General features: G+C 48.8%; 109 protein-coding genes and 1 tRNA gene (2 of these 110 cut by a window edge). 16 read left to right on the top strand and 94 right to left on the bottom strand.

Translation table 11 applies throughout. From position 1 onward, the window contains the following. The 3 genes in view from era to FYJ65_RS00830 are tightly spaced (at most 13 nt apart) and all read right to left on the bottom strand, a layout consistent with a single transcriptional unit that may run on beyond the window. Positions 1–777, bottom strand: the 5' portion of a protein-coding gene (gene era / locus FYJ65_RS00840) for a GTPase Era (protein ID WP_154553450.1). Its footprint begins 123 nt before the window's first position; the window shows 777 of its 900 coding nt (coding positions 1–777); it begins with the start codon at positions 775–777; its stop codon lies off the left edge, out of view. Positions 778–790: 13 nt separating this feature from the next. Continuing rightward, positions 791–1,282 carry an rRNA maturation RNase YbeY gene (gene ybeY, locus FYJ65_RS00835; protein WP_154553449.1) on the bottom strand — a complete coding sequence of 164 codons (492 nt, stop codon included), beginning with the start codon at positions 1,280–1,282 and terminating at the stop codon, positions 791–793. Beyond that, complete coding sequence (locus FYJ65_RS00830; protein WP_330636947.1) at positions 1,279–2,253, bottom strand: PhoH family protein; 975 nt, start codon at positions 2,251–2,253, stop codon at positions 1,279–1,281. Before FYJ65_RS00830 ends, ybeY begins: the two co-directional genes overlap by 4 nt. A 332-nt stretch (positions 2,254–2,585) precedes the next feature. Here FYJ65_RS00830 and FYJ65_RS00825 point away from each other — a divergent pair, with 332 nt between their 5' ends. Next, positions 2,586–2,939, top strand: a complete 354-nt coding sequence (locus FYJ65_RS00825; protein WP_154553448.1) for a helix-turn-helix domain-containing protein — start codon at positions 2,586–2,588, stop codon at positions 2,937–2,939. 3 nt (positions 2,940–2,942) lie between these two features. Here FYJ65_RS00825 and FYJ65_RS00820 read toward each other — a convergent pair whose 3' ends face one another. Continuing rightward, positions 2,943–3,698, bottom strand: a complete 756-nt coding sequence (locus tag FYJ65_RS00820; RefSeq protein WP_154553447.1) for an alpha/beta hydrolase family protein — start codon at positions 3,696–3,698, stop codon at positions 2,943–2,945. A gap of 265 nt (positions 3,699–3,963) precedes the next feature. On the opposite strand from FYJ65_RS00820, the gene purF reads away from it, so the two are divergent. Continuing rightward, positions 3,964–5,445 (top strand): amidophosphoribosyltransferase, encoded by a 1,482-nt coding sequence (gene purF / locus FYJ65_RS00815; RefSeq protein WP_154553446.1) that lies wholly within the window; start codon positions 3,964–3,966, stop codon positions 5,443–5,445. A 68-nt stretch (positions 5,446–5,513) separates the two neighbouring features. On the opposite strand, the gene rarD is transcribed toward purF, so the two are convergent. Continuing rightward, positions 5,514–6,410, bottom strand: a complete 897-nt coding sequence (gene rarD, locus FYJ65_RS00810) for an EamA family transporter RarD (protein ID WP_206157231.1) — start codon at positions 6,408–6,410, stop codon at positions 5,514–5,516. A 183-nt stretch (positions 6,411–6,593) separates the two neighbouring features. On the opposite strand from rarD, the gene FYJ65_RS00805 reads away from it, so the two are divergent. Beyond that, a complete protein-coding gene (locus tag FYJ65_RS00805; protein ID WP_328603024.1) occupies positions 6,594–7,232 on the top strand; it encodes a trimeric intracellular cation channel family protein in 639 nt (212 codons plus the stop codon). 19 nt (positions 7,233–7,251) lie between these two features. Here FYJ65_RS00805 and FYJ65_RS00800 read toward each other — a convergent pair whose 3' ends face one another. Further along, positions 7,252–7,980, bottom strand: coding sequence for a ZIP family metal transporter (locus FYJ65_RS00800; protein WP_154553444.1), 729 nt, complete (start codon positions 7,978–7,980; stop codon positions 7,252–7,254). A gap of 328 nt (positions 7,981–8,308) precedes the next feature. Here FYJ65_RS00800 and FYJ65_RS00795 point away from each other — a divergent pair, with 328 nt between their 5' ends. Both FYJ65_RS00795 and FYJ65_RS00790 read left to right on the top strand, forming a co-directional pair. Further along, entirely contained in the window at positions 8,309–9,193 is an 885-nt protein-coding gene (locus FYJ65_RS00795) for a YitT family protein (protein ID WP_154553443.1), read from the top strand. Positions 9,194–9,354: 161 nt separating this feature from the next. Beyond that, the gene (locus tag FYJ65_RS00790) at positions 9,355–11,154 is read left to right on the top strand and encodes a hypothetical protein (protein WP_154553442.1); all 1,800 of its coding nucleotides are present in this window, start codon (positions 9,355–9,357) and stop codon (positions 11,152–11,154) included. 99 nt (positions 11,155–11,253) lie between these two features. Here the strand turns inward: FYJ65_RS00790 and FYJ65_RS00785 are convergent, their stop codons facing one another. Beyond that, complete coding sequence (locus FYJ65_RS00785; RefSeq protein WP_154553441.1) at positions 11,254–12,147, bottom strand: patatin-like phospholipase family protein; 894 nt, start codon at positions 12,145–12,147, stop codon at positions 11,254–11,256. 269 nt (positions 12,148–12,416) lie between these two features. On the opposite strand from FYJ65_RS00785, the gene FYJ65_RS00780 reads away from it, so the two are divergent. After that, a complete protein-coding gene (locus tag FYJ65_RS00780; RefSeq protein WP_154553440.1) occupies positions 12,417–13,979 on the top strand; it encodes an ABC-F family ATP-binding cassette domain-containing protein in 1,563 nt (520 codons plus the stop codon). Between the two features lie 51 nt (positions 13,980–14,030). Here the strand turns inward: FYJ65_RS00780 and FYJ65_RS00775 are convergent, their stop codons facing one another. The 3 genes from FYJ65_RS00775 to FYJ65_RS00765 form a co-directional block, all read right to left on the bottom strand. Further along, the gene (locus tag FYJ65_RS00775) at positions 14,031–14,798 is read right to left on the bottom strand and encodes a zinc ribbon domain-containing protein (RefSeq protein WP_154553439.1); all 768 of its coding nucleotides are present in this window, start codon (positions 14,796–14,798) and stop codon (positions 14,031–14,033) included. A 113-nt stretch (positions 14,799–14,911) separates the two neighbouring features. Continuing rightward, on the bottom strand, positions 14,912–15,880 hold the full coding sequence (locus FYJ65_RS00770; protein WP_277671713.1) for a DMT family transporter: 969 nt from the start codon (positions 15,878–15,880) through the stop codon (positions 14,912–14,914). A gap of 64 nt (positions 15,881–15,944) precedes the next feature. Beyond that, positions 15,945–16,211 carry a hypothetical protein gene (locus tag FYJ65_RS00765; protein WP_154553438.1) on the bottom strand — a complete coding sequence of 89 codons (267 nt, stop codon included), beginning with the start codon at positions 16,209–16,211 and terminating at the stop codon, positions 15,945–15,947. A gap of 333 nt (positions 16,212–16,544) precedes the next feature. Between FYJ65_RS00765 and FYJ65_RS00760 the strand changes: the two genes are divergently transcribed. After that, a complete protein-coding gene (locus tag FYJ65_RS00760; RefSeq protein ID WP_154553437.1) occupies positions 16,545–17,441 on the top strand; it encodes a hypothetical protein in 897 nt (298 codons plus the stop codon). 58 nt (positions 17,442–17,499) lie between these two features. On the opposite strand, the gene FYJ65_RS00755 is transcribed toward FYJ65_RS00760, so the two are convergent. Further along, entirely contained in the window at positions 17,500–17,895 is a 396-nt protein-coding gene (locus FYJ65_RS00755) for a hypothetical protein (protein WP_154553436.1), read from the bottom strand. A 243-nt stretch (positions 17,896–18,138) separates the two neighbouring features. Here FYJ65_RS00755 and FYJ65_RS00750 point away from each other — a divergent pair, with 243 nt between their 5' ends. Further along, complete coding sequence (locus tag FYJ65_RS00750) at positions 18,139–19,542, top strand: sodium-dependent transporter (protein ID WP_154553435.1); 1,404 nt, start codon at positions 18,139–18,141, stop codon at positions 19,540–19,542. 483 nt (positions 19,543–20,025) lie between these two features. Here the strand turns inward: FYJ65_RS00750 and FYJ65_RS00745 are convergent, their stop codons facing one another. The 21 genes from FYJ65_RS00745 to FYJ65_RS00650 form a co-directional block, all read right to left on the bottom strand. Next, complete coding sequence (locus FYJ65_RS00745) at positions 20,026–21,393, bottom strand: MATE family efflux transporter (protein WP_154553434.1); 1,368 nt, start codon at positions 21,391–21,393, stop codon at positions 20,026–20,028. Positions 21,394–21,451: 58 nt separating this feature from the next. Beyond that, the gene (locus FYJ65_RS00740; protein WP_154553433.1) at positions 21,452–22,459 is read right to left on the bottom strand and encodes a sensor histidine kinase; all 1,008 of its coding nucleotides are present in this window, start codon (positions 22,457–22,459) and stop codon (positions 21,452–21,454) included. A 37-nt stretch (positions 22,460–22,496) separates the two neighbouring features. Then, on the bottom strand, positions 22,497–23,168 hold the full coding sequence (locus FYJ65_RS00735; protein WP_154553432.1) for a response regulator transcription factor: 672 nt from the start codon (positions 23,166–23,168) through the stop codon (positions 22,497–22,499). A gap of 17 nt (positions 23,169–23,185) precedes the next feature. Continuing rightward, entirely contained in the window at positions 23,186–24,445 is a 1,260-nt protein-coding gene (locus FYJ65_RS00730; protein WP_206157229.1) for an FtsX-like permease family protein, read from the bottom strand. Between the two features lie 11 nt (positions 24,446–24,456). Continuing rightward, complete coding sequence (locus FYJ65_RS10025) at positions 24,457–24,621, bottom strand: hypothetical protein (RefSeq protein ID WP_439786649.1); 165 nt, start codon at positions 24,619–24,621, stop codon at positions 24,457–24,459. Next, positions 24,621–25,094, bottom strand: a complete 474-nt coding sequence (locus FYJ65_RS00725; protein ID WP_465223469.1) for an ABC transporter ATP-binding protein — start codon at positions 25,092–25,094, stop codon at positions 24,621–24,623. The genes FYJ65_RS10025 and FYJ65_RS00725 overlap by 1 nt, the downstream gene beginning before the upstream one ends. Before the next feature lie 170 nt (positions 25,095–25,264). Further along, positions 25,265–26,086, bottom strand: a complete 822-nt coding sequence (locus FYJ65_RS00720) for a histidinol-phosphatase (protein WP_154553430.1) — start codon at positions 26,084–26,086, stop codon at positions 25,265–25,267. A 3-nt stretch (positions 26,087–26,089) separates the two neighbouring features. Then, positions 26,090–26,743, bottom strand: a complete 654-nt coding sequence (gene hisIE, locus FYJ65_RS00715; RefSeq protein WP_154553429.1) for a bifunctional phosphoribosyl-AMP cyclohydrolase/phosphoribosyl-ATP diphosphatase HisIE — start codon at positions 26,741–26,743, stop codon at positions 26,090–26,092. A gap of 27 nt (positions 26,744–26,770) precedes the next feature. Further along, positions 26,771–27,529, bottom strand: coding sequence for an imidazole glycerol phosphate synthase subunit HisF (gene hisF, locus FYJ65_RS00710; protein WP_154553428.1), 759 nt, complete (start codon positions 27,527–27,529; stop codon positions 26,771–26,773). Then, positions 27,526–28,239 carry a 1-(5-phosphoribosyl)-5-[(5-phosphoribosylamino)methylideneamino]imidazole-4-carboxamide isomerase gene (gene hisA / locus FYJ65_RS00705; protein WP_154553427.1) on the bottom strand — a complete coding sequence of 238 codons (714 nt, stop codon included), beginning with the start codon at positions 28,237–28,239 and terminating at the stop codon, positions 27,526–27,528. Before hisA ends, hisF begins: the two co-directional genes overlap by 4 nt. 11 nt (positions 28,240–28,250) lie before the next feature. Next, a complete protein-coding gene (hisH, locus tag FYJ65_RS00700) occupies positions 28,251–28,859 on the bottom strand; it encodes an imidazole glycerol phosphate synthase subunit HisH (protein WP_154553426.1) in 609 nt (202 codons plus the stop codon). Then, positions 28,859–29,644 (bottom strand): imidazoleglycerol-phosphate dehydratase HisB, encoded by a 786-nt coding sequence (gene hisB, locus FYJ65_RS00695; RefSeq protein WP_154553425.1) that lies wholly within the window; start codon positions 29,642–29,644, stop codon positions 28,859–28,861. Before hisB ends, hisH begins: the two co-directional genes overlap by 1 nt. 3 nt (positions 29,645–29,647) lie before the next feature. Continuing rightward, positions 29,648–30,712 carry a histidinol-phosphate transaminase gene (gene hisC / locus FYJ65_RS00690; protein WP_154553424.1) on the bottom strand — a complete coding sequence of 355 codons (1,065 nt, stop codon included), beginning with the start codon at positions 30,710–30,712 and terminating at the stop codon, positions 29,648–29,650. 3 nt (positions 30,713–30,715) lie between these two features. Further along, a complete protein-coding gene (gene hisD, locus FYJ65_RS00685; protein WP_154553423.1) occupies positions 30,716–31,993 on the bottom strand; it encodes a histidinol dehydrogenase in 1,278 nt (425 codons plus the stop codon). Between the two features lie 34 nt (positions 31,994–32,027). Then, positions 32,028–32,663: an ATP phosphoribosyltransferase gene (gene hisG / locus FYJ65_RS00680; RefSeq protein ID WP_154553422.1), complete on the bottom strand. Its 636-nt coding sequence runs from the start codon at positions 32,661–32,663 to the stop codon at positions 32,028–32,030. Continuing rightward, positions 32,647–33,777, bottom strand: coding sequence for an ATP phosphoribosyltransferase regulatory subunit (locus FYJ65_RS00675; protein WP_154553421.1), 1,131 nt, complete (start codon positions 33,775–33,777; stop codon positions 32,647–32,649). Before FYJ65_RS00675 ends, hisG begins: the two co-directional genes overlap by 17 nt. Continuing rightward, positions 33,770–34,063 (bottom strand): YerC/YecD family TrpR-related protein, encoded by a 294-nt coding sequence (locus FYJ65_RS00670; RefSeq protein ID WP_154553420.1) that lies wholly within the window; start codon positions 34,061–34,063, stop codon positions 33,770–33,772. Before FYJ65_RS00670 ends, FYJ65_RS00675 begins: the two co-directional genes overlap by 8 nt. 174 nt (positions 34,064–34,237) lie before the next feature. Next, positions 34,238–34,879, bottom strand: coding sequence for a hypothetical protein (locus FYJ65_RS00665; RefSeq protein ID WP_154553419.1), 642 nt, complete (start codon positions 34,877–34,879; stop codon positions 34,238–34,240). 10 nt (positions 34,880–34,889) lie between these two features. After that, on the bottom strand, positions 34,890–36,263 hold the full coding sequence (gene fumC, locus FYJ65_RS00660; protein ID WP_154553418.1) for a class II fumarate hydratase: 1,374 nt from the start codon (positions 36,261–36,263) through the stop codon (positions 34,890–34,892). Between the two features lie 37 nt (positions 36,264–36,300). Next, positions 36,301–37,482 (bottom strand): NAD(P)-dependent malic enzyme, encoded by a 1,182-nt coding sequence (locus FYJ65_RS00655; RefSeq protein WP_154553417.1) that lies wholly within the window; start codon positions 37,480–37,482, stop codon positions 36,301–36,303. 323 nt (positions 37,483–37,805) lie between these two features. Continuing rightward, positions 37,806–38,093 (bottom strand): hypothetical protein, encoded by a 288-nt coding sequence (locus FYJ65_RS00650; protein WP_154553416.1) that lies wholly within the window; start codon positions 38,091–38,093, stop codon positions 37,806–37,808. Positions 38,094–38,240: 147 nt separating this feature from the next. On the opposite strand from FYJ65_RS00650, the gene FYJ65_RS00645 reads away from it, so the two are divergent. After that, positions 38,241–38,594, top strand: coding sequence for a PadR family transcriptional regulator (locus FYJ65_RS00645; protein ID WP_154553415.1), 354 nt, complete (start codon positions 38,241–38,243; stop codon positions 38,592–38,594). Between the two features lie 98 nt (positions 38,595–38,692). Here the strand turns inward: FYJ65_RS00645 and FYJ65_RS00640 are convergent, their stop codons facing one another. The 3 genes from FYJ65_RS00640 to FYJ65_RS00630 all read right to left on the bottom strand — a co-directional run bounded on the left by FYJ65_RS00640 (position 38,693) and on the right by FYJ65_RS00630 (position 42,733). Continuing rightward, positions 38,693–39,436, bottom strand: a complete 744-nt coding sequence (locus FYJ65_RS00640) for a ComF family protein (RefSeq protein WP_206157227.1) — start codon at positions 39,434–39,436, stop codon at positions 38,693–38,695. A 77-nt stretch (positions 39,437–39,513) separates the two neighbouring features. After that, positions 39,514–41,736, bottom strand: coding sequence for an SF1B family DNA helicase RecD2 (gene recD2 / locus FYJ65_RS00635; protein WP_154553413.1), 2,223 nt, complete (start codon positions 41,734–41,736; stop codon positions 39,514–39,516). A gap of 37 nt (positions 41,737–41,773) precedes the next feature. After that, on the bottom strand, positions 41,774–42,733 hold the full coding sequence (locus tag FYJ65_RS00630; protein WP_154553412.1) for a 3'-5' exoribonuclease YhaM family protein: 960 nt from the start codon (positions 42,731–42,733) through the stop codon (positions 41,774–41,776). Positions 42,734–42,868: 135 nt separating this feature from the next. Here FYJ65_RS00630 and nadE point away from each other — a divergent pair, with 135 nt between their 5' ends. Beyond that, positions 42,869–43,606, top strand: coding sequence for an NAD(+) synthase (nadE, locus tag FYJ65_RS00625; RefSeq protein WP_154553411.1), 738 nt, complete (start codon positions 42,869–42,871; stop codon positions 43,604–43,606). A 71-nt stretch (positions 43,607–43,677) separates the two neighbouring features. On the opposite strand, the gene dinB is transcribed toward nadE, so the two are convergent. Genes dinB through FYJ65_RS00605 form a run of 4 tightly spaced genes read right to left on the bottom strand, consistent with a single transcriptional unit; the run spans position 43,678 to position 50,119 of the window. Beyond that, positions 43,678–44,946, bottom strand: coding sequence for a DNA polymerase IV (dinB, locus tag FYJ65_RS00620; protein WP_154553410.1), 1,269 nt, complete (start codon positions 44,944–44,946; stop codon positions 43,678–43,680). Positions 44,947–44,952: 6 nt separating this feature from the next. Next, on the bottom strand, positions 44,953–45,498 hold the full coding sequence (locus FYJ65_RS00615; RefSeq protein WP_154553409.1) for a flavodoxin domain-containing protein: 546 nt from the start codon (positions 45,496–45,498) through the stop codon (positions 44,953–44,955). Between the two features lie 26 nt (positions 45,499–45,524). Continuing rightward, complete coding sequence (pfkA, locus tag FYJ65_RS00610) at positions 45,525–46,487, bottom strand: 6-phosphofructokinase (RefSeq protein ID WP_154553408.1); 963 nt, start codon at positions 46,485–46,487, stop codon at positions 45,525–45,527. Between the two features lie 20 nt (positions 46,488–46,507). Beyond that, on the bottom strand, positions 46,508–50,119 hold the full coding sequence (locus FYJ65_RS00605) for a DNA polymerase III subunit alpha (protein WP_154553407.1): 3,612 nt from the start codon (positions 50,117–50,119) through the stop codon (positions 46,508–46,510). Positions 50,120–50,616: 497 nt separating this feature from the next. On the opposite strand from FYJ65_RS00605, the gene FYJ65_RS00600 reads away from it, so the two are divergent. Continuing rightward, a complete protein-coding gene (locus tag FYJ65_RS00600; protein WP_154553406.1) occupies positions 50,617–51,543 on the top strand; it encodes a permease in 927 nt (308 codons plus the stop codon). 163 nt (positions 51,544–51,706) lie between these two features. On the opposite strand, the gene FYJ65_RS00595 is transcribed toward FYJ65_RS00600, so the two are convergent. From FYJ65_RS00595 to prdC, 8 genes are all read right to left on the bottom strand, one after another. Then, positions 51,707–52,339 (bottom strand): hypothetical protein, encoded by a 633-nt coding sequence (locus FYJ65_RS00595; RefSeq protein ID WP_154553405.1) that lies wholly within the window; start codon positions 52,337–52,339, stop codon positions 51,707–51,709. An 18-nt stretch (positions 52,340–52,357) separates the two neighbouring features. Further along, positions 52,358–52,984 (bottom strand): C40 family peptidase, encoded by a 627-nt coding sequence (locus FYJ65_RS00590; RefSeq protein ID WP_154553404.1) that lies wholly within the window; start codon positions 52,982–52,984, stop codon positions 52,358–52,360. A 159-nt stretch (positions 52,985–53,143) separates the two neighbouring features. Next, the gene (locus FYJ65_RS00585) at positions 53,144–53,626 is read right to left on the bottom strand and encodes a glycine/sarcosine/betaine reductase component B subunit (RefSeq protein ID WP_154553403.1); all 483 of its coding nucleotides are present in this window, start codon (positions 53,624–53,626) and stop codon (positions 53,144–53,146) included. A gap of 11 nt (positions 53,627–53,637) precedes the next feature. Further along, a complete protein-coding gene (prdD, locus tag FYJ65_RS00580; protein WP_154553402.1) occupies positions 53,638–54,405 on the bottom strand; it encodes a proline reductase cluster protein PrdD in 768 nt (255 codons plus the stop codon). An 80-nt stretch (positions 54,406–54,485) separates the two neighbouring features. Next, a complete protein-coding gene (gene prdB, locus FYJ65_RS00575) occupies positions 54,486–55,211 on the bottom strand; it encodes a D-proline reductase (dithiol) protein PrdB (protein ID WP_154553401.1) in 726 nt (241 codons plus the stop codon). 5 nt (positions 55,212–55,216) lie between these two features. After that, positions 55,217–55,498, bottom strand: coding sequence for a CBO2463/CBO2479 domain-containing protein (locus FYJ65_RS00570; RefSeq protein ID WP_154553400.1), 282 nt, complete (start codon positions 55,496–55,498; stop codon positions 55,217–55,219). Between the two features lie 22 nt (positions 55,499–55,520). Further along, positions 55,521–57,374 carry a D-proline reductase (dithiol) proprotein PrdA gene (gene prdA / locus FYJ65_RS00565; RefSeq protein ID WP_154553399.1) on the bottom strand — a complete coding sequence of 618 codons (1,854 nt, stop codon included), beginning with the start codon at positions 57,372–57,374 and terminating at the stop codon, positions 55,521–55,523. Between the two features lie 167 nt (positions 57,375–57,541). Then, positions 57,542–58,888, bottom strand: coding sequence for a proline reductase-associated electron transfer protein PrdC (gene prdC / locus FYJ65_RS00560; protein WP_154553398.1), 1,347 nt, complete (start codon positions 58,886–58,888; stop codon positions 57,542–57,544). A 433-nt stretch (positions 58,889–59,321) separates the two neighbouring features. On the opposite strand from prdC, the gene FYJ65_RS00555 reads away from it, so the two are divergent. Beyond that, a complete protein-coding gene (locus FYJ65_RS00555; protein WP_154553397.1) occupies positions 59,322–60,371 on the top strand; it encodes a proline racemase family protein in 1,050 nt (349 codons plus the stop codon). A gap of 172 nt (positions 60,372–60,543) precedes the next feature. On the opposite strand, the gene FYJ65_RS00550 is transcribed toward FYJ65_RS00555, so the two are convergent. Next, the gene (locus FYJ65_RS00550; protein ID WP_154553396.1) at positions 60,544–60,963 is read right to left on the bottom strand and encodes a sugar transporter; all 420 of its coding nucleotides are present in this window, start codon (positions 60,961–60,963) and stop codon (positions 60,544–60,546) included. A 195-nt stretch (positions 60,964–61,158) separates the two neighbouring features. Between FYJ65_RS00550 and FYJ65_RS00545 the strand changes: the two genes are divergently transcribed. Together FYJ65_RS00545 and FYJ65_RS00540 are read left to right on the top strand one after the other, a co-directional pair. Beyond that, positions 61,159–61,235, top strand: a tRNA-Arg gene (locus FYJ65_RS00545). A gap of 472 nt (positions 61,236–61,707) precedes the next feature. Further along, positions 61,708–61,917 (top strand): hypothetical protein, encoded by a 210-nt coding sequence (locus FYJ65_RS00540; protein WP_154553395.1) that lies wholly within the window; start codon positions 61,708–61,710, stop codon positions 61,915–61,917. Positions 61,918–62,152: 235 nt separating this feature from the next. On the opposite strand, the gene FYJ65_RS00535 is transcribed toward FYJ65_RS00540, so the two are convergent. The 27 genes from FYJ65_RS00535 to FYJ65_RS00405 form a co-directional block, all read right to left on the bottom strand. Beyond that, positions 62,153–64,132, bottom strand: coding sequence for a fructose-1,6-bisphosphatase (locus tag FYJ65_RS00535; RefSeq protein WP_154553394.1), 1,980 nt, complete (start codon positions 64,130–64,132; stop codon positions 62,153–62,155). A gap of 31 nt (positions 64,133–64,163) precedes the next feature. Further along, complete coding sequence (gene murA, locus FYJ65_RS00530; protein WP_154553393.1) at positions 64,164–65,438, bottom strand: UDP-N-acetylglucosamine 1-carboxyvinyltransferase; 1,275 nt, start codon at positions 65,436–65,438, stop codon at positions 64,164–64,166. 92 nt (positions 65,439–65,530) lie between these two features. Next, entirely contained in the window at positions 65,531–65,911 is a 381-nt protein-coding gene (locus tag FYJ65_RS00525; protein WP_154553392.1) for a hypothetical protein, read from the bottom strand. 28 nt (positions 65,912–65,939) lie between these two features. Next, positions 65,940–66,719, bottom strand: coding sequence for a tRNA1(Val) (adenine(37)-N6)-methyltransferase (locus FYJ65_RS00520; RefSeq protein ID WP_154553391.1), 780 nt, complete (start codon positions 66,717–66,719; stop codon positions 65,940–65,942). Then, positions 66,719–67,642 carry a PSP1 domain-containing protein gene (locus tag FYJ65_RS00515; RefSeq protein WP_154553390.1) on the bottom strand — a complete coding sequence of 308 codons (924 nt, stop codon included), beginning with the start codon at positions 67,640–67,642 and terminating at the stop codon, positions 66,719–66,721. Before FYJ65_RS00515 ends, FYJ65_RS00520 begins: the two co-directional genes overlap by 1 nt. A gap of 26 nt (positions 67,643–67,668) precedes the next feature. Then, on the bottom strand, positions 67,669–68,442 hold the full coding sequence (locus tag FYJ65_RS00510; protein ID WP_154553389.1) for a hypothetical protein: 774 nt from the start codon (positions 68,440–68,442) through the stop codon (positions 67,669–67,671). Positions 68,443–68,445: 3 nt separating this feature from the next. Continuing rightward, on the bottom strand, positions 68,446–69,075 hold the full coding sequence (gene tmk, locus FYJ65_RS00505; protein ID WP_154553388.1) for a dTMP kinase: 630 nt from the start codon (positions 69,073–69,075) through the stop codon (positions 68,446–68,448). Positions 69,076–69,077: 2 nt separating this feature from the next. Continuing rightward, complete coding sequence (locus FYJ65_RS00500; protein WP_154553387.1) at positions 69,078–69,233, bottom strand: hypothetical protein; 156 nt, start codon at positions 69,231–69,233, stop codon at positions 69,078–69,080. 169 nt (positions 69,234–69,402) lie between these two features. Beyond that, a complete protein-coding gene (locus FYJ65_RS00495; RefSeq protein ID WP_154553386.1) occupies positions 69,403–70,434 on the bottom strand; it encodes an LCP family protein in 1,032 nt (343 codons plus the stop codon). A gap of 84 nt (positions 70,435–70,518) precedes the next feature. Next, positions 70,519–71,940 carry a sugar transferase gene (locus tag FYJ65_RS00490; RefSeq protein ID WP_154553385.1) on the bottom strand — a complete coding sequence of 474 codons (1,422 nt, stop codon included), beginning with the start codon at positions 71,938–71,940 and terminating at the stop codon, positions 70,519–70,521. A gap of 163 nt (positions 71,941–72,103) precedes the next feature. Continuing rightward, positions 72,104–74,077 (bottom strand): CHAP domain-containing protein, encoded by a 1,974-nt coding sequence (locus FYJ65_RS00485; RefSeq protein WP_154553383.1) that lies wholly within the window; start codon positions 74,075–74,077, stop codon positions 72,104–72,106. Between the two features lie 142 nt (positions 74,078–74,219). Continuing rightward, a complete protein-coding gene (locus tag FYJ65_RS00480) occupies positions 74,220–75,938 on the bottom strand; it encodes a phospho-sugar mutase (protein ID WP_154553382.1) in 1,719 nt (572 codons plus the stop codon). Positions 75,939–75,971: 33 nt separating this feature from the next. After that, on the bottom strand, positions 75,972–77,807 hold the full coding sequence (glmS, locus tag FYJ65_RS00475) for a glutamine--fructose-6-phosphate transaminase (isomerizing) (RefSeq protein ID WP_154553381.1): 1,836 nt from the start codon (positions 77,805–77,807) through the stop codon (positions 75,972–75,974). A 1-nt stretch (position 77,808) separates the two neighbouring features. Then, positions 77,809–78,726 carry a sugar phosphate nucleotidyltransferase gene (locus FYJ65_RS00470; protein ID WP_154553380.1) on the bottom strand — a complete coding sequence of 306 codons (918 nt, stop codon included), beginning with the start codon at positions 78,724–78,726 and terminating at the stop codon, positions 77,809–77,811. A gap of 15 nt (positions 78,727–78,741) precedes the next feature. Continuing rightward, positions 78,742–80,415 carry a glutamate--tRNA ligase gene (locus FYJ65_RS00465; RefSeq protein ID WP_154553379.1) on the bottom strand — a complete coding sequence of 558 codons (1,674 nt, stop codon included), beginning with the start codon at positions 80,413–80,415 and terminating at the stop codon, positions 78,742–78,744. A gap of 3 nt (positions 80,416–80,418) precedes the next feature. After that, positions 80,419–81,771: a phosphoglucosamine mutase gene (gene glmM, locus FYJ65_RS00460; protein ID WP_154553378.1), complete on the bottom strand. Its 1,353-nt coding sequence runs from the start codon at positions 81,769–81,771 to the stop codon at positions 80,419–80,421. Positions 81,772–81,775: 4 nt separating this feature from the next. Further along, positions 81,776–82,975: a CdaR family protein gene (locus tag FYJ65_RS00455; protein ID WP_154553377.1), complete on the bottom strand. Its 1,200-nt coding sequence runs from the start codon at positions 82,973–82,975 to the stop codon at positions 81,776–81,778. Next, on the bottom strand, positions 82,965–83,816 hold the full coding sequence (gene cdaA, locus FYJ65_RS00450; protein ID WP_154553376.1) for a diadenylate cyclase CdaA: 852 nt from the start codon (positions 83,814–83,816) through the stop codon (positions 82,965–82,967). Before cdaA ends, FYJ65_RS00455 begins: the two co-directional genes overlap by 11 nt. A 284-nt stretch (positions 83,817–84,100) precedes the next feature. Then, the gene (locus FYJ65_RS00445; protein ID WP_154553375.1) at positions 84,101–87,028 is read right to left on the bottom strand and encodes a YfhO family protein; all 2,928 of its coding nucleotides are present in this window, start codon (positions 87,026–87,028) and stop codon (positions 84,101–84,103) included. A 26-nt stretch (positions 87,029–87,054) separates the two neighbouring features. Next, the gene (gene rfbB, locus FYJ65_RS00440) at positions 87,055–88,074 is read right to left on the bottom strand and encodes a dTDP-glucose 4,6-dehydratase (RefSeq protein WP_154553374.1); all 1,020 of its coding nucleotides are present in this window, start codon (positions 88,072–88,074) and stop codon (positions 87,055–87,057) included. A 31-nt stretch (positions 88,075–88,105) separates the two neighbouring features. Next, the gene (rfbA, locus tag FYJ65_RS00435) at positions 88,106–88,966 is read right to left on the bottom strand and encodes a glucose-1-phosphate thymidylyltransferase RfbA (RefSeq protein ID WP_154553373.1); all 861 of its coding nucleotides are present in this window, start codon (positions 88,964–88,966) and stop codon (positions 88,106–88,108) included. Beyond that, entirely contained in the window at positions 88,963–90,240 is a 1,278-nt protein-coding gene (locus tag FYJ65_RS00430; protein ID WP_154553372.1) for a lipopolysaccharide biosynthesis protein, read from the bottom strand. Before FYJ65_RS00430 ends, rfbA begins: the two co-directional genes overlap by 4 nt. 7 nt (positions 90,241–90,247) lie before the next feature. Further along, on the bottom strand, positions 90,248–91,378 hold the full coding sequence (gene rffA / locus FYJ65_RS00425; protein WP_154553371.1) for a dTDP-4-amino-4,6-dideoxygalactose transaminase: 1,131 nt from the start codon (positions 91,376–91,378) through the stop codon (positions 90,248–90,250). A gap of 77 nt (positions 91,379–91,455) precedes the next feature. Continuing rightward, on the bottom strand, positions 91,456–92,424 hold the full coding sequence (locus FYJ65_RS00420; RefSeq protein WP_154553370.1) for a glycosyltransferase family 2 protein: 969 nt from the start codon (positions 92,422–92,424) through the stop codon (positions 91,456–91,458). A 157-nt stretch (positions 92,425–92,581) separates the two neighbouring features. Continuing rightward, complete coding sequence (locus FYJ65_RS00415; protein ID WP_154553369.1) at positions 92,582–93,319, bottom strand: hypothetical protein; 738 nt, start codon at positions 93,317–93,319, stop codon at positions 92,582–92,584. Between the two features lie 145 nt (positions 93,320–93,464). Further along, positions 93,465–94,517, bottom strand: coding sequence for an LPXTG cell wall anchor domain-containing protein (locus tag FYJ65_RS00410; RefSeq protein WP_154553368.1), 1,053 nt, complete (start codon positions 94,515–94,517; stop codon positions 93,465–93,467). Between the two features lie 164 nt (positions 94,518–94,681). Further along, a complete protein-coding gene (locus FYJ65_RS00405; protein WP_154553367.1) occupies positions 94,682–95,653 on the bottom strand; it encodes an alpha/beta hydrolase in 972 nt (323 codons plus the stop codon). 252 nt (positions 95,654–95,905) lie between these two features. On the opposite strand from FYJ65_RS00405, the gene FYJ65_RS00400 reads away from it, so the two are divergent. Beyond that, entirely contained in the window at positions 95,906–96,607 is a 702-nt protein-coding gene (locus FYJ65_RS00400) for a TraX family protein (RefSeq protein ID WP_268890070.1), read from the top strand. Here the strand turns inward: FYJ65_RS00400 and FYJ65_RS00395 are convergent. The 5 genes from FYJ65_RS00395 to FYJ65_RS00375 form a co-directional block, all read right to left on the bottom strand. Continuing rightward, entirely contained in the window at positions 96,604–97,617 is a 1,014-nt protein-coding gene (locus FYJ65_RS00395) for a PTS sugar transporter subunit IIC (protein ID WP_154553365.1), read from the bottom strand. The two genes, FYJ65_RS00400 and FYJ65_RS00395, sit on opposite strands and share 4 nt — an antisense overlap. Before the next feature lie 28 nt (positions 97,618–97,645). Beyond that, positions 97,646–98,392, bottom strand: coding sequence for a hypothetical protein (locus FYJ65_RS00390; protein ID WP_154553364.1), 747 nt, complete (start codon positions 98,390–98,392; stop codon positions 97,646–97,648). Between the two features lie 239 nt (positions 98,393–98,631). After that, complete coding sequence (locus FYJ65_RS00385) at positions 98,632–99,240, bottom strand: helix-turn-helix domain-containing protein (RefSeq protein ID WP_154553363.1); 609 nt, start codon at positions 99,238–99,240, stop codon at positions 98,632–98,634. 87 nt (positions 99,241–99,327) lie between these two features. Continuing rightward, on the bottom strand, positions 99,328–99,975 hold the full coding sequence (locus FYJ65_RS00380) for a cyclase family protein (protein ID WP_154553362.1): 648 nt from the start codon (positions 99,973–99,975) through the stop codon (positions 99,328–99,330). Positions 99,976–100,498: 523 nt separating this feature from the next. Then, a complete protein-coding gene (locus FYJ65_RS00375) occupies positions 100,499–101,668 on the bottom strand; it encodes an iron-containing alcohol dehydrogenase (RefSeq protein ID WP_154553361.1) in 1,170 nt (389 codons plus the stop codon). A 178-nt stretch (positions 101,669–101,846) separates the two neighbouring features. On the opposite strand from FYJ65_RS00375, the gene FYJ65_RS00370 reads away from it, so the two are divergent. Further along, entirely contained in the window at positions 101,847–102,416 is a 570-nt protein-coding gene (locus tag FYJ65_RS00370) for a helix-turn-helix domain-containing protein (protein ID WP_154553360.1), read from the top strand. Between the two features lie 8 nt (positions 102,417–102,424). On the opposite strand, the gene FYJ65_RS00365 is transcribed toward FYJ65_RS00370, so the two are convergent. From FYJ65_RS00365 to FYJ65_RS00295, 14 genes are all read right to left on the bottom strand, one after another. Continuing rightward, positions 102,425–103,147, bottom strand: coding sequence for an ATP-grasp domain-containing protein (locus FYJ65_RS00365; protein WP_154553359.1), 723 nt, complete (start codon positions 103,145–103,147; stop codon positions 102,425–102,427). Between the two features lie 153 nt (positions 103,148–103,300). Then, entirely contained in the window at positions 103,301–103,750 is a 450-nt protein-coding gene (locus tag FYJ65_RS00355; protein WP_331469425.1) for a hypothetical protein, read from the bottom strand. A gap of 19 nt (positions 103,751–103,769) precedes the next feature. Further along, positions 103,770–104,198 (bottom strand): GNAT family N-acetyltransferase, encoded by a 429-nt coding sequence (locus tag FYJ65_RS00350; RefSeq protein ID WP_154553358.1) that lies wholly within the window; start codon positions 104,196–104,198, stop codon positions 103,770–103,772. Between the two features lie 187 nt (positions 104,199–104,385). Continuing rightward, the gene (locus tag FYJ65_RS00345; protein WP_154553357.1) at positions 104,386–104,700 is read right to left on the bottom strand and encodes a hypothetical protein; all 315 of its coding nucleotides are present in this window, start codon (positions 104,698–104,700) and stop codon (positions 104,386–104,388) included. Between the two features lie 3 nt (positions 104,701–104,703). Next, a complete protein-coding gene (locus tag FYJ65_RS00340) occupies positions 104,704–105,117 on the bottom strand; it encodes a hypothetical protein (protein WP_154553356.1) in 414 nt (137 codons plus the stop codon). A 233-nt stretch (positions 105,118–105,350) separates the two neighbouring features. Beyond that, positions 105,351–105,743: a DUF3842 family protein gene (locus tag FYJ65_RS00335; RefSeq protein ID WP_154553355.1), complete on the bottom strand. Its 393-nt coding sequence runs from the start codon at positions 105,741–105,743 to the stop codon at positions 105,351–105,353. A gap of 762 nt (positions 105,744–106,505) precedes the next feature. Further along, the gene (locus FYJ65_RS00330; protein ID WP_331469423.1) at positions 106,506–107,582 is read right to left on the bottom strand and encodes an MATE family efflux transporter; all 1,077 of its coding nucleotides are present in this window, start codon (positions 107,580–107,582) and stop codon (positions 106,506–106,508) included. Between the two features lie 19 nt (positions 107,583–107,601). Next, positions 107,602–108,942, bottom strand: coding sequence for an MATE family efflux transporter (locus FYJ65_RS00325; protein WP_154553354.1), 1,341 nt, complete (start codon positions 108,940–108,942; stop codon positions 107,602–107,604). After that, positions 108,929–109,216, bottom strand: coding sequence for a nitroreductase family protein (locus FYJ65_RS00320; RefSeq protein ID WP_154553353.1), 288 nt, complete (start codon positions 109,214–109,216; stop codon positions 108,929–108,931). The genes FYJ65_RS00325 and FYJ65_RS00320 overlap by 14 nt, the downstream gene beginning before the upstream one ends. Positions 109,217–109,512: 296 nt before the next feature. Next, positions 109,513–110,241, bottom strand: coding sequence for a DUF5714 domain-containing protein (locus FYJ65_RS00315; protein ID WP_235898142.1), 729 nt, complete (start codon positions 110,239–110,241; stop codon positions 109,513–109,515). A gap of 412 nt (positions 110,242–110,653) precedes the next feature. After that, positions 110,654–112,357: a recombinase family protein gene (locus FYJ65_RS00310; protein WP_154553352.1), complete on the bottom strand. Its 1,704-nt coding sequence runs from the start codon at positions 112,355–112,357 to the stop codon at positions 110,654–110,656. Beyond that, complete coding sequence (locus tag FYJ65_RS09570) at positions 112,350–114,290, bottom strand: recombinase family protein (protein WP_154553351.1); 1,941 nt, start codon at positions 114,288–114,290, stop codon at positions 112,350–112,352. The genes FYJ65_RS00310 and FYJ65_RS09570 overlap by 8 nt, the downstream gene beginning before the upstream one ends. Before the next feature lie 131 nt (positions 114,291–114,421). After that, positions 114,422–114,601, bottom strand: coding sequence for a hypothetical protein (locus tag FYJ65_RS00300; protein WP_154553350.1), 180 nt, complete (start codon positions 114,599–114,601; stop codon positions 114,422–114,424). Positions 114,602–114,693: 92 nt separating this feature from the next. Beyond that, positions 114,694–115,343, bottom strand: the 3' portion of a protein-coding gene (locus tag FYJ65_RS00295; RefSeq protein ID WP_206157226.1) for a hypothetical protein. The gene runs 106 nt beyond the window's last position; the window shows 650 of its 756 coding nt (coding positions 107–756); the start codon falls outside the window, past its right edge; its stop codon occupies positions 114,694–114,696.

The following is a 115,343-nucleotide window of genomic DNA, read 5'->3' as shown; positions in this document are numbered from 1 at the left end:
ACTCTTGCCCACACCTTTCAGCTTTCGGCCGCCTTTGCCGATGATAATGCTTTTATGGGATTTTCGTTCGCAGTAGATCACCGCACCGATATCCGTGATGTTCGGTTTCTCCTCATAGGACTCAATTTCCACAAAAACACCGTGAGGCACTTCTTCGTTCAGGTATTCCAGCAGCTTCTCCCGAATAATCTCGCTGACGATGAAGCGCTCCGGATGATCCGTCGCCATATCCTCCGGATAATACATCGGACCTTCCTCCATGTATCCGGTGAGGCGCTCAATCAGCTCCTCCACGTTGGTTCCGTTCAGTGCCGACACGCCGTAGATGTCGTCAAAGATATTCATCTCGGAATACCGATTGTACAGCTCCAGATAATCTTCCGGCTTCATCAAGTCCATCTTGTTGATGGCCAGAATTTTCGGCGTATCCACTTCCTGAATCATATCCAGCAAATACTGGTCGCCGGATCCGAATTTGCGGCTTCCGTCGATGATGAATACGATGAGGTCCACACCTTTATAGGTGTTCACCGCCGTCTCGTTGATGGTGGCACCCAGCTTGTTCTTCGGCTTGTGAATTCCCGGGGTATCCAGAAAAATCAGCTGGCGGCCGTTCCCGTTATCGTATTCCATATCCGTGTAAATTCCGGTAATTCGGTTTCGGGTAGTCTGCGGCTTGCTGGATGTAATTGCAATCTTCTCTCCCAGAATCTGATTCAGCAGCGTAGACTTTCCTACATTCGGTCTTCCGATAATACCAATAAACCCTGATTTCATACTCTCTCCATTTCTATTCTCTCCTCAGGTCCACCGCCGACATCACGTTTTCTTCGTGAAGCCGCATGACCTTCTTCTCTTCCTCTTCCATGTGATCATACCCCAGCAGATGCATCATGCTGTGAACGAACAGGTAGGTCAGTTCCCGTTCCTCCGTATTTCCATATTCCATCGCCTGTTCGCAGGCCCGCTTATAACAGATTACCACGTCTCCCAGCAACACCGAAATCTCCTCATCCAGGGATTTCAACTCTTCCGCAACCGCTTCTGCCGATTCATACTGCGGGAAGGACAGCACATCCGTTACCCGGTCAATGTCTCGATACTCCCGATTAATCTGCCGAATGGTCTCCTCATCCGTGATGGTGAGGGATACCTCCAGTCGCTCTTCTTCCTCTGCCGGCAAATCGAATTCCTGACGGAACACTTCCGACGCCGCCTCCAGAATCTTTGTAAAAGCAGCTTCCTGCAGTCTGCCGTTCTCGTCTACGCAATCGATTCTCATTTTCTTTTGTCTCCGCTTTTCTTCTCGTATTCGTTATAGGCTTTGATAATTCTTTTTACCAGTTCGTGGCGAACCACATCCACATCGGTCAAATAACAGAATCGGATGCCTTCCACATGCTTCAGCACCCGGGTGGCTTCCAGCAGTCCGGAACCCTTCCCTTTGGGCAGGTCAATCTGGGTGATATCCCCCGTCACCACCACTTTGGAATGGAATCCCATTCGGGTGAGGAACATCTTCATCTGCTCCCGCGTGGTGTTCTGCGCCTCGTCCAAAATGATGAAAGAATTGTCCAGCGTCCGACCTCTCATGTATGCCAGCGGAACCACCTCAATGGCGCCCTTTTCCTTCATTCTGGCCGCTGCTTCCTGTCCCATGATTTCATAGAGGGCATCGTACAGCGGGCGAAGGTACGGATCCACCTTCTCCTGAAGGTCTCCCGGAAGGAATCCCAGGCTCTCTCCGGCTTCCACCGCCGGCCGCGCCAGGATGATTCGTTCAATTTCTTTATTCTTTAGAGCGTTCACCGCCATGGCACAGGCCAGGTACGTCTTTCCCGTTCCCGCCGGTCCCACGCCGAACACCATGTTGTTCCGGCGAATGGCATCCACATATTCCTTCTGTCCGAACGTCTTCGGACGAAGGGGTTTCCCGTAATGGGTATAGCAGATGATATCCCGGGCGTTCTCCTGTTCGTCGTATGGAATCTCCCGAGTCAGCGCCTCGATAATGTAATCCGCCTTCTGGGAATCCAGCTTGCCGGTGGCCTTCAGTTCTCCTGCCATCTTCGTCAGCATGTCCCGGGCCCGATTGCCCTCCTCTCCCTGAATCAGGAGCTCGCTGTTTCGCTGAATAATCGTTGTTCCGGTGGCCCGCTCCACCGCCTTCACATTCCGATCCATGCTGCCGAACAGCGCAGCGGAATCCACGGTACCGTCAATCGGAAAAGTAATTGTTTTTTCGTTCTTCAAGTCTTTTTATCCTCATAAAAGTATTTTTTTACAGATTGATTATAGCCTTTTTGTTTTTGCAATACAACCTCAAACAGAACAGAAGGGTTGTTTCTGCATCTGAGATTACCGGTGTGCCGTTATAGAAATCAAAAAATCCAAAACCGACAGATTCCGCGGATGAAATTCTGCCGGTTCCGGATTGCTCTGTGTTATATCGGCGATTTCCCGCCGATATGGTGATTCTATCTACAATTTGTAGAATTGTCAAATACTTTTTCTTCATATTGTGGAATTCCGTTGACGGATTTTTTCCGCTCCCCTATATTTTGTAGAAAAGGAAGGACTGCATAATGGATCAGCAAAGCATCGGCAATAAATTACGAAAACTTCGGAATCAAAACAACCTGTCTGTGCAGGACGTGGCTGTACTGCTTCACAAATACGGAATATACATCAGCACAAAGGCGCTCTACAGCTACGAAACCGGCACCCGCTCCGTGGAAGCACCCATTTTTCTGGCGCTGTGCATGATTTACCGGTGCGATAATATCCTGAAGGAATTTGCCGATTGCGATTATGCGGTGACCGTTCCTTCCAGCGAAGAGCTTCGCCTGTTGGAGCGAATTCGCGGTCTGGACGAACACGGTCAGGAACTGCTGAACGGGATGCTGGAACTGGAGCTAAAGCGTTGTCGAAAGGGCTAATATCTAAGAGGAAGCTTTCGCTGCGCCCAGAATTTCATTGATGATGAACCGGGCCAGAAGCCGCTGGATTTTCTTGGAAAACCCGTGCCCCTCCCCGTGAAGGATGTACAGCTTCGCATTATCGTACATGGTCGCCGCCCGTTCCGAATAGGAGGCATCCACGATCTCATCATTATCTCCGTGGAAGATGAATACTTTTCCTTTATATTTCCGAATTTCCTTCTGAAAATTGTAATCCAGCAAATACTGGTAATACGTCTTTCCCACCGTAAGGCCCATGATTTCCACTTCATCCGGCACCTCTTCCAGGCTGGCATACCGCCGCTTTGCATCGTCCGGAATGCACATCGCCGGATAGGCCAGAAAGAGCCCTCGAATTTCCTCCGGCCGATTGCCGGCCACCAGTGCCGATACCAATCCCCCCTGACTGGCACCCAGCAGATAAATCCGCTGCGGATCGATTCCATCCTGTTCCTTCACCAGATCGATTACCGAGTCCAAATCATCTTTCTGGGTAAAAATAGACATGGCCCGCATATCCCCCCGGCTGCGGCCGCTTTTGTATCCGCTCCCTCCGCGAAAATCAAAAGAACACACTGCAATTCCGCCGGCGATCAGGATGCGCTGCATCCGCCGGTTGTCCGTAGCATTTCCTCCGAAGGTATGACTGAAAATCACCACCGGACTCTTCTCTCCCTTCTGCTGGCAGGGAAACTTCAAATCGATATACAGATGTGTACCTACCGGATTCAGTCGCATAATCCTCACTTCCTTTTATGTAAATTATCTTTCACTTTCTAACACAATCTATCAAACAATTTATTCGCCGTCAACAATTGTTAATTCACTGACTTTTCCGCCAGAAAAGATTGCGTTTTTGCCCCATTTCGCCCCGATGCACTCAAAAAAAATTTAATATACCACTTTAAATTCCATCGTTGTATAATATATTTTGTTATTTAATTTTATCGTCAGATATTACACCATCTATTGATATTTTTAATCGTAAAAAGGAGAAGGACGAATGAGCAATCTTCATGAGGAATGCGGCATCTTCGGCATTTTCAGCGAAAACCGACAGAATGTTGCGGAGACGGTTTACTACGGGCTTTTCGCACTGCAGCACCGGGGACAGGAAAGCTGCGGCATCGTGGTAAACGATGACGGAATCTTCCGGGACTACAAGGACAACGGCCTTACCCACGAGGTCTTCACCCGGCACGTGCTGGAAAACCTGGGACCGGGAAATATGGCCATCGGACACGACCGCTACAGCACTACCGGTGCCAATGAACGAATCAACGCCCAGCCGATTGTGGTCAACCACCACAAGGGACGCATGGCGCTGGCTCACAACGGAAACATCGTCAACGCTTTCGAACTGCGTCAGGAATTGGAACTGCAGGGCTCCATCTTCCACACCACCAACGATTCGGAGGTCATCGCCTACGTAATTACAAAGGAACGGATTCAAAGCGAATCCATTGAAGAGGCCGTGAACAAAGCCATGGGACGCATTGACGGAGCCTATTCCCTGCTGATCATGTCCCCGCAGAAGATGATTGCCTGTCGGGACCCGTACGGTTTCCGCCCGCTGTGCTACGGCAAGCGGGAAGACGGTACCTACATCGTGGCATCCGAGACCTGCGCCCTGGACGCGGTGGGCGCGGAATATATCCGGGACCTGGAGCCGGGTGAAATCCTGGTATTCAGCAAGAACGGCATCCGGTCCATCCGAGATCACTGCGGGGAAAAGGAGCATAAAATCTGCATTTTCGAGTACCTCTACTTCGCCCGTCCGGATTCTCAGATTGAGGGAAAGAGCGTTCACGAAGCACGGCGAAAAGCCGGCGCCCTGCTGGCCATGCAGTATCCGGTGGATGCGGATATCGTCATCGGCGTTCCGGATTCCGGTCTGGATGCGGCCATCGGCTACGCGGAGCAATCCGGAATTCCGTACGGAATGGGTTTTGTCAAGAACAAGTACATCGGCCGAACCTTCATCGCTCCTGGTCAGAAGAATCGGGAGGATAAGGTTCGCATCAAGCTGAACGTCATCCGCAACAGCGTTGCGGGGAAGCGGGTGGTATTGGTGGACGACTCCGTGGTTCGGGGAACCACCATCACCCGAATCATCCAGCTGGTTCGCTCCGCCGGCGCCACGGAAGTTCACGTCATGTCCTCCGCACCGGCCTTTACCGATGCCTGCTACTACGGCGTGGATGTGGACACCAAGGAAAACCTCATCGCCTGCCAGTGCGGCTACGATCAGGACAAGATTGCCCGGAAAATCGGTGCCGACAGCATGGGCTACCTGGACGTAAACACCCTGCACCTGATTATCGGGAATCATCCGGGAGAAGGCTTCTGCAGCGCCTGCTTCGGAACCGGATACCCGACTCCGATTCCGACAGGTCAAAAGGACCGCTTCGAAGAGAAAATCGGTGGCGATGCACCGGAAAAGGGATCCGAAGAGTCCTACGATAAATTCCTTCGGGTTGAATAGCGCATAAAAACAATCCGCCTCACCGGACGTTTCCGATGAAGCGGATTTTGTTTTTTTATGAAGAAGCTTTACGCATTCGGACGAGTATCCTTGAATTCTCCAATGGTGAAGAACACCAATCCGATCCATATAATTCCAAAGGCCATGAACTGAACGCTGTCGGCATGCTCGTGGTACAGCAAGATGCCGAGGCTCATCTGCATGGTGGGGCTGATGTACTCCACCAGGCCCAGGATGAACATGGATGTTTTCTGGGCGCCGGCGCTGAAGAGCATCAGGGGAACCGCGGTGCAGAATCCGCAGAGCAGCAGCAAACCCACCTGATACGGTGCGCCCGCCGCAACGGCGCCGTTGCCGCTGATTTCCTGATACAGGATGATTGCCAGGGCGATGGGCGCCAGGAACATGGTCTCGTAGATCATGGACAGCACCGGATCCACGGTCACGGAACGCTTAATGGCGGCGTAGACGGAGAATGTCAGCGCCAGTCCCAGAGCGATGAACGGAATTTGGTGGAAATGAAACAGCAGCACCAGCACCGCCACCAAGGCGAAAATCATGGCGACGACCTTGTATTTCGTCACCCGTTCATGAAATAGGATAATTCCCAGCAGGCAGACTACCAGCGGTTCGATATAATACCCCAGACTGGTCTGTATAATAAATCCCGCATTCACCGCCCAGATGTAGGTGGACCAGTTGATGGTGATGATGACGCCGGCGACGGCCAGAGTTCGGATGGTCTTTCGATCTTCCTTCAGCGGAGCCCAGATTTCCTGCCAGGTATAATTTCGATGTGCCAGAAGCAGCGCCGTTAGAAAAGACATCAGCACCCGGTACAGCATGATTACCGATGAACTGATGGGAATCAGGGCCTTCCAATAGATGGGCAGCACGCCCCAGATGACCATGCAGAAGACCACCTGGAACACCCCCTTCCGATATTGCGATTGTTCTTTCGTCATTTTAAATTTCCCCCTTTGTTTTTTTCTCTGTACGAGTCCCATGCGTTCCATTATATGCTGGACTTTTGAATATTGCAATGGTATCCTTGTTAGGCTGTTTGACAGAATCGTATTCAAAAAAACAAACCATACAAGCGATGGTTTGAAAGTAAATAAATCATTAAATTGTGGGGGTGTTTTGCCGTGGAAGATATTTTGTTTTTTCTGGAGATTATGGGGACCGTTGCCTTCGCCATTTCCGGTGCCGTTCTGGGCATCCGAAAGCGAATGGATATTTTCGGCGTATCCATTCTGGGGCTCACCACCGGCGTGGGCGGCGGAATCATCCGGGATCTGATTGTGGGGAACAATCCGCCCCTCACCTTTCAGGACCCGGTGTATCTGGTGGTATCCATCATCACTTCCATCATCGTGTTCCTGCCGGTCATCCGGACGTGGATTTTTCGGGAAACTCGGTTCTACGAAGCGCTGATGCTGCTGTTCGACTCCATCGGTCTGGGTATTTTTACCGTGAACGGCATTCAAACTGCTTACCAATCCACCAATATCCACGGCATCATCCTGCTGGCCTTCGTGGGCGTTATTACCGGATGCGGCGGCGGCGTACTGCGGGATATGATGGCCGGCGACCGGCCGTACATCTTCGTCAAGCATTTCTACGCCAGCGCCTCTCTGCTGGGAGCATTGGCATGCATCCTTCTCTGGAACCGAATCGGCTACGGCGGAGCCATGCTGCTGGGCGCCACATCGATTGTGGTTCTCCGGCTGCTGGCCGCCCGAAATCACTGGAGCCTTCCGAAAGCAGACCTTCCGGAAGAATAGATTTCTCGCTTCCGACGGATTACGCCACCATGGTGCTGACCCACACCAGCGCGAAACCGATAATCACACTGACCACGGACTCCCGCAAATGTTCCCGGGTCCGAAACACATGAGGCGTCAGCTCGGAGAACACGATATATAGAATCATGCCCGTGGCGATGCTCACCATAGTCAGGGTCAGAACCTCCGACAGGTGCACCTCAATCATATTCATCAGCACGCCGCCGAAGAGGGTGGAGAGGGTCACCGCCGCCAAAAGGACGTACCGCTCGCTGCGCTTCCGCTCCTCCATGGTGGAATCAATCAGCATACCCATCGGGATGTTGTGCATGGCGATGCCCAGAGCAAAAATAATTCCGTCGGACATGGAATTCATGGCGATGCTGTACACCGACATTCCTTCCACAATATTATGGAGGATTACCGCCATCGCCGAAATGATTCCGATATGGGCGGCATTCTCATGATCGTGGGTCTCTTCCGTATCGTGGTGATCCGGAATGAACAGATCCAGCACCTTCAGCATGGCGATGCCCACCACCAGCATGCCCAGGCTGTATCCCCAGCCCTGCGCCTCCACCAGTTCGTGCACCTCCGGGAACAGGTCGAAGAGCAGCAGTGCCGCCAGCGCACCCAGCGCCAAAGCCATGGACAGGTGCTCCATCTTTTCCGTATCTTTAATCAAATGCGTTGCCAAGGCTCCCAGCAAAATGGAGAACCCGGCAATCGCGGTAATCATCAATTCCATTCGTTACTTCCTTTTATCTTATCATCAAGTGTTACCGTGTCGATATTCTGCGGACGGGACAAAAATCCTACCTATCAACTAGGTTATTATATGTATCCATCGTCCATCTGTCAAGTTTCGGTCTTCAGAGGCGTCCGTTTATTTCCTTCCAAAAAATATTTTTTTCCGCTCTTGACGCAAGTCCGACTCCTATTATATAATTTCTTGGCAAAATCAATATGGAAAATGTATTAAGCTTTTGCTTCGATCCACGTCTGTCAGGGAAAATTCCTGATGCGTGGTCTTTTTTTTCGCAAGAAATGCGATACGAGATTAAGGAGGTCATCTCATGAAGTCATCATCCCTTTTCAGTCTTCGATTTCTCCGAAATGTACTGATTATCATCTTCGGAAACTTCATCTACGCCGTGGGCGTCGTTTTCTTTATTCTTCCATCCGGCCTGATTACCGGCGGCACCACCGGTATCGGCCTGATTATGAACCACTTCACCGGCATGGATATTTCCATCTTCGTGGGCATCTTTAACGTGGCCATGTTCTTGTTGGGCGCCCTCATCCTGGGAAAGGAATTCGCCCTCACCACACTGGTGAGCACCATTTTCTACCCCCTGCTCCTGGGGATCCTGCAGCGGGCCGTGGGCGGCTTCGTGCTGACACGGGATCTGTTCCTTAGCGCCCTTTTCGGCGGCCTGTGCATCGGCATTTCCCTGGCGATGATCATCCGGCTGGGGGCCAGCACCGGCGGCATGGATATTCCACCTCTGGTCCTGCAGAAACTCTTCCGGATTCCGGTATCCGTCAGCCTGTACGTATTTGATTTTATCATCCTGATTGGCCAGATGCTCTTCTCCGACAAGGACACCAGCCTCTACGGCATCATTTTGGTTATCGTGTACACCATGACCCTGGACAAACTGCTGGCGCTGGGCACCGCCAAAACCAAGTTGGAAATCGTCACCAAACATTCCGAGGAGATGAAGGATGCCATTCTGGCAGACATCGACCGGGGCGTCACCCTGCTGCACGGAAAGACCGGTTACCTGGGCATTGAAACCGATGTGCTTTCCTGCGTCATCTCCCCTCGAGAGCTGTACCGCACGGAGAAGGTGGTTCACGAAGTGGATCCCAATGCCTTCATCGTGCTGAGCAAGGTGAGCAGCGTCACCGGCCGAGGCTTTACGAAGGAGAAAAAATACATCCCGAAGAACTCTTAGGTCCTTCCGGCACAGTTGCACCGAAAAAAAGTTCTTTTTCAACTGACAGTACTCTTTCGAGTGTTGTAGCATTGCTCTTGAATTGATACAATCCGGTTAAGAAGTACATCTCCCTTCTCAAGGAAGAACGGCAGGTTCAAGCACCTGCAGGAGGAACCGATATGAAAAAGAACACAAAGAAACGAAGGACGATTCGTCGTCTGCTGATCGCCACCGCGTTTGCGCTCCTGATGATTCCGGCATCGGTTTCCGCAGATGTTGTGGGGAAAAAGATTACACAAGAGTACACACCGAATAAACAAAATCCGTTGTCAAAAATCGAATACACCTATCGAAGCGACGGAAAATTCGATATGGTCCTTACCTTCGATATTTTTGCAGCGAAATACGCTGTGTATCATGTGGATAATGCCCGGGACTATGTCCTCGAGGTTTCCCAGAACAACCAGCTCATCGGATCCCAGATTATCAATGCTCCGGACATTCGAAAATTGAACGGAAAGCTCGTCTATGATTTCAAGAATGCACAGAAGGTCCCGATCGTCCGGCCGGAAGAAGAGCTTTCCATCAGCTTTAAATTCTATAGTGACTACAACAACGATCAATATGCGAACTACGGCAACAACTTCCAGCCGCGAACGGTGCAGGCACCGAAAAAACCGGAAGCACCGAATCCAAACCTTCTGGAAGGCATGACCGGATACGGCCAGGTGGAAAAGATGTATTCGGACGGTACCGAATACACGGAAGTGTATGCCACCTTCCGCGGCACGCAGGGCCCGAATGCCGGCGAAACGCTCTACGCGTATAATTTGGACGACAAGAGCATTTACGGATCGTCCAACAGCAGAACCGTAAAGGTCTGGATCTACCGGAATAAGATTAATCCGTTTAATATTGCGGATCAGAGTCCGCGCCGCTGGATGCTGGTTTCCGCAAAGGATAAGGAGACGGCTGCACAAAAGGCGGAAGCAAGTGCTTCCCTTGCGACATCCTTGGCCTTTGACTCTCCGGCCAATATCAAATCAGAGATGGAGGATATCTACCGCTTCTCCAGCACCTCTGCCCGCTACGACCAAGCGGCGGTTACCGTATACAAGGACAGAAACCACAATACCGGCTATGCGGACGGAGTGGAAATCTATAACTACGTGAAGGGAGAGGGCGAAGCGGATCTTTACCAAGAGTTCAGCTTCGATTCGGGGAAAGACCACGGCAAATTCACTCTCACCGGACTGCTTCCGGGAACCACCCGGTACTATACCGTTCACACCATTCGGTACAAGAATAAATTGGAGTACAATTACTGGGACGGATATTACTACACCGTACGCACCGAGAATTTCAAAGCACCGGGCTTCTCCGCAGTAAAGATGGGACCGAAGCAGGTAAAGATGCTGATAAAGGTTCCGGCAGATCAGCGGGCAAAGGGATTGTCCACCATGTACGTATACCGGGGCAGCAAGAAGATTAAGACCATCAAGAGCAACGGTAAGGCGACCATCACCTTCACCTACAGCGCGAAGAAGGCCAATTCCTACAAGTACAAGGTGAAAGCGGTATGCGCGAAGAAGACCAGCATTACCAAGTCCACTTCCGCAAAGAAGCCAAAGAGCAATACTTACAAGAGACCGGGACGCCTGAACAGCAATATCAATCAGATTACACCGTACGCAACGGCGAAATTCGTCCCATGGCAGTTTTCTTACTACGATAAGAAAATCAAGGTGACGGGCTACATCGTGAATAACCGGATGTTCAAGATGAAGAAGTACAAATTCAAGGTCTACGTGTACAACAACAACAAGAAAATTGCCACAAAGACCGTGACGTACAAGAACATCAAGAAGTATGCGAAGAAAAAGGTCACCATCACCATCAAGACCAAGAAGAAACCGGATTTCGTCAACTACTCCACCGGCTGGGGTACATCCAACGTATCAACCAAATGGGGATGGTAGTTCGGCAAAAGCAAGATGGAACCCACTAACGGAATAAACGAAATGAAGAGGCTGTTCCCTTCCGGGGGAGCAGCCTCTTCATTTGCGTATATTTCATTTCTACTGTTCCAGATACTTCCGAATCTTCGGCATCATCGCCTGTGCCCGCTTCCGCCCCTCTTTATAGGTGCGGTCCATGCGCGCCACATCGTGCTCCGTCCGGCTGATGTCCAGTTCTTTTTCCGGATAGATGACACAGAGTTCCCCTTTGGATCCCAGCTGATGGACCATTTTCTTAGACCGATTGTACACCACATGACGGTTCCGAAGGCTGGCCGCAACCTGCGGATATTTGTGGAGGAGCAATCCGTAAAGGTGATCGTGCCCGGTGGGCGCCTTGACGTAATCCTTCGGCCGAGTCAGCACTGTGACAATCCGGTCGTACCCCTGATTCCGTGCGTACTGCACGGGAATGGAATCGCTGATGCCGCCATCCAGCAAGCTGTATCCGTCGATGTGCACCGCACGGGATACCACCGGCATGGATGCGCTGGCTCTCACCCACTCCAGCGCGGCATCGTTCAGCTCCGGCAGCTCCTTATATACCGGCTTCCCGGTTCGGGTATCGGTACACACTACGACAAACCGGCTGGGATCGCTATCATAGGTTTCCTTATCCATCACGTCCAGTTCCTTCGGCAAAGTATGGTAGCAGAACTCTGCCCCGTACAGATCTCCGGTCTTCATCAGGGAGCGCAGGCTGCAATACCGCCAATCCTTTGCGAATCGCCGGTTATAACGGATAACCCGTCCCGGCTGATGGGACTTGTAGTTGCAGCCGAATGCCGCACCGGCGGAGACACCGATGACCGCATCAAAATGAATGTTGTTTTCCATCAGCACGTCGATAACTCCCGCGCTGAAAATGCCTCGCATGGCACCGCCCTCCAGAACCAACGCGGTTCGATGCTTGCCGTTATTCTCTTTTTTCGAAATCGTTTCTTTTGTATACATATTCACTGTTATTCCCCTAGAATTCTGCTCTCAAACAATTTAGTCAGTATTATAACATAGTTTTTATGAAATGAAACTAAATTTATAAGTTTTTTGTGTGAATTTTGTCGACATACATAGTATACCCGTATACGAGAGAACAAGGAATTGAAAAGGGATTGCGGGGAACATCCTCGCAATCCCTTTTTTCTTCCGGTCTTGTTTTTCCTCCTTCGTTTCATATATAATGTAGAGGATTGTGATTTCAAAAATGAAAGGAATATATATTTATGAGCATCTTAAACGTGGAACACCTGACCCACGGATTTGGAGACCGCCAGATTTTCGATGATGTATCCTTCCGACTTCTGTCCGGTGAACACATCGGACTGGTGGGCGCCAACGGAGAAGGCAAGTCTACTTTTATGAATATCATCACCGGTAAGCTTTCGCCGGATGAAGGAAAGGTGGAATGGTCGAAGCGCGTTCGTGCGGGCTATCTGGACCAGCACACCGTCCTCACCAAGGGGCAGACCGTACGGGACGTGCTGAAGACCGCTTTTGACTACCTCTTTGAGATGGAACAGGAGATGAACGACCTGTACATGTCCATGGGAGATCCGGATGTGGATGAAAATACCATGAACGCGCGGATGGAGGAAGCCGGCACCCTGCAGGACCTTCTCACCGCTCATGATTTCTATATGATTGACGCGAAGATTGATGAAGTAGCCCGGGCGCTGGGCTTGACAGACCTGGGACTGGACCGGGATGTTACGGAGCTGTCCGGCGGACAGCGAACCAAAGTGCTGTTGGCCAAGCTTCTGCTGGAGAAGCCGGAAATCCTCTTGCTGGACGAGCCGACCAACTACCTGGATCGGGAACATATCGTATGGCTGCAGCGGTATCTGCAGAATTACGAAAATGCTTTTATCCTGATTTCCCACGATATTCCGTTCCTGAACAGCGTAATCAACCTGATTTATCACATGGAAAATCACAAGCTGGACCGGTATGTGGGGGATTACGACGATTTCATAAAGGTGTACGAGATGCGGAAGGCGCAGCACGAAGCGGCCTACCAGAAGCAGCAGCAGGAAATCGCTCAGCTGAAGGATTTCGTGGCCCGGAACAAGGCTCGAATTTCCACCCGAAACATGGCCATGTCCCGCCAGAAGAAGCTGGATAATATGGAGCTGATTGAGAAGCAGGTGGAACGGGTGAAACCGGAATTCGACTTCCACCTGGGGCGCACGCCGGGACGGTTCCTTTTCGAGACGAAAGGGCTGGTCATCGGATACGATACGCCGCTTTCCAAGCCGCTGGATTTCGTCATGGAGCGAAAGGAGAAGGTGCTTCTCACAGGTGCCAACGGAATCGGGAAAACCACTCTGCTGAAGAGCTTGCTGGGACTGATCCCGCCGTTGGAAGGTCAGATTGAGAAGGATCCGTATATGCAGATTGGTTACTTCGAGCAGGAAATGAGTCAGGATGTGGATACCACCTGCATCGAGGAGATTTGGAACGAATTCCCATCCTGGGACCAGCGGGAAGTGCGAGCGGCGCTGGCTCGCTGCGGTCTCACCTCAAAGCACATTGAAAGCCGAATTCGGGTGCTTTCCGGTGGCGAACAGGCCAAGGTGCGCCTGTGCAAGCTGATGAATCGGGATTCCAATATTCTGGTTCTGGACGAGCCGACCAACCACCTGGACGTGGATGCCAAAGACGAGCTGAAACGGGCGCTGATGGAGTACAACGGCAGCATTCTCATGGTGTGCCACGAGCCGGAATTCTATGAAGGCCTGGCCACCCGGGTGATCGACTGCTCCCGGTGGACCACGAAACTGGTGTAATATAAAGAGCGTGAACGCTCGGGTATGTTCCCTCGGTTCACGCTCTTTTGCTTATCTTTTTTTATAAAGAACCAGCTCCGGATTCTCTCCCTCTGCCCCGAAAGTGGACACCATGATGAAATCCATGCCGGCAAGTACTCCAAAGCATCGGTCTCCGCCAAACTCCGAATCCAGCTGATTTCCCAAATAGGTCGTCCGGTCATCCAGGAGCTTCACGCTTTGGCCGTTCGGCAGCGGATATTCCAGATTCACATATTTGCCCACGAGTGCATTAAGTTTCTCGACCTTTGGAAGGCCTTCGACATGAAGGTCGTTGATTTCTTTTATAAGCTGTTTTTTAAACTCCTCAAACTGCCCGCCATCGCTGAGCGATTCGTATTTCTTCCAATAATCCAGCGTCGGAAGCAATTCCTGCATGTACGCTCGCGCCTGCGCCTCCGTAAAATCTTCTTTTACCATATGAGTCACGCAAACGTCAATTAGCTCATCCATATTGCTGTACGTATAAGTTCCGTCCGCATAGCACCATTTGCAGTAATCTTCATTCTTGGTTCCATCGCTGTTCCGGCTGATAATCTCATCATCTTCCAAAGGCATCCCGCAGCACTGACAGATCAGCGGACGAGGTTCGCCCAGCAACGCATTGATTGATACGTCCAACACCTTGGACAGCAATTTCAGCGTTTCCGTATTGGGAACGGTTCTGCCGGTCTCCCAACGAGATACCGCCTGCCGGGTCGCCATCACCTTCTCCGCAAGCTCATCCTGGGACAACCCTTGCCGGGTACGAAGTTCCAAAATTATATCTTTCGTTTCCATTCATTCCACCTCCGTTACGGATATGATAACAGACCGATGGGACTTTGGAAAAGCAACTTGCTGTTTCCCCTGCGGAATGTCCCGGTGGTGTTTGCTTGTACGATATGCGGAGTCTATTCGGCGACGGTTCTCTTTTCTTTGCTTTTCACCGGCAGCGGAACCTGAGCCAGAATTACCGCCACGAACACCAGGATGCACCCCAGAATTTCTTTCGGGAGAAGCACCTCGTTCAGGAACAGGCAGCCGGACACTGCGGCAAATACCGATTCCAAACTCATAATCAGGGTGGCGGTGGTCGGATCCGTGTCCTTCTGAGCTACAATCTGAAGGGTGAATCCCACGCCGCTGGACAGGATTCCCGCGTAAGCGATGGTCATCCATGCCGAAAGGAGTCCGCTCACGGACGGGTTCTCCAGCAAAAACATCACCGGCGTCATCACAATCGCTGCCACCGCAAATTGGATGCACGCCATCTTAACGCCATCCACCCCTTTCGAGGTAAAATGATCGATTGTCATAATGTGCACCGAAAAGCCCACGGAACAGAAGAGTACCAAAATGTCCCCTTTAGATATGCTAAAACCTTCTTTTACGCACAGTAAATAGAATCCTGCCATGGCCAACACCACGCAGAACCAGATGATTCGCGGAATTTTCTTTCCGATGAAAACACCCATCAGCGGCACCAGGATAATATACAGCGCCGTAATGAATCCGGCTTTTCCCGCTGTCGTCATGGTGATTCCAATTTGCTGCAAGGAACTGGCTACCGCCATTACCAGGCCGCAGTAAATTCCGCCCACCAAAGTGGTCCGGTCCGGGAGCAGGATGGATTTCCAATTTGCTTCCCCGGACGCTACATCATCGATTCCCGTTCCGGAACCCGCGTTGTCCGTCACCCCTTTCTTCTTCCCGATTACGTAAATTACCGGAATCAGAAAGAGAAAGGCCAGGACATTCCGGGCCATGTTGTAGGTGTAGGGTCCCACGTAATCCATCCCGGAACTCTGCGCCACGAAGGCGCTTCCCCAGATGAAAGACGTTAACAATAACAGTAGATTCCCTTTCGTTCTCTTACTCACTTCGCATCATTTCCTTTATTCTTCACAAAATTTCGTATTAGTATAGCATTTCCCGGGATAATTCTCAATATATGAAAGGGGATTGCAGGCACAGAACGGTTCCTTTGGCTTCTTTCGTTCGCCACGAACGGGGACTTGGTGCATGAATCCGCTCCAGCCCTTGTTCCTCCGTCGCCTTTGCACCAAGTCCCCCTGCCTTTTTCCAAATCCGGGCGCTTTGACTTGGTGCACGAATCCCCTCAAACCCTTGTTCTTCCGTCGCCTTTGCACCAAGTCTCCCCGCCTTTTTCCAGATTCGGGTGCTTTGACTTGGTGCATGAATCCGCTCCACCCCTTGTTCCTCCGTCGCCTTTGCACCAAGTCCCCACGCCTTTTTCCAGATTCGGGTGCTTTGACTTGGTGCACGAATCCCCTCAAACCCTTGTTCTTCCGTCGCCTTTGCACCAAGTCTTCCCGCCTTTTTCCAAATCCGGGCGCTTTGACTTGGTGCATGAATCCCCTCAAACCCTTGACCTTCCGTCGCCTTTGCACCAAGTCTCCCTGCCTTTTTCCCGACCCGTACCCCGACACCCTATACCATAGAGCAAAAATGTGTACTGAAGGGGAATTATTTTTCTGGCATAATAGAAAGACATCCAAAAAACACTATTAGAAAGGAGATCTTATGAAATACAATTGCATCGAATCGGTAAAAGCCGATCTTCAAGAACAATCCGACATGCTTCAGCAACTGGAATCCAGAAAGAGCCAACTGATTCAATTCGATGGCTGCACACTTAAGATAAAAAATTCAGGCGGCACCACTTATTACCATTGCCGGGAAAATCCTGCTCACCCCTGGCTCTATCTTGGAAACGAAAACCACCCGGACGTTCGTTCCATCCAAGAATTACGCTATTGCAACGAAGCCATTTCTCTGCTCAAAAACAACATTGCATTGGAGGAAAACTTGTTAGCGAATTACCGCGCTCCCGAGTACGACTCCATATTGAGCGGACTTCCAAAAACATACGTCCCCGCAAAAGGATTTCCGCAATTTGCCGGATATGATATAAACAAGTATTTCGACGAATTAGTTGGCTTTAAGAACAGCATTCCTCCGCGGAATCCCGAATCCTTGAAATTCCAAGCCATCGACGGTACACTGATACGTTCACGAGGAGAAGTGATAATGTACGATCGCTTTTGGCAAAGAGGGTATCATCCTCTGTACGAATTTCCGTTTCGCTTAGCCAACGGCAAGTTTTTATTTCCGGACTTTCTCTTGATTCATCCTCAGATTCCTTATTTATATATCGTGGAACATCTCGGCTTGTGGTTTCACCCGGAAATGAAGGACAACTACCGCAAAAACTATTTGCTAAAGGAAGAGGCCTACCGAACCCTTGGTTTTACCGAAGGCGTCAATCTGTTCACCACCAAAGAACTTCCAGACGGCGGCATCGACCTTGAAACATTGGAACGTATGTGCACCATGATTATGTCATCCCCTCCAAGCTCTGCCGTACAACGTCAAGGACCCATTCTGGATGACAAATTTATTCGTGATTTCTTGAGATAATCCCCGGTAAAAACAAGTTCGCGACCGTCATGCACGTCCGGCACAAGAAAGACTTTCCTCAATCAAGAGCTTGTACCAAATCTATATACCATTCTCCATCTCCACATACTTGACTTGGTGCATGAATCCGTTCCAGCCCTTGTCCTTCCGTCGCCTTTGCACCAAGTCCCTCCACCTTTTCCCAAATCCGGGCGCTTTTACTTGGTGCATGAATCCGCTCCAGCCCTTGTTCTTCCGTCGCCTTTGCACCAAGTCCCCCCACCTTTTCCCAAATCCGGGCGCTCTGACTTGGTGCACGAATCCCCTCCAGCCCTTGTTCCTCCGTCGCCTTTGCACCAAGTCCCCCCACCTTTTCCCAAATCCGGGCGCTTTGACTTGGTGCACGAATCCCTTCCAGCCCTTGTTCTTCCGTCGCCTTTGCACCAAGTCCCCCACTCCGCCCATTCCTGTCCACAGCACTTTTAAACCGCAAACTTGATCTTTATATAAGAGAATTGACTTTATATAAAAATACATCAAAAATTAACCTGAAAATTTGACTCTATTGCACAAATATTGTATATTCACATCAATTTTCTATAATTTATTGTTTTTCTTGACAAGTAAATTCCCGATGGTTATAATAAGCATACAAAATCGAGCTTTCGAATGAAAGCAAGAAATACCATCAATTAAGAACATCACAGGAGATTAAACAATGAAAGAACATCAACAAAAGAGAGGAACCTGGAGCAGCAATTTCGGCTTTTTGATGGCCGCCATCGGTTCTGCGGTAGGCCTGGGGAACATGTGGGGGTTTCCCTATAAGTTGGGAATGAACGGCGGCTTTGCCTTCCTTATTCTGTATCTGCTTTTGGCGGTATTCGCCGGATACATTCTCACCATGACCGAGCTGGCTTTGGGCCGTTATACCGGCCAGTCCACCGTTCTGGCATACAAATCCATTCGCAAACAGTATGCATTTGTCGGATGGCTGGGCATGCTCTCGCCGTTCCTGATTCTGGGATTCTACTCCTATCTGGGCGGCTATTGCATCAAGTACATGCTGGCCAATCTGGGAGATGTGTTCGGTGCAAGCTGGGGCGTTGGCGGCGTAGATGGTGCTGCCTACTTCTCCAACCTGACAGCGGACACCACCCAGTCCATCATCTATACACTGGTATTTCTTCTGATCACCATCGTCATCGTAAGCTATGGTATCGAGGAAGGCATCGAGCGGTTCAGCAAAATCGCCATGCCAGCACTGTTCGTGATGCTCCTCCTGGTAATCGCACGAAGCGTTACCCTGCCGGGCGCTTCCGCCGGAATTGCATTCCTGTTCAAACCGAACTTTGAAGTGTTCCACGGAACCGGCTGGATTTCCGTACTTTCTGCTGCCGGCGGCCAGATGTTCCTGTCCCTTTCCATCGGAATGGGCATTACCATTACCTACGGTTCTCATCTCGCCAAAGATGCCAATATTGAACGAAGCAGTTTGATTATCCCGCTGGCCGACACCGTTATCGCCATTTTGGCAGGTCTGGCAATCATGCCGGCTGTATTTGCCAGCGGTCAGTCTCCGCAGGGCGGCGTAGGACTTCTGTACATGACCCTGCAGACCGTATTCAACGGAATGGGCGGTATCGGTCCGTTCATCGGATTTATCTTCTACGGACTGGTTGTCATCGCGGCGCTGACCTCTTCCGTTGCGATTCTGGAAGCCATTGCCGGTTCCTTTATCGACGACGCCATGAACAAGGGCAAGGGCGACAAGCGAAAATTCTATTGCTGGTTCTTCGGAATCCTCTCCGCCGTTCTGGGCTCACTGATTGCCTACGACGGTCTGGGACAGAACCTCCCTGCTATGTTCGGCAAATTCTGCTGGGTAGACGGTTTCGACCTTCTGGCGGAAGGCATCATGATGCCGCTGGGTTCCCTGTTCGCCACCTTCTTCTTCGGCTGGATTGATCGGGAAATCCTCCCGAAGGAAATCCATCAGGGCTCCAACTTTAAGACGGAGAAATTCTACCGCTTCTGCATCCGTTGGATTGCACCGGTATTCACCTTCTTCGTACTTCTGGGACAGCTGGACTCCTTCTTCGGCTTCGGCTGGTTTAGCTAGAATAACATTATTTCCATAAAAACAGGTACTTTACGAATAATTGTGGGATAGTTCTTAATAACTATCCCGCTTTTTTATGGTTCTTCACTTTATAATCCAACAACAAGCAACGAAGGGCGGTTACTTTGTATGTCGATATCTCTGCTGCAAAGTGATGCATGACCACTTGTTTTTCCGACTCGTACATCAACTCCATTTTCAGATTTGATGTACGAGCACCATTATTTTCAGCTCATGCATCAACTCCAATCATTTTTATATTGTTTTCATTCCACTTTACTTTCATTCTATAAAAAAAGTGATGCAGAAGCAGCGGTTTTCTGCTTTTCTGCATCACATCCTATCATTTCCGCCGGACACCGTCCCTCCAATCGTTCGGCGGCTACACCCCTATTGATGCAGGAACATCTATTTTTAGCGTTCCTACATCAATTTCCTGAATTTGCACCGACAAGCCGGATTAGACCATGCCGCAGCTACCGACTATTCCTCCTGTGACAGCCGTTCCAGCGCTTTCCGGAACCGATTTCCGAACAGCACTGCCGTAAACGTCACCGCAATAATATCCGCCACCGGCTCCGCCAGATAGACTCCCCACACCGGATGGGATACCAGATGCGGCACGATGTAAATTAGCGGTAGCAGCAGCACGAACTTTCGTACCACCGCCACGATGATGGAACACACCGCATTTCCGGTGGATATAAAGGTCATCTGGCAGGCAATCTGAATGCCGAAGATGAACATGGCGCCACAGTAGATGCGAAGCGCCTTCTTGGCAAACATCAACAGTTCCGGATTAGAGGTAAACATGCTGCCGAATGCTCCCGGCACTACCATGATGAACAGCCATAATCCCACGGAATACATCACGCTGATTCGAAGGAGATACCGGAAGGTCTCCCGCACTCGAGGGGCATTCCGGGCGCCGAAATTGTAACTGGAAATCGGCTGAGCCCCCTGGGCGATTCCCTGCAGCGGCAGCATGGCGAACTGCATCACGCTGGTGCAGATGGTCATGGCTCCCACCGCCACATCTCCTCCGTATTTCAGCAAGGAGGAATTAAAGCATACCGAGATAATGCTTTCGCTGGCCTGCATCACGAAAGGCGAAAGTCCCAACGCCACACACGGAAGCAGGATGGCCGCATGAAGTCTTATTTTATCTTTCTTCAACCGCAGGTGAGTTTTCTTTCCGGCAAGGAACCGCACGCACCAGATTGCGGAAATTCCCTGGGAAATCACCGTGGCAAGCGCCGCTCCCCGGACACCCATGCCACAGAGGAAGATGAACACCGGATCCAGCAAGATATTGCACACCGCCCCGATGAGCACCGTGCGCATTCCGATTTGGGCAAAGCCCTGGGCGGTGATGAAGGAATTCATTCCCAGTGTCAGCTGCACAAAGATGGTTCCCAGCGCATAGATTTTCAGGTACGAATCTGCGTAATCGATGGTGTTTCCGCTGGCCCCAAAGGAAAGGAGCATCTCCCGACCGAAGAGAAGCAGTACTGCTGTCAGCACCAGAGATATCAGAACCTGCAGCAGAAAACATCCGCCCAAAATCCCTTCCGCCGTGTCGTAATCTCCCTTTCCCATGTTAATGGAAGCCCTCGGTGCTCCGCCGGAACTGATCAGCGCCGCGAAGGCCGACACAATCATAATAACCGGAAGACAGACTCCCACGCCGGTCAGCGCCAGATTTCCATCTCCCGGTATATGTCCGATATAGATTCGATCCACAATATTGTACAGCATGTTAATCAGCTGTGCGGCAACCGTCGGAATCGCCAGCTTCCGAAGAAGCTTTCCCACCGGTTCCGTGCCCAAAAACTCTTTATCCTGATTCAATCCTTTTTCCTCCCGGTAAAATCGATACAATGAAGCATATTTTACCACACCGAGGAACTCAGTCAAGTATTTTTTTTTGCTCCGGAAGCTTTAAAGAGAAAACAGTTCCCCGACCCGGTTCACTATCCACGTCGATTTCCACAGAAATCTTTTTCGCCGCCCGGCTGCAGAGATACAGCCCCAGCCCGCTGGATTTCATCTCCTGTCTTCCGTTACAGCCGGTGTAACCCTTTTCGAAAATTCGCGGAATATCGGATGCCCCAATACCCGGTCCATCGTCCTCAATTCGAATTCTTCCCCGGTCATCGGCCTCAATTCGCACATACGTATCGGTATATTTAATCGCATTGGATAGAATCTGCTCCAACACGCAGGCAAAGTATTTTTTGTCCGTCACCCGAACACCCTCCACCTTACGGTACTCCAGCCGCACATTTCGGTTGATGAACAGGGAAGAAAACTTCCGAATGGATTCCCGGATCAAATCATCTAACGCGTATTCCTGAATCATCAAATCGTTGCCGGAAGAATCCAACCGGATATAGTGCAACACCATTTCCACATACTGTTCGATTTGAAAGAGTTCACTGAGAAGCCGACGATTCTCCGGCGTATCCTCCTCCCGAAGCGCCAGCCGCATGACCGAAATCGGGGTTTTAATCTGATGGACCCATTTCGTGTAATAATCCTCCATGTCCTCCCGCTCCTCCAGGAACTGCTGTTCCTGCTGAAGCGCTCGATTTCGAAGGCATCGAAGCATTTCTCGGTAGTCCCTCTCCGTGCGGCTCTCCTCTTCTCCCAAAAATACTTCGGGATTGAGGCCAAAGACGTCCGGCGCGTCCGGCTTCACGGACGAAATCACCTGTTCCCGTTTTCTGCATCCGTTAACGAATTTTCGAAAACGAAGTCCAATCACTAACACACACACAACACCGGAAAGAACCGTTCCGTAAATAAACGGTTCCATCTCCATCCGGTACAACCAGAAGGTCCCAAAATTCAACAGAATCACCGCTGCCGGCAGCAGAATCCAGCTCCGATTCTCTTTCAGAAATGTTTTCAGCAAAGGGCGTTCACCTCCTTCCAACGTTTACTCCACGGATTTAAGAAATGAGATACCCTCGTCCGGGTTTTGTAACAATTACATCTCGGAGTCCGGCTTCCTCTAGTTTCTTCCGAAGCCTTCCCACATTCACCGTCAGCGTATTTTCTTCTACATAGCAGTCATCCTGCCATAAGGCCAGCATCAAATCCTGGCGGCTGACGATTCGACCCTTGTTCTCCAGCAGGGTTCGAAGAATTCGAAATTCATTCCGGGTCAATTCCACCGATGTACCGTTTACCGACAGCATCCCGTCATTCAAGTTCAGCCGGGCACCCTCGAAATCGATGATGTTCGGATTGCCCTCAATCTCATAGCTCCTTCGAAGGATTGCTTTTACCTTTGCGGAAAGCACCAGAGGATCCACGGGTTTCGCGATAAAATCATCTCCACCCATATTGATGGCCATCACGATATTCATGTTGTCGGATGCGGAGGACAGAAAGAGTACCGGAACGCCCGAGATCTCCCGGATTTTTTCACACCAATGGAATCCGTTCAGATAGGGCAATCCGATGTCCATCAATACCAGATGGGGATCGTAATCCTGAAATTCTTCCATTACGTTTCGAAAATTCGAAACGGTTCGAACGTCATTTCCAAAACCCATCAACTGGTTCTCGATTAACTCCGCCAGGTTTTTATCGTCCTCTACGATAAAAATTCGATACATACAATTCACCCATCCTTCTACCGCACAATACGATAATAGATTCGGGACGTGAGACGGTAAATAATCCCATATCCCAGCACATACATCCCGTATGCCCCCAAGCCGCATCCGATAAACAGGGCTTTGTTGGTAAGCATCAGGACTTTCAGCAATTCAATGAGAATCGGAAATGCCACCGCAGTATGAACGCCGGCGACCATCACCGGTAAGAAGAATACCATCCGAACTTGGGATTGAATGGTCTTTTTCACCTCTCCGGAACTCATGCCCACTTTTTCCATAATCTGAAACCGTTTCCGGTCTTCATATCCTTCCGAAATCTGCTTGTAATAGATAATCAACACCGTAGCAAAGAGGAACACTATTCCCAAGAGGATTCCCAGAAACAGAAAGGATCCGTACATGGATTTCAATGCACCCTTCATATCCCATGCGGAATCCACCGCCGGGACAACACCGCGGATGCCGTAATCCTCTGCCAGAATGGATGTAACCCGCTGACGAAAAATTCGCGTAAATTCCTCCCCCTCTCGATACGTCTGTGCCGGATTCTTAAATCCCACTCCCAGACAGTTTACCGTGCTGAAGGCGTGATTTTGATTGAGGCGTCGGGCGACGCTTTCCTCTGCCACAACGATTCCGTATCGTTTGGTATTGGACAGACTGCTTCCGTTCTCCTTTACCGGGAAGTAATTGATCCACTTCCGAACCTTCAGCTTTTGATGGTTCAAATTCAAGATCTTCATGGAATAATCTACCGAAGTTCGAAGCGAGCAAAGGGCGATTTCATTTCCCTTCAAATTCAGCTTCTCGCCGCCCAATGCAGCCGGAAGAATCAGACTTACCTTTGGGATGGTTTCGGTCCCCATCATCTTCGTCAGAATCAACAGACTCAGCTTATAGAACAGAATCCCGGAACCGATGCCAATGCCGATGCCCGCGGCACTGCTTATTCCGCTTTCGTAACCAAAAACCCTTGCGACGTGCTTTTTTTCCATCCCCAGTGCGTAGTACAGACCGTATTCCTGCATCCGCTGTTTCATCAGGAATTTGGCCGTGTACATCAACAGCACGACGGAAAGAATCGCCAGGATAAAGGTTCCCAGCATCATAAAGGTGGGAAGATATTCCCCGCCGTAAATGTTCTTCATCTTGGGTTCCAGCGCCAAGGTCAGCATGATGTAGAAGCAGGCGGTCAATCCGGCTTCCGTAAGAATCCGGGGAACGTAATAACGATAATTCTTCTGCAGATTGTTTTGGGCAATTCGTCTATACAATGAAGAGAACATTACCGCTCACCTCCTCTCCGCAACATGGAGAGGGTATCCGTAATTTTCTGATACAATTCCTGGTCGTCGCTCTTCCCCCGGTACAGCTGATGGAATACCACTCCGTCTTTGATGAACATCACTCGATCCGCATGGGCTGCCGCATTCACGGAATGAGTGACCATCAGAATGGTTTGCCCTTTCTGATTGATTCGCCGGAAACCTCAAACGGATATTTCAGCATCAGGTCCTGAATACCGATGACCGAAACCACCTCTTCGAGTTTCTCCTTCAGCGTACTCACCTCTTGTCCGTCCAGCACCAGTGGCAGGAGAATGTTATCTCTCAGATTCAATGTGTCCAGCAGATTATATTCCTGGAATACGAATCCCAAATTCTCTCGTCGGAACTTGGCCAGTTCGGCATCGGAAACGGAATTCAGCGGAATCCCATCCAGTACCACCTCTCCGCCGGTCGGCTGATCCAGTGCCGCCAGAATATTCAGCAGAGTGGTCTTGCCGGATCCGGATTCTCCCATAATTGCCACATATTCTCCCGGTTCCACCGAGAAGGTCACATCCCTCAATGCTTCCACCCGGTTTCCGCCGAATCGGCTTTGATAAGTTTTCCGTATTTTCTTCACTTCCAGAATTGACATTTCTGTATCCTCCTTTTGGTTTATCATTCATCTGTTGAATCTATGATACTTCAATGTCTTTTTCCGAAACATCGAACCTCGTGACAAAATCGCCGCTTCATGTGACATTTCCGTCACCTCGTTACCTCACAAAAACCGGGGACGGAATCTCCATCCCCGGCATTCGTAAACTATTCAATCGGAATTTCCTCCGTCACGCCGCCGCCGTGGAACACCGTCACCGTCCGGAATCCGGCTTCCTTTGCAATGGCAAGAGCTTGATCAAACCCTCGATTCAAATGGTCCACGCTGTGAGCATCGCTGGAAATGGTAATCCGTCCGCCCAGCCGACAGATTTCCTTCAGAATTTCCCGGGACGGATAGCATTCTCCATCCTCTCGCCAACTCAGGGGCGTGATGTTGATTTCAAAAGGCCGTCCCTGAGGCACCAGCCGCTCCAGCGCCTTCTTCCAGGCCGTCACATACCGCGGATGATGCTCGTCCACCAGCACTGTCCCGTTTCGGTTGAACTTTTTGATTAAATCAAAGTGACCGATGAAATCACAACCTGTCTGTTCCACCACCCGGGCCACTGTATCGAAGTACGTCTCCGCATAGGCGTATGGGTCGTTTCCGAACTTCTCGATGGTCTTTCGAACCACTTCCTCGCTCTCGTCCACCGGAATGTACTCTCCCTCCCACCGGATGTAGTGCACCGATCCGATGGAATAGTCCAAATCCCGGCAATCGAGATCCGAATAGAAGTCCCGTTCCACCCCCAGCAGGATTTCCATCTGCCCCTCATATTTTTCCCGAAGGGCCCGCACCTGCCGGCAGTACTCCGGAAAAGTCTCCGGCGTCATGCAATAGAAGGTGTCGAAATCCGTATAGGAATGCCCGGAAAAACCCAGCGCGGTGAATCCTTTTTTTGCCGCCGCCTCGGCCATCTCTTCCGGTGTGTTCTGCCCGTCGCAAAAATCGGTATGGGTGTGATAATTTCTTTTCCAGTCCATGGGTTACTCCGCTCTGCTCTTTTCCTGCTTTACCTTGTGATCGATTACGTGGCGGGAAGCCAGCTCCCGGCGAATGTCCTCCAGCGAAATCCCCTGCTCGATCATCATCACCATCACGTGGTACACTAGATCCGAAATCTCGTAAATGGTCTCCTTCGGGTCGTTGTCCTTCGCCGCAATAATGACCTCCGTGGACTCCTCCCCGATTTTCTTCAGGATTTTGTCCAGTCCCTTCCGGAACAGGTAGGTGGTGTAGGATCCTTCCTGAGGATTCGTCTTCCGCCCCCGAATGAGCTCCATCAGGGCATCCATGGTAAAATCAGACTTCTCCTCGCTTTGGTATACCGGGTTGAAAAAACAGGTTTCCGCCCCGGTATGGCACGCCGGGCCGTCCTTTTCCACCACTACCTTCAGGGTGTCCAGGTCGCAGTCCGCCGTGATGCTCACGATGTGCTGGTAATTGCCGCTGGTCTCCCCTTTGGTCCACAGCTCTTGGCGGGACCGGCTCCAGAAACAGGTTTTCCCCGTTTCCATGGAAATCTTCAGGCTTTCCCGATTCATGTACGCCACCATGAGAAGCCGGTGGGTTCCGGCTTCCACAATTACTGCCGGAATCAATCCTTTTTCATCAAATTTCAACTGATCAATCTCTGTCATCGTCTCTCCCCTTTGTCCCTTCGGTTTCTACAGCCGAACGGAAATATCGTTTTTCTTTAGTTCTTTTTTCAAATCCGGAATCGCCACTTCTCCGAAATGGAAAATGGACGCCGCCAGACCGGCGCTTACCGTCGGAATCTCTTGGAAGAGGGTGACGAAATCCTGAATGCAGCCCGCACCGCCGGAAGCGATGACCGGTACATCCACCACTTCGCACACCGCCTTCAGCATCGGTAGGTCAAATCCCTGTTTCACGCCGTCGGTATCGATGGAGTTGAGCACCACTTCGCCGGCGCCTCTCTCCACACTTTCTCGAATCCATTCCACCGCATCCATGCCCGTGTTCTCTCGGCCGCCCTTGGCGAAGACCCGATAGGTTCCGTCCACCCGAGCCGCATCCACGGACAGGACCACGCACTGGTTTCCATATTTTTCCGCCGCCTGCCGGATCAGCTCCGGATTCCGGATGGCACCGGAATTCACGCTGACCTTGTCGGCACCGCACTTCAGCACCCGGTCGAAATCCTCCAGGCTGTTGATGCCGCCGCCCACGGTGAGCGGGATAAATACCTTGGAGGCCACTTCGGTCAGCACTTCGGTGAACAGCTTCCGTCCCTCTGCGGATGCGGTGATATCGTAGAATACCATTTCGTCCGCACCGTTTTTCGTGTAGTATTCCGCCAGTTCCACCGGGGAATTTACGTCGCTGAGGCCCTGAAAATTCACGCCCTTCACGACTCTGCCATCTTTTACATCCAGGCAGGGGATGATTCTTTTCGTAATCATTCTGCCTCCTGTATTGCGCTCTTCAGATCAATCACGCCCTGATAATACGCTTTTCCGATAATCGCACCGTAGAGGCCGATGTCCTTTAAGGCCCGAATGTCCTCGATGGACGAAATTCCGCCGGAAGCGATGAAGCGCATCTTGTACTTCGCAGTCAGCTTTTCGTACATGGCCCGGTTGGTTCCCTCCAGCGCACCGTCCTTGGAAATATCGGTGCAGATGATATATTTCACGCCCTTCATCTGCATGTTCTCGCAGAAATCGTGAAGCGTGTACATGGATTTCTGGGTCCATCCCCGAATTGCCACATAGCCGTCCTTTACATCGGCACCTACCGCAATCCGATTTCCATGCAAACGCGTCGCCTCCACCACCAGGTTTTCGTTGGTAATGGCCGACGTGCCCAGGATAATCCGGGACGCTCCCATATCGATATACTTTTCAATGGTTTCCATATTTCGAATGCCGCCACCGATTTCCACCTTCAGACCGGTGGCATCGATGATCTCTTTAATCACCCCCATATTCGGTGTTCCCCCATCCCGGGCACCTTCCAAATCCACCACGTGAATCCAGCGAGCACCGGCTTCTTTAAATTTCAGCGCCGTGTTCACCGGGTTTTCATCGTAGACGGTCATCTGCTCGTAATCTCCCCGGAACAGTCGAACGGCTTTTCCTTCATAGAGATCGATGGCTGGTAAAATTTTCATTGGCATACCTCCTATAGTTCACAGAAAGCTTTCAGAATCGAAAGTCCCACCTCACTGCTTTTCTCCGGATGGAATTGGCATCCGGACACGTTATCTTTCTGAACCGCCGCAGTCATTTCCACCCCGTAATCCGTGGTGGCGATGACGTACTCCGCCGGCGTCTCCGCATAATAAGAATGCACGAAGTAGACGTAGTCCCCATTGGCGGTGTTTTTCATCAGCGGGCTGGGCTGCTTCAGCATCAGTTCGTTCCATCCGATATGGGGGATGGGCAGATCCTTTGGAATTCGTCCCTCCATGGGAACAATTTCTCCGGGAATCAATCCCAGGCCTTCGTATTCGCCGTACTCATAGCTCCGATCGAAGAGCATCTGCATTCCCAGGCAGATACCCATCAAAGGCTTTCCCTTTCCGGCTTCTTCCTGTACCACTCGGTCCAGGCCGGTGCTTCGAAGGGCTTCTCGGGCATCCCGGAACGCGCCTACGCCCGGAAGAATTAATTTATCCGCTTTCCGAATTTCCGCCGGATTTCCGGTGTAATCCGCATCGATCCCAATCGCTCTCAACGAGGATCGCAGGGAAAACAGGTTCCCTACCCCGTAATCGATAATTCTAATCATTACAGTAGTCCTTTCTTTAGAAGCTCTTTCTCCAGCTCCTCCGTGGAAGACAGTTCCTTCCGAACCGGGGCTGCCGGCTCCCGAGAAACCTGCTGGGTCATTCCCTTCGCGATGCCCTTGGAATAGGTGTCGCTGCCCAGCCCCCGGGGAACATCATCGTATTCATCCTCTATGGGAATCACATCCTCTTCCGTCTCCGTCAGTCGCCCTTTGGTGGAAGGAATTTCATTGCGGAAGCGCTCATCCACCGCCACCGCTTTTCGCAAGGTGTGGGCCAGAGATTTAAACATTCCCTCAATGATATGGTGACTGTTTGTTCCCGCCAGCTGCCGGATATGAAGGGTCACGCCGGCATTTCGAACGAACCCCATCACGAACTCCTCTGCAAGCTCCGTATCGAAGGTCCCCACCTTCTCCGTTGGAATTTCCATTCGGTAATCCAAATATGACCGGCCGGAAATATCCAGAGAGGTGAGAATCAAGGCTTCATCCATGGCCAAAGTCGTATCTCCGTAGCGACAGATGCCCTGTTTATCCCCCAGCGCCTTTGCAAAGGCCAGTCCCAGGCTGATTCCGATATCTTCCACCGAATGGTGATCATCCACGTACACATCCCCCTGACACTTCACCTTCAGGTCAAACCCGGCATGCTTCGCCAGCAGCACCAGCATATGATCCATGAATCCAATCCCCGTATCGATTTCACTCCAACCGCTGCCGTCCAGATCCAGATAAAGCTGCACCTGCGTTTCTCCCGTGGAACGGTTCACTTCGGCTTTTCTCATCTTCTATTCCTCCTGCAGAATTTCTCTCAGCTTTTCAAAGAGCACATCCATCTGCTCTTTCGTACCTATGGTAATTCTAACATAATCCTGAATCCGTTCTGTGGTGAAATGACGAACCAGAACCCCTTTCTCTTTTAATTTCCGATAAAGCTTGTCGCCATCCATTCCGGGACGACGGGCAAAAACAAAATTCGCTTTGGACGGAAGTACCTCGAAACCCATGGACGTCAGCGTTTCCGCCGTATACTTCCGGTTTTCCTGAATGATTTCGGCGTTCTTTCGGTAATACGCCTCTTCCTCCATCGCTGCGCTTCCCAGAATCAAAGACAGGGTATTTACGCTGTACGGATTGGTGGAGTACTGAAGAGTAATCAGATCTCGAATCAGCTCCTGATTTCCGATGGCAAATCCCAATCTCCCTCCGGCAAAGCTTCGGGATTTGGAGAATGTCTGAGAGATGAGAATATTGTCGTATTTCTTGGTAAGAGGTACGGCAGACTCCGCTCCGAAATCCACGTATGCCTCATCGATCAGCACGACGTGATTCGGATTTGCTTTTACAATCTCTTCGATGACCTCTAATGACAAGGCGATTCCCGTCGGTGCGTTTGGGTTTGGAATGATGACGTTGCAGTCATCCCGGCAGTAATCCCGGTAATCGATGGTCATGTCCTCCTGCAGGGGTACCTTTCGGAAATTCACCCCGTGAAGGTTGGCGATGACCTCGTAGAAACTGTAGGAAATATCCGGAAACAGCAGCGTGTCCTCATCGTCATTAAAGGCCATCATAGCGAAGTTCAGGATGTCGTCCGAACCGTTGGCCAGGAACACGTTCTCCGGCTCCACCCGGAACCGGTCCGCCAGCATCGCCTTCAATCGGCGTCCCGTCGGATCCGGATACAGCCGAAGCCGCTCCATGTCCGCCTCTTTCAGCCTCCGGCAGACCCCCGGAGCCGGCGGAAACGGAGATTCATTGGTGTTTAGCTTAATGTACTCCATTTCCTTCGGCTGTTCCCCCGGTGTATATGATTGAAACCCTTTATACCGTTCTCTGATATATCGACTCATGGCTTACCGCTCCTTCCTGTTTTTTCTCACCAGAACGCTTCTTCCGTGAGCATCCAAGCCCTCTTCCGCCGCGAAGCGCGCCACCTTATCCGCAATCTTTGCCAGTGCATCCTCCGTGTAATAGGAATACTGCATCTTCTTGGTGAAATCGTCCACCGACAGCGGGCAGTTGAACCGCGCCGTCCCGCCGGTAGGCAGGGTGTGGTTCGGTCCCGCAAAATAGTCCCCCAGCGCTTCCGGGCAGTTCTTTCCCAGGAAGACGGATCCGGCATTGCGGATTCGATCCAGATAATCAAACGGATTGTCCACGCAGAGCTCAAAGTGCTCCGGCGCAATCTCGTTGGCAATATCGATTGCGGTTTCGATATCTTCCGTTAAAATAATTTTTCCGTTATGTTCAATGGATGCCCGGGCAATCTCCTCCCGCGGCAATACCTTTAATTGCTTTTCCAATTCCTGCGGTACCGCTTCCGCCAATTCCGGGCTGTCCGTCACCAGCACCGCGGTTGCAAAGCGGTCGTGTTCCGCCTGGGACAGCATATCCGCCGCCACCACTTCCGGAACGCAGGTTCCGTCCGCTACGATGAGAATCTCGCTGGGACCGGCAATCATATCGATGGAAACTATGCCGTAGACCTGTTTTTTTGCCTCTGCCACAAAGGCATTTCCCGGCCCTACGATTTTGTCCACCGCCGGAATGGTTTCCGTTCCGTATGCCAGCGCCGCAACGGCTTGGGCTCCGCCCACCCGAAAAATTCGATTTGCGCCGCCGATCTTTGCCGCTGCCAGCAGCACCGGGCTGATTTTTCCATCCGTGGCCGGTGTGGTGATGATGATTTCCGACACTCCGGCGATGTGCGCCGGAATGCAGTTCATCAATACCGTGGACGGATATGCCGCGGTTCCCCCCGGCACGTACAGACCGGCTCTCTCAATCGGCACCACCTTCTGTCCCATGACAATTCCCGGTTTCTCGTTCAAGATAAAGCTGTTCCTCTTCTGGCGGCTGTGAAATTCCCGAATGTTTGCCGCCGCCTCTTCCAGTATTTCAATCAGCTCCGGATCCACGGAACGGTACGCCTCGTCGATTTCCTCCGGCGTCACTTCCAGGGGTTCTCGGGAGCGATCGAATTCCAGATTGTACTGACGAAGGGCTTCGTCCCCGTCCCTCCGAACCGTATCAATAATTTCCGATACAATGTTCTCCACATTTGCCGGCATCTCCGTGCGGGCAAAAATATCTTCCGGGGCCACTTCCCCGTATTTGTAAGTTCTAATCATAGTATGTAATCTCTATCCTTCTTTCCCTGCTTCATTACTTCTCGGAAACTTCCGATGCCAGTCCTTCCAACACCGCCTCGATTTCCCGAGTCTTGAATTTGAATGCGGACTTATTGGAAATAAACCGGGCGCTGATGTCCACGATGGTCTCCTGAATCTCCAGGTTGTTGGCCCGAAGGGTGTTCCCGGTCTCCACAATATCCACAATCACATCGGACAGCCCCAGAATCGGCGCAATCTCGATGGATCCGTTCAGCTTGATGATATCGATATCTCTGCTTTTACCCCCGTAGAACTTCCGGGCGATTTCCGGAAATTTGGTGGCAACCCGAAGGGTATGCCCCGTGTCGTCCTGCCAATCCTTTGGCGCCGCGACCATCATCCGACACTTGCCGCACTTCAGGTCCAGCAGCTCGTATACGTCCGGCTTGCTTTCCAGGAGGATGTCCTTCCCCACAACTCCCACATCTGCGGCCCCGCGTTCCACGTAGCTTGCCACATCCGAAGGCTTCACCCAGAAATATCGAATGCCCTTTTCTTCATTTTCAAAAATAAGCTTGCGGCTTTCCTCCAGAAGCTCCGGGCATTCAAAACCCGCATCGGCGAACATCTGATACACCTTCCGTCCCAGTCGCCCTTTGGGAAGCGCTACGTTAATCGTCTCTTTCAACCGTCTTCACCTCCCCGTTTTCAATTCGCACCAGCTCCCGATAACGGAGCTTCTTCGGAACTCGTTTTTGCACGGAGACGCTGAGTCCCCGGTCCGTGTAATCTCGAACCACCTGATTTAGCTGATTCAAATCTTCCCACGGCTGATCCAGAATCACCACATCCACATCGATGTCCCGGCGAACGCGGTTCAGCTCTTCCAGGGAATCCATGGAAATGGAAAAACCGATGGCGCCGGCACTTTCCTTTCCCATCACTTCCATCAGGTTGTCGTACCGACCGCCTGCCAGAATCGGGCGGACAATGCCTTTGATGAATCCCTGGAAAATCACGCCGTTATAATAGCCCATGTCGTTTACCGCGGAGAAATCGAAGCGCACGTTCTTCTCCAGCTTCTGTGCCTTCAATGCGGATACCAGCACTTTCAGTTCTCCCACAGCACGACGCATGGTGTTGTTCACCGCCAGCTGATCCAGATCGCCCACCACTTCGTCAATGGGACCGTAGGTGGTAATCAGCTTTCGAAGACGCCGAATCATTTTCTCCGGAACGCCTTGTTTCCGGCAGATTTCCGCTGCGCCGTGGAAGTTTTTCTCTCCGATGCACTGCAGCACCTTTCGTTCCGCCTCCTTGGGCAGATTCAGCAGAGAAGCCAGTGCCCGAACGATTCCCATATGGGAGAGATCCATCACGTAATTCTCATCGATCAGTGCCAGACTTCGCACCGCCAAAAGAATCACCTCGCACACATCGTAGGATCCGATGTCCCCGATGCATTCGATGCCGGTCTGGGTGATTTCCCGGAAATCCCTATATTCTCCGGAAAGTCGATAGACCTCATCATCGTAGCAGAATTTCTGCACCTCTCCCGGCAAGGGTTCCGCCATCTTGGCGATGGACAACGTCACGTCCGGCTTCAACGCCATCAGCTTTCCCCGGGCATCCGTAAAGGTGAGAATTCCATCCTCCCCCAGAAAATCCTTATTCTCAGCGTACAGCTCGTACTCTTCGAACTTTCCGGTCTTAAAGCGCCGGTATCCGTAGTTCCCGAAAAGCTCCCGAAGCCGATACACTGCCTTCTCGTCATTCCTCAAAATTCTGTCGTAATCAATCATCCTCTTCCTTTAGCCTTTCCAATACCGCTTTGTATCCGCCGGGTCCGTACATCAAGCATTTGTTCACCCGCCCGATGGTCGCCGAACTGCTTCCCGTTTCCTTGCTGATTTCGTTGAACACCATGCCCTCCGACAGCAGCTTCGCCACCTCCAGCCGACGGCAAATATCCTGAATCTCCTTAATCGTGCAGATATCCTCGAAGAATTCCTTCACTTCCTCTTCATTCTGAAGAGATAACACGGCCCGAACAAAATTATCGTAATACTTCTTTTCCTTTTCGTTCATTCCAACCATCCCCTCCTCTTCGGTTGTGTTCATGCTTTAGCACGCTAACATTGTAACACGCAGCTTTTTGTAAGTCAATTTTCTTGGTTGGTTTTTATAAAAAAACATAAAAAAATTGTGCTAAAAATATTAATTCTTAGCACAATTTCGTTATTCTTTCGTTTCCGGCAAGGCCTACTGTTCCGAGCCTTCTTCCAGATATTTCCGGCGGAGGGTTCCCGGCTGCACGCGAACCAATTCTCCGTACGGTTCCAGCAAATCATCCAAATCGTATTCGTCGAACCCGATCAGCGCATATATTCCGTTGATGGAATGCTGCCGAACCTCTTTCGGGGTCTTCACTTCCAGCATGCCCTTCCCCTTGAAATACAGGCAATTGACCTCATCGTCCCGAATGATTTCCTTGAGATCCTTATCCTTAATATAATAGGTAATCATCATCATTCCCTGCTGATAGATGTAGTACAGGCCCTTTGGCGCCGCCTCAATTCGGGCAGAATGAATCGCACCGAACGGCTTCTCGTACACCTTCTTCCCCAAGCGGTTCACCAGAAGGGTTACCAAACCGGTTACCCAGATGGATGCGTGCAGCGGCAGCATCTCCTTGGCAGTGCTTCCTCCCTGAGTAAAGAGATAGGCCTTGTAAATGCCAAAACACCCGAGTCCGAATACCAGGAACGTCAGGAAGCGGTACAGCTTGTACTTCGGATGCGCCGCATACCATTCGTTCTTTCGCCGGTTCAGCAGATTTAAATCTCCCAGATACTTATCGTTATTTCGATCTACGTATAATTCTTTCTTGTTCTGTTCGCTCATTGATTCCTCGTTATTCTTCCACTCCGGTCATCTGCAGGAGATTGACCCACTGATCGTATTCCTCGCCGGTGTACATTCCAAGATCGATTCCCGCTTCCCGCAGGGTGCTGTTCTCCCGGTGAGCCTTCTTCGCAATCCGCGCCGCCTTCTCATATCCGATATGCGTATTCAATGCGGTTGCCACCATCAGCGACTTCTCCGCATTTTCCGTCATCTTGTCTTCATTCACCTCAATGCCCCGAACGCAGTTCTTTTCCAAAGAAGTGAGGGACTCTGCCAGCAGATTAACCGATTCCAGGAACGCCTCTGCCATTACCGGCATGTACACGTTCAATTCGAAATTTCCCTGAGATGCGGCCACGCCGACTACGGTATCATTGCCCATCACGCGTACTGCTACCATGGTGGCGGATTCCGTCTGAGTCGGGTTCACCTTCCCCGGCATGATGGAACTGCCCGGCTCGTTGGCTGGAATGGTAATCTCACCCATTCCGCATCTCGGGCCGCTGGCCAGCCAGCGAATGTCGTTGGCCATCTTCATCAAATCGGCCGCCAATCCCTTCAGTGCGCCGTGAGCCGCCACGTAAGCATCCTTCGAAGACAGGGCATGGAATTTGTTCGGTGCGGTGACGAAATCCTTTCCCGTCAAACGGTTCAGGTTCATCACGGCCTGCTCTGCAAATCCCTTCGGCGCATTCAAGCCGGTGCCCACTGCCGTACCTCCCAGCGCGATCTCCTTCAGGGATGGCAAGGTTCTCTTCACGTTTTCCAAGCTGTGCTCCATCATGGATTTCCAGCCGCTGACCTCCTGACCGAATGTCAGCGGAACCGCATCCTGAAGATGGGTTCTTCCGGTCTTGATGGTCTTCATGTATTTCTTTTCCAGTTGATCCAGGGTCTGAATCATGCAGTTCACCGCCGGAATCAACTTCTCCTCAATGGCGAACACCGATGCAATGCTCATGGCCGTCGGAAAGGTATCGTTGGAGCTCTGGGATTTGTTCACATCATCGTTGGGATGAAGCACTCGGCTTCCTGCCAGATCCGCGGCACGGCCGGCAATGACCTCGTTCACGTTCATATTGGTCTGGGTACCGCTTCCGGTCTGATAGACCACCAACGGAAAATGATCGTCCAGTTTGCCCTGGAGAATTTCATCGCACACGATAAAAATGTAGGATGCCTTCTCCGGCGGCAGCACTTTCAAGTCCATGTTGGCGCAAGCCGCCGCATTCTTCAGATAGGCAAATGCGTGAATGATTTCCACCGGCATCTTTCCGCCCACCTTGAAGTTCTGAAAACTCCGCTGCGTCTGTGCACCCCAGTACCGATCTGCCGGTACCTTCATTTCTCCCATCGTATCCTTTTCGATTCTGTATTCCATCTTTCCTTGCCTTTCCCTCTGAGGATTCTATCAACAATTAACGGTGAATCGGACGGCACACGCCGGAAGCAACCGCTTCCGCCGATACGGCATCCGCAATGGCATCTGCCACCCGCTCGTCAAACGCATCCGGAAGTACGTAGTCCGCATTCAGCTCTTCGTCGGTGATTACCGATGCCAGTGCCTCGGCTGCCCGAATCTTCATTTCCTGAGTTACCTTGGTAGCGCCTACTCGCAGCAGCCCCTTAAAGAATCCCGGGAACACCAATACGTTGTTCACCTGGTTCGGAAAATCGGAACGACCGGTTCCCACAACCACAGCACCGGCTTCCTTTGCCACATCCGGCATGATTTCCGGCACCGGATTTGCCATGGCGAAGATAATCGGATCCCGGTCCATGGAGCGAACCATTTCCGGTGTCACCATATTCGCCTGGGATACGCCCACGAATACGTCCGCATTGTGAATGGCATCTTTCAATGTTCCGCTCTGGTGAATCGGATTGGTACGATGAGCAATTTCTTCTTTTACCGCATTGTTTCTCGGATTTCCTTCCATGACGATACCCTTGCTGTCGCAGAGGATGACGCTTCCCAGATGAAGGTCCAGAATCAGCTCCGTAATGGCGATTCCTGCCGCACCGGCGCCGTTCACCACGATCTTCAGATCGCCCCGTTTCTTTCCTACCACCTTCAGGGCATTCAGAATTGCCGCACAGGTGATGATGGCGGTTCCGTGCTGATCGTCGTGGAAGATCGGAATATCACACTTCTCCACCAGCTTCCGCTCGATTTCAAAGCATCTCGGTGCGCCGATGTCCTCCAGATTGATGCCGCCAAAACTCTTGGAAATCCGATAGACGGTCTCCACGATTTCGTCCACATCTTTGGTATCCACGCACAGCGGGATGGCATTCACGTTTCCGAAACGCTTGAACAGCGCACATTTTCCTTCCATTACCGGCATTGCGGCGCTGGGACCGATATCCCCCAGTCCCAGAACGGCGGTACCGTCGGTGATTACCGCTACCAGATTACCCTTTCCGGTGTATTCATAGGCCAGGTCTTCGTCTTTCCGGATTTCCAGGCAAGGCTCCGCAACCCCCGGTGTGTAAGCAATCGCCAGATCCTCATCGTTCTCAATCGGCGCTCTCAGCGCGATATCCAGCTTTCCTCTCCACTCACTATGCTTCTGCAGTGCCACTGTTCTGTTGTCCATGTTCCTTTTTCCTCCTGTCCCGGGTTCCAATCAATAATTCAAAAAAAACGAATAGACGCGACCGCGTCGCTTTCCGTTTACCATATATAGAAAATCCATCCCCTCGGCACTTGACCTGGTCTTTGACCCCACACTTGCCTTGACCCGAGTTTCCCGGAGGACTTACTTCTAAACTACGCCATGATCACCGCCGCTTCCTGCTGACGGCTTACGTGGATCCCTTTGCCCGCAGCTGGCTTGGACTTTCAACCACAAACATACCGTGGAGATGAATTTCTATGCAACATTATGTTTTGTAGTATACCATATTATGAAGGCTTATATCAACACTCTCCGTAATAGTGAGCAAATTTCAGCGGTCCAAAATGATATACCTCCCACGTTTCCAGCATTCCCCGGGTCGCCTTCTCAACCGGCACGTTTTCGGTGATAACATATAAATCTTTGCCCGCACTTCTGTCGTCGGCCTTTTTGTACTTCATCGTAACTGCACTCTTCGGTGAATATGTGAATACCGCCAGACGCAGCATGATATCGGTGGAGCACATCGCAAGCAAAATCGCCAGTATGACAATCGCCGCCACAGCTCTTGTCTTTTTTCTTTTATTCATACTTTCACCTCCGTCAATACTAAGACTTTTTTTCTGTGTTTTTATTTTAAAACAACAGCACTACTTCGTCAATCAATATTTATTTCTCCTATATATTGATTTTACCTTTTAACTATAATAAAATAGCTTTAACATAGGGAGGAAATTATGATACACGAAAGAAACAATTTTAAAATGGGAACCGTAGAAATGCTGGTCCTGTCCCTATTATCACAGAAAGACCTATATGGCTATGAAATCAGCTTGCTGCTCAAAGATTTATCGGAAGGATCATACGTTGTGCCGGAAGGAAGTCTTTATCCGGTTTTGTACAAATTAGAAGATAAAAAGCTTATCACTTCGCATGCTATTCAAACCGGAAAACGTCGTGTACGTAAATATTATCATATTGAAGCTACCGGGCTAGAGAGACTTGACCAACTTTTGTCTGATTACCGCGTAATTGCTGATAGCATCGAATCGATATTGTCGGCAAAACTATCCGATGATAAAGAGAATTAAGAATAATAACAACTGTGAAGCCAAAAGAACCGGCACAACCCTACAATCGGGTAAATGCCGGTTCTTTTTCTGCTATCTTCATCCTAATTCACTTGGACCTATTCACTTTTCACCACATCTGCGCCTGCCGCAAAGGTCAGCACGTACACTTGCCGTGCCCCGCCGGCCAGCAGCACTTCCGCCGCCCCGTCCACCGTCGCGCCGGTGGTATAGATATCGTCGATGAGAAGTACGTCTCGATTCCGAATGGCCTCTGCATTCCGCAGAGTCATTACGCCGGAAAGAATCTGCCGCCGTTCCTCCGGAGTCATTCCCCGAAGCGGCGCCGTATTCCGGCTGCGCAGCAGCACATCCGGGCAAAAAGGCATATCCTCCAGCCGGGCGAAGTGCTTTCCGATTACGCTCGCCTGATTATATCCCCGAATCCGCTCCTTCTCCGGATGCATGGGCACGGGCATAATTAAGTCGTACATCAGTCCGGTTTCCCGGCGAAGAGCCTCCATCCGGTCGTGCATCACCATACCGACGGTGCGGCCGATATCCGTCCGCCCATGATATTTCAGCGCAAAAACAATGGACCGGGGAAGCTGTCCGTACTCGCAGCAGGTGAACCCCATATCGAAGATATGAGCATGTTCCCGGCAACTGAAACAGATGTCTCCCGGATTGTTCTCTGATAAGATTTTTCCGCATTTCCGGCAGGTCCTCCCCGTCGCCCAGCGAATCTCCCGTCGGCATTCGTTGCACAGGCGATAGGGCCGGGTGCTGTCGATCACCTTGCCGCAGCAGATGCAGTACAGAGCGTCCGGGTAGACCAAATCCAATACTTGTTCTTTCAGCATTCGAAAATTCATAAACATCCTTTCCGAATACATCTGGGTAAAAATAAATATTTTCCGGCTGCCGCTTTCCGATGCAGCTAGCCGATGGTGTTTCCGAAGTCGATCTGGCGAAGACGATATTCCAGTCCGGTATACCGCTCATCGATTCGGTTGTTGTCCACCATAGCGTGCATCCGATCCTCGGAGCCCACCACCACTACCAGGTTTTTGCCTCGGGTCACGGCGGTGTACAGCAGGTTCCGGGTCATGAGCATCGGCGGGAACCAGGTCATGGGCATCACCACCGCCGGGAATTCGCTTCCCTGGCTCTTGTGCACCGTGATGGCATAGGCCAGCTCTAACTCCATCAGGTCTTCGTTCTCGTACACCACCACTCGGTCATCGTAGCGAACGGAAACCCGTCCGGATTCCGGATTGATGCCCTCAATTCGGCCCATATCGCCGTTAAAGACGCCCTTTCCCTTCTCGGTCTCACCGTCTCGCTTCCACTCCATCATGTAGTTGTTCCGGAGCTGCATCACCTTATCCCCTTCCCGGAAAATCCGGCTTCCGGATTTCTTTTCCCTCTTCTCTTCGGACGGCGGATTCAACACGCCCTGGAGAACCTCGTTCAGATGAATGGTTCCCAGCAAGCCTTTTTTGGTAGGGGTCAGCACCTGGATGTCGTAGCCGCTGTGAATAAAATCATAATAATTCTGCAAACGCCCCCGAAAGAGATCCTCCACGGTATTCAGGATATCCTCTTCCCGCGATCGTCTCATTACGAAGAAGTCCTTGTTGCTCTCATTGGCATACGGATACTCGCCTCGCTGAATCATATGGGCATTCACCACGATTAAGCTCTCGCCCGCCTGGCGGAAAATCTCGTGAAGACGCACCGCAGGAATGTATTCGCTGCGCAGCATATCTCGGAGCACGTTGCCTGCGCCCACCGAAGGCAGCTGATCCGCATCGCCCACGATAATCAGGCGCGTTCCCGGCTTGACAGCCTTCAGCAATCCCTCCATCAGCATCAAATCCACCATGGAGGCTTCGTCGATGATTACCGCCTTCTCCTCCAGAGGGTTCTCCTCGTTGCGACCGAAATTCATCTCGTGCTCATCCTCCGAGTAGACGTATTCCAGCATTCGGTGAATGGTCATGGCCTCCACGCCGGAGGTCTCCGTAATTCGCTTTGCCGCCCGACCGGTAGGCGCAGCCAGCGCCACTTTGATATCCAACTGTTCCAGTATGTAGACAATGGTATTGATAATCGTGGTTTTTCCCGTTCCCGGACCGCCGGTGATAATGCAGACATTTTCCGTCAGCGCCTGACGGACCGCGCCCCGCTGCTCTTCGGAAAGGTGAATTCCGCCGGATCTGTTTTTTTCCGCGTCCTGAATCAGATTGTCCAGGTCTGCCGACAGGGGGTCGATGTGCGCCTCTTTAATCTGAGCCAGATGCCACGCCACGCTCTGCTCCGCCAGATAATACCCATAAAGGTACACCACCGGCGTCTCCTCAATCGTATCCGTCTGAAGCTTCCCCTGGAAAATCATCTGGACCAGGCATTCCTCCACCTGTTCCGACCCCACGTCCAGAAGCTTCACCGTGGATTCCAGCAGCTGTTCCTTGGGCATGTAGGTGCTTCCGCTCTGGGCAAAATTTTCCAGCACATAGGCCACGCCGCTCTCCAGCCGGAATTCGCTGTCTTCCTCAAACCCCAACTTCATGGCAATCTCATCGGCCTTCCGAAAGCTGATGCCGTAAATATCCTCCACCAAGCAGTACGGATTGTCTTTCACCACTTCCAGGGATTCGCCGCCGTACAGCTTATAGATGCGAACCGCCTGAGCCATGGTAATTCCCAGTTCTCTCAGGGAAAAAGAAATTTTCGTAAATTCAATAGTCTCGCCGAAGGATTCCGCGATCACCTTCAGGGATTTCGGTCCGATCCCCCGAATTGCCAGCAGCTTCTCCGGATTCTGCTCCAGCACATCCAAGGTGGATTTCCCGAAGCGATCCACAATCAAATTGGCCATCTTCGGACCAATGCCCTTCACGTTTCCCGCCGCCAGAAAAGCGCGGATTCCATCGGCGTCGTCCGGAATCACCTCTTCGTAGGATTCCGCATTGAACTGCTCGCCGTATTTTCGGTGCATTTTAAATTCCCCAACGATACGGTATTTCACGCCGGGATTCGGATCATGAAAACTTCCGGTCACCGTAAACTGTTCGTCTTCCGTTTCAAAGACGCCCACCGTGTATCCATTTTCTTTATTATGAAAAATTACCCGCTCCAGTTTCCCGATTTTTTCCATGACTCTCCACTTCTGTTATGTCTATTTTTCTCTCACCCTAAAATTTTCGTCGGTACAGTTTTCGATTATCCAGAGTCCATACCCGTTCGCCGAATTCTCCCGGCTCTACCTTGGATAAGCTCTCTTCCATATCGAACATCTTTGCATCCACAATATCCAAGTAGTGGAGCATTTCCGCTTCCGGAAAAAGAGGCTTTCTCGGGCTGCCGAATTCCGGCTCGTAGTGGTGGCTGAGAATCATATGCTCCAGAAGAATGGTCTTCTCCGTTCCGATTCCCAGTTCCCGGCACCGATCGTGAATCAGTGTCACGCCCTGCACCAAGTGCCCCAGCATCTGACCTTCAAAGGAATACCCCGGCGACACACCATGGGTATCCGACAGAATCTCATTCAATTTCTCGATATCGTGGAGCACTACTCCCGCCAAAAGCAAATCCTTGGAGAGGTTGGTATACACTGTACAAGCTTGCTCTCCCATCATCATCATCCGCTTCACGTGGTACAACAGTCCGCCGTATTCCGCATGGTGATTGCTCATGGCCGCCGGGTAGTACATCAGCTTCTCCCGGTTCTCTTCGTAGATTGTCAGGCAGAGCTGCTTCAGCTCCTCATCCTGAAATTCCCGAATCTTTCCTACAATATAGTTATACATGCTTTCCGAATCTTCCGGCGCCGACTTGTAGAAATCGGCAGGCACCAGACCGTCGTCCCGGTTGGCGTGGCGAATCCGGGTAACGCGCAGCTGCTTCGTTCCCTTCCACTCCGTCACTCCGGCTTTCACCTTGATGATATCGCCCACCTGGATTCGATTAATGCCATCCAGCTCTTCATCGGAAATATCCCATTTCTTCGCCGAAATCTCTCCGGTGCAGTCCGCCAATGTCATGTCCAGATATTTTTTCCGATTGGATCCCACCCGAATGGCAATGGTCTTCACCATAAAAAAATCCATAAATTCCATATCCGCCTTCAATTGAAGAACATAATTCTGCTTCATTCGCTTCTCCTTTACACTTCATACATTCGTTTATTATACATTATCCCGGAATCCCCTTCAAGAAACTATGGCATAGCGAGTTTTATTTTTACCCGGGATGTGCTATGATGAAAAGTATTGTAAGGAGGTAGCTTTATGGAATTTGATGCAAAGAAAGCAACGCAAGCCACGATTCAGTGGATCCGAGACTGGTTCCGGAAGAACGGTCCCGACTGCAACGCAATTATCGGAATCAGCGGTGGAAAAGACAGTTCCATCACCGCCGCTCTGCTGGTGGAAGCGCTGGGCAAAGATCGGGTCATCGGCGTGTTGATGCCGAACACCTCCCAGTCAGACATTGACATGGCGCAGCTTCTGGTAGACCATCTTGGAATCCGCCATTACACCGTAAATATCGGCAGCTGCTACGACGCACTCATGGAGGAAATTCGGAATTCCATCGGTGAAGTGAGCCGGGACAGCGAGATTAATCTCCCGCCGAGACTTCGGATGTCCACCCTTTACGCCATCGGACAATCCATGAACGGCCGGGTTGCCAACACTTGCAACCTTTCCGAGGACTGGGTGGGATATTCCACGCGTTACGGGGATGCAGCCGGCGATTTCAGTCCAATTTCCAGTTTCACCACCGCCGAGATTCGGGCCATGGGCCGCGAACTGGGCGTTCCGGAAGTGCTCATCGAGAAGGTTCCGTCCGACGGACTCAGCGGCAAGACCGACGAGGACAAACTGGGATTCACCTATGAGGTATTGGATCGATACATCCGCACCGGCGAGATCGACGATCCGAAGACCAAGGAACGCATCGACACCCTGCACGAGCGAAATCTCTTTAAGCTGAGATATATGGACAGCTTCGTATATGAAGGTTAATAGATTGCGGTAAAAATAAATCGGAGGCGGCACGGGTTACGGTGCATCCTCCGATTTTTATTTTGGGGTCCTCACTTTTCCGATTCTTCTTCGCTCCGCCGGCTCAATCCCAGGTCATTTCCCAGGCTGTGGGCGTACCCGATGGATTTGGTTCCGTATTTCTTTCGAATCGCATCCATAGTGCGTTCAATCTTCTCTTCCTGCACCGAATTCGAATTCACCGAATTTGAATTGTTCTTCGGCTCCGGCGAAAACATCTCCGCCATGTCGAAAATCGACACTTGCTCCGGGGCATCTTCCTTTGCCAAATAAATTGCGGTCACCGTCAGAAGCCGGATTTCCCGGTCCATGAACCCCGCTTCCTGAATCAGCTTCAGAGCAATTCGGCGAATGGTCTGCGCCGTGACGAAAGACCGCTCCACCCGCCGCTGCCGGGAGATTCGCCGAAACTCCGGCGTGGTAATTTCCACTTTCACCCCGTACGCCTTCATCTCATACAGTCGAAGGCGCGTGCTCACCCAATCGGCAAGCTCCGTTACCGCCAAAGACACATCATCCTCGCCTCGAATATTACGCCGAAAGGTCACTCCGTGACCCACAGATTTCACATCATCCCAATCGCCCCAGCGACGAACCGGCGATGTATCCTCGCCGTTGGCCGAACGGTGAAGATCCTCTCCGTGCACGCCGAAACTTCGCTTCAGAAAACCCACATCCGCCCGGGCCAGCTCTCCAATGGTGTAGATATGAAGCTTCTTCAACTTCTCTGCGGTGGCTCTTCCCACATAGAAAAAATTGCCTACCGGCTGTGGCCACAGAATCTCCCGGTAGTTCTCCCGTGAAATCACCGTGGTGGCATCCGGCTTTCGGTATTCCGATCCCATCTTCGCAAAAATCTTGTTATAGGACACGCCCACCGAGAGGGTGAGGCCGTACGTCTCTCGAACCCGGTTCCGAATCTGATCCGCAATCTCCTCTGCCGGTCCGAACAGCCGCTCGCTGCCGGTGACGTCCAGCCAGGATTCGTCGATGCTGTAAGGTTCCACCAGATCCGTATAAGACCGATAGATCTCATTGATTTTCTTGCTGTAAAAAGAATACTTCTCGTGGTGCGGCGGCAGAAAGGTCAGCCCCGGGCATTTCCGCAGCGCCTGCTGAATCGTCTCCGCCGTGGTGACGCCGAATTTTTTGGCCGCCTCATTTTTGGCCAGCACAATACCGTGACGATTCTCCGGATTTCCCGCTACCGCCACCGGTACGTCCCGCAGCTCCGGATGTTCCAGAAGCTCTACGGAAGCGTAGAAACTATTCATATCGCAGTGGAGAATCTTTCGGTCCATTGTGCTCTACCGGTTTTGAATCCGATGGGCCGCATTCAGAATCGGGTCGATATACTTTCGGTCCACCAGGTCCACCCCTTCTTCGATATTTCGAATCATCTTCATGGCAGCTCCGCCATCCTCTGCCGTCTGTCCGGACTTCAACACTTTCTTGGCAACCGCCATCAGCATCCGATCCAAGCCCTTTACCTGCGCCGGATCGTACCGTCCCGGGCAGAAAAACAGCTGCATCCGGTCCATATTCTCCCGACCGTCGAAATTGATTTCACAGATCTGAAGGTAGTTTTGCGGATTGTATTCCGAAACCCCGGTCACGAATAGAATCGTGTGATCCTTCGAGCCTTCCAAATAGGGCTCAATCTTATCGAAATCCACGATGCCGCTGCCCCGCAACCAGGAACCGTAGATGATCAAATCGTATTCCGGAATGGTCTCTTTATCGAAATCCTTCAATGCCGCACATTCGCATTCCAAGGACTGTGCAATCCATTCCGCATACTGCTGAGTCGCTCCCCGCTTGGAGGTATATAGTACAATTGCTTTTTTGTTCATTCTCGTATTCTCCTATCGGATGTCACCTACCGGCTGAGTACATCCACGCATTCGTACAGGTGACGGTCGAACTCCTGAGTTTCCGCCAACGCTTCTTTCAAATTAAAGCCCAGCACTTTTCCGTCCACCAGACCGATGGCCTTATTCGTCAATCCCGCATCCAGAAGCTCGATGGCCTTGTCTCCGCAGCGGGTGGCCAGCATCCGATCCTGAAGGGTCGGCGATCCGCCTCGCTGGAGATACGACAGCACCACCAGACGGACGGAACGCCCCGTACGTTCGGAAATTTCTTTTACCAGCTCCTGCGAATCCATCGGATATCCCTCTGCCTTGATGATAATACTGTGCTGCTTTCCCTGATTGCAGCCTTCAATAATCTTCCGGCAGACGGAATTCACATCCCGATCCACCTCCGGAAGGAGCACCGCTTCCGCACCGCCGGCGATTCCGGCATACAGTGCAATATCGCCGCAGTGACGGCCCATAACCTCCACCACGGTGGTTCGTTCGTGGGACGAAGAAGTGTCCCGAATTCGGGTAATCGCATCCAGCACCGTGTTCACCGCGGTGTCAAAGCCGATGGTGCTTTCCGTATATCCCAGATCGTTGTCGATGGTTCCCGGAATGCACATCACGTTCACGCCCAGACGTGACAGCTCCAAGGCGCCGGCAAAAGAACCGTTTCCGCCAATCACAACGATGGCGTCCAGCCCAAAGGTTTCAATGGTGGTCACGGCTTTCCGACGTCCCGCCTCCGTCATAAAACGCTCACTGCGGGCGGTTTTCAGCATGGTGCCGCCCCGCTGAAGGATGTCCCCCACCGCACGGCGGTCCAGCTCTTCCAGTTCGCCGTCAATCAGGCCCTCATACCCTCGATAGATTCCGTAGACCTTCATTCCGCGGGCGATGCCGAAACGCACCACCGCCCGAACCGCTGCATTCATTCCCGGTGAATCTCCGCCGCTGGTCAATACTCCAATTTTCATCATCTTTTGTCCCCTTTCGTTTTTTAACCCTTTACATTATCGTTTCCCAGCAGATCCTTCAGACGGCGCTCCAGCTTCTCGCTAAAATCCACCCGATACTGACTGCTGGTTTTCACATTCCTTCCTCCCGGAAGGAATACCATTACGTCTCTATTCCCCGGATATTCTTTCAGAACGCCCATGATTTCTTCCAGCACCAGATTTCGGCTTCCCAGCCGTTCCACATATTCCGGCGGAACCCGCAGCTTCACCAGGTTGGCGATATCCTCCGTCGGTCGCCCCGCCGAATTCTGTCTCCCCGCCGGATTCGGTCTGCCGGACCGGAAATTTCCCCGCCGGCGGAACTCCTGAATTTGATGGATATCCGCCAGGTTGTCCACCAGAACCTCCGGTGCGGAATCCTCTTTAATGGACAGCTTGCCGGAAATCGCCACAATCTGATCGGTCTGCACCAGATGTCGGAATTTTTCGTAGGCGGACGGAAAAATAATTCCATCCATAATGCCGCTGAAATCCTCGAACTGAATTCTGGCCATCTCCTGGGCTTTCCGCGTAATCATGGTTTTCACCGATACCAGCATTCCCGCCATTACCACTCGGTCCCCGTCCCGATACCGTCCGTAGGCGGACTCCATGCCCGGCATGTTCTCGGACATGCCATCCGTATCCATCGAAGACACTTCCAGAATCTCCGACACGGAAGCGGTGGTGTTCGTCTCGATCAGCTCTCGGTAATCATCCAACGGATGGCCGGAAAGGTAGACCCCCAGCATTTCTTTTTCCATGGACAACAGCTGGTCCTTCTCGAAATTGGCGATTTTCGGCAGCTCCGGAGTAGTGCGAACCTCCTCGATTAAGCTTTCGTCCAGCTGGAAAAAAGAAATCTGGTTCTGCCCGGAATTCCGAGCCCGCTTCTGCGCCCGAGAAACCGCATCGTCGCACACCGCAATCATCACCGCCCGGTTCGGATTGATTTCATCCAAGGCACCGGCTTTAATCAGGGATTCTACGGCTTTCCGATTCAGCTCCTTGGCATCCAGACCGTCTACGAAATCGTAGATATCCGTCGGCTCCGGATTGTCCTTTCGAGCATCGATAATCGCCCCTACGATTCCCGTGCCCACGTTCTTTATTCCTGCCAGGCCGTACCGAATCCGATCTCCTTCCACGGAGAATTTCTCTTCGCTTCGGAGAACCGATGGCGGAAGCACCTCAATTCCCATTTCGTTGCAGTTTCGAATGTATGCGGAAATGTGTCCCGGCTGCCCCATGACGCTAGACATCAGCGCCGCCATAAATTCCTTCGGATAGTGGCATTTCAGATATGCCGTCTCGTAAGAAACCACGGCATATGCCGCCGCATGGGATTTGTTGAAGGCGTACTGGGCGAAGCTGACCATATCTTCGAAGATGGTTTCCGCCGCCTCCTTGGAAATTCCGTTGGCCACACAGCCGGCAATCTCCACGGAACCGTCCTCCGCCTTCTTTCCGTTGATAAAGTATTCCTTCTCTTCCAGCATCACCGCCATTTTCTTTTTGCTCATGGCACGGCGCACCAGGTCCGACCGCCCGTAGGAGTACCCGCCCAGGTCCCGCACAATCTGCATTACCTGTTCCTGATACACCAGACAGCCGTAGGTAACCCCCAGAATCGGCTCCAAATGCGGATCCACATACTGAATTTTCTCCGGATGTTTCTTATTCTCAATGTATTTCGGGATGGAATCCATCGGACCCGGCCGATACAGGGAGATTCCCGCGACGATATCTTCAAAGCAGGTGGGCTTCAGGTTCTTCATAAAATCCGTCATGCCGCCGCTCTCCAACTGGAAAACCCCCTCCGTATTGCCTTCTGCAATCATCTCGTAGGTGGCCGCATCGTTGTAATCCATCGTGGAAAAATCAATTTCGATTCCCTGATTCTCCCGAATCAAGTCCAAGGCATTTCGAAGCAGCGTAAGATTTCGCAGCCCCAAAAAGTCCATTTTTAACAATCCCAATTCCTCGATCGTGGTCATGTTGAACTGCGTCGCCGGTCCCTTATCCGAGGAATACAGCGGAACGTATTCATCCAGTGGAAGCTTACTGATTACCACGCCCGCCGCATGGGTGGACGCATGTCTCGGCAGACCTTCCACCGCCATGGACATGTCCAAGATATCCCGAACCAAAGGCTCCGTATCGTACCTCTCCCGAAGGCTGTGGTTGATTTCCAACGCCTTGGAGATGGTCATTCCCAGCTCATTCGGAATGGCTTTGGCGATGGCATCTCCATCGGCATAGGAAGCGTCCAGCACCCTGGCAACGTCCCGCACCGCCGCTTTTGCTTTTAGCGTACCGAAGGTGATAATCTGTGAAACCTTATCCTTCCCGTACTTTCGCACCACATAATCGATGACGTCCTGACGGTGTTCAATACAGAAATCCACGTCAATATCCGGCATGCTCACCCGCTCCGGGTTCAGGAACCGCTCAAAAATCAAATTATATTTAATCGGATCGATTTCCGTGATGTGTAAAGTATACGCCACGATACTTCCGGCGGCGGATCCTCTTCCCGGACCCACGGCAATGTCGTGAGTCTTTGCGTAGTGAATGAAATCCCACACAATCAGGAAGTACTCCACATACCCCATGGTCTCGATGACATTCAGCTCACTCTCCAGACGGATCCGGTAGCTGTTGTCCTCCTCCATGGCCGCATCACCGTATCGCTCCCGCAGCCCTTCGTAACAGAGCTTTCTCAGGTACCGATCGTTGGTCAAACCCTCCGGTGGAACAAATTCCGGCAGGTGATATTCCCCAAAAGTAAATTCCACCTTGCACCGGTCCGCGATCTCCTGGGTGACTTCCAGGTATTCCGGGTGTCCCGGAAAAAGCTCCTGCATTTCCGCTTCGGATTTCAGATAGAATTCGTCGTTTTCGAATTTCATCCGGTTCGTGTCGTTCACCTTCGAACCGGTTTGAATGCACATCAGCACATCCTGTGCCTTCGCATCTTCTTTTCTTATATAGTGGGCATCGTTGGTGGCCGCCAGCGGAATATTCAAATCCTGAGAAAGACGTTCCAATCCGGCAATCACCGGACGGTCCTCCGTCAGAAAATGGTTCTGAATCTCCAGAAAGAAATTACCCTTTCCAAAAATCTGCTCCAATTCCATGGCTTCCCGCCGCGCTCCATCGTAATCGTTTCGCATCAGCATTCGCTGCACATTTCCCGCCAGACAGCCGGAAAGGCAGATGATTCCTTCGCTGTGCTCCCGGAGCACGTTTTTGTCCACTCTTGGTTTGAAATAGAAACCATCCACATACCCTGCGGATACTATTTTTACCAGGTTCCCATACCCCTTCTGGTTCTCCGCCAATAAAATCAGATGACCGCTCATCCGGTCTTTCTCCGGATCTCGGTCATTTATCGTGCGGGCCGCAGTGTACACCTCACACCCGATAATGGGCTTGATATCCTGCTTTTTGCATTCCTTGTAGAAGTCGATAATCCCGAACATGGCCCCGTGATCCGTAATGGCCAGAGAATTCATTCCCAATTCCTTGGCGTAGGCGGGGAGTTCCCGAATTCGAGATAATCCGTCCAAAAGGCTGTATTCAGTATGTACGTGAAGATGCGTAAAAGCCAATGTGGTCACTCCATTCTGTTTCTGTCGATCAAAAAGGGGCTCTTCCCTTTTTTCCGTTTATATGTATACAGAATTTATTATATCACACATTGCACGGATATTTTTCTGTAGTCTAAAAAATATCCGTGACAAATGCGAACCATTCGGTTTTCAATGATAACCTTTCACTTTTAAAATTGTTTTTGAATTAGTACAATCTCACACGGATAATCACACGACTCACGAGATTTCTTTTTCAAAGCTTAGAAAAATCTTTAATTTTCCCTTAATTTTTGTCGCAATTGAAAACAAGAATTCATTTGAATGTGAATACTGTGTGAAGTAGATTGACGGTTTTTCTCACATGAACGTCATTTTTCGCTTGTCAACAATTTGACATTTCAAATCGTGCTGATATAATCACAGTATCAGCAAGGTTACGTCGGGGTTAGCCTCGCTGATAGAGCAATTATATTATTATATTATCACTAGAATTATTAATTCAAAGGGAGGTAGTTATGTCTCTTTACATTCTGAAAGGACTATGCATAGTCGGCATCGTTTTGAACCTGTTCCTGATGTACAGAAAGATGAAAGAAATGCGTGCAGTAACTGAACCAGATCCGGTATTCGGACTCACCGGTGAAGAACTCTGGCAGCAGCAGAAAAAACATAACGTATATAACTTCATTGTAGGAGTTATCATGAACTTCGGTGATACCCTGGGTATCGGATCCTTCGCCGGATCTTCCGCAGCATTCAAGATTGGTAAGTCCGTAGACGATATCAACGTTCCTGGAACGCTGAACGTAGGTGACACCGTCCCGGTACTGTTCGAGGCATTCCTGTTCTTCGGATTCGTAGACTTGGATACCCTCACTCTGGTTTCCATGATTGTTGCATCCGTACTCGGCTCCATCCTAATGGCAGGCGTAGTATCCAAGCTGGACAGAAAGCACGTACGTATCGCAATGTTCATAGGATTGTTCCTTCTCGGTTCCGTAATGCTGTGCAAAGTACTGGCAATCGGACCTTTCGGTACTATCGGTACCGCTTTGAAGCTGACCGGCGTTAAGCTGATTATCGCAGTTGTTGTAAACTTCGTTCTGGGCGCTCTGATGAGCGTAGGCGTAGGACTGTACGCTCCTTGTATGGCTCTCTGCTCCCTGCTGGGACTGAACGTTGGAGCCGCATTCCCGGTAATGATGGGATCCTGTGCATTCTTGATGGCATTCGGTAACGGCCCTAAATTCATCAAAGAAGGAAGATACGACATGGCAGCATCCTGGATGCAGGCATTCGGCGGAGCAATCGGTGTATTCATTGCTTACAAGTTCGTAAGCTCCATCCCGCTGAAGATTCTGACCATCATCGTAGTATGTGTAGTATACGTAACAGCAGCAATGTTCCTGCACGATGCTATCAAGAAGGGATCTGCAGCATAGACTACAGAACATTCAGTTACAAAAGATTCCAAAAGAGAGTGGCAATCGCCACTCTCTTTTTAATATGCATTCAATGCAGAAGACTCATTCTCCACTCCAATCGATGGGATGTTTCCAAACAATGCACTACAAAAGGCGGGATGCTTCCCGCCTTTTACTTCGTCTATTCATCCTCGCCGTCTTCCTCCGGCTCATCCTTCCGATAGGTATTGTTTCGTACCGCCGTAATCTCATCTACTATAGACTCAATCTTATTCCTAGATATCCCATCGTATCCTTGTACCAAGCGCTCTCCAATCAGTTCTGCATCCTCTTTCTCGTACAACTTTCCAAGATTCTTCAGACAGTGCTGAATATTGTTCATATCTCCTGCCTTCCGCTTCTTCTCATCCACCGCTCCCGGCAGATAATGGAAGCTGTCCCCGAACTGATCCAACGCATTGTAGGCAATAATTCGCTTCAGATAAGAGTCCGTCGGATTTCCTATGCCGACCCCGATTACTGCGATGTGCTTTCCGTCCATATTGAAATTCACATAGTTCTGCTGAAGAAGGTTCAGCTTCTCAATCCGCCCGTCCTTAATCCAACCGATATAAATTACATTTCGATACAGAGAAGCATACCCCAGATACTTACGGGTAGCCGGAATCATGTCGCTATGAAGCGTATTGCTGATCCATTCTCCATACTTCAGTGCACTGCCGTGTTTGCTTTCCACAATCACCAAAGTATCTGCCCGACTTTCCATTCCGGCAGCCGCCCTCCGGGCCTCCGCCTTTCGATTTAAATTCTTCATTCGCTTATTTATCCTCTCTTACAAAACCCGGCGTACATCCACAATTTTCTTTCCGCTGTATGTACTTCCATTGGAACGGAACAACTTTGTACGGCAGATGCCATTCGCTTCATCCATTGCATGCACGATCTGTCCATTTCCCGCATAAATCGCCACGTGGGACAATCCGGAACCAAAGAAAATGATATCTCCCGGCTTCATCTTGTCAACGCTGACGGATTTCCCGCCGATTTCGTGATACAATCCGCCCACATTCATGCTTTTCCAATGCTTTCCCGCCGGTCCATGGGTAAAAACATAATTTACAAATCCGGCGCAATCCACGCCTGTTTCAATATCTCGACCTCCGAGAACATATGGATTTCCAAGATATCGATCCGCAAAGACAATTGTCTCTCCTTCGGTTAATGATTGATCTTCTTGTGCCTCTATAACGGCCTTCGTTTCCTTCACAGTGTCCTTTACCGGCACGACCGCATCCTTCATCGTAAAAGCAACTTTCTTTGCGTCAAAGGCGATTTTCCGATTATATGCGGTAGTCTCCGTTCCGATGGCATAGCAAAACACCGTCAGCAGAATCAGCTCCATTACCAGAATTACAACGATTCTCTTCTTTATCCAATTTCGAGTCTTTATCCATTTCATAAAGGCCCTGCCTTTCTCTTTGTCCAGAGACGCCTATCAGTATTATTATACAATAGAAGAAAAGGTAAGTGCAATCCTTCCTCGGGATAGAACAAGAGTGTCGGACGGTTTCGAACCATCCGACACTCCTGTTTAAAAAGGAAAGATTACATCTGTCAATTATTTCTTGCTGCGCATTTCTTTCTCTTTCATTCGAATCTTCAGAATCATGAGTGCCTTCTTAACGTCTTCCGCCGTCATATTGTTCTCACCGACGATATCCGACTCGATGCCCTCCGGATTCTTGCAAATATCTACGATATTCTTCAGATTCGGGTCGTCTACTACGAAAGTAGCCATGCTTCCGCTGAAGTTCAAGCCGGAAAGTGGAATATCCCGTTCTCCCAGCTCTTTCACGCAGTTTACATAGTCCACATCGCTGTTTCCCCAGCCATCGGAGCTGACGATAACGCCATCGGCACGCATGCACTCTGCCACGATTGCCGCACGTGTACTGTTGCGAATCTTATCTACGTTATCATCCGCCGTTCCGAACAGCAGTACACCCATCAAATCAATACCTTCATCAGAACCAACGATGTCTACCAAAGGATCTCTGAAATGATGTAAACTTGTTTCTTTTGTTGATGGTCCAATTCCCATAATCGCACCTCCTACTGCATGGATCTAATAATGCCGTCCCGGTACTCGTTCGGTGTCAGCATTACCGGCATATTGCCCATTTCAATAATTGATTTTCCGCCTTCCACGCCCGAAGGTTCATTCGGGAACAGGTGAGTATCGTACATCGCACCCTGCCCGGCAACCTGACGGATAATCAGTACACGCTTCTGACCCGGGCGAACCGTGTCATGGTATTCATGACGCTCGGTGCATTTATTTCCGTTAAATTTCTTAAGAATGTCTCTGTATACCTGAATAAAATCATCACACGCTGCGTGTCCCTGGAACGCACCTTTCCGTTCCTGACCCATTGCAGCCTCAAAAGTAACATCAAAAGAAATGATATAGTCATTTTCATCCGGAGTTCCGGCTCTGCCAAGAACCAACTTCTCCTTAAGGTTTCCTTCCGAAGATCCGAATTCATGGGTCTGCTTTCCGTTCACATCCACACCGGTAAGCATCACATAGACGCCGGTAACAGTATGGGTGATTCCATCTCCGCATTTGCCCAGTACCTTCGTTGAAATCGGAACGATGTCCATAATCGTGTTCGTCCAACGATCATGATCTCCCGGCTTGATAATCTGGATATCAATCTTATTAATGGTGTCATACTTTTTCACCAAATCCGGAATCATATCTTTCGAAACGGTAAACTTACCGTCCATCGTCATTGTGCAAGCATCTCCAAATTCCACTTCATTCATATGGAATGCTTTAATCACCAATCTTCTCAAATCAATTTCTTTAACAGCCATAACAATACCTCATCTTAGGATAAATGGGGCAGAATAAACATTCTGCCCCATCTTCGTTTCCGATGTCCTATTAAGTTGGACTAGATTACTGCGTGATATTCGAATGGCAGCGGAACAATCTTTCCCGGAGTCTGAATCTTCTCCAGCTGTTCCAGAGTTGCCTTTACGATACCAGTCTGCATCTCAACGTTGTGTGGTTCACCAGCGTTTGCACCCATCGGTACCATAGGAGCTACGGCACGAGGTGTACCAGCCTGTCTTACAACAGGAGGCAGTGCTGCGATGATTACAGTCGGGATGCCGATGGACTCAATTGCTCTCTGCACGATTGTTGCAGAGCGGTGGCAAGTTCCTCATCCAGCAGTCATCATAACTGCATCAACGTTCTCATCCTTAAGTCTCTTTGCAATTTCCGGACCTGTGTAGTTGGTGAATCTTTCGATGTTTCCACCACCACCCATGAATCCATAGTGGTAAGGAGCAGTTCCCTTGATGAATCCTTCTGCAGCCAGCTCATGCAGTCTGGAGATTGGATACATGCAGTTGATGTCCTTATTTACGTCAGAGTTATCGTAACCACCGTGAGTTACCATCAGCTCTTCTTCCGGTGTGTCATCTGGAATTTCTCTGAAAGTGAAGTCACCAGCAAGATTGAATCTTTCCTGGTCTGTTCTATGTACACCTGCAGCTGTAGCCAGAGCAATTACCATCTCGTTGAGTGGCTTTGTTACTGGAGCCCATACCGACTTCGGTGTAATAGGTACAAAGATTTCAGATTGTAAACCTTTTACAACTGTCATACTCATTTGTATTATTCCTCCTCGATATTTTCTGTTGGCGCCAAATCATATTGACGTCTTCTACGCGCATCTATATTGCTGATATACTTCTCGTTGATTTCCGGTCCTTCCTGCTCAATGAAGCTCATATTCCAGGCCACCGTCTGACCAACCTTCAATTCCGTATCGGAGATAATCATTCTCATCGGAACCAGCAGGTATCCAAGTCGTCCCTTGAGGTCGATTCCAACACCCTCGTCGTGAACCTCCACGATTATTCCTTCCATCTTGATTATCTTATCGCCGTACTTCATCTGTATATCTCCTTACTATAGATTAGTCGTATTTAGCCTTTCTCTTCTCACTCATTGGCAGGCTCTGCTCGTTCTCAACCAGTTCGATCTTCTCGCCGGTAGCCTTCTCAATCAGCTCGACATTGTTCTGCTTAACGTTTGCGTTGTAGTGTCTTTCCGGAGCCTTGATTTCCTCGCCGGCCATCTTAGCCTTCAGCATAGCCAGTCCACGGATAGCATCCTCTTCGCAAAGAGTGTTGCAAGCCAGTACTTCGTTCTCGATACCGGACATGGACTTGTTGTTGTCTACCATTGCATCGCAGTACTTGTTGCCGGTTACCAGTGCACCCTGTACAGCGCAGAAGGAGAATCCAACAACCGGAATTCCTCTCTTACCAATCTGCTCGATGTGGGAAGTGAAGTCAACGTGGTTATTTCCGAATCCTTCGGTTGTAACGAAAGCACCGTCAACGTTCATGGATTCAACCATCTGTCCCAGTCTTCTGGATACATAGAACTTATCGGTGTTAGCCTGTGGGGAACCAACGAAGATAACGCCTACGCAGTCAACGTCTTCATCGTGTACAGCGCCCAGTACCAGCGGCTCTCTCCAGTAGTGTCTGGACATTTCCTTGGAAGCCGGTCCGATGCATGTCAGAGCGTGGATACAACCATCCAGTACTTCCAGTGGGTTAGCAGCTACAGGAACGTTACCCAGGTCTACGTTTGGCTTAGCGCCCAGAACGCCAACCGGCTCAGTTGGGAACAGGAAGTTATCGTGCATTGCACCCTGACCCATGATTTCCTTAACTACTACAATCTTCTTCTTACCAGGGTGTCTGGTCTGCTGCAGAACCTGAGTATCAACAACCTGCTCATCGGTCAGGTCTCTTCTCATAGCTTCTCTGATTTCAGAAGTTACGTGGTCAACTGCAGTATGGATTGCGATAGGTCCCGGTCTCTCCATGTTCTTCTTTCTGTCGATAACGGCTTCATACTTAATCATGATTTCGCCCTTATCTACAGCACCCGGACGGCCCCACTGCATGTTCTCGTCGAGGTAACCCTCGGAAGAACCGAACTCACCAACCTGAACGCCTTCTTCGGTAACACCGGTTACAACGGTAACTACGCCGTCCAGAACCATGGTCTCACCTTCGCCCAGCTCCATGTCGGTATCTGCCTTACAAGCGATTGGCTGAATGTCCATTACGGTCTGAGAGTATGTGTGATACTGATCCGGGTTGATGATTTCAACCTTCATGCTCTGAACCAGAGCCTGAGCATCTGCACCTTCGGTAGCTGCTGCTTCACGAACGTACAGGGTAGTACCCTCAATCTTTGTCTCGTCACCAAGAACAACCTTGTCGATCTTGTAGTGCTTTCTGGTCATCTCTCTTACGACAACTTCTTCCTCTTCAGCTGCTGCTGCTGCTGCCGGAGCTGCTACTGCTGCCGGTGCTACTGCTGCTGCCGGAGCTGCTGCGCCTGCACCAACGCCTGCCGGGATTTCGATGTCGATGTTCTTACCTTCTCCGATGTGGAGTTTGATTGTGCCACCTGCTGCTGCAACCGGAGCTGCTGCAACCGGAGCTGCTGCTTCTTCTGCAGGAGCTTCTTCCTCTGCTGCCTCTTCCTCTGCTGCATCGTACTTATCAACGATGTCCGGAGTGATTGGTGTCAGGGAATCTACAGTCTTAGTTAATTTCGATCCATTCAGAACCTGGCAAAGCTTAAGAGCGCCATCTGTGTTCAGAAGTCCGGAATCGATGAGGTCTGGGAAAATTGCCGGATCCTCAAAGTTCGCAGGCTCCAGAACTGTGCCTTCTTCTGCTCTGCAGCACAGTACTGCTGGGTCGTTCGCATGTTGTTTAGCTGTTTCAGCTGTGATTGACATATCGATCTTCCTCCTTAAAATGTTTTGCCTTGCATTTGCAAATATATATTTATCCACTCCGCCGCACCGACAATCGGGGTCTGCCGGTACAGCAAAGGAAAATAAATATCTACTTTTATATATAACTAGGGCAATGCAGCATTCACACTGCCCTAATTATTCAGAAATTAGTTGTTCTCTACGTTATCTACAACGTTGAGATCCTGATCCACGTGCTTGGATACTCTCAGAGTTCTGTACAGCGGGTGATCTACCGCTCTCATAACATGGTCAGTCATGTGCAGAACCTTCAGGCCCATCTTCGGACCGGATGCCATAACTGTGTTGGAGCAGTCAGAGCAGTTTCCGATGATGATGTATTCGCACTTATCCTTCTTGAACTGCAGGTTGTTTGCAACCTGGCCCGGGCAGTTACCCGGTCTCTCGCACTTTCTGGATCCGTTCGGCTGTTCCTGAGCCTGCTTGCAGTAGCACAGAGATACTTCTTTTGCATTGTACTTCTTTGCCAAATCACGCATTCTTTCCAGGTTTCCGCCACATGCACATACCAGAATTCCCAGGTTTGCTCCGTGGAGATCCATGAATGGCATGGATACCAGAATTGCTCCGGTATTCTTGCAAATCGGTTCGTCAACGGTGCAAGCTCTTCCGGTGAATGCACCACCCATGATGATTTCACCGTAGTCGCCATCGATGCCGCCGGCTCTTTCAATCAGAGAACCTACGCTGGTACCAACCGGTACGTCTACGAATACGTGAGCATCGTGACCGCCGTTCAGCTTGCCTCTTACGGTCAGGTTCTTCAGGAATGATGGCTTTCTTTCGTCGATTGCTTCTGCCACTCTTGCGCAGGTCTCACTGTTGATTACAACGGCTTTTGCTGCGCTTGGGAGCTGGCTTGGCTCCAGTTCGATACCGAGACATTCTCTTACAACGGCTCTTTCTTCACCCATCGGATAAATGTCCGGAAGCAGATGTCTCGAGATTGCCGGTTCATCTGCAAGAAGCTCGTCCAGCTTTACAATAGTATCGTGATGTTTCTTCTTAATAGCGATGATTGCTTTGTCTGCTCCGGAGATCTCCATTGCATACTTGATACCCTTGATTACCTTCTCAGGCTCTCTGTCAAGCTGCTCAATGTTGTGAGCCAGTCCCGGTTCACACTCGGAAGCGTTAACCAGAATGTATCCATCTCCATCGAAGTGAGTGTCCAGCTTAATTCCGGTCGGGAATCCTGCTCCTCCCATTCCGACAACACCGGCTGCCTTAACCATTTCCAGCGGTGTTCCTTCCGGAATCTTCTCATAATCTTCACTCTGCTCTTCATCTGGTTTGATGATGATTCTGTCTTCTAATACATCTTCAACAACACCGTCAGCGCTGGAGAAAATGTTTGCTCCAAGACCTGTTGGCTCAGCGATCAGAGTACCTCTTCTGACTTTGTCACCCTTCTTGACAACCGGTGCACAAGGCTTACCAACATGTTGTCTTAACAGAATTTGTAAATTTTCCATGACACAATCTCTCCTTAAATTATTTCCTGAATTGGCAATTACTTGAATCTCATTACAAATTATCGCCCTTTTACATAATGAATATTATCACAGAATTCTATTCAAATCAACGATATAATAAATCCCAGCATTGAAAAACTCTATAATTCATTATTTCTCATTTTACTTTTCTATTCCTTTATTTTAAGGGGTTTCCGACGGTATCCTCGGACGCTTTTACCATTTTTTTATTCTTGTTTGTTAAATAACTGTTAGATAATCCCTATGATTCGTATCATGAAGTTTTATCATGATACGCATTTGTTATTGTTATGCTGACATTATAAATTGTGATATTGACATTGTGAAATTCTCGTCTATAATGAGATTATAAATTGTAGATTATTTAACCTACATCATTTACAAGCGACCTAATCTAAGGAGGTATTTAGCTATGGCATTTGAACCTAAGGTAAACATTGATCTGTATACCGATCATGTTAGAACAATCGAAGCACACACATCCGGTGAGTACTGCAGAGTTGCTCTTGATTGCCCTGAAACGAAGGGAAACACAATGATTGAAAAGAAGCACTATCTGGAGAAGCACCACGATGATTTCAGAACCATGCTGATGCACGAGCCTCGTGGACATCACGATATGTTCGGTGCTATTCTGTGCGAGCCAATTCACGAAGAAGCAGACTTCGGTATCTTCTTCCTGGATGCAGGCGGCTGGCTGAACATGTGCGGTCACTGCTCCATCGGTGCGGCAACCGTTATTCTGGAAGCCGGACTCATGGAAATGAAGGAGCCACAGACAACCGTTAAGTTGGATGCTCCTGCCGGAGTAATCACTCTGGTTGCAGACTGCAAAGACGGCAAGGTTACCGGCGTAACCCTGACTAACGTACCTGCTTTCGTATACAAGAAAGACCTGAAGCTGGAATACCAGGGCAAGGAAGTAACTTATGACCTGTCCTTCGGCGGATCCTTCTTCATCATGGTTGACACCGAGAAGAACTTCGGCATCAAGGTTGGTCCGGACACTGCAAAGTTCCTCAAGGACTTCTCCAGCTATGCTCTTCAGGAAGTTAACAAGACTGTTGAAATTCAGCACCCTGAACTGGACATCACAACTGCAGACCTGGTTGAGAACTACTCCACCGTTGATAATCCGGAACCGGATATGCTGACCCTGAGAAACCTGGTAGTATTCGGAGATCCTAAGGATCCTCAGCTGGATCGTTCCCCATGCGGAACCGGTACTTCTGCAAAGCAGGCTCTCCTGCACTCCCTGGGCGAACTGGACGTAGATGTTCCATTCACTTATGAATCCTTCATCAGCACCAAGTTCATCGGCAGAATCCTGAAAGAAACCAAGGTTGGCGATTATGACGCTGTTATCCCAACTGTTAAGGGCGCTGCTTACCTCTGCGGTCAGGCAACTTGGTTCTGCGATCCGGACGATCCAATGACCAAGGGCTTCGTTGTTCCTCAGTAAACGACATTTTTAAACCGTAACAAAATCGGTCAGACTCATCGAGTCTGACCGATTTCTTTTGCAACGATTATCGATAAAATTATATTTCTCATGCAAGCAAAACCGGCTGCAATCACACAGCCGGCCCTAAGGAGTTGTATCGCATTTGTTATTACCCCGAATAATCCCCCCCTTACAGTGGGAACTCAATTGCGATGTCTTTACCTTCTCCAATATAAAGCTTCAGAACGCCGCCTGCAGCTTTCATTGTTACACCGCTTACAGAACCAGCAACAGCCGGTGCAGCAACTTCTGTGCTTTCCTCTTCTTCTGCTTCCTCTTCTGCCTCATCTGCAACCTCATCGTACTTATCAATGATATCCGGTGTAATCGGTGTCAGAGAATCAACAGTCTTGGTCAGTGTGGAACCATTCAGAACCTGTCCAAGTTTCAGAGCGCCATCTACGTTCAGAAGGCCGGTATCAATCAGGTCCGGGAAGATTGCCGGATCCTCAAAGTTTGCCGGTTCCAATTTAGTTCCTGCTTCTGCTCTGCAGCACAGTACTGCCGGATCGTTCTTGTGCGCTGCTGCGGTTTCTGCTGTAATAGACATAATAAAAACCCTCCATTCATTTTTCTATCTTACGGTTATATAGTAGCACACATGGAGCACTTCGTTACATTGAAAAAATCTATCACAATAAGTAATGATATAGGTTTTCTTTAAACAAAATGTGATTTTTAATATTTTTCTGATTTTTATGTTGACATATTACCAATACTGCGATATACTAAATAAGTCGGTTGAGCGCCCATAGCTCAATTGGATAGAGTAGCACACTACGAATGTGAAGGTTCGGGGTTCGAGTCCCTGTGGGCGCACCAAGTCGAGACAGATGTCTCGGCTTTTTTATTTTTTTGATATTTGAGTCCAACGAACCGGACGGAATGAAGACGGCAACAATCAACAACTATTTAATTATGTGAACTATGTACAGTAGCGGAAAACAAAGCAATTAAAAGGTTCTTCACTTTTTTCTCGGGGATTGCCTTTTATATAAGGTAAACATTCTTTTCTTAATGATGGACATGAGCGTGTTGGCGTGGACATGCCCGCAAAGCCTTTATCCTCCGTCAGAGCACGCCAACAATTGAATCTCATTAGCAGGTATCCGGCGCAAATTTTGGCGTGGGCATGCCCGCAAACCCTTGTATCTCTGTCGGGGCACGCCAACAACCGAATCTCATTAGCAGGTATCCGGCGCAAATGTTGGCGTGGGCATGCCCGCAAACCCTTGGAGCTCCGACGGGACACGCCAACATGCTCAGGATTTTCCCGGCCCGCCGGTGCCCAAGAATGAAAGAACCTGCATCCGGAAAGCAATCTCAGCTTGACGATGAGATTGCTTTCCGGATGCAGGTTTGCTCTTTTGTTAAAATCCCCGAGAAAAAAGTGAAGAACCAATTAAAAAGCCGGGAAATAATCCCGGCTTGCTGTTATCTGAGAAATTTTCCACCCTTGCAATTTAATCTTGCAAGATCCATGCATATTTTAACCGGTGCATAAATTATAAAAAATACAATCATTAGCACAGTTTCGATGGTATCCCATTTGTTATACTGTCACATGATCTTGAACAATTGACTTCATTTTGCACTTTCTCAACAGGAAGCATCATTTTTCAGCAAATTTATTTACAGCTTATTTCTGTTGTTCTTGTACAAAAGCATAAAATAATAAATGCACATTACGAAAAGTGCTCCACCCAGTATTGTTGTCAATTTACTCATTTCGCTCACCTCTAATTCTTTGAATAATACTTGCCTTTTTTCGGATACACTTCTTTAATACTGCCTTTCCGATAAGCTTGCAACAACTGTTCCAAATCGTCAATCTGCTCCCGAATCGCCTTTCCGTTATCCGTGTCCACAATCAGCATGCGCTGCGGAAGGGTATATACGGTCTGAATAACCGGATTGTTGAATTCTTGAGTGCCGTCCGGACGCAGCGGCTGATACGGCTGGTGTTCCGACAGAGCCATGAAACGAGAATTGAAGATAAACGTGTATCCCGCAATTCCGGTGGTCTTCTGGTACGCTTTGGAAATGCCGCCGTCGATGACGTACAGCATTCCGCCGCCCTTGATTGGGCTTTCGCCGTCCTTGATTTTTACCGGAACGTGACCGTTCAATATTTTTCCATGGGAAGCGTCCAGGCCGAAGTCCCGAATCATCTTCACACAGATGTCCTTCTGGTTGATTAAGCGATAGTACGGTACAACATGCTCTTTGTGGGTCGCTTTGTCCGCAATGAACAAGCGCTCGAAGGTAGTCATTTTATCCTTGCCGAACAGCGGAGAATCCGGTCCCAGCCACAGATACCACATGAGGTTCGCCGCTTCCGCCCGAGTCTTTCCCTTCGGCGGATTGAAATACGCATCCCGAAGCTCCTTATCCAGGTACTCCATCAACTTCGCCCCGTGTTGGGTAATTCCGTTGATGGTTACATCCCGAAATTCGCCATCCTCAGTAAAAGGAATACATCCGTGGAACATCAGGTTTCCGTTCAGAGTTTTGTACAGTGCACCGTGGCTGTACAGGAACTGGATGTGCTCCTGCAGCTTATCCGAACGGAGAATCGATGCCTCCAGGGCAATCATAACTTCTTCCTCTTCCGGACTCAGTCGGTACGGATCCGCCGGATCGATGGTCGGCAGATTGGCATCCTTCAGCGGATATACGGTTCCCTCCACTTCCACGGTGCCGTTCTCAAAATCAATTTTATCCAGAAGCAAACGCTTTTCCAGATGCATCTCCGGGTGCGCCTGAATAATCTGACCTTCAATTTTGAACTGACAGATGGCAATCATTTTGTGCATCTTCGCCGCCAAGTCTTCCGGAATCGGATCGAATCTGTTTTTATCCAATACGTGCGGCCAAAATGCCTTGCATTCGTCGTCTTTGTAAATTTTTTCCGCCAGGGTTGCCAACGGCCGCAGATTGATGCCGTAACCGTACTCCAGCATATCAAAGTTGTTGTAGCTTACATTCATCCGAATGATGTTCGCAATGCACGCCCAGTTTCCGCAAGCGGCACCCATCCAAACCACATCGTGATTTCCCCACTGGATATCCACATTTCGGTGAGTCATCAGAAAATCCATAATCAGGTGAGGCTTCGGTCCACGGTCGAAAATATCGCCGATGATATGGAGATGATCCACCGCCAAAGAGCTGATGGTGCGGGCAAATTCCACAATCATGGTTTCGGCCGAGCGGTACTCTACGATGGAATCGATAATTTCATTGTAATAATGGGTTCGATTCTCGTCATCGTCCGCAAAAAGAAGTTCGTCCATAGCATATCCGGAGTTGTCCGGCAGAATCCGACGTACTTTTGACCGGGTGTATTTACTGGATACGGATCGGCAGATAATGACCAGCCGATAAATTGCGGATTTGCACCATGCATCGAAATCCTTCTCGGATTTTTTTCTCCGTTTGATTTCTGCAACCGGATCGTAGATTAACGCCGCCAGGGACTCCCGTTCCGCTTCGCTGAGCATTCCGGAGAAGTGCTCGTCGATTTTCATCTTGATGGTACCGGAAGCACTTCGAACAAAGTATTGAAACGCATCGTACTCTCCGTGCAAGTCGCTGAGGAAGTATTCTGTACCCTTTGGAAGGGCCAGAATGGCTCTCAGATTGATTATTTCCGCCTTCACCGAACGATGGTTCGGATATTTTTCTGCCAGCATCTGCAGGTATTTACTATCTGTCATCTAAACCTCCACTACTTCTATTGAAGAAAAATTAATCTTCCTCCACACGCATGAGATCTCCGCCAATACCCTTAAACTTCTGCACAAAATTTTCATATCCTCTTTCGATATGGTAGATTTCGCTTACCTCTGTGGTTCCCGTCGCAACCAATCCGGCCAAAACCATAGCCGCCCCTGCTCTCAAATCGGTTGCACGAACTTTTGCCCCATGAAGCTTCTTTCCGCCCGGCACAAATGCCTCCCGGCTTTCCGTAGTAATATCCGCTCCCATTCGGTTCAATTCCACCACATGCATGAAACGGTTCTCAAATACCGTCTCCCGCACGATACTCTGTCCGTGTACCGTGGTGAGGAATGTCATGAACGGAGACTGGATATCCGTCGGGAAGCCCGGATACGGAAGTGTCTTGATGTCTGTAGCCACCAGTTCCCCTTCTCTGGCATCTACGTAAATTCCATCATCCTGAACTTCTACTTTTACACCGCATTCTTTCAGCTTTGCAATAATCGGACGCACGTGCCCCGGTATCCCATTCTGCACCAGCACGTCGCCGCGGGTAATCGCTGCCGCCAGCATAAAAGTTCCAGTCTCAATCCGGTCCGGAATAACGGTATGAATCGATCCGGACAGAGATTCCACGCCGGTGATTCGGATGGTATCCGTTCCGGCGCCTTTAATCTTCGCACCCATCTTGTTCAGCTGATTGGCCAAATCGACGATTTCCGGCTCTTTTGCCGCATTCTCAATAATCGTCACATTCTTCGCCAGGGTTGCCGCCATCAGGATATTTTCCGTCGCTCCTACGCTTGGAAAGTCCAGGTAAATGGCATCTCCCACCAAGCCGTCCGGTCCTGCGGTAAGAATTACATGTTCTTTATCCTCATCGAATTCCACCGTTGCGCCCAGCGCACGGAATCCCTTTAGGTGGAGATCGATCGGACGTTTTCCGATGGAGCATCCGCCCGGCATCGGCATGACGCATTTGCCGCAGCGAGCCAGCAGCGGCCCCATCACCATGGTAGAAGCACGCATTTCACTTACCAGTTCTGAGTCTCCCACCGTGGTCTTAATCTCCTTTGCCGTAACGGAAATCACGCCAGGAGACAGCTCCTCTACTTCTGCGCCGAAGCTCTTGAGCATCTCCCGCATTACTTTTACATCCGCCAAATCCGGAACATCCTCAATCCGGCAGGTATCGCCGGTCAAAAGGGTTGCCGCCATTAACGGAAGAACCGCATTCTTCGCACCACTGATTTGCACCGTTCCATGAAGTGGACCGCTTTCATTCACAAGAATTTTTGCCATTTCTTCTCCTTATTTTTAATATAAAATGATTTATTTATAAAAATAATATTTACAAAATTGTTTATTCGTATCGCTGCAATGTCCCGTAAAATCTATCTTTTTCGGGACTTCCGAGCATTTGCGCGGCTGAATGCCGCTTCTTCCTTTCGGGAGCGTTTTTTCGCTCGATGAGACCGAATGGCTGCCGCTCCGGTACCCACACTGGCCACCTTTCCGATCAGCGATGAATTCTCGTGCACCGTTTCCACAATTCCCATCATGGTATCCGCTGCATTATCGATAACGCCATCAATGACTTCCGTCTTCTCTGCGGCAATCTTCGAAATCCGGTTGGCATCATCCAGAATATCATCCACCTTTCGAAGCGTTTCCTTCAGCCTTGCCGCCAAAACGATTAGATAGATTACCAGAATAATGGTCATCACGATCAATCCGATAATCAGTGCATCTGTGAGATTCAGCGAAACATTCATTCCACATTCCTCCTTTTGAATTATATCATTAGTTGGATTCCCCTTCGTCTTCACGATTTCTTTCGTAAATCCGTTGAATCAAATCTGAATACCTTCCATCTTTTTCTCGAACGTGAATTGGCGGAAGAACCCGAAGCTCCGAATTTGCTCCTTTTACCCCGTGTATCAGCAGGATATTCGGCTTTGTCTCGGGAAATGGCATCACCAACTGAAGTTCTTTGGGTTCCATGCCTTGGGCCCGCATGGAACAGCAGATGTCCACCAATCGGTCCGGCCGGTGCACCATGAAGAATTCCCCTTCTCGGTCCAGCTGTGTCGCTGCGGCTCGAATAAAATCATCCAAATCCGCACTGGTTTCATGCCTTGCAATGTACTTTGCGGAAGCATCGTTGGGAATAGCTCCGCCCCGTCTGAAGTACGGCGGATTCGTCACCACCGCATTGAATTTCTCGGGAAGGGCGGTTTCACCTATGGATGCTACATCGGCTGCTCGAATTTGGATTCGCTCTTCCAGATGATTGATCCTCGCATTGCGGCGCGCCCGCTCCGCTTCCTTTGTCTGGATTTCCATCCCCAGCATGGTGCTTTCGGGAATCTTATGGGATAGAATCAACGAAACGATCCCGTTTCCGCATCCCAATTCCAGAATACGAGGCGCTCTTCGCCGCTTCATTCCTCGGCCGCCGGTTTCCCCCGCCGTAAAGCCGACCAAAAGAACCGCATCTACTCCGTAGCGAAACCCGTTTCCCTGTATCAATTTCATTCCACCGAAGCCGATGGAATCCATCGTTTCCAATTCTTTATTCATTAATCTCTTGTTAGTTTTTCCAGTTCCTTCATGGTCTCCGGATCCACGTTGTTCTGTTCGTTCCGGGACTTCTTGTGGGACTTTTTATCCGTTCTGCGCACTTCCTGTTTGAAGTAAGTGCGTACTTCCTGAGAAAGCGGTGTTTCCTTAGCATCCTTGTCCTTGGATTTTTCGAACAGACGTACATTGACGCTGCCTTCAAAAAGGTTGACTGCCGTCACCTTTCCCGGGCCGTCCGGCGTTACCACCTGTTCGCCTTCATTCGGCATACCCTTCCGCAGCTCCTGATAGGTCTTGTTTTCGAAATTCAGGCAACACATCAGGCGTCCGCAAGATCCGGAGATTTTGGATGGATTCAGAGATAAATTCTGCTGCTTTGCCATCTTGATGGACACAGGCTGAAAATCATGAAGCCATCTGCTGCAGCAGAACGGTCTTCCGCAAATGCCGATTCCGCCCAGCATGCGTGCTTCATCTCTCACGCCGATCTGGCGTAGCTCAATCCGCATCCGGAAATGTGCCGCCAAATCCTTTACCAATTCTCGGAAATCAATTCTGCCTTCTGCAGAAAAATAGAATATCACCTTGCTTCCGTCAATGGTATATTCCGCATCCACCAATTTCATCTCCAGCTTATGGTTGCGAATTTTCTCTTCACAGACCTTCATGGCGGATTCCCGCTTGTTCAAATTCTCCCGATACTTTGCTAAGTCGGCCTTTGTGGCATGACGTTCGATTTTTTTAAGAGGTGCGACGATTTCGCTGTCCTCCACTTTCCGGTTTTCAATGGAAATATGACCCATCTCCAGGCCGCGAGCGGTCTCCACGATAACCAGCTCTCCCATTTTGTATTCTTTCCCTTCCGGGTCAAAATAGTAGGTCTTGCTCGCTTTCACAAAACCCACGCCGACAATTTCTGTCATCTATTTCATTCCTCCGTTTCTATTCTCTATTCCCTTACTTCCAGAAAGAGTCTTTTCAGTGCATATTTCCAGTTCATACCCCCCATATGAAATTCTCCCAGAATATCCTTCCGCGTCTCTTCGATTCGCAGAACCGTTTCCAAGCGATGCTCTTTATGAGCCTCCCTTTCAATCACATCCAAGAATTTCAATGCATCGTCCGCAGTCTTTATTTTTTTGTCCACCATCTTCCGGTATTGAAAAAAATAATTTTGATTCCATATTTCTTCCAATGCCGAGGTTTCCGCCACATCCGGTTCTTCTGTTTCCCGAAGCAGCACGCAGCGGGACTGAATTGTTGGGAGCAGGTTATTCCGGTTTTCGGCCACGAGGAAAAACACCGTGCCCGGATAGGGTTCCTCCAAAGTCTTCAGAATCTTATTCTGAACGTCTTCCTTCAAGTCATCCGCATCCGGAATTACACCGATATTTCGTTCTCCATACGGATTCAGTCGTAGCCGATCCATGAATGGTTCGGTATCCCTCATCACATAGGTTACTTTGTTTGTTTTTGTTTTTCCCTCTTCCAGTTTGGATTTCTTCATGTAGATGACATCCTCGTGGCTTCCGGCAGCTACCCTTCTGCAGGCCTCACAGAGACCGCATGGACGTTGCTCCAAATTGGGATTCCGGCACAGAATTTCCTGAAGAATGTTGGTCATCAGCCGATCCCGAGTTTCTCCCGCCGGCGCCTCCAGTATGTATGCGTGCGCCATTCGGCCGTTCCACAGACTCTTCTTAATTTCCCCCAGGACATTCATCCGCTACTGTTCCTCCTCATCCAGCATCTGCTGCAAGTGTTTTCGAATTTCAGACTGTATGGTATCAATGCTTCGGGATGCATCCAGACGAATCACGCGATGGGGATTGGCCTGCCAGATTTTCAGATATCCTTCATAGACTCTGTAGTGAAAATCCAACTTCTCCCGCTCCATACGATCCTGCACACCTTTCCCGATTCGCCCGCGCCCTATTGCCGGATCCAAATCCATGAAAAAGGTTCTGTCCGGTTCCAGCCCAGCCGTGGCATACCGATTCACTTCCTGAACCGCATCGCCCAGGCCTCTTCCGTATCCCTGATACGCTACGCTGGAATCCACGAAACGATCGCAAATCACCACCTCGCCACGCTCCAGTGCCGGGCGAATCCGCTCCGCCACGTGCTGCGCTCTGGCCGCTGCGTAAATCATCATCTCGGTGGTATCGGACATTTCCGCATTTTCTTTGTCTAAAAGAATTTCGCGAAGCTTTTCGGATATACCGGTTCCGCCGGGTTCTCTCGTAAGAAGAACGGTTTTCCCCAGACTTTCCAAGTATTCCTTCATCATCTGAATCTGCGTTGTTTTTCCGGCGCCGTCCGGGCCTTCCAATGTGATAAAAATTCCTCTGCTCATGATTATTTCCTGTTTCCTTTCCGATTTGCTTCCGCTTTTCTCTCAACATTTTGATTTGTTTTGCGAAGTTCTATGGAGTATCTTTTCATTAATAACACTCCTAAAAATAGAATCGGTAAGGTCACCAGAACCGCAAATAAATATTTCAGCACCGTCATACTCTTTTTTCCTTCACAGAATAATTCATATTATTATACCATATGAAGCCTTCAATAGATAGCACGGATTCGATTTGCTCCGTTCCCTTCAGAATACAAAACGGACACCCACAGCAATTCACTGCGGATGTCCTGTCCTTCATGCTATTCTTTTTTTCCCGCCGCTTCGCTAATATCTGCTGGCAATTCGGCTAATTTCCTGCACGGTAGCGCTCGGTTCGTAGTCCGGTTCATTGAATACCTTCTGATGGAATTTCTTTACATCGCTCGCCAAATCCGTCGCCTGCACGTAGGACACGCCATCCACCATTCCGGCCGTCTTACTATACGGGAAGCCCTTGCTGTCGCCCACATTCAGTTTCTTCAGTTTCAACGCCAGACTCATCATATCCTTGTTGGACAGGTTCGTCTGAATCTCCGGCAGAATTGCACCGGCCACCTGATACAGGGTCTTTACGTCCATGCTCTTTGCCTTGGACAGAATCTTCTTAAATACGATTCTCATACGGTCGGTACGTTTGTAGTCGTCTCCCACACCCTTTCGAATTCGGCCATAGGAAACCGATGCACAGCCATCCAAAACCTGCTTGCCCGGTTTCTTTACGATTGTGTAGGATTTCTTTCCGACAATCTTCGCCGTTTCCTTGGTATATTTATTCAATTCATCGATTTCGTAGTCTTCTACGTTAATCTCCAGACCACCCATCTCATCTACCGCATCGGCAACGCCCTTGAAGTTCACCAGCGCATACTGATCGATGTCCAAATCCATCGCCCGGTTCAGGGATGCGATGGACATCTCGGTGCTTCCGTAATAGTGAGCATGAGTAATCTTGTCGTATGTAGAAGTATCTCCCATCTGAAGATAGGTATCACGATACACCGATGTTAACGTAATTTCATCTGTAGAATTGTTAATGGATGCAATCATAATCATATCCGTACGAGAATTCTTTACTTCACTCAAATCACGGGTATCTACACCCAAAAGCAAAATATTGGTATATCCATCTACTTCATGTCGGTAAAGATCTGCGGAACTCTTTAAATCTGCACGATTTACGGTATTCAGAATCTTTGTACCGGCCATTACAGCAGCGATTGCGCCAATCAACGCAATAATCAGAACAATCAACAGGGTATTGACGATTCGTCTTCCACGTCTCCTTCTGCGCGCTCTTGGACTTAACTTCTTTGCCATAAAATCTCCTCTCAGAAGTCTGAATAATCAAAAACTACCGTTTATTATATAACAGGCTTGCTTTTATTGCAAATATAACCTGCACTACTCGTCATCATCCAACGCCTTACGAATCTTCTCCACTTCATCTTCCTTCAGCTGTTCCAGTTCCTCCGCCTTGTCAAAGCCTTCGGTACTGTCCTTCTGGAAGAGAATTCGAATGGTTCGGAAAATCATCTTGATATCCAGCACCAAAGAATAATCTTCGATGTACATCAAGTCCAATCGCAGTTTATCGTAAGCCGATGTATTATACCTGCCGTAAATCTGTGCGTATCCGGTCAATCCGCCCTTTACCTTTTCGCGGTAAATGAATTCCGGGATTTCACGAGAGTACTTCTCCACGTGTTCCACCCGTTCCGGTCGAGGTCCGACAATGCTCATATCGCCCTTCAGAATGTTAAAGAGCTGTGGGAGCTCGTCGATTCGTGTGGCACGAATAATTCTTCCCACCTTTGTGATTCTCGGATCCTGATCCACCGCAGGAATCGGCTTATTGTATTTCTCCGCATCAACAATCATGCTGCGGAACTTGATTACATTGAAATGCTTTCCGTTGCGGGTAACCCGTTCCTGTCGGAAAAATACCGGACCGCCATCATCCAGCTTAATGAATATCGCTGTAATCAGCATAATCACCGATGCCGGAACCATGGCAATAAGGCAAAGCACCACGTCCATGGTGCGTTTTGTCATCCTCTGAGTTAAGGTTAATCCCTTTCCGTGTGTGATTACGATTGGTGTATCCAACAGGTTAAAGTCGTCTGCTCCACGAATGATAATATCGGAAATCTTCGGAACCACGTAAGCGTCAATCCCGTTAAAATAGCAGTATTTCAAGATATTATTTCTCTTCTTTCCCGGAAGATCGTTGATGATGACTCCATCATATCGATTAATCTCCGATAGGATATCGATGAAATCCGTATCTGCCGATATCGCCTTGGAAACATGATACTGGGATAACCGATTGTTGGCCTTGAATTGTAGCTTCAATGCGTTTTCCGTACCGTAAATCATCACCATGTTTTTCTTGGAATGAAGATGGAAATATATCTTCGTAAATAAGAAACAAGCGAGAATTGATGTCAGCAGCTGCACTCCTGTCAGCATCACCATCGGCATTACCGGAATCATTCCGTTTCCAATCAGCGACAGCTGCCAATATGAAATGAAATTGACCACGAAAATAGAAACGCCTTGGGAAATGACCACGTCCAGCCGCTTCAAATATCCCCAACGAAAACCTTCCGTCCACACAAATCCGATAATCAACAGAAGTGCATATACACCGGCAATTACAAATCTCCCCCGGTGCTGCAGTGGCGGAAACAGTGCCGCATCGTACTGGAAACGCCAGAAATAGAAATAAATCACCGATAGAACGGCGATTTCCGCGATGCACTCCAGCTTATCTACCACATCATTAACATATGAGTTATCTTTAATCTTATTTTTTTTATTCATATTCAGCTTTCACTCAAAGAATTTTATTCTATTGTATTATTATAACAATTTTCCGATGAAATACAAGAGGCGACCGTTCTCACCGCTGCTAAAACAGAAAATGGCTTCGGGAATTGTGGAAGTTCCCCGAAGCCATTCGTTATTATTTCAGCTGACTTTTCCATTATCGGATGACGCGCATAACGCCCTTAATCCAACTGTTTGTCAAGGAATAGGTTTTCTGCTTTACCTCTCCGTTCCGGGTACTGCCCGTATTTCCCTCAATGGTGGTTATGACATTTCCGGATACGGATTTTACCAAGCCCACGTGAGAACTGGATCCGAATATGATGATATCTCCGGCTTTCGCCTTATTGGCACTTACCCAGATTTTCTTCTTGTTCGCATAAGCAGAATAGGAAGGAACATAACCCAGATTGCCGTAGTCCTCAATATCCTTAATCAAGCTGTACAGGCCCGCCTTCTTGAAGCACCAGGTGACGAACGTTCCGCACCATGGAGTAGAGTCTCCATTCCGGAATTTCGTGCCGAAATACGCTTCCCAGTACTTCTTTCCGGTCTTGGTTCCCACTTCCTTCTGTGCAATCTTCATCAGCTCGGTTCCGGTAGTGGACTTCTGCGCCGTCAGAACGCCCTTGCTGTCCGCCTTATAGGTGGTTCCCCCGGTGGTGATTGTGGTGGAAACGGCGATTTTTCCGCCCTTCTTCACATAATACTTCTTGCCACTTACGGTAATCAATCCCTCCGTCGTCTTCACCGCTCCGGTGCCGTCAGCATAGTAATATGAGGAACCGTACTTAAACAGTCCGGTGCCCAGCTTTCCGCTGGCATATGCTTTATAAGTCTTGCCGTTCTTCGTGAAAGTATGTCCCCAGAAAATGGCTCCGCCCTTCTGGATGTAGTAGGTGCCTCCATCTACTACCAGAAAACCTTCCTTCGTCACGATTTCGCCCTTCTTGCCGGCATAGTACTTGGTTCCGGAATCTTCAAAAAATCCGGTTTTCAAAGTCCCGTCTGCATTTGCCATGTATTTCTTTGATCCGGCGGTAATCAGCCCGTTCATCGCCACGCTGCCATTCTTGTTCACGTAATAGTACTTCTTCTTGAAGCTTACCACACCCGCCTTGGATGCAATCGCTCCGTCCGAATCTGCATAGTAATACTTGCTTCCATACTTGAAGATTCCGGTTCCCAGACGACCATCTGCGAAGGCTTTATACTTTCTGCCCTTCACGGTAAAAGTATGTCCTAATTCAATTTTTCCGCCCTTCTGCACATAGTAACGGTTGCCCAAACACTCTACGAAACCGGCAGTGGTCTTTACCACGCCGTACTTATCCGCATAGAAACGGGCGGTGGTTCCATACTTAAACACACCGGTTCCCAGCTTTCCGGTGGAATATGCCTTATAGGTTTTTCCTTTTACCTTAAAGGTTCGTCCGCACTCCAGTCTTCCCGCATTCTTTGTAATGTAGTAACGGTACCCGTTCCAGCTAATAAATCCGGCCTTGGTGCGTACCACGCCGTTTTTGTCCGCATAGAAATGAGCCACCGTGCCGTATTTGAACACACCGGTGCCCAGCTTTCCGTTGCCGTAAGCTTTATAGGTCTTTCCGGACACCTTAAAGGTTCGACCGGTCATAATCTTTCCACCCTTTGTAACATAATATCGATATCCATCGCTGGTCACAAATCCGGCCGACTCACGAATCACACCCTTCGAGTCGGAATAGTAATGACTTCCGTCGTATTTATTTACTCCGTACAGCAGATGTCCGCTTTTATCAAAGCAATATTTCTTTCCGGAAATGGATTTGATCTCATCCTTATAATACTTTCCGGTTTTATAGAAATAATAGCGATATCCGCCGATGGAATGCCAACCCTTTGACATGTTCTTGGCTTTGGACGATGCAATCATTGAACGGCCTCTTACCGAAAAAGTCCGCATTCTGGCATTTCCGTCACTGTTAATCGCCCCATCGCTGTTAATGTTTCCATCGCTGTTGATGGCCGCTGCATCGCTGTTCAGCGCTCCGGTTGTTGCTGCATTTGCCGGAACAACAGTGAATAGGAGCAGTACTGTTGCCAAAGTCAGGCTTACTATTCTTTTTCCCAATTGTCTTCTCTTATTCATAATTATACCGCCTTAGTCAGTTTACCGATAAAAGCATTGTAACATTATCGGTAAACCGTTTCAAGATAAAATCAAAATAATTATTGGTTAACTCTCAATTCACCGCAAAAAAACAACGAGGCAAATGCCTCGCTGTCTGTTTCTATTTCTGATCCAATATCTCTCGGATATCCTGTATCAATTGCGCGGATACCGTATTCAGCCGACTTTCCGCCGCTGTTTTTTCGCCGTAGAAACCGAAATAAACCTTCAGTTTCGGTTCCGTACCGGATGGACGAATCGCAATCCAGTCCATATCGTTCAGCTCATAGATAAGCAGGTTGGACTCCGGCATCCGATCGATAAATGTCTTTACATCCCGGTAATAGAGATCTTTCCCCATTGCCCCCAACTTTCCGTTGAGCAGGCGATAATGATCCATGCATCGACGGATTTTCTCAGTACCTTCCGGCCCGGAACAATCGATGGAAACGTTTTTCTCCGCCGCATATCCGTACAGACGATAAATTGCCTTCAGCTGATCCATCAGGCACAGACCATAGGATTTGGAAACCGCCGCCATCTCCGCAATGGCCAAGCAAGCTGCTACCGCATCCTTATCTCTCACTTCGGAATGGAACATAAAGCCATTTCCTTCTTCAAAACCAAACCGGAATGTTCCGGTCTCCTCCGCTTCATGATTTCGAATGCACTCTGCAAAATGTCTGGAACCCGTTAAGGTTTCAATCAATTTCACATTGTATCGCTCTGCAATCACCCGTGCCAGATTTGAAGAAACTACGGAAGTAATGCAGTAATCGTTTTCCGAAAGCTCCCCTCTTGCACTCTTCGTCGCCAGAATGTATTCCATAAGCAGAAGGCCGATTTGATTGCCGGTGAGCATCTGATACCCGCCGTCATCATCCGGCACCGCAACACCCAATCGATCGGAATCCGGATCCGTTGCAATGATAACATCTGCGGCCACTGCTCTCGCATATTTCTTCGCGAGAGCAAAACTGTCCTCCCGTTCCGGATTCGGCACCTGAAGCGTTGGAAAATTACCGTCCGGCTTTTCCTGTTCCGACACCATAAATACGCGTCGGAATCCGTTTTCATTCAGCACTCGAAGAACCGGTTTCGCACCGGCACCGTTCAGCGGAGTGTACACAATTCGCAGACGTGCCTTGGAATCCTGAGATAATTTCTGGGAAATCTTCATACCGTGAAGCATCTCCATATAATCATCATCCCAATTCTTTCCAAGATATGTTACCTGTTCCTTCTGAACATAATCCTCCAGCGGCAGCATTTCCGCCAGATAATCCACTACATCCTCGAATTCCGGCATGCGTTCCTGAACCGCATTGGCTCCGGCCGGACTCAACTGTCCGCCGTCATTTCCATACACCTTGAACCCATTGTATTCCCGCGGATTGTGGGAAGCGGTGATCATTACACCGCCGGCGGTGCGATAATGGCGGATTCCGAAAGAGAGCATCGGAACCGGGCGCAGCCGATCGGAGAGGTATACTTTTATCCCTTCGCACGCCAACACCCTGGCCGTAATTTCAGCAAAATCTTTGGAATGATTCCGTGAATCGTAACACACGATAACCCCTTCTTCGGAAGCATCCGAAGCCTGAAGGCATGCCGCCAGTCCTTTAGCGGCGGACGCAACGGTGTAGATGTTGATTCGATTGGTACCGGCGCCCATCACTGCGCGAAGGCCTGCCGTACCAAAAGTAAGATTTTCACTGAATCGTTCCGTAATATCTTCCGGCGAGCTTATAATATTCAGTAGTTCCCGGCGAATCAGCGGGTCCACCTTCTTCGCATTTATCCATGCGGTGTATTTCTGAACTGCTCTGCTCTCTTCCATAGTATCATCCTTTCTAAGGCGTGATTTTTTTGTTTACTCTACCGTAACGCTCTTCGCCAAATTTCTCGGTTTGTCAATTTCGCAACCCTTCGCTTTGGCAACGTAATATGCGTACAACTGCAGCGGCACTACGCTAAGAAGAGGTGTTAACTCGTCTTTCGTTCTCGGAATATAGAATACCTCATCGGAATGCGCTTCAATTTCGCTGTTTCCTTCCTGCGCCAGAGAGATGATATGAGCGTTTCTCGCTTTGACTTCCTGAATATTGGAAACCATCTTATCAAACAATCTCTCCTGAGTAGCCAACGCCCATACGATGGTACGAGGTTCCATCAAGGCAATTGTACCGTGCTTCAACTCTCCTGCGGCAATCGCAAAGGAGTTGATATAGGAAATCTCCTTCAACTTGAGGGAGCCCTCATAAGCAACACTGGAATCCACCCCACGACCGATGTAGAACACCTGATCCCGATCATACAGACGATTTGCCAGTGCCTCAATTTCCGGTGCCATTTTCAGAACATCTTCCAGCTTACCAGAAATTGCCTCCAAATCCTGTACAAAATTGTCATATTCTTCCGCTGAAATGGCAACGTTCAAATCTGCAAAGAACAGTGCCAGCAGGTACATGCACACCAGCTGTGTCGTGTATGCCTTTGTGGATGCTACAGCAATCTCCGGTCCGGCCTGTGTGTAGAACACATCGTCACTTTCTCTTGCTACGGTGCTGCCCACTACATTGACAACGGACAGCACGCGAGCGCCTTTCCGTTTCGCTTCTCTCATGGCTTCCAAAGTGTCAGCCGTCTCTCCGGACTGGCTGATAGCGATGAACAGGGTATGTTCATCCACGAACGGATCCCGATAACGGAATTCGGAAGCGATATCCACTTCTACCGGAATTCGAGCCAGCTTCTCGATTACGTATCTTCCCACCAGACCGGCATGGTATGCGGTTCCGCAGGCAACGATTACGATTTTATTAATCTTCTCGAAGTCCTCCTTGGTGAGCTGTACGGTCTCCTGCAGGTGCACGCGGCCGTTATCGTCTAGGTTCCGGCTCAGGGTTTCTCGAATTGCCGTCGGCTGCTCGTAAATTTCTTTTAGCATGAAGTGATCGTATCCGCCCTTTTCAGCCGCACTGACATCCCAGTCCACATGCATCATCGGACGTTCAATCAAACGATCTTCTTCATCATAGATGTTAACGGCATCCTTTGTTAATACAACGGTATCCCCATTTTCTAGAAGGTATACGTCTTTGGTATATGCCAGAAGTGCAGAGAAGTCCGATGCTACAAAATTACAATTGTTTCCTAGGCCTACAATCAACGGTGCATTCTTTCGATATGCCACGAACTGGTCCGGCTGGTCTTTTGCCACTACGGCAATGGCATAGGTTCCCCTCATCTCCGAAATCGCCTGATCCAGCGCCTTTTTCAAGTCGTGATTCCGGTGATAGTACTTGCTGATCAGCATGGTTGCCACTTCTGTATCGGTCTCCGTGCGGAAAACCACACCTTCTTTTTCCAGCTCCGCCTTCAGCTCTACATAGTTCTCTACCGTTCCGTTGTGAACCACAGCGATGGTTCCGTCCATATCCATGTGCGGATGGGAGTTCAAATCCGACGGTGCTCCGTGAGTTGCCCAGCGAGTATGACCGATTCCAACATGTCCGCCCAGACGCTCCTCGCCAATCAGTTTTTCCAGGTTGCTGATGGCACCTACATGCTTTCTCAGTTCAATCTTTCCATGATTCACCACCGCGATTCCGGCTGAATCGTATCCACGATACTCCAGCTTCTTCAAGCCGTTAATGATGATATCCTGTGGTTCTTTTGTTCCGATATATCCTACAATGCCACACATATTATTCTCCTTTATTCCATAAATCCTGCGGATAGATTCCCTGCTGTTTCATTTCCGCAAGAGCATTTACCACGATCTCCCGGTCTTCCCGGTAGGTTACGCCATACCACTTATCTCCGGAATAGAGAACCTGCATGGAAGCTCTGTTGTTCTGAAGTTCGTCGTTTAGCATAGACGGCAGATAGATTTCACCCTTCATCGGGTTTTCTTCCAGCACCCGGTCCAGCGATTCCGCAAACCGTTCCTTCATTACCTGTACAAACGCAGTACCAAATCCCAGCAGATTCATGGATACCGGCGATCCTTCCGGAATCACCCGATCCGTTCCGCTGATGTCTTTTCCGTGAATTTTCCCATCTTCCCGGTATCCCACTTCTGTATGCTCCTCGATGTCGGTCAGCATACCTTCTGCCGCCCGGCAGATTCCACGGGAAACCGTTCCGTTATCGGATAAGGTATTCTCGATGGAAAAACCCACCATGCAGTGATGAGTGGCGTCTGCTTTCGACGTGAGATACTTGTAAATCAAGCGGAATGCTTCCGGTCCGTAGTAATCGTCAGCATTCAGCACCGCAAAAGGTGCATCGATGACATCTCTCGCAGCCAGCACCGCGTGTGCGGTCCCCCACGGTTTGGTCCGTCCTTCCGGAACGGCATAACCTGCCGGCAAATCCGTCAATTCTTGATGGACAAAATGAGTTTCGTACACCTTTCCGGCCCGTTCACCCACATGTTGGCGAAATGCTTCTTCAAAATCCTCTTTAATAATAAATACGACTCTTCGGAAACCGGCCCGATACGCATCGAACAGGGAAAAATCCATGATGATGTCCCCTTCTTTGCTAATTGGGTCAATTTGTTTGCTGCCGCCGTACCGGCTTCCCATTCCGGCGGCCATAATAACTAGTAACGGTTGCATGTCTTCTCCTTTCAGCTATCGGTTCAGCTCTGCTTCGATTCGAGCGCGAACCTTATTTTCCCCCATAATTTGCTGTATCGTCCACACATCCGGGGACTGGGAACGTCCCATCAGCGCGATTCGAATAACGGTACTAACATGTCCTACATGTCCTTTATATTCCTCCGGATTCTTCTTGTAATCCTTCGGTTTTGCTGCATAACCCTGATCCACGGCGATTTCACGAATCTTGTTGAACCAGTTTTCCTGATCGTCGTTGTGATCGTAACTGTCCAGATATGCCTGCAGAATATTCTTTCGATCGGCGGCCGCTTCTTCCGGATACTCATCTTCAATCTCAAAAGATTCGTCGAAGAAATATCCGATAAACGTCATAATCTGACGAGCGTAAATCAAATCCTTCCGCGGCTTCCGGTCTTCTCTGCCCAGATCCAGAATCTGTGTCAGAAAATCCATATCACGGAACACGTATTCATATTCCGGCGCAAATTCCTGCGACCAAGAATGCAGCCACTCTGCCAGCTTCGTCGCCGGGATGCGCAGCAAGGTGTCCTTGCTCACATCGTTCAGCTTATTCAAATCGAACAACGCGCCGGAGTTGCTCATCTTTTCCGTGGTAAAAGCAAACTCATCAATATCCGCATCCGGATTAGCCATTCTCCATTCCTCGTAATTGGAGTTCAGGATGGTCAGCAGATATTCCCGTACTGCTGCCGGATGATAACCCTGACTGCGGTAATAATCCAGTGATAATTCTGGATCCTTTCTCTTAGAAAGCTTTCTCTTGTTTCCGTCTTCTCCGATTTTCATCAGCTGAGCGGTGTGACAATAGGTTGGGAGCTCGAAGCCCAGCTTGTCAAACAGCTCTACGTGAATCGGCAGGGACGGAAGCCATTCCTCACCCCGGACCACATGGGTGGTTCTCATCAGGTGATCGTCCACCGCATGGGCAAAGTGATAAGTCGGAATGCCGGTGGTCTTGATGATTACGATATCCTGAAAGTTTTCCGGAACGTCCAGCTCACCGCGGATAGCATCCACCACCTTGGTTCTGCGAATGTCATCGCCGGCAGCATTCGGTACGCCGGAGGATTTCAGTCGGATGACGAAGTCATCGCCACGTTCCAGCCGTTCAGCGACTTCCTTTTGGAGCACCTCATCGGTCTCCCAATCTCTGTAGCGGGACCATTCGCCGTAGATTCCCGGAGCGATTTTCAGCTCTTCCTGTTTCTCCCGAATCTCGGAAATCTCCTCTTCGGAAAGGAAGCACGGATATGCTTTTCCCTCCGCAATCAATTTCTTTGCGTAGCAGCGATAGATTTCCCCTCTGTGGCTCTGGGTATAATCGCCGTAATCGCCCACATCACCATGTGCGGTAACCCCTTCATCGAACTGAATTCCGAAGAACGCCAAGGAGGAAATGATGGTTTCCACAGCATTCTCTACATATCTCTTGTCGTCCGTATCTTCAATACGAAGGTAGAAAACGCCTTCGCTCTGATGGGCCAGTCGTTCATCCACAAAGGCACCGTACAGATTTCCCAGGTGGATAAAACCGGTCGGACTCGGTCCCAGACGGGTAACTTTCGCTCCTTCCGGCAGATTTCTCTTCGGATACATTGCTTCATAATCTTCCGGCGTCCGGGTGATGTCCGGATAAATACGATTGCTTAATTCTACTGTGTTCATGTACTACTTCTCCCCAAATTTCTCTATAATCAGCTGTGCGATGTATTCCGCATCCGCTTTCAATTCTTCCGTATTTTCCCCTTCCAGCATTACGCGAATCAGTGGTTCTGTTCCGGATGGGCGAATCAGAACTCGGCCGACGCCTTCCAGTTTCTTTTCTACTTCCGCAATCCGTGCCTGCACGTCCGAATCGTCCATGGCTTCTTTCTTGTACTCCGGATTGACTTTTGCATTTACCAGTGCCTGCGGATAGATGACAATTTCCTCTCCCATCTCGCTGACTTTCTTTCCGGAAGCCTGAATGGCTTTGATGAACTGCAGAGAGGATAGCACGCCGTCACCAGTGGTAGTGTAATCCAGGAAAATCATATGTCCCGACTGTTCTCCTCCCAGAACGGATCCGGTCTTCAGCATGGATTCCAGCACGTATCGGTCGCCCACTCCGGTCACGTCAACGGAAATACCCTGTTTTTCCATGTATTTGTGAACCCCCAGGTTGCTCATTACCGTAGCCGTAATCTTGTTATCGTATAACTTGCCCTGCGACTTCAGCATCTTTCCGCAGATGCAAAGAACGTGGTCGCCGTTCAACACCTGACCCTTATCATCCACAACAATCAAACGATCGGCGTCACCGTCGTAGGCAAATCCCACATCGGCACCCACTTCTACCACCTTCTTCTGAAGGTTTTCCGGATGGGTGGAACCGCAATGCTCGTTGATATTGATTCCGTCCGGTGTATTGGAAAGCACGGTCACATCCGCACCCAGCGCCTTGTACACCGCCGGTGCAATCTGATAGGACGCGCCGTTTGCGGTGTCCAGTACAATTTTCATTCCATCCAGACGCGTATCGATGGTATTCAGCAAATCTTGCTTATATAAGCTAAAAGCATCTTCCACCGGTCTGCAGCGGCCCACGTGCTCGCCCACGTATTCCGGATGCTGGAATTCCTTGGCCAGGATGATGTCTTCGATTTTTTCTTCGATTCGATCGTCCAGCTTGAAACCCTTTCCGTTGAAAATCTTAATTCCGTTGTATTCAAAGGAATTATGCGATGCGGAGATTACCACTCCGGCATCTGCCTCGTAGTGCCGCACCAGGCGTGCCACTGCCGGGGTCGGCAGGACGCCCAGCTTGATTACGTCTCCGCCAACGGACATGATGCCCGCCGCCAATGCGTTTTCCAACAATTCACCGGAAATTCGAGTGTCCCTGCCAATCAGAAACACCGGACGATGATTTCCATTTCCCAGTACATAAGAAGCGGCTCTGCCGATTTCATATGCCAAAGTTGCGGTTAGTTCTTTGTTCGCCACTCCGCGAACGCCATCTGTTCCAAATAATCTACCCATTTAATCAGTCCTTCTTGCTTAGATATATATTAATATTTTCACTTTCTAATTCCACTTTATGTAATTTCTTTGTGGAATTCACGGTTCCTTTCAAAGAGTGAGGCCCGCTTCGGAGCCCACTTGCATCTACGCTGACATCGAAATCCTTAGCGGTCAGACTTTCCAACATGCTGCCGGTGTCCGTCACCTCTACCGTAATGGTTTTATTCTCAAAAGTCGGCTTATATTTGCTGTTAAGATTTTTCACCGTAACGTCTTTGGTTGATATTTCGATTTCCTTCGTCCGGTATTCCGTCACGTTTACGGTAATTCCAAGATTCAGAGAACTGTTGGCAACAAACACGCCATCCGGCAACTTATAATTTAACGCAAGTCGTCCGGATTCCGTCATCTTCTCCAAATCTGCCGGTTCCGCGGAAATGGATTCCACCTTTTCAAGGACTTCCTTCTTCCCTTTAATTTCTATTTTTTTCGGAGCACTATAGGTGCGCAGGTACTCGTCGTTCACCGGATTATTTACCTCGATATTCAGCGGAACGCTTTTCGTTGAACCCTTGAACACCGCCACCGACGCCTTGGCCGGATTTACTTTTACATGAGTGATTTCGTCCCCGCTGCGATTCACCGGAATGACGGAAACACTATAGGTGTGTGTCTTTCCCGTAAGCTTCTGCTCTTCCACCGGAATACGTACATATTCCACTTCTTTTACCTTGCTCTTGGCACCGGTTACAGAGAAATAGTCGCTGCTCTGTTCCTCTACAATCGGTTCTGTGCCGGAAGTGCTTTCCGTTCGGTACTCCACTCGTCCCGGCACCGACCGTGTATCCATAGCCTCCGTGTTGACCGTAACCGTTTCGTCGCTCTTGGATACGATGCTGACCTTAGGCGGAGTCTGAACGTGAAGCGAAAGGGTATTTTCTCCTTTACCGGCATCGGACAAATCCGCCCGCACCTTAATATCGCTGTCATCCATCTTGTTCAATTCACTTCGATGACCTTCCACTTCAATCTCGACGGATTTCTTGTCGGCAGACTTCAATGCAATTCCCTTCGCCTCCAAATCCTTCTCATTGGAATAGGTAATGGAAACGTTTCGGAAGGTTCGCGTCGTGGTGGGATCCACATTGTACATTACATAGAGCCATCCACAGAAAGCGATAATCAATGAAAGGATGATGTTAATTTTCCGATTATTCTCCATCCCGCATTTCCTCCTTCCGACGATGCTTCAGCGTCCGAGTCATCCGCTCCCGGAAAGTCTCCTCCTGCGGCATATATACCCCCAGGAGTATTTTCTCTACCGATTTCAAATCCATGAATCGACGGAAGTTTCCGTTTTCCGCTACAGAAATCACGCCGGTCTCCTCCGATACAACGATTACCAGCGCATCGGACACCTCCGACACGCCCAGGCCCGCTCGATGCCGCGTGCCCAGATTTCGGCCGATATTCTTTTTTTCCGTAAGAGGGAGAACGCAGCTGGCGGCATGAATCCGATCTCCGCGAATGATTACGGCACCGTCATGCAGCGGCGATCCTTCGTAAAACAAATTTCCCAGAAGGCGCACAGAAATCCGAGCATCCACAATAGTCCCGGTTTCAATAATATCATTCAGCATGGTTTCCCGTTCAAAAACAATCAGTGCCCCGGTCCGGGTAGCCGAAAAATCATCCACTGCTGCCACAATTTCCTTTACCACTTCAATAGCATTTTCCTTGTCCAGGCTTCGGAACTGACCGGAAACGATGTTCCGACGTCCCAGTTGCTCCAGTCCTCGACGCAGTTCCGGCTGGAAAAGGACAATCAAGGCGAAGAATCCCATGGTCACGAAATTACGAAGCAGCCAATTCAGCAGATACAGTTTCAGAAAATCGGACAGAAAGAAAACGATACCCAAAACTACCAGTCCACGAACCAATTGCTGTGCACGGGTTTCTTGGATAAATCCCAGAATCTTATAGACCAGATATGCCACAATAACGATATCCAGCACATCAATTAACCGAAATCCTACAAATACATTCTGAAAAAATTCTACCATTCTGTCCCTCGAATAATTATATACACAAAAATTCATTTAATTATAACGTGTCATGACTTTTTTTTCAAGTTCACCGCGCCAATATTCGTTCTTCTGTCACAAATACAGCACTTTTTTTCACATCTTTTTTATTGTCCTTTCGGCACCGCATTAAAACAGTAAACCTGAAATTTAAATTCACTTTTTCTGCTATTCGATTGCGTCGATACCGGGGAGATGAAAAAAAACCTGCATCCGGAAAGCATTGTCAAGCGATTGCTGCCCGGTGCAGGTCAATTTCTGCCTTATTCTTCTAATTGATTCTTTCTCTTCCCTTTGCGCAGAACCACAACCAGCAGTCCCAGACCGATGATTGTCACCGCAATTCCGGCCCTCAGCCCCGGATAGCGATATCGAAGAGTAATCTCATGCTTTCCCGCCGGCACTTTGATGCCGGTAAAGCCCAGATTCGTCCGGCTGATTTTATCCGCCTTCTCCCCATCCACGTATGCGGTCCATCCCGCATTGTCGATGATGGAGAAGTACATAATTCGATCCGAATCGTTATTCACCATTCCGCGAACGGTTTTGTCATCGAAAGAAACATCCTTTAAGCTGTTTTCGTCCAGTACAGATGCGTCTTGGTCGTAGCTCTCCATCGGGATTCCGTACACTTTGATGGCGTCATATTTATAGAATCCCGCCTTATCGAAATGGATGCGGATATCCCCGCCAAAAGAGTCGTAATATCCCAGGTTGATATTGTAATCGCTGATATCGTTGAGGCCGGTGTTTCCGTACTTGTAACACTCTCCGGTTTTGCTTCGGTCTCCCTTCATAGCTGTAATGATGAAACTGGTGCCTCCGGTGTAATCGTTCCGGTACAGATATTCCTTCAGCCGATTGTATCCCTGATCCGCCACCGTCTCATCCTTCAAATGAATATGCTGATCCCAGGTAATCGGTTCTCGGTCCAGCCCCTGGAAGGACACCACAATCTGCATGTTCTTCCAGGTCTTCGGAACGTGAATGTTGAAGTAATTGTCCTCTTCACTGTCGTCCCCCTTCTGAACCGTCATTTCCCCCTTCTTTACGCCCTTCAGCTTCACGTTATATGGGGATGTGACGGAACATTCCAGCGACTGCACATCTGTATGCAGTTCCGAAATTTTCGCGTGCTTCAGTCCGGAAACCTTTGTCGCTTCTCTGTCCGGCACCACTGCCGCCTGAAGCATCACCTGCTCCCGCTCAAGAGGTGCGAATTTCTTCAGCTCCGATTCCGTAATATACTGCGAGTAACCGGTTCCGATACCCATGCAGTGCTTGTTTCGGTACACCTCCACCCCATCGATGGTCTTCTGATACTCGAATCCGTACGGCACGTAACCCGGCTTTTCCGCCTCTTTGTAGTTCTTGTCCCGAAGGAAATACTTTACGCCCAACAGGTAGTCCATTCCCGGACGGTTGTCGTTGGAAAGGCTGACAATCCGCCGGTTATACCCTGCGTTATTTCCCAGCATTTTGTTGAAATACAACCAGTCGCTGCTGATGGAGGAGAAATACTCATAGATAGATCTTCCGCCAAACACGATATTCACATTGGATTTCTCAAAACCGTCATCCAACTGATCTGTGCGATAAAAAGAAGTATCTTCCGCCTGAATGTCCGGCACCACCCGCTGAACGTATTGGTCATACAATTCCGGCATTGCGCCTTTATCAATATACGTCTTAATCCGCTGGGATCCGCCTTCACCGGCTCCCGTCATCATAATCCAGGAATTGAGTCCCACATTTACCACCAGTATTGCGGTAATTACGGCAGTCATCCCTCGATACACCTTTGCTTTGCGCTGCCCCGACTTCGGAACCCGCAGTTCCCGAACGGCCAGTGCAGCTAGCAGCGGGAACATCATGCACAGGGAAAGCAAGGATTCCCAGGCGATATTGTGCTTCAGCATCTTCAGGTAGAAAATGCAAAGCAGCACCACCCAGACGCAAAGGAAGAACCACCAGCCCAGCAGCACCATCATTCGCTTTCGGCTGCCCAGCACTTCATGATCCAGGCACTCCATGGCCGCCCACACCAGGAAAAAGGTCAGGACGAAATACCATCTGCCCACGGAATAGCTGAATCCGTTCAGGATTTTTCCCGTCACCGGGAACAATCCGATAATCAGGCAGAAAATCGCAAAGATTCCGGCAGTGCTCTTCTTCTTTCGAACGGTCCAAATAATCATCGGCATCAGTGCCGTCACCAGCAATCCGGCAAAAACCGCGCTGTACGCCTCATGCACCTCGTTCAGCGAGACCAGCGCCGTCGGCATGGCGAAATATGTTTTTAGGGAATAGAACACGCCCTGGTTCGCGTCGTAATCGGAATTGATTACCGCCGATGTGGTGGTGTAAATGATGGATTCCACGAAAATTGCGGAAATCATCAGTCCGATCAGCCCATCTCCGATAAAACCACCAAAGTGCCCGGCAAAGGACTTCCACGCCGGCTGATCCGGCGGCAGGGTGGTACGAAGGGCTCCGTTCTTTCCGTAGAAGTGGAAATATCTCACGATAAAGTACAGAATTACGAAAATTCCGGCGATATATGCCCACAGAACGGTGGAGGCCAGAAACAGCACTTCCGCCACGATGAACACTAACGGCGATTTCCCCTTCAGAATCCGTTCCGCCCCCATAATGAGAATCGGGAACAGCATCATGGAGTTATTAAAGGTTCCCTGGGTCAGAGTAGCGATAATCGCCCATCCGGAGAAGGCGTAGGCAAATGCGCCCAGAACGTTCTGTTCGGTGGTTAGCTTTACTTCCCGACCGAAAATCAGGAATGCCACGCCGGCCAGATACTGCCGAAGAATCGTGACGAAATCGTAGGCCATATCTAAATATTTCTGAGGAAACGCCAGCAGCAGGTATGTCAGCGGATTGGTCAGTTTTCCTTTGAAGGTATCAAAGAAGCTTGCGCCCAGTCCCACGTCCCAGGACCAGCCTTCGCCGCCTTGCGCCAGAACACGCTTTAATTTGGTGTAGGAGGGATAATGCTGCATCAATCCGTCGACGTTTCCTTTTCCCTTCAGGAGGGTTTTCTGATACACGAAGAATGCCGCAAAGACCAGAAGTGCGGTCACGACAAACAGACCGGTGTACACCAGCCACTGTTTCTTCCAGTTCCACTCTCTGCTCAGTTCCGGTTCTGCATAATGCCGGGACGTCCCTCTCATTTCACTCTCCTTACTTCACCGAAAATCTACCGATTTCCGTACATCTTCTCGTAGTATTCCATATAGTCGCCGGAAATGATATTCTTCCACCAGCTTTCGTTGTTCAAATACCAGTCGATGGTCTGACGAATTCCGTCGTCGAACTTCGTCTCCGGCAGCCAGCCCAGTTCGCCGTGAATCTTGGACGGATCGATGGCATAACGAAGATCGTGACCCTTTCGGTCTCCCACAAAGGTAATCAGGCTTTCTGGTTTGCCCAGCTGCTTCAGAATTGTTTTTACCACATCCAGATTGGAGCGCTCGTTGTGCCCGCCGATGTTGTAGACCTCGCCCACCTTTCCGTTCTCCAGAATCATGTCGATGGCCCGGCAGTGATCTTCCACGTAGAGCCAGTCCCGCACGTTCTCACCGGTACCGTATACCGGCAGCGGTTTGTCGGCCAGCGCATTGGCAATCATCAGCGGAATCAGCTTCTCCGGGAACTGGTACGGTCCGTAATTATTGGAACATCTGGAAATCGTCACCGGAAGGCCGTAGGTTCTGTGATACGCCATGGTCAGCAGATCCGCAGATGCTTTGGAAGCGGAATACGGGCTGGACGCCTGCAGCGGCAGGTCTTCCGTAAAGAACAGGTCCGGCCGGTCCAGCGGCAGATCTCCGTAGACTTCATCGGTTCCCACCTGGTGGAAACGCCGGATGCCGAACACCCGGCACGCATCCATCAGCACCTGAGTGCCCAGAATGTTGGTGCGCAGGAAAACGCCCGGATCCTCAATGGAACGGTCCACGTGGGATTCCGCTGCGAAATTCACCACCACGTCCGGATGATGCTCTTCAAATACCTTGCGAACCCCTTCTCGATCCGTGATATCGCAGCGCACAAAAGTAAAATGATCCTCTTCCATCACCGGCGCCAGGGTCTCCAGGTTTCCGGCATAGGTCAGGGAATCCAGCGCGATAATATCGTACTCCGGATGGGCCTTTCTCATATGAAAAACAAAATTACTTCCGATAAATCCGGCCGCACCGGTTACTAGAATTTTCATCGTTCAATCTCCTTTTCTTCTTCAATCCCGATTAGAGCAGGGAAAGAATGTACTGTCCATACTGGGTCATCTTCAAGGACTCACCCACCTCGCGAAGCTGCGCATCGTCAATGAAACCCTTTCTCCAAGCGATTTCCTCCAGGCAAGCGATGTAGAATCCCTGTCTGGCCTGAATGGTGGATACGTATTCCGATGCGTTCAGCATGCCCTCCGGCGTACCGGTATCCAGCCATGCCATACCTCTGCCCATCAGCTCCACCTTCAGCGTGCCTCTCCGCAGGTATTCGTTGTTCACTGCCGTAATTTCAATCTCTCCGCGAGCCGACGGTTTCACGTTCTTGGCAATTTCAATGACATCGTTATCGTAGAAATACAATCCCGGCACCGCGAAATTGGACTTCGGCTGCTTCGGTTTCTCCTCGATGGAAACCACGTTTTTTTCCGAATCGAATTCCACCACGCCGAACGCCGTCGGATCCTTTACCGGATATCCGAACACCGTCGCTCCCGTCTCATGGGAAATGGCTCTCTTGAGGATTCCGCTCAGGTCCTGACCGTAGAAGATGTTGTCGCCCAGAACCAGGCAAACATTGTCGTCGCCGATAAATTCTTCACCCAGAATAAATGCGTCCGCCAGCCCTCTCGGCTGATCCTGCACCTTGTATTCGAAATGGACGCCCAGGCTGCTTCCGTCGCCCAGCAGCTCTTCATAACCGTCGATGGCCTCCGGCGAAGATATAATCAAGATGTCCCGGATGCCCGCCAGAAGCAGCACCGAAATCGGGTAATACACCAGCGGCTTATCGTAGATCGGCAGCAGCTGCTTCGATACCGCCTTTGTCATCGGATAGAGTCTCGTTCCCTTTCCCCCGGCTAAAACAATTCCCTTCATACAATTCTCCTACTTTCTTTTCTGATTCTAATAAACAGAATCATTCCTAATATAATGGTTAATATCGTCATAATTGTGGTGTACAGCACCGTCGCACCCAACATGCCGTAATTTCGCACAAATACTCCCGACAGGGTAAAAGCAGCCAGCGCCGCGGCTCCGTAGCTGTAGATCAGCGTCCGGTGCATCCGCACAATGGTGATGACCGTATTGAAGAATACGGAGTAGGCCAGCATTCCGCCGCCCAGCATCACGATGATCAGCTCCTTCCGATGTCCGGCCAGGTTCATTCTGAAGATCCAGCTCAGCACCGGTATTCCGATGGTGGCCGCCACCGCCAGTCCCAGCACCGTAAGTCCCAGCACCAGAACCATCTGCTTCCGGATAGCTTTCTTGAACCGCTGGATTTCCCCTTTCGCCCAAATCTCCGCATAGGAGGTGAGAATCGGATTAAAGATGAAATGCACCACCAGCTGTACTACGAAGGCCGGCATAAAAATGATGTTATACATGGCCTGGATTTCTTCCGTGAGATAGGCATCGATGGCATACTTCGGCGCGTTGCTCAGATACATGTTCAGGAACAGGCTGAGAAACAGCGGAAAGCCTTCCTCCATCATCATCCACATCCGCCGCATGTTAAACTCCGGCCGCAGGGCACAGAAATCCGTCGCCACATTCATGGAGGTGAAACCGGCCACTACGACGGATACAATCACGCACATCAGAATGGCGCTCACCAGATTCCGAGTCACCAAATACGTTGCGGAAAAGGATATCATCTCCATCAGATACCGGAAGGAGGATGACTTCGTCGCTACATCCAGTCTTCCCATCTGCTGCATCCGTCCGTGAACCACATCCGTAAAGGCCTGAACGCACTTCAGCGCATTTACCAGAAGGATGACGATGAACTTCTGAAAGTCATATCCCAGACATACGGTGCCATACAGGCAATATCCCAGCGCCGCCAGCATCATCACCACACAGGTGATAATCCGAATTCCGTAGTACTCCGCGAAGGAATACTTTTCCCGGATGTCCGAGGACTGGAACTTCCGGAATCCGTACTGTCCCACATACAGCATCAGGGCCGCCACCGCATAGGCGATGCTGAACACGCCCGCATCGTAGACGCCCTGGCTCCGGGTCAACACCAATGTCATTACCGGGGATTCCCCGGCACTGAGCATGGCGTTAATCATATTCCACAGATAGCTGCTCCGCTCGATATTGTCGGCTTTCTCCAGACGATTTCGAATTCTTTTAAGCATATGTCACCTATTTATGGTAAAAACCGTGAACCGCATCGATGACCTTCTGCTGATCGCTTTCCGACAGATTGTAGTACATCGGCAGTCTCAGCAGGCGTTCACTTTCTTTTGTGGTATATCGATCCTCTCCGTGGAACCGCCCGAACCGCAGGCCCGCCGGTGCGGAGTGAAGCGGCACGTAATGGAATACCGCTGCGATGTCCCGCTCCTTGAGGTAGGAAATCAGGGCTTTCCGCTCTTCCATATCCTTTGTCTTAATGTAGAACATGTGGGCATTGTGGGTGCATTCTTCCGGAATGTACGGAAGCTCGATGACACCCTCCTGCGCCAGATCCTGTAGGCCTTCGTTGTAGCGCGTCCAGCTCTGAAGGCGATTCTCGTTAATCTCATCCGCCATTTCCAGCTGTGCCATCAAATACGCCGCATTGATATCGCTTGGCAAGAAGGAAGACCCGATGTTCACCCAGGTGTATTTATCCACCTGACCTCGGAAGAACCGGCTCCGGTCCGTTCCCTTCTCCCGAATGATTTCCGCATCTTCAATCTGCTCCGGCCGGTTGATCAGGATGGCACCGCCTTCGCCCATGCTATAGTTCTTCGTCTCGTGGAAACTGAAACAGCCGTAATCGCCGATGCTGCCCAGCGCCCGGCCCTTGTAGAACGCGTTCACGCCCTGCGCCGCATCCTCCACAACCACCAGGTTGTGTCTCTTTGCAATATCCATGATGGTGTCCATTTCACAGCCCACGCCGGCATAGTGCACCGGGACGATGGCTCTGGTTTTGTCCGTGATGGCATCTTCAATCAGCTTCTCATCGATGTTCATGGTATCCGGACGGATGTCCACAAAAACCAGCTTTGCCCCGCGCAGCACAAACGCGTTCGCGGTGGACACAAAGGTGTAGGACGGAAGAATCACTTCATCCCCCGGCTGAATATCGCTGAGCAATGCCGCCATCTCCAAAGCCTGTGTGCCGGAGGTGGTCAGAAGGGCCTTTGCCGTTCCGGTATGCTCCTCAATCCAGGCGTTGCAGCGCTTGGTGAATTCCCCATCTCCACAGATCTTATGGCTGTCGATAGCCGCCTTCATGTATTCGGTTTCTTTTCCCACATAAGGTGGAACATTGAATCGTATCATAGTTACTCCCTTTCATATTCTAGATCCCATAAAAAAAATACGAACTTCTTTCAGACTGTCCCGAGCGGCCCGGAAGGTTACTGTTTCCCCAGGTCTTCGAAATTCACGGACGAGTCCGAATCTTTAGTATAAATTTCTCTCACCACGAACTGCGGATTGTTGCCCATTCCCAGGAACATTCGTCCGATGTATTCCCCAATCAGTCCCAAAGAAAACAGAATCAATCCGGAGAAAAAGAAGATGGCTGCCATCAGGGATGCCCAGCCCATCATCATGGCCGGATTCATGATTTTCCGCACAATCACCACGATGGTGCCAATCAGTCCCAGCATGGAAAAGACCATTCCCAGGCAGGTGGCCATGCGCAGTGGAACGACAGAATATCCTACAATATTGGACCAAAGCTTGATTAGCTTCTTAAAAGTATATCCGGACTGCCCGTACGCTCGGTCGAAATGCTCCACCGGAATGCAGGAGATGTTGCGGGTGGTGCGGAGCACCAGCCCCTGCAGATGGGTGTACGGCTCTTTGTACTGGATGATGTAATCCCGAACGAATTTTCTCATCACAAAGAAGCTGGATGTCTTCATCCCCTTCGGTTTCCCAATCAGGATTCGAATCGATTCGAAGTGAACCCAGCTTCCGAAGTTCCGAAAACGACTGTGCTTCTTTTCCGGATAGTATCCATAGACCACATCATAGCCTTTTTCAATTTCCTCAAAGAGTTTCGGCAATTGGGACGGACGGGTCTGCAGATCGTCATCCATGGAGATGATGTAATCTCCTTTGGCGTAATTCATTCCCGCAATAGACGCGTTGTGCTGACCGGAATTCTTCGCCAGCTCGATGGCCTTTACGCAGGAATACTCATTGGCCAATGCCTTCAGCTCCTGAAGGGTTGCCCCTTCGTCCGGTGAATGATCGTCCACCAGAATGAATTCGTAGGGTTTCCGATCGATTCGTTCCATTTCCTGTATGGTGCTCTCCACCACTTCTCGGATGGTGTGAGACGAGCAATAACAGGGAATGACAAATGAATAAGACATACATGTTCCTCTTTTCGTTGTTAATACTTACATATTCTAATATTTTTATGCGGCAGAATCAAGTGATTACACCCGAAAGGAGGAATCCGGCGCTTTCGCATCGGATTCCTCCTCGTATCAGCAATTCGATATTCTCTCCACCGCACTCGTGGCTGTTCTAGTTCATCGGAATCTTATCATAGTTAATCCGAATCAGCACGGTGATGTTCTTGTTGGCATACTTCTTCGTTCTCGGTCCCAGGTTCTTGCTGCTCACATCCGAACCGCCGGCGGTGTACCACAGCATGTTTCCGTTGGAATCCTTTCCGGCGTAGACGCAGGTGTGCGTCTTCCATCCGACGATGTCCCCCGGTTCCAGTCCGGCACTTCCCGGATGACCCAAGTTATACTTCACGGTGAAATACTCCGAGTTCTTGATGTAGGAAGCACCCTTTCCGTGAAGGGTATCAGAAATGTAGAACGTAGTTCCGTGAGGCAGAAGGCCCATTCTCTGAAGGCCCCATGAAATATAAGCCGCACAGTTCACGTGATGATTTCCGTTTACTGCGGATTCATATGAAGATGCCGGATGATACCAGCTGTAGGTAATTCCGTGGGCGAAAATCTGACCTTCCAAAGTCTCCAGAGTATCCAGCCACTTCTCGGTTCCCTGGGTCTTGGTCCGTTCCGCCTTTCCGGATTTGATAACCGCCTTGCTCTCATCCTCCACGGTCAGCTTTGCTTGCATAGCCGCCACATTCAAGGACGTGGAAATCTCCGCTGCCGCATCATAATCCTCCGTCTTGCGATCCGCATTGACCGGCTTCATCAGTGCTCCGACCAATACCAAATCCAACACCAGCATGATACCAATGAAGCCTATTAACTTATGTTTCGTTTTCAGAATTCGCTTCATGAATCCTCCCCGGTATTCGTTATCTTCTGCGTTTAAATATATCGCTTAAGTATACCACATTCGAAACAATTTGTGTATCGGAGAATCGTATCGAATTATTGTTTTTTGTTTTTTAAGCCGCTATCTATTTGGTCTTTACCTTCTTCTAATTCTGCTTTTTCTGTCTGCGGCGCAGCGTGATGACGCTCACCCCCGCCAATGCAGCCAGCATGACGGTTGCCCACAGAATGGTGTGAGACTCATCACCCGTCTGAACGGTAGACTGCTTGCTGTATTCGCTCTTGCGATTGCCGATGTCGGAAGAACCGTTGTCTCCCGGATTCACCGAATCCTGCGGCTTTGTTGTGGTGGAACCGCCATTGGACGGCTTGTCCGAAGGTACCGCCTCTTCCGTGCCGTCGCCGGGGTTTTCACCCGGGTTCGGCTCTACGGTTTCAGACTTCTTCGCAATCTGAATATGCTGTCCTTTCTCTTTCTTTGTGGTGTAATATCCGTCTTCCGGATTGGAAACCGTTTCTACACCAACTTCCCAGTATGCGGCGTCTTTATACTTCTCGTCTTCTACCGACGGGAACGCTGCATCGAAGGTCCTTTCCGTTTCCGTTCCGGCTGCGACAGCTTCCTTTTCGCTGTACTGGGCAAGGATTCTGCCCTTTTCGTCATAGAGGTTCATCATATAATAGAATTTGTCCGGCAGATTGGTTCCCTTTACGTGGATGGCTGCGGTACCACCGGTTCTTGCCACTTCCGCACCGCCGCCGGTTACCTCCGTAACGGTAACTTCCGGTTTCTCACTGCTCGCGCTCTTAAGGGTCAGCTGTACCGTTTCGCCGGCGTAAGGTTTTCCGTATACCGATGCGATATATGGGAAGCCGTAGCTTTCGGAAGTCTTTTCAACACTCATGATGCAAGGCTTGCCTACAACCGTGTACTCGCTGTTCGCCGCCGGCTTGATTACATACTCTCCATAGCCTCCGTCAAGAATCATATCCGTATCATCTTGTATGTTAAAATCGGAAATTTTTCCGTTCGCATCGGTGGTATCGAAATCGTAGGTTATTCCGTCCTTCTCGAAAACCAGCTCCACATTTACCAACGGAGTACCGTTCTCATCCACGGCCAATACATTTAACACATCCTGATAAGTAGCTGCGTCTGCCTTCATCGGTGCCATGGTGAACACCATTCCGAGAATCATTACCGCCGTCAGAATTCCGGCGGAAAGCTTCGCCTATAACTGTTTCATTTTCCCTTTTCTCCTTTTCTTTGTGCCTTTCATAAGCGTAAATATAAGTTAGTGTTATCCTGTTCCGAGGGCCCCTTCCAATTGATTATCGCCGAAAATTAACACCCGCGTTATTGCTATTTTCTATACAATTTCTTGGCGAAATTGTACAGCCCGTTCTGCCACACGGTAGTTTCGTGGCCGCCCGCCGTGTCGTAGAAATCGTGGGAAATGTTCTGCGCCTTCATATATCGGTCCAGTTCATAGGAAACATTTCCGCAGACCTTGTCGGAACGTCCCACCATCACCATCAACACATCAAAGGGCCGATTCTTGTTCTTCGGCAGATTTAAATCTCGCAGGGGTGCTTTGAGTCCGGTGCCATTCGCCGCTTCCACGGAAACGGAAGGGGAAAAGCTGCCCACCGAGCCGAACTGCTTCGGATATTTGTACGCCAACGCCAGCGCATTTCGTCCCCCCAGAGAATTGCCGGCCACCGCCGTACTCTTCCGACCTTTTTTTACCGAAAAATGACGTTCGATATAGGGCTTCAGATATTTCACCACCTCTTCCGGCGTAGCGTCAAAAGGCTCTAGGCTTTCCGTAAAGGACAGCCCTTCCACGCTTTCCGCCGCATTTACGTTGCTGTTGGGACACACCACAATCATTTCCGGAACGTCCTCAAAGTAATACAGGTTCTGCAGGATGATATTCGCTTTTTTGTTCGCCCAGGTCCGGTGGCTTCCGCCCCAGCCATGGAGCAGGTACAGCACCGGATAGGTTTTCGCCGCATCGTAGTCCGCCGGGAGGAAGACCATTGCGTGTCGGCGGGTGTGGGTGATCCCGGAATCGTACTGAATCAGCTTCGGCTTCGGATACGAATAGCCGGGCTGTTTGCGGATAAAATAAGGATCCGGTGTTTCCTCCACGATTCCGTCCCGGTTCGCTTTTTCGTGAAGCGCCTCCACTTCCGCTGCCACCGCCTTCTTCGTCTCTTCCCGCTGAATCCTCTTCGTCACAATGCCGGACTTCAGGACCGCAATCCCGGTTATCAAAAGAATCAGCAGGAACGCGGCCCGGCGCCTGCGCTTTTTCGTTGTTTTTATCACAGTGGTTTTTCTCACAGTTCTTCTCCCATACAATTTCAATCCGGAAGCATTTCACTTCCGGGAAGCAAACTCCAAATAAAAAAAATATACCCAACACCCCGGAGGCATCAAAAGTTTCGTTTATACTATATACTATTGCATACGTGAAATTTTTCAATTTCGTTCACACGAAAAAAGAAAAGTATAAGGAGAAAAAATATAACTCAGAACAACATGCCGCCGGCAGGCACAACCCCTGCTCAGCGACCGGTCTTGGAAAGAATTAAAAAGCTGTCCAACGCGCAGCTGAAATACATCGCATTTATTTCCATGTTCATCGACCATTTCAACAAGAGCATGATCTACCCGAATCTGGACAGCGGAAAGCTGCTGTACCTCAGCAACATCTTCGACATCCTGGGACGCATTGCCTTTCCGCTGTTTGCTTTTATGCTGGTGGAAGGATTCTACCGCACCCACAGTCGCTGGCACTACCTGGGAAACCTCCTGCTGTTTGGCGTCATTTCCGAGGTTCCGTTCGACCTCTTCACCACAAAGGAACTCATGAACTGGCGCTGGAACAACGTGATGTTCACCCTGGCCTTCATGCTGGTGACCATTTGGATTGTGGATGTCATCCGCGAGAAAATCGGCGACGAGAAGAAATGGCTGTGGTTCCTCATTTCCATTCCGGTGGTCGCCATCATGTGCCTCCTGGCCATGTTCTGCAGCCTGGACTACGATTACAACGGCATCCTGATGTCCTACTTTTTTTACCTATTCCGGAACCATCCGTTCCCGCGAATTCTCTTCGGATACCTCTCCGTGGTAAAAGAACCTTGGGCACTGCTGGGTCTCGGTCTCACCCTGACCTACAACGGCGAGCGAGGAAAGCAGTCCAAATTGCTGAACTACCTGTTCTATCCGGTGCACCTGCTCATTCTGGGACTGCTCCGGTTCTACTTCAACATCTAGATTCTCACCGATTTCGCGCCTTCATCAAATTTCTTGAACACGATGCTTCCGATAAATCCGGCAATTCCGCCACCGACTGCCGCGATGGCCAGCGCCATTACCACCTTGCCCGGTGCATTAAAGGCAAATGGGGCCAGCATTCCCGGAATCGGGGAGGCGGTGCCCGGTGCGTTGTTCACAATGCCCAGCATCGCGGCGCCCACTCCGGCAATTCCGCCGCCGAAGAAGTTGGAACCGTAGATTGGAATCGGATGGGTGGTGACGATATCCGCCTGAGTCAGCGGCTCCAGCATGACCGCAATCACGTTTCCGTTATTTCCAAAGTGAAGTCTTTTGAAAATCGTTCCGTTGGTAAAGGATCCGCCGAAGCAAGCCACGGCGGCAATTCCCATCGGAAGTCCGGTCAGTCCCAACATAGCGGTAAGGGCCATGGAACTCAGTGGGGAGGTGCAAATCATCTTGATAATTCCGCCCAGAAGGAATCCCATGATGATCGGGGATGTGAGGGTCGCCTCCGTAATTGTTTTTCCGATAATCGAAAGCACCATCGTCACCCCCGGATTCACGAATGCCGCAATGGCTCTTGCCACCGAAGCAACAGCCAGAGCGCCCACAATGACGTCCAGCCCTTCCGGAAGTTTTTTCTCGATGACCGGTCCGATTAGGCCCACCACGTAGCCGGCAATAAAGCCCGGGAGAATTCCGTATCCGCCCACGGCAACTCCGGCACACATGGACAGTACCGGACTGGCACCCATACCCATGGGCACCAAGGCCGCTGCCGCTACGCCGCCCATTCCGCCGGCAATGGAGCCCACATCTTTAAAAAACGAAATACCGAAAAGATCGCCGGCAATATAACTCATAATCGCTTCCACCAAGAAGGTTGCCACTGCCGCGTTTGCCATGCCGGACATCGCGGCCTGCCCCTTGGGCATTTTCAAACTAAACAGGGAAAAAGCCGCTAATGTAATCAAAAGCAGTGCAATTCCAGAAATAATCGTAACCATTCATTTCCTCCAAAACCTTACCAACACTCTACTTCGCGGAAATATTTTCAAGTTCCTCTGCCAAAGCCTGCGCTCTTTCCGTCAGTTCTGACGGTGCCTTGCTTGCCGAAAGCTTGTTATACAGAGCCCTTGCGGTTTCCGCCGCATCTGACATGCTTTCATCTACCTCGCCGGCGCTCGCATTCACCTTATAGGCTTTTCCGTCCACAACCTCCACACCGCTTCGAGGCATCCGCGTGATTCGAATTCCGTATCTCAAGATAACCCGATAAATGGCCAATATAATTGCCGTTCTCACAAACGCAATCAGCAGCAATGCGAATATCGTGGAGGCGTTCCCCATCTCGCTGCCGATTCGAATGTACAGCTCCGCCAGGTTGGCCGCAAAATCCGGAACAAACAGGACGATGAACAGGGTCCAGCTCCGCCCTTCCGAATATACGTAGTTGTACAGAAGGTAAATTACTACGCCGAACACAATGTAGAATACAAACTCCGGCATTCCCGTTTTCCAGATTTCCGCAGAGGTGAGCACCTTGCCCGCACCGGCGATGGAACGGGTCACCATCACGCCGGTGGCCGACAGAAACATCACCGGCATTGCGGCAAACTCATCTAAGAGCAGCATCAGCAATGCAAACACGATAACACCCGCTGACGCAACAAAGTTCCGGGTGAACAGATGCACATTAATCTGTGCCGTCAGCACTACCAGAACCGAATAGAACAGCGTATAGATAAATTGATTTTTCTTGTTGGATGGATCTCCATTCATGATACTCCATTCCCTCCTTCGAAAATTGTTGGCACAAACAATAAACTTTCATCGCTCTTTATATTCTAGCACAATTGCATTGAAAAGTATACACGACTATCCATCAAATTTCGTTATAGCTCATATTCGGAATCCGTTTCTCCATAAAAACACCGGCAACTCGGAAGCTGCCGGCAAACCAATTCAGTTTTTGTTTTGATATAGGCCTATGCTAAAAGCAGAGGAGTAATTCAGTCAAATTATTTCGTCAGAACTTTCTTATGGTATCCACGTTTTCCACAATGGGGACAGGTCATTTTTCGGCTCAGTCCTATATGAGGAGCCAAAAACACCGCTTTCATGGACGGCACGTATTTCCATCCGCAGTTCGGGCATTGATAGTATCCGGCATCGTGCTCAATTCGAAGGCAGTATACCATCCCTGTCGCAAAGATGATGCTTCCCATCAGAATCATTCCCACTCGCCACTTTACGTCATCCACCGCAAAGGATGCCGAGAAAATCAACAGCATAAAGGAAACGGTGCTCGTGTATCCGATGACCTTTTCCAACGAAAGCAGCTTCTTGTTGTTCAGCATTTCCTTTTTTGTCAGCTCCAACAGGTTCTGTTCCGCTGTGTTTCTGTAATCTTCCATCTCGATGTGCTCTCCGGTCAGCAATTCATTAACACTGATTCCCAGCAATTCGCACAGGTCTGGCATTATCGAAAGGTCCGGCATGTTCTTTCCCCGTTCCCACTTTGACACGGCTCGGTCGGTAATCCCCAGCTGCTCAGCTAAGGCCGCCTGAGTGAACGATTTCTCCTTTCGGCATTCTGCAATAAACTTTCCGATTTTATCTTGATCCATGAGAGCAACCTCCTTTCCGCTCTTAATCTACCGCAAGCTGAAATCCATTCACACATACCTGCGGTTGATATTTGAGATTTTCAGCGATTACTGCTCAAACCAGGCAACAGCGCGAATCGGTGAACCGTCGCAATTCTCCACCTTCAGCGGAAAGCAACTGAACCAAAACAAATCCGTTCCGCACAGATTCAGGTTCTTGAGGTTCTCAATATTTACAATATCCTTCTCTTCAAAAAGTCGATGATGGCGAATCAATTTTTCATCCGAGATGGGATCCAACCCGATTACGTCAAATCCTATTCCCTTGTAATTTCCGGACAGGATGTATGCCATTACTTCTTCATCTATACACGGGTATTCCCCAAAGTATCCTGCAGTCCCCCATCGACAGTCCCAGCCCAGATTGAACAGCAGAAAATCCGCCTGCTCGGCTTTCTCTCCGGCTCGGCGAATGCAATCCATGGTAATGGCCTGACCTTCTTTCAGTTCTCTGCAGTCGATGACCAGCGCCTTCCCGATGAACTGATCCACCGGAAATTCATCCAGCGTGGTTCTCCCCGAAAAAATATGTGCCGGAGGATCCATATGCGTCCCCGTGTGGGTGTACATCTGCATCAGTGTTTCTTTGAACCCGTCGCTCTCGTACGAGCTGGTTGGACTTAACTTCGGCGGCTCCGTCCCGGGGTATACCGGCATGTTTTCACGAATCGTATGCGTTAAGTCGATTACTTTCATCTTCTGTCCCTCCGCGTTTTTCTTTTTCGGGCATTACTTACGTTACTTTAAGGAAACTATACCATACTTTTTGCTTTTTCACCAAATCCATGCCGGTTGCCGGCGGAGATGCGTCCGAAGCTTGGTGCAAAGGAAACGAAACCATAAGCCTTTGCAGACTTTCTTGCACCAAGTCTTCGCAGGTTACCGACGGTCATGCGTCCGAGATTTGGCGCAAAGGAAACGAAACCATAAGCCTTTGCGGGATTTCTTGCACCAAGTTTTCGCAAGGTGCTGGCGAAAATGCATCCAAAATTTGGTGCAAAGGAAACGAATCATAAGCCTTTGCGGGATTTCTTGCACCAAGTTTTCGCCGGTTGCCGGCGGAGATGTGTCCGAGGCTTGGTGCAAAGGGAACGAAACCATAAGCCTTTGCAGACTTTCTTGCACCAAGTCTTCGCAGGTTACCGGCGGTCATGCGTCCGAAATTTGATGCAACAGAAAAGGAGCCCTTGCATTACGCAAGGACTCTTCTATGAACTGCTTACAGGCACATCTTGAAAATATTTATAACGTCATTTTTATCCAGCGGCACAAAAGCATTCCCAAGATTGCCCAACCGAACTGCCTTCGCTGCCATCACTTCGAAATTGCTGTCATCGATTTCGATTTCCGACAGGCGGCTCTTCAGACCTAAGGTCCGGAACAGGAATTCTTCCACAAGGGCAATGCTCTTCTTGGCAACTTCCATTGGCTCGAGGGATGCATCCAGACCGAATACACTGCAACCGAATTGGTAGTATTTGGATGCAGTGGTTTCATTCAGGCAATACTCCAACCACTTCGGCGTCAGAATCGCCAGTCCCAATCCGTGGGTGATGTCGTAAATGGCTGACAGCTCGTGTTCCATCGGGTGACAGCTCCAAGACTGACGTTTTCCGCCCTCCACAAAACCATTAATCGCCCAGGACGAAACCCACATCAGATTCGCTCTTGCCTCGTAATTATCCGGCTGCGCCATGGCAACGGGAGCGTACTTGATAATCGTCTTCATCAAACCTTCCATCACGGTGTCCAGCATGTAGAGGTCCTTGTTCATATTAAAATAAACTTCGATCACATGACTGAGCATGTCCGCCGCACCGCAAGCCGTCTGGTAAGGGCTGACGGTATAGGTAACCGTTGGATCCAGGAATGAAACCTTCGGCTGCATCAAGGGAGATCCCTGACAGATTTTATCCTTTGTCTCCGAATTACTGATTACCCCAACGGAATCCATTTCGGACCCGGTAGCGGCAAGCGTCAGGACGTCGAGAATCGGGAGGCACCGGGTAATCTCTGCTTTTTCTTCCAGAATATCCCATGCATCCCCATCATAGAAAGTCGCTGCCCCGATGAACTTTGTGCAGTCGATGACGGATCCGCCGCCCACCGCCAGAAGCACCTCGATGCCTTCTTTTTTGCAAAGCTCCGCACCGGCCCTCACCGAAGAGACTTTCGGATTCGGTTCGATGCCGGACAACTCAAAAAGCTCCAATCCCGCTTTTTTTATTTCCGCCACTACCTTGTCGTAGAGTCCGGATTTTTTAATCGAACCGCCTCCATAGGTGAGCAGTACCTTTTTCCCGTACCTGCCCAGTTCTTCCCCCAGATGACCCAGCTGATTCTCGCCAAAGTACACCTTTGTCGGAATATCGTAGATAAAACTGTTCATACTGTTTTCCTCCTGTTCTCTTTTCATAAAAACAATATATCGCTGTAAAGGTATAAATTCAAGTATCAGACAGTATATGAAATCTTTTTAATATGCACTCAATAGTTGACATAAAGTTGGTTGCAGGTTATTGACGGATGTAGTAATCTGTTGATACAGACGACGAAGGAGGTTTACGATGAACACGAATCTAGGGAACCGAATTAAGAATCTTAGAAATGAGCGTCACCTCAGCCAAGAATACGTTGCTGAGCAAATCGGTGTGAGCAGACAATCTGTATCGAAGTGGGAAAGCGGCATATCAAGACCCAGCACCGGTAATCTAATATGTTTGGCAGAACTTTTCGATGTTTCTTTGGATGCGTTTACGCAAGAAACATCAGATAATAGCGGCAACGTGAAGAAACGCAAAGATATTTCTAAAACACTAAAAATCATCGTCTGCACAATATTTGGAATTTGTATCTTGCATTTTATTATTTGGGCAATCTTCTACGGAATGTACTCACTTAAAGGCGATGTTTTTGCCGAAAATATATCTGCGTTCCTAACCGTTTTTTCCGTAATCGGTACTGCATGCTATGCGTTCCTGCCTACGGCAGGGGTATTGATGTCAGCCGGAATAGTAATAGTAGGAGCGATAGACAAATCAAAGGAAACCGCCCTAACCGGAATTATTCTGATATGTGCAATGCTGTTGCTCCGTCTCCTACCGCTTATGTATATACACATGCAAATAGTGTATTAAACGCACGGTTAAAAGCACTCATCCGTCGTTCCGGTCAATTCCGCCCACCTTGCGGACAGGAATCGGGCATAGAGAACCGGTTCCAATCCATAGCTCCCGATTGAGCAGGTATTGTTCACTTCCACCAGAATGGTTTCACCATCTTTGGTCACGCCAAAATCCAGTGCATATGCCTTCGGTGCCCCCTCGAAATCCTTCACACAGGATTCCACGACATCCGCATCGCACGCAACATCCCACCGGCCGCCGTATCTTCGTACGTCGATAATCTCTCCGTACAGAACGAACACCCGGAATTCAGCGATAATTTCTTTTACCTCGCTGCAGTATACCGGATAGTCCTCATAGTAACTTCCGCATCCGATCAAATCCGCCGGCTCTCGAATAATTCGGCCTTTGAATTTTTTGTTGTGAATCGGTTTCATAAAAACAGGCCACATCTCCGGGTTGGAGTTTACCGTATTTGCCGTACTCTTCCACAGGCGACGTTTGAGGTATTTGCGCAAAACCTCCGGATAATCCATATCCTCAATTTCTCTGTTAAAATCTCTTAAACGAGCAGCAACGGTACCGATGTATCCCACCACCACATCGTCCATTTTGCTTTCTGCCAATTCCTCAAAGGTTTCAAAAAATACTGTTTCAAAACCCATTTCCCGGAATCCAATGTACGCATTAAAGTGGTCCTGATCTGTTGGGGTTCCGTTTTTTGCTTGTATGAATACTCTCATTTACTTCTTCGTCCTTCTTTGATACTCTCACATTCTTTTGCTTCACACCAACAACACGCATTTTTTGCGCGTTGTTATCTTTACCGACTTCCCCCTCAGAAAAAACATTATTTACATGTTTTCTAATGGTTTTCCTCTTTAATATACTGGAATTTAGCGTTCACTCATATATTGTTTTATTTCATCAGGCGTCAATTTTCGTACTTCTGTGTGTGGATATTCTTTATACTTTCCAGCACTAAACACGGGCATCATTTGCCTGCATTTCTTGTCTTTATTCTTTTTCAAAAATAGATTTAACTCATCATTCCCTGGAAATATTTTATAAGATAATCTTCCTTTATTGTTCTCTATCTCATAAATACCACACGCACTCTTCGTTGTATAGTCCGCTGTTCGCAAATATAGTTTTGCAATTTCCAATGACTTAAAAGGAAAATTCCATCGTTGCAATCCTCTATTTGGGTCATGCTCGATACAAATGCACCGTCCACAAGTTCCACAAATATATTGAGTGTGGTTCTCCAAACAGTCCAGCGGATTTAGTAAAGGCGTTATTTTATTTTCATTAGAGTAACATTCCTCACACACTTTTCTTTTCACTCCTTATAAAATTCCGAGTTTAGCGCTTCCATACCATTGTAAATTCCTTTTCTCCCGTATTATCATCTACACATTCAGATAGGATGCTAAATTCTTCTCGTAGATAAAATTGAATTGCTCGCTCATTTTTTTGATAAACGTTCAATTTTAGAGTAGCCCTGATTTTCTTCACCTGATCCAATAACTGTTTTCCGATTCCCTTTGACTGTGCTACATCTTTTATAAAGATTCCTTCAATATAGTCGTTATTTAATCCAATAAATCCATCTATTTGATTTGCATTGTCAACTTCATGTACATATATTTCTGCAAGTGGCATCATTTCTTTTACCATATCGAAGTTGCTTTTCCAGTAATCTAGAGATATAAAACTGTGTGCCTGAATATTCGTATTCAGCCATATTTGCATTACTGCATCTATATCGCCATCAACGTATTTCCTAATCATTTCATCGTCTCCACAAATTCCGATTTGTCGATTTCTATATTCCCTTAACTTTAATGTTTCAGGACACAAAAGTCAATCAAACTTGTGTGAATAAAATATGATGATTCAAGTTCATTCCGTTTCCGTTTGAACCCAAAATACGACAATAGCGGTTCTGCATTGCAACAGAACCGCTCGGCCATATCACTTATTTCTTCTTGAACAACGCCGCTTTCACAACGCCCTTCGGATCTTTCAATAACAGGATAACTAACCAGATGATGAGCCCAAGAGCTGCAACCGACAGACCCAGATAAAAATCGTTCAACATATCCACAGGAGCAGGGGTAAAGTACTCCGCACCAAGTTCTGCATACTCAAAAATGGCATCCACCAGCCACATCAGAGATGCCCCCCAATACATCCAGCAAAGAGTACCAACTTTCATTTCACTTTGGGGAGCGCCCTTATACCAGACGACCGTAGCAATTATTGCTGCAAAAACCGTTGTCAGTAATGTCATACTCTACATTCCCTCCTTTACGAGCTTGCAATCCCGTATCGCTCTTTTTTCCATAAAAGAAGAAACAGCAAGCATACCGCACCATACAGCTGTAACCAGTACCGCCATCATAACGCCTGCGCTACCCATTTCTGCCAGCATATCCGCGGTTTCGCCATTTTCAACTGCCGTTAGGAACGGGAAAAACGGTACCACTTCGCCGTGCCACAGGTGTTCAAATGCCAGCAACGCAGAACCGCCCCAGAGCAGTTTGTTCAGCCAGCCAAGCTTCGTGGAAAACTTAATTCTCGTTGCTTCCTGAACAGAGCCGTCCGGAAGAGTGAGCTTTACCGATTCTTCTTTTTCCTTGGACTGGATCACCTTTGCAGCAACCGTTGTGATAATAGCTTCCGTAGCCGGAACAAGAAAACATGCCATAATTATACCTCCTAATTTTCACAGATGTTTCTACGCCAAACAAAAAAGAAGGCGTACCGCCCCTCTTCAGAGGAGCCGTATACCTTCTTGTGTATACATCATCGTCATCTGTTATTCTTTTTGAATGTTTTATCATCGGACGCTTCTGCATCACTACTCAACTTCCTGTATGAGTATATAGTAATTTTACCACTGTATAATAAGAAGCGCAAGAATCTGCGGTTAGAATATTGTTATATTTCCTTCAGAACTTCTTCTATTAAATTTCCGACAGACAGGTGTGAAACCCCGACAATGGTATTATCGCAATGATTCACAGGAATCAACAGCCGTTTTGCTCTGCTTTGCCCAACAGCTACCGCCATCGTTGGAGTCACTTCGCCAAACATTGCATCGGCAATAACAATACCAATCGGTCCAATAATTACGTCGGCGGTCCGGCATCCAACAACAACTGCATTTTCTCCGGTCGCCGCATGATCGGCGCCGGCTTTCAGCATCGCCGTTGTGGCCGTACTGTTTGTTCCAACTGCCGTAATTTCTATATGCGGCTGTTTGTGCTTAATCGCGGCGACTACTTGTTTTCCGATTCCGCCGCCCTGAGCGTCAATTACTAATACTTTCATTCAATATTTCCTCCAAACTGTCGATGGCTTGCTATTTCATTTCCGCAATTTAAACATTTCACTATCGTTCACCTTCTTTTTTCAGGCAGGGAGATTTTATCTCCCCGCCTCATAAATCTTGTTCGTTTAGAAAAGTTGTCCCAGTTGCGTAAGTTTCTCTTTGTATGGAAAACCCTTATCAAATTCGTCAGCTTTTGCTTCATCTACAAAATATCCTGCAGGTGTTTCATACTCTCCGGTTATGCCATCTAAATAACCCGGAATCAACTCCTTGCATCAGCCTTGATTACCGCTTTCATGAAAATGTTCTGTCCAATCAGCTTTCCATTAAGCTCCATCACATAATCCAGTTCTGCAGTCCGGATTATTTCGCAACTGATTCAGAACAAAATACTCCAGACAACCGGGGCGGTACACATTCCAAAATGATTCTCTTACTAGGTTTTCTACTTCTCGGTATTCTTCTTTATTCCTGCGGGAGGTTGTGTGTGACTGTATCCGCAACCTCCCGGTTACGCTACAATCTCCATTGTGTTGTACTTGATCAAAAAGCACTCTCCTTAAAATTAATACTTATATTTAAGCCTCAATGTGTTCAGAAATTTATCAAAACTAATTTATCACATTTACAATGTGAAGTCCATGCTCAACGGTCATAGCGAAACTTGAACAGTGCAGCGATTAGTTGCTGCTTCACATAGCCGTCAATCTCGGTCATGGAAATTCCCCCTCTCTGAATAATAGTGCGGGGCAAAGCAACGTTCATTTTACTGTTGACTGGCTCAGCCGACTTTGTGCTATTGCCTTGTAGTAAACACAAATAGAAATGATTGCTGTAATCGCTTCCGTGATCCAAAACGCATTCCAGACGCCAACCGCTCCGAAAATCCTGCTGAGTAAAAACGCAGTTGGGATGATAACCACAACATACCGGCAAAGTGAAATCAGTAATGAAGGAGTGCCTTTTCCAAGTCCCTCCAGTGCGCCGGAAGATGTAACGGAAACCGCCGAGACGATAAAACCGGCACCGATGATACGCAGGGCTGTTTCCCCGGTCTGGATTGTCGCTTCTGAGTGGGTAAACAGCCCAATAAGCTGGCCGGGGATTAGCAGACATATTACTGTCCCAATCACCATAATGATACCGCTCATGCACAAGACGATTTTATAGATCTGGCTGACTCTTTTGTTCTCCCCCGCACCGTAGTTATAGCCGATTAATGGGCGCATCCCCTGAACAATGCCATTGGCCGGAAGATAGATGAATGTCTGCAATTTGTAATAGATTCCCAAAATCAGAATATACACTTCGGAATATGCCGCCAAAATAGCATTGAGCGCCGAAATCAAAAGAGATGAGAGCGCAAGCGTCAAGGCCTGCCCGATGCCGGTTGCCAGTGCGGCGCCTTCGATTCCCATTTCAGGGAATGGACCATAGCCAAAAATCAAAACGGGGTCTAAGACAATGTTTGTTATACACCCACACATCAAGCTGATCATGGTTGTTTTCATGTTTCCTACAGCTTGGAATAGTTTCTCGAATGTAACACCAACAATGATAATCAATGTAAAAGCGAACGCAATAACAGAATAGCGGACGCCAAGTTCAATCACTGCGTTGATTCCAACGCCAAATCCAATTCCAACAGCATTGATAAAATTTTGAACCGGGTAAACCAGTGATAATGCCGTCATAGCTTCCTCGCCAATCTGCGCGACGAAAAAGCTGTCGATAATGTTGTATAGAGAATTAACCAGCATGGATAAAACCATAGGCAGGGCCATGGATAAAATCAGCGGCAATACCGGTTTTTCTTTCATAAAAGTATCGTTCATCATTTCTCCTCCTTGGAACGTGTTATAAGCTATTTTTGTGGCGATGCCATGCCATTAGTACGAGAGCAATGAGCATAGTGGCGGTTTCCGCAACAGGAAATGCAAGCCAGATTCCGTTCAGTTGGAATAATTTGTCCAGACACCATAAGGCAGGAAGAAGGAAAAGCAGTTGTCTGCATAATTGAATCGCCATGCTGGAACCTACTTTTTCTGTCGCCTGAAAATAGGTGGAAATCATGGTAGAGAGGCCGCAAAACAGATAGCTTGCCGCCATAATTCGCATAGCGGATATTCCAAAGGAGCGCATGGCTTCCGACGCTGTAAATAATTCCAAAAGCTGCGCCGGAAAGAAGTTGACGGTCAATGTTCCCAGTATCATCATACCGGAGACCAAAGCGATTCCGTATCGGAAAGCGGAATGCAGCCTATCTCTGTTTCCCGCACCGTAGTTAAACCGCATAATAGGCAAACAGCCCTGAATCAAGCCGTTTACTGTCATAACGATTAGCTGCTGCACCTTAAAATACGCACCAAAGAATGCAATCGCCGTATCGGAATACGCCACCAGAAACAGATTGACGAATGTCACCATAAACGAACTGAGGGCATTCATAATGAAAGATGGTAAGCCAAGGGCGAATATACGGGCAATCATCCACTTTTGTATATGAAATTCTTTGATCTTTATCCGCACTTTTTGCTTTTTCCCCAGCAGCAAGGCAAATGCCAAAATCATGGATAACAAATAGCCCGCAACAGTAGCCACCGCAGCGCCACGGATTCCCATAGCTGGAAAAACACCAATACCAAAAATTAGAAGTGGGTCAAATACAAAATTAACGACCACTCCTGCAATCTGGAACCACATAGGAGCAATCATGTTCCCAGTAGCCTGTATCATCTTCTGGATTGCGATATGCACCATGTTGGGAATTTGCATGAACGAACATACGCTCATATAGGCAAGACTCAAATGATAAATTTCTTCGTTATTGGTGAATGCTCCAAAGTAGGGTTTCATAATCAGTAATGACAGAAGATTGAGCAAAGCACCAATTCCAAAGGCCAGTAGCAATCCATGTGTGACGGTAGTATTTGCCTCATTCTGCTTTCTCTGTCCAAGATACCCTGCAATCAGTACATTCACGCCAACGCCAATCCAGATAGATGTCGCATTCATCAAAGTTGTAATGGGAAACGACAGGGAAACAGCCGTTAAAGCATTTTCACTCAACCGCGCTACAAACGCGCTGTCTATCAGATTATAGGAATATTGCATAAACATGGAAATCAGTGGCGGTATTGACATTTGCCAGATGAGTTTTCCAACTGGCGTAACCGCCATTTTGTTATTGGTCTGCATGCTTTCCCTCTTCTCCACAAATTGTCCGAACGATATAGTTTTGTTTGCGTGCTGCGGGCTGACCGGATTCCTGAGCCGGATAGCCCAATGCAATCGCCCGCCTATATTTGGGGTCTGTAATTGCAATGATGGTTGGAGATTGATGTCCTTCGCCGGTAGGAGCGTAAGTCCCTGCTTCCAGTACAGCGTCCATAGCCTTGGAAGGGACAGGTTCCGATTTATAAGCCCGTACACTACGGCGCGTCTTGGTAAGAGACAAAAAAATTTTCTCCATACAGATATAGTCCTCCATTCTGCTAATACTTCCGAGATACAGGCAACAAAAAAGCCACACAACTATCACAAGATAGCTGTGTGGCAAAAAGATGACAGAATCCGGAAAAGTCCACTAAAATTTTGCGATTATTATTATAGCGAATTTGAAGGAGACTGTCAAGCAGCAATCATTAGAAAGGGAGGTATAACCTCATGATTTATGTCGGCATTGATATTGCCAAACACAACCACACTGATAAGGAAATTCAAATTTTTGCTTATTTTATACTTGACTTTTCATAGCGGGTCTCCGATTTACATATTACGAAACGGACACCGGTTTCCGATGCATTGGTTGTTTTGTTTATAATGACTACATTGAATATCTGATGCGTCCATTTCGATACCAAAATGTTCTTTTACATACTCAATTGCAACTAGAATAGACAGATACGAATCCCGTTTACAACATCGCGGTCCACCAATCGATCCGATTGCGTCAAGCGCTTTCGATGTCATTTTGTTTGCAAGTCCCCATGATTCTGTAGACAACGGAGTAGAACCGGAGATAATTGATACAAACATACCGGCACTGATTCCGGCTCCACATGCTCCCCAGAATCCACATGCTCCACCCGGAACAGCTTTTCCTCTATGCATCATTTCAATCAGGGCATCCTTAAGTTCTATATTTCCACCGGCATTTTTATACGCAGTGAGCAACGCTGCCCCAACCATAACATGATGCTCCGGTCCATGCATATGACAAAATGAAGCATTCATCATGGTCCGAATGATTTCAATTGGATTTTGAGACGGTTCCTTCAAGCACATGGAGATAATGACATCCATTCCCTTTGTGTGACAATCATTACACACGTAATGTCCATTCTGACATCGGGTTTTACTGAATTCTTTTTTATGACAAAGCACACATTCCATCAGTTCATCTTTCTCAAGATAAACAAGCGGAGCTTCACATACAATACATTCTTCATTGCACTTTTCTTCTTTTTTTGAATTCAACATAATTAGGTCTTTCATATTCGATATATCGGCAAATTCCGATTTGTAACTCGGTTAAAAGCATAGTAGCACACGTACTCGACAAAGATCTATTCATCAATCAGCAATCACAGAAAAAGCAAAGGACATTTATATAGAGTAAAGTATATCACAGGAAGCACGTCAAATTACAGTAATCCAGTGGCAAAACATAAAAACAAGGGCTCCGAAGTATCGATGACTCATACATCAATACTCCGAAGCCTGTCGCTCGCCGTCATCGGGTCTCTCTGGCAACGTATAGCTCTATCGATTCAAGCTTCGCTAACGCTCGCTTTCATCGGAGCTATATCTTTCGCAGGAGACAGCATGTCGCAGTAGGCCGCGGCCAATCACCCTTCGCCTCCGGCTCGGCTTCTTGGGCGTCCCTTGCGGACTGCGTCTCAGCTGCTCAAGCGTCGACTTCGTCTCGCTTTCGCAGGAGACAGCATGTCTCGACGTTCAGTTCATTGAGCAACCGAATTTGATCACCCTCACTACCTTCATAATATATCGGAAACCTTAAATCAATATGCTTTAAGATGCGTCCGCTTTCCGTTCTCTCCGGAAGGATTTCAATTGCATCAATGAAATTTCTCATGAACTCCTTCTTTTCGAGATCCGTCATTTCATAATAAATTTTATCAAAGTTCTTTAATACCTGGTACAAATATTCTGCAGTAACCTGTTCACCATATACACCTGCAATCTTTTCTTCGATATCGGCAATAGCATCCTCAATCTCTGAAATCTTATCATACAGATTATCCAATCTGTCCTGCATGTCCTGATACTTTCTATCATAGTGCTTGTCTTCTACATCCAGCTTATCGAGCATTGCAGTAAGCTTATTCTTTGCACCAATAGCCTGACGAAGTTGTGCTCTGTATTGTTCCTTCTCATTTTCAAGAGCACTTACATCCACCTTTTCGCCAAGCTTCTTTGCTATTGCTTCACTGTATCCAGGGCTGCTTGTCATCCTCAGTATTACTTCTTCAACAGCTTTGTTAATCTCGTCCTGGTTAAGCGATAGCCTAAAATTACAGAAATGCTCTTCGTCTATCTTCTTTCGATGCAAACATCTATAATAGAAGTCATCCTTATAATCACCAGTCTTCTTATTTTTTCGCCTTCTTACTGTACCAGCCATTCCTGTTCCACAGATAGGACACTTAAGTAATCCCGAAAGAATATGTTCATGTTCAAGGCTATGAGTCTTATTCCACTTAACACCAGTCTCTTTCCTCTTCTTCTGAGCAGCTTCCCAAGTGTCGTTATCGATAATGGCTTCGTGGTTACCATCAGCAATCAAATAATCATCCTGAACAACTCTTCGATACTGGTCTCTGGTTCCCTTCACCTTTTCAGTTGCACTCTTACCGTAAGCAATCTTTCCAATATATACAGGATTATCAAGAATACCTCTGATTAGTCCTCTTGCAAAGTGGCTGACCTCATGCTCTCTCACTCTCTTTTTAGAGTACCCATGCTGATTGAGATAATTTGCAATAGAATCAGCTCCCATATCAGAATGAACAAACTTATCAAAAATAATCCTTACAATCTCAGCCTCTTCAGGAACAACAATTAAAGTACTGTTCTCTGTATCAAGCTCATATCCAAACGGAGCCTGACCACCATTCCATTTGCCCTCTCTTGCTTTCTGCTTACGTCCTTCCATAGTCTGAACAAGAATGTTCTCTCTTTCTATTTCGGCAACCGCAGATAAAACTGTGATAGTAAGCTTACCGGAATCCTTTGATGAATCAATGCCGTCTTCCACACAGATGAGGTTTACACCAAAATCTTGTATATACTGAAGAGAGTTAAGTACATCTGCCGCATTCCTGCCAAATCGAGAAAGTTTAAACACTAATATGTAATCCACACCATCTCGATCATCAGCAACATCTTGAAGCATCTGTGCAAATTCAGGTCTTCCTGTAATATTCTTACCAGATTTACCTGCATCACAGTATTCTCTAACTACTTCTAGATTTTGAAAGTCTGCAAACTTATTTAGCCTTTCCTTCTGAGCTTCCAGACTATATCCTTCTACCTGCATGGCAGTAGATACTCTCATATAAATATAACATTTCTGTTTTTTCTTACTCATCTGCTGCCTCCTCTCTATACTCTACTGTATCTTCCAACATTCTAAACGCCTTAAGCGCATCAATAATAGCCAGTTCTTTTTCTTTCGGACATTTGGGAACGTGCTTTTTGGGATCAGCTGGTTTATTGAATGCTTCTCCAACATCAATTCCATATTTACGCTTTATCTGTGCAATGTATAAAGATGAAACCTTAAGACCTGTATTCTCCAATACATATGCTCTCAGCTGTGCGTATGTGGCTTTTGCTTCTGCAACAGTAGGTTGAAGTTCTCCGCAATCAATCGTGAAAAAGATTTCATCATCCGGAGTTTCACCAGCAGTTGCCTTATCTACAAATGCTGATATTTCATCATCATCGCCATAAAATACCGGGAATCTAAAAGTGATGCTCTTTACAACCTTACCATCAGGGCGATTCTCTGGGTACAAATCAATTCTGTTTATGAACAGACGATACATTTCTCTTCTTTCAAAACAATCCATTTCTTGATATAGTCTAGGAAAAGTTTGAAGAAGCATTTTTACGTTTTCCGTTCCCTGAATACCCTTCTTAAGAGCAGCCATCTTTTTCTTACACTTGCTAATCTTATGTTCAATTTCTTCTATCTGATCGTAAGTCTCATCGATTTTTGTCTGCATAGTCTCATACTGCAGGTCGTAATCATCAGCTAGGATATCGAGAGCATCCAATTCATTTCCAAGCTTGTATTTCAAATGTTCCTGAAAGTGTAATTGCTTTCTCAATTCCTTCATTTCTGCTTCATAGCTTTCCAGTGTAGGCTTATCTCCAACTGAAGCATCCACTGCTTCTCTAAACTGAGGCATAGTATGCAAATTGCTTACGATCTCATAAATTGCACTATCGACTTTTTCTTGATTATAGGTATGTTTGAAGGAACAAGTTCTTCCTTCTGCTTTCCTATAATTTCTGCAGGAATAATAATGAAGTGTCTTATAATAGCCCCCTTTGTTCTTGTTAATGCTCTTATTCTTCATATGAACAAGACCACCTCCACAGGCAGGGCATTTAGCTAAACCACATAACAGGCTAATTCTATCAAGATCTTCTGTTTTTTCTCCCCAAGATGATAATTCTTCTCTTTTCTCCTGAACCAATTGCCACTGTTCTTCTGAGACTATCGCCTCATGCTTACCCTCAACACATATAGGTTCTTTTGGCTTTATGTTCGGTCCTTTCAAATTAGTTCTACGATTAAACATCAATTTGCCACAGTAAAATGGATTCTTTAAAATACCCTTTACAAAATCTGATGTAAAAGCTTTTTCTTGTCCTTTGACCGTTCTCCGATAACCATTATCATTCAGCCATCTAACAACTGCATTGGCCTTCATATCATCCTGCAAATACATGTCATAAATCAGCTTTACAATCCTTGCCTCTTCCTCATTGATGAAGAGTTCTTGATTATCTTTTTGATACCCAAAAGGAACTGGTCCACCTGGCCATCCGCCATCAAGCACCTTCTGCATTCTACCTGCCATAAATTGAACATTGATATTTTCACGCTCAATTTCAGCCACTGCAGATAATATTGCCAAAGTAAGTCTTCCGCCCTGAGTAGAACTGTCTATTGCATCCTCTACGCAAACCAAATCCACATCATAATCTGTGAGAAGTTGTAATGATTTCAAGATATCCGCTGCATTTCTTCCAAATCTCGAAAGCTTAAATACTAAGACATATGAGATGTCATCCTTCTCACTGGAAATATCATCAAGCATTTTCATGAATGAAGGTCTTCCCTTAATACTCTTTCCAGATTTACCTGCATCACAATATTCACCAACAATTTTTAAGCCTTTATATTCTGCATATTGATGAAGCTTTTCCTGTTGAGCTTCTAGGCTGTACCCCTCTATCTGAGCCGCCGTAGACACTCTTGTGTATATATAACATTTTTTCTTTGCCACTTTATCATCTCTTTTCGGTTGCTCATTGGTTGTTCGTATTACTGTTAGGATTAAATAATAACTCCAAAGTACGAATTTGTCAATATAAAATAAGCGCTGATTACTTACTATTTAGTAACCAACGCTATCCATCACTCAACTTGTTTCGGTTGCTCAGGCTGTTCATTGCTCTCCGCCGCAATATCATCGAGTATCTTTTTCCCATACTTTTGAATCATACGAGCCATAAACTCCGCACATCGTTCCATATTCAACTCAGCCTCCCGGCTCATCTTAATTTTCTTTGCAACATCAGTACTGATTTCCTGCATATCCAAAACCTCCAGAATTTGTTCTTCTAAAGGTCTTGGTTCCCAAATATGCAGTTTTCCGATTTTTTAGTGATTTTATTACAGAAAATATTTTAAGACAAAATATTGTTTCTTGAGATTAATGCCTGCTGATAAATGTTGACTATTCCATAGTAATTTAATAATGCTGGATATCGATTTGCTGGATGATAATAGTCGATAAATAATCTCTCCCTTTTTCCTATAGCATCCGAATAATAAAACCAATTATCGCATTCACCTTTTTTACATGGATTTCCCATTATCCTATTGATGTCACCAAATGTAGCTCCACATATAATAATATCTGGATTTATAATTTCAATCTGTCTTATTATTTCTTTACTATCATAATCTGCATATGCAGAGATTTCTCCATAATGAGACTGAGAGTCTCCACCGCTCTTCTTTATGTTTAGTACGGCAATTTCATTTAACCACTGATTTGGTTTTTCAAAAGATATTTTTCCCGGCTCATATCTGGCAATTCTCTCCACTGTAGTATTGGTTAATCCATATGTCCATTCCACAATTCTGTGCCAAATCGCGGACCACGGTGCATGAACTCTAACCTCATCAGCCAAAGACCAATCATTTTCGCCACCATATGCTTCTTTTAGAACAAAAAGTATATGCTTTCCTTTTGACCTATTATTCCATATTTCAGGATTTATTATCCCATCTGCAATAAAAACGTTCTTGTGATTTATTGTGAATTCAATCT

The sequence above is a fragment of the Mogibacterium kristiansenii genome (assembly GCF_009695905.1).
Taxonomy (GTDB): domain Bacteria; phylum Bacillota; class Clostridia; order Peptostreptococcales; family Anaerovoracaceae; genus Mogibacterium_A; species Mogibacterium_A kristiansenii.
Note: the sequence above shows the minus strand (reverse complement) of the source record. Positions and strands in the feature narration are given on the sequence as shown.

Bases quoted from the DNA above. Each gene is read 5' to 3' on its own strand.
- FYJ65_RS10025 (WP_439786649.1), bottom strand. From the start codon at position 24,621: ATGGTCACTCATTCCGTGAATGCGGCAGCCCATGCGGATCGAGTGATG.
- FYJ65_RS00455 (WP_154553377.1), bottom strand. From the start codon at position 82,975: ATGGAGAATAATCGGAAAATTAACATCATCCTTTCATTGATTATCGCT.
- FYJ65_RS00500 (WP_154553387.1), bottom strand. From the start codon at position 69,233: ATGACGGTGCTGAAATATTTATTTGCGGTTCTGGTGACCTTACCGATT.
- FYJ65_RS00390 (WP_154553364.1), bottom strand. From the start codon at position 98,392: ATGAATGGAGATCCATCCAACAAGAAAAATCAATTTATCTATACGCTG.
- FYJ65_RS00525 (WP_154553392.1), bottom strand. From the start codon at position 65,911: ATGAATGTTTCGCTGAATCTCACAGATGCACTGATTATCGGATTGATC.
- hisB (WP_154553425.1), bottom strand. From the start codon at position 29,644: ATGAGAAAAGCCGAAGTGAACCGTTCCACGGGAGAAACGCAGGTGCAG.
- FYJ65_RS00420 (WP_154553370.1), bottom strand. From the start codon at position 92,424: ATGTCTTATTCATTTGTCATTCCCTGTTATTGCTCGTCTCACACCATC.
- FYJ65_RS00590 (WP_154553404.1), bottom strand. From the start codon at position 52,984: ATGAAATGGATAAAGACTCGAAATTGGATAAAGAAGAGAATCGTTGTA.
- FYJ65_RS00670 (WP_154553420.1), bottom strand. From the start codon at position 34,063: ATGAACGAAAAGGAAAAGAAGTATTACGATAATTTTGTTCGGGCCGTG.
- FYJ65_RS00375 (WP_154553361.1), bottom strand. From the start codon at position 101,668: ATGAACAGTTTTATCTACGATATTCCGACAAAGGTGTACTTTGGCGAG.
- hisA (WP_154553427.1), bottom strand. From the start codon at position 28,239: ATGAAAATTTTACCAGCCATCGATCTCTATGAAGGAAAAGCCGTTCGA.
- FYJ65_RS00550 (WP_154553396.1), bottom strand. From the start codon at position 60,963: ATGTCTATTACAGCAGAAACCGCAGCAGCGCACAAGAACGATCCGGCA.
- FYJ65_RS00495 (WP_154553386.1), bottom strand. From the start codon at position 70,434: ATGGCAAAGAAGTTAAGTCCAAGAGCGCGCAGAAGGAGACGTGGAAGA.
- FYJ65_RS00570 (WP_154553400.1), bottom strand. From the start codon at position 55,498: ATGAAGTACGGCGATAAGATAATCAAGATGGAAGGAATAATCGTGGAG.
- FYJ65_RS00485 (WP_154553383.1), bottom strand. From the start codon at position 74,077: ATGAATAAGAGAAGACAATTGGGAAAAAGAATAGTAAGCCTGACTTTG.
- FYJ65_RS00725 (WP_465223469.1), bottom strand. From the start codon at position 25,094: ATGTCAATTCTGGAAGTGAAGAAAATACGGAAAACTTATCAAAGCCGA.
- FYJ65_RS00370 (WP_154553360.1), top strand. From the start codon at position 101,847: ATGAACACGAATCTAGGGAACCGAATTAAGAATCTTAGAAATGAGCGT.
- FYJ65_RS00470 (WP_154553380.1), bottom strand. From the start codon at position 78,726: ATGCAACCGTTACTAGTTATTATGGCCGCCGGAATGGGAAGCCGGTAC.
- hisF (WP_154553428.1), bottom strand. From the start codon at position 27,529: ATGATTACGAAAAGAATCATCCCCTGCCTGGATGTAAAAGATGGCAGA.
- hisIE (WP_154553429.1), bottom strand. From the start codon at position 26,743: ATGACAGAGATTGATCAGTTGAAATTTGATGAAAAAGGATTGATTCCG.
- FYJ65_RS00630 (WP_154553412.1), bottom strand. From the start codon at position 42,733: ATGAAGCAGAATTATGTTCTTCAATTGAAGGCGGATATGGAATTTATG.
- FYJ65_RS00350 (WP_154553358.1), bottom strand. From the start codon at position 104,198: ATGATTAGGAAATACGTTGATGGCGATATAGATGCAGTAATGCAAATA.
- FYJ65_RS00320 (WP_154553353.1), bottom strand. From the start codon at position 109,216: ATGGAGAAAATTTTTTTGTCTCTTACCAAGACGCGCCGTAGTGTACGG.
- FYJ65_RS00735 (WP_154553432.1), bottom strand. From the start codon at position 23,168: ATGTATCGAATTTTTATCGTAGAGGACGATAAAAACCTGGCGGAGTTA.
- FYJ65_RS00555 (WP_154553397.1), top strand. From the start codon at position 59,322: ATGGCATTTGAACCTAAGGTAAACATTGATCTGTATACCGATCATGTT.
- FYJ65_RS00775 (WP_154553439.1), bottom strand. From the start codon at position 14,798: ATGGAAACGAAAGATATAATTTTGGAACTTCGTACCCGGCAAGGGTTG.
- FYJ65_RS00665 (WP_154553419.1), bottom strand. From the start codon at position 34,879: ATGAGCGAACAGAACAAGAAAGAATTATACGTAGATCGAAATAACGAT.
- FYJ65_RS00600 (WP_154553406.1), top strand. From the start codon at position 50,617: ATGTCTCTTTACATTCTGAAAGGACTATGCATAGTCGGCATCGTTTTG.
- FYJ65_RS00650 (WP_154553416.1), bottom strand. From the start codon at position 38,093: ATGAATAAAAGAAAAAAGACAAGAGCTGTGGCGGCGATTGTCATACTG.
- FYJ65_RS00465 (WP_154553379.1), bottom strand. From the start codon at position 80,415: ATGAACACAGTAGAATTAAGCAATCGTATTTATCCGGACATCACCCGG.
- FYJ65_RS00335 (WP_154553355.1), bottom strand. From the start codon at position 105,743: ATGAAAGTATTAGTAATTGACGCTCAGGGCGGCGGAATCGGAAAACAA.
- pfkA (WP_154553408.1), bottom strand. From the start codon at position 46,487: ATGATGAAAATTGGAGTATTGACCAGCGGCGGAGATTCACCGGGAATG.
- recD2 (WP_154553413.1), bottom strand. From the start codon at position 41,736: ATGGAAAAAATCGGGAAACTGGAGCGGGTAATTTTTCATAATAAAGAA.
- FYJ65_RS00510 (WP_154553389.1), bottom strand. From the start codon at position 68,442: ATGAATGTCCTGGGGGAAATTAAGAAGAGTCTGTGGAACGGCCGAATG.
- rarD (WP_206157231.1), bottom strand. From the start codon at position 6,410: ATGACGAAAGAACAATCGCAATATCGGAAGGGGGTGTTCCAGGTGGTC.
- FYJ65_RS00615 (WP_154553409.1), bottom strand. From the start codon at position 45,498: ATGAACAAAAAAGCAATTGTACTATATACCTCCAAGCGGGGAGCGACT.
- FYJ65_RS00315 (WP_235898142.1), bottom strand. From the start codon at position 110,241: ATGAAAGACCTAATTATGTTGAATTCAAAAAAAGAAGAAAAGTGCAAT.
- FYJ65_RS00800 (WP_154553444.1), bottom strand. From the start codon at position 7,980: ATGGAATTGATGATTACCGCGATTGCCGGGTTCTCCATTTTGCTGGGA.
- FYJ65_RS00790 (WP_154553442.1), top strand. From the start codon at position 9,355: ATGAAAAAGAACACAAAGAAACGAAGGACGATTCGTCGTCTGCTGATC.
- nadE (WP_154553411.1), top strand. From the start codon at position 42,869: ATGGAATTTGATGCAAAGAAAGCAACGCAAGCCACGATTCAGTGGATC.
- hisD (WP_154553423.1), bottom strand. From the start codon at position 31,993: ATGATTAGAACTTACAAATACGGGGAAGTGGCCCCGGAAGATATTTTT.
- cdaA (WP_154553376.1), bottom strand. From the start codon at position 83,816: ATGGTAGAATTTTTTCAGAATGTATTTGTAGGATTTCGGTTAATTGAT.
- rfbB (WP_154553374.1), bottom strand. From the start codon at position 88,074: ATGAAAATTCTAGTAACCGGTGCGGCCGGATTTATCGGAAGTAATTTT.
- FYJ65_RS00520 (WP_154553391.1), bottom strand. From the start codon at position 66,719: ATGAATAAAGAATTGGAAACGATGGATTCCATCGGCTTCGGTGGAATG.
- FYJ65_RS00540 (WP_154553395.1), top strand. From the start codon at position 61,708: ATGAAAGAACCTGCATCCGGAAAGCAATCTCAGCTTGACGATGAGATT.
- hisH (WP_154553426.1), bottom strand. From the start codon at position 28,859: ATGATTAGAATTATCGATTACGGGGTAGGGAACCTGTTTTCCCTGCGA.
- glmS (WP_154553381.1), bottom strand. From the start codon at position 77,807: ATGTGTGGCATTGTAGGATATATCGGAACAAAAGAACCACAGGATATC.
- FYJ65_RS00720 (WP_154553430.1), bottom strand. From the start codon at position 26,086: ATGGACTGGAAAAGAAATTATCACACCCATACCGATTTTTGCGACGGG.
- FYJ65_RS00780 (WP_154553440.1), top strand. From the start codon at position 12,417: ATGAGCATCTTAAACGTGGAACACCTGACCCACGGATTTGGAGACCGC.
- hisC (WP_154553424.1), bottom strand. From the start codon at position 30,712: ATGAGTCGATATATCAGAGAACGGTATAAAGGGTTTCAATCATATACA.
- ybeY (WP_154553449.1), bottom strand. From the start codon at position 1,282: ATGAGAATCGATTGCGTAGACGAGAACGGCAGACTGCAGGAAGCTGCT.
- purF (WP_154553446.1), top strand. From the start codon at position 3,964: ATGAGCAATCTTCATGAGGAATGCGGCATCTTCGGCATTTTCAGCGAA.
- FYJ65_RS00655 (WP_154553417.1), bottom strand. From the start codon at position 37,482: ATGGACAACAGAACAGTGGCACTGCAGAAGCATAGTGAGTGGAGAGGA.
- FYJ65_RS00445 (WP_154553375.1), bottom strand. From the start codon at position 87,028: ATGAGAGGGACGTCCCGGCATTATGCAGAACCGGAACTGAGCAGAGAG.
- FYJ65_RS00480 (WP_154553382.1), bottom strand. From the start codon at position 75,938: ATGGAAGAGAGCAGAGCAGTTCAGAAATACACCGCATGGATAAATGCG.
- FYJ65_RS00490 (WP_154553385.1), bottom strand. From the start codon at position 71,940: ATGAATAAAAAAAATAAGATTAAAGATAACTCATATGTTAATGATGTG.
- tmk (WP_154553388.1), bottom strand. From the start codon at position 69,075: ATGAGCAGAGGAATTTTTATCACATTGGAAGGCCCGGACGGCGCCGGA.
- FYJ65_RS00430 (WP_154553372.1), bottom strand. From the start codon at position 90,240: ATGCTTAAAAGAATTCGAAATCGTCTGGAGAAAGCCGACAATATCGAG.
- FYJ65_RS00585 (WP_154553403.1), bottom strand. From the start codon at position 53,626: ATGGGAATTGGACCATCAACAAAAGAAACAAGTTTACATCATTTCAGA.
- FYJ65_RS00395 (WP_154553365.1), bottom strand. From the start codon at position 97,617: ATGGTTACGATTATTTCTGGAATTGCACTGCTTTTGATTACATTAGCG.
- FYJ65_RS00310 (WP_154553352.1), bottom strand. From the start codon at position 112,357: ATGAGTAAGAAAAAACAGAAATGTTATATTTATATGAGAGTATCTACT.
- dinB (WP_154553410.1), bottom strand. From the start codon at position 44,946: ATGGACCGAAAGATTCTCCACTGCGATATGAATAGTTTCTACGCTTCC.
- prdC (WP_154553398.1), bottom strand. From the start codon at position 58,888: ATGGAAAATTTACAAATTCTGTTAAGACAACATGTTGGTAAGCCTTGT.
- FYJ65_RS00760 (WP_154553437.1), top strand. From the start codon at position 16,545: ATGAAATACAATTGCATCGAATCGGTAAAAGCCGATCTTCAAGAACAA.
- FYJ65_RS00820 (WP_154553447.1), bottom strand. From the start codon at position 3,698: ATGCGACTGAATCCGGTAGGTACACATCTGTATATCGATTTGAAGTTT.
- FYJ65_RS00385 (WP_154553363.1), bottom strand. From the start codon at position 99,240: ATGGATCAAGATAAAATCGGAAAGTTTATTGCAGAATGCCGAAAGGAG.
- FYJ65_RS00825 (WP_154553448.1), top strand. From the start codon at position 2,586: ATGGATCAGCAAAGCATCGGCAATAAATTACGAAAACTTCGGAATCAA.
- FYJ65_RS00535 (WP_154553394.1), bottom strand. From the start codon at position 64,132: ATGACAGATAGTAAATACCTGCAGATGCTGGCAGAAAAATATCCGAAC.
- FYJ65_RS00325 (WP_154553354.1), bottom strand. From the start codon at position 108,942: ATGCAGACCAATAACAAAATGGCGGTTACGCCAGTTGGAAAACTCATC.
- FYJ65_RS00340 (WP_154553356.1), bottom strand. From the start codon at position 105,117: ATGGCATGTTTTCTTGTTCCGGCTACGGAAGCTATTATCACAACGGTT.
- prdD (WP_154553402.1), bottom strand. From the start codon at position 54,405: ATGGCTGTTAAAGAAATTGATTTGAGAAGATTGGTGATTAAAGCATTC.
- FYJ65_RS00595 (WP_154553405.1), bottom strand. From the start codon at position 52,339: ATGAAGAATTTAAATCGAAAGGCGGAGGCCCGGAGGGCGGCTGCCGGA.
- FYJ65_RS00300 (WP_154553350.1), bottom strand. From the start codon at position 114,601: ATGCAGGAAATCAGTACTGATGTTGCAAAGAAAATTAAGATGAGCCGG.
- FYJ65_RS00675 (WP_154553421.1), bottom strand. From the start codon at position 33,777: ATGATTGATTACGACAGAATTTTGAGGAATGACGAGAAGGCAGTGTAT.
- FYJ65_RS00365 (WP_154553359.1), bottom strand. From the start codon at position 103,147: ATGAGAGTATTCATACAAGCAAAAAACGGAACCCCAACAGATCAGGAC.
- murA (WP_154553393.1), bottom strand. From the start codon at position 65,438: ATGGCAAAAATTCTTGTGAATGAAAGCGGTCCACTTCATGGAACGGTG.
- FYJ65_RS00645 (WP_154553415.1), top strand. From the start codon at position 38,241: ATGATACACGAAAGAAACAATTTTAAAATGGGAACCGTAGAAATGCTG.
- FYJ65_RS00345 (WP_154553357.1), bottom strand. From the start codon at position 104,700: ATGACATTACTGACAACGGTTTTTGCAGCAATAATTGCTACGGTCGTC.
- FYJ65_RS00410 (WP_154553368.1), bottom strand. From the start codon at position 94,517: ATGATTCTCGGAATGGTGTTCACCATGGCACCGATGAAGGCAGACGCA.
- FYJ65_RS00380 (WP_154553362.1), bottom strand. From the start codon at position 99,975: ATGAAAGTAATCGACTTAACGCATACGATTCGTGAAAACATGCCGGTA.
- FYJ65_RS00415 (WP_154553369.1), bottom strand. From the start codon at position 93,319: ATGAAGCGAATTCTGAAAACGAAACATAAGTTAATAGGCTTCATTGGT.
- FYJ65_RS00785 (WP_154553441.1), bottom strand. From the start codon at position 12,147: ATGTATACAAAAGAAACGATTTCGAAAAAAGAGAATAACGGCAAGCAT.
- FYJ65_RS00640 (WP_206157227.1), bottom strand. From the start codon at position 39,436: ATGCTGAAAGAACAAGTATTGGATTTGGTCTACCCGGACGCTCTGTAC.
- prdA (WP_154553399.1), bottom strand. From the start codon at position 57,374: ATGTCAATCACAGCTGAAACAGCTAAACAACATGCGAACGACCCAGCA.
- rffA (WP_154553371.1), bottom strand. From the start codon at position 91,378: ATGATACGATTCAATGTTCCACCTTATGTGGGAAAAGAAACCGAATAC.
- rfbA (WP_154553373.1), bottom strand. From the start codon at position 88,966: ATGAAGGGAATTGTTTTAGCCGGGGGAAAGGGAACGAGACTCTATCCG.
- glmM (WP_154553378.1), bottom strand. From the start codon at position 81,771: ATGGGTAGATTATTTGGAACAGATGGCGTTCGCGGAGTGGCGAACAAA.
- FYJ65_RS00515 (WP_154553390.1), bottom strand. From the start codon at position 67,642: ATGACAGAAATTGTCGGCGTGGGTTTTGTGAAAGCGAGCAAGACCTAC.
- FYJ65_RS00330 (WP_331469423.1), bottom strand. From the start codon at position 107,582: ATGATGAACGATACTTTTATGAAAGAAAAACCGGTATTGCCGCTGATT.
- FYJ65_RS00795 (WP_154553443.1), top strand. From the start codon at position 8,309: ATGAAGTCATCATCCCTTTTCAGTCTTCGATTTCTCCGAAATGTACTG.
- fumC (WP_154553418.1), bottom strand. From the start codon at position 36,263: ATGGAATACAGAATCGAAAAGGATACGATGGGAGAAATGAAGGTACCG.
- FYJ65_RS00750 (WP_154553435.1), top strand. From the start codon at position 18,139: ATGAAAGAACATCAACAAAAGAGAGGAACCTGGAGCAGCAATTTCGGC.